This is a genomic window from Kocuria soli (genome assembly GCF_003797835.1).
GTDB classification, from domain to species: domain Bacteria; phylum Actinomycetota; class Actinomycetes; order Actinomycetales; family Micrococcaceae; genus Kocuria; species Kocuria soli.
Genome location: NZ_RKMF01000002.1, coordinates 114,505 through 229,847, shown reverse-complemented (window position 1 = coordinate 229,847; position 115,343 = coordinate 114,505). Strand labels below are relative to the sequence as shown.

At 67.4% G+C, this 115,343-nt stretch carries 102 protein-coding genes and 4 pseudogenes (2 of these 106 only partly in view); 27 read left to right on the top strand and 79 right to left on the bottom strand.

The features are described 5' to 3' along the window. A protein-coding gene (locus EDL96_RS02605) for a type II toxin-antitoxin system PemK/MazF family toxin (protein WP_123824171.1) crosses the window boundary here: on the top strand, window positions 1–275 show its end. It extends 310 nt beyond the left edge of the window; 275 of the gene's 585 nt are visible here — the last part of the coding sequence; its start codon lies beyond the left edge, outside the window; it ends in the stop codon at window positions 273–275. 168 nt (window positions 276–443) lie between these two features. Beyond that, window positions 444–707 (top strand): 30S ribosomal protein S20, encoded by a 264-nt coding sequence (gene rpsT / locus EDL96_RS02600; protein ID WP_123824170.1) that lies wholly within the window; start codon window positions 444–446, stop codon window positions 705–707. A gap of 158 nt (window positions 708–865) precedes the next feature. On the opposite strand, the gene holA is transcribed toward rpsT, so the two are convergent. The 5 genes from holA to leuS all read right to left on the bottom strand — a co-directional run bounded on the left by holA (window position 866) and on the right by leuS (window position 9,030). Next, window positions 866–1,873 (bottom strand): DNA polymerase III subunit delta, encoded by a 1,008-nt coding sequence (gene holA, locus EDL96_RS02595; protein ID WP_123824168.1) that lies wholly within the window; start codon window positions 1,871–1,873, stop codon window positions 866–868. A 52-nt stretch (window positions 1,874–1,925) separates the two neighbouring features. Further along, window positions 1,926–4,427 (bottom strand): ComEC/Rec2 family competence protein, encoded by a 2,502-nt coding sequence (locus tag EDL96_RS02590; protein ID WP_158609467.1) that lies wholly within the window; start codon window positions 4,425–4,427, stop codon window positions 1,926–1,928. Window positions 4,428–4,555: 128 nt separating this feature from the next. Further along, on the bottom strand, window positions 4,556–5,545 hold the full coding sequence (locus EDL96_RS02585) for a ComEA family DNA-binding protein (RefSeq protein ID WP_158609465.1): 990 nt from the start codon (window positions 5,543–5,545) through the stop codon (window positions 4,556–4,558). A gap of 79 nt (window positions 5,546–5,624) precedes the next feature. Further along, complete coding sequence (locus EDL96_RS02580) at window positions 5,625–6,533, bottom strand: DegV family protein (RefSeq protein WP_123824162.1); 909 nt, start codon at window positions 6,531–6,533, stop codon at window positions 5,625–5,627. 1 nt (window position 6,534) lies between these two features. Further along, complete coding sequence (leuS, locus tag EDL96_RS02575) at window positions 6,535–9,030, bottom strand: leucine--tRNA ligase (protein WP_233568637.1); 2,496 nt, start codon at window positions 9,028–9,030, stop codon at window positions 6,535–6,537. A 268-nt stretch (window positions 9,031–9,298) separates the two neighbouring features. Between leuS and EDL96_RS02570 the strand changes: the two genes are divergently transcribed. Both EDL96_RS02570 and EDL96_RS02565 read left to right on the top strand, forming a co-directional pair. After that, window positions 9,299–10,345 carry an alpha/beta fold hydrolase gene (locus EDL96_RS02570; RefSeq protein ID WP_123824158.1) on the top strand — a complete coding sequence of 349 codons (1,047 nt, stop codon included), beginning with the start codon at window positions 9,299–9,301 and terminating at the stop codon, window positions 10,343–10,345. 3 nt (window positions 10,346–10,348) lie between these two features. Then, the gene (locus tag EDL96_RS02565; protein ID WP_123824156.1) at window positions 10,349–11,488 is read left to right on the top strand and encodes a glycosyltransferase family 4 protein; all 1,140 of its coding nucleotides are present in this window, start codon (window positions 10,349–10,351) and stop codon (window positions 11,486–11,488) included. A 9-nt stretch (window positions 11,489–11,497) separates the two neighbouring features. Here the strand turns inward: EDL96_RS02565 and EDL96_RS02560 are convergent, their stop codons facing one another. From EDL96_RS02560 to rpsD, 25 genes and pseudogenes are all read right to left on the bottom strand, one after another. Continuing rightward, window positions 11,498–13,756 (bottom strand): primosomal protein N', encoded by a 2,259-nt coding sequence (locus tag EDL96_RS02560; RefSeq protein WP_123824154.1) that lies wholly within the window; start codon window positions 13,754–13,756, stop codon window positions 11,498–11,500. Between the two features lie 11 nt (window positions 13,757–13,767). Further along, window positions 13,768–14,946 (bottom strand): methionine adenosyltransferase, encoded by a 1,179-nt coding sequence (gene metK, locus EDL96_RS02555; RefSeq protein WP_123824306.1) that lies wholly within the window; start codon window positions 14,944–14,946, stop codon window positions 13,768–13,770. 128 nt (window positions 14,947–15,074) lie between these two features. Continuing rightward, window positions 15,075–16,364, bottom strand: a complete 1,290-nt coding sequence (gene coaBC, locus EDL96_RS02550; RefSeq protein ID WP_123824152.1) for a bifunctional phosphopantothenoylcysteine decarboxylase/phosphopantothenate--cysteine ligase CoaBC — start codon at window positions 16,362–16,364, stop codon at window positions 15,075–15,077. A gap of 40 nt (window positions 16,365–16,404) precedes the next feature. Next, entirely contained in the window at window positions 16,405–16,908 is a 504-nt protein-coding gene (gene rpoZ / locus EDL96_RS02545) for a DNA-directed RNA polymerase subunit omega (protein WP_123824150.1), read from the bottom strand. Window positions 16,909–16,947: 39 nt separating this feature from the next. After that, a complete protein-coding gene (gene gmk, locus EDL96_RS02540) occupies window positions 16,948–17,559 on the bottom strand; it encodes a guanylate kinase (RefSeq protein WP_123824148.1) in 612 nt (203 codons plus the stop codon). A gap of 129 nt (window positions 17,560–17,688) precedes the next feature. Next, window positions 17,689–18,003 carry an integration host factor, actinobacterial type gene (gene mihF / locus EDL96_RS02535; RefSeq protein ID WP_123824146.1) on the bottom strand — a complete coding sequence of 105 codons (315 nt, stop codon included), beginning with the start codon at window positions 18,001–18,003 and terminating at the stop codon, window positions 17,689–17,691. 183 nt (window positions 18,004–18,186) lie between these two features. Further along, complete coding sequence (gene pyrF, locus EDL96_RS02530; protein ID WP_123824144.1) at window positions 18,187–19,119, bottom strand: orotidine-5'-phosphate decarboxylase; 933 nt, start codon at window positions 19,117–19,119, stop codon at window positions 18,187–18,189. Further along, window positions 19,112–22,423, bottom strand: coding sequence for a carbamoyl-phosphate synthase large subunit (gene carB, locus EDL96_RS02525; RefSeq protein ID WP_123824141.1), 3,312 nt, complete (start codon window positions 22,421–22,423; stop codon window positions 19,112–19,114). The genes pyrF and carB overlap by 8 nt, the downstream gene beginning before the upstream one ends. Continuing rightward, complete coding sequence (carA, locus tag EDL96_RS02520; protein ID WP_123824139.1) at window positions 22,423–23,655, bottom strand: glutamine-hydrolyzing carbamoyl-phosphate synthase small subunit; 1,233 nt, start codon at window positions 23,653–23,655, stop codon at window positions 22,423–22,425. Before carA ends, carB begins: the two co-directional genes overlap by 1 nt. Continuing rightward, window positions 23,652–24,293, bottom strand: coding sequence for a PH-like domain-containing protein (locus EDL96_RS02515; protein ID WP_123824136.1), 642 nt, complete (start codon window positions 24,291–24,293; stop codon window positions 23,652–23,654). The genes carA and EDL96_RS02515 overlap by 4 nt, the downstream gene beginning before the upstream one ends. A 15-nt stretch (window positions 24,294–24,308) precedes the next feature. Further along, complete coding sequence (locus EDL96_RS02510; protein ID WP_123824133.1) at window positions 24,309–25,664, bottom strand: dihydroorotase; 1,356 nt, start codon at window positions 25,662–25,664, stop codon at window positions 24,309–24,311. 41 nt (window positions 25,665–25,705) lie between these two features. Next, complete coding sequence (locus EDL96_RS02505; protein ID WP_123824130.1) at window positions 25,706–26,665, bottom strand: aspartate carbamoyltransferase catalytic subunit; 960 nt, start codon at window positions 26,663–26,665, stop codon at window positions 25,706–25,708. Then, window positions 26,662–27,267 carry a bifunctional pyr operon transcriptional regulator/uracil phosphoribosyltransferase PyrR gene (pyrR, locus tag EDL96_RS02500; protein WP_123824304.1) on the bottom strand — a complete coding sequence of 202 codons (606 nt, stop codon included), beginning with the start codon at window positions 27,265–27,267 and terminating at the stop codon, window positions 26,662–26,664. Before pyrR ends, EDL96_RS02505 begins: the two co-directional genes overlap by 4 nt. 203 nt (window positions 27,268–27,470) lie before the next feature. After that, window positions 27,471–27,878, bottom strand: a pseudogene (gene nusB, locus EDL96_RS02495) (transcription antitermination factor NusB); the annotation flags it as partial. After that, complete coding sequence (gene efp, locus EDL96_RS02490; protein ID WP_123824124.1) at window positions 27,875–28,438, bottom strand: elongation factor P; 564 nt, start codon at window positions 28,436–28,438, stop codon at window positions 27,875–27,877. The pseudogene nusB and the gene efp, both read right to left, overlap by 4 nt. Before the next feature lie 121 nt (window positions 28,439–28,559). Continuing rightward, a complete protein-coding gene (gene aroB / locus EDL96_RS02485; protein WP_123824121.1) occupies window positions 28,560–29,645 on the bottom strand; it encodes a 3-dehydroquinate synthase in 1,086 nt (361 codons plus the stop codon). Further along, window positions 29,645–30,355: a shikimate kinase gene (locus tag EDL96_RS02480; RefSeq protein ID WP_123824118.1), complete on the bottom strand. Its 711-nt coding sequence runs from the start codon at window positions 30,353–30,355 to the stop codon at window positions 29,645–29,647. Before EDL96_RS02480 ends, aroB begins: the two co-directional genes overlap by 1 nt. Continuing rightward, window positions 30,352–31,599 carry a chorismate synthase gene (gene aroC, locus EDL96_RS02475; protein ID WP_123824115.1) on the bottom strand — a complete coding sequence of 416 codons (1,248 nt, stop codon included), beginning with the start codon at window positions 31,597–31,599 and terminating at the stop codon, window positions 30,352–30,354. The genes EDL96_RS02480 and aroC overlap by 4 nt, the downstream gene beginning before the upstream one ends. A 142-nt stretch (window positions 31,600–31,741) precedes the next feature. Then, window positions 31,742–32,629, bottom strand: coding sequence for a shikimate dehydrogenase (locus EDL96_RS02470; RefSeq protein ID WP_123824111.1), 888 nt, complete (start codon window positions 32,627–32,629; stop codon window positions 31,742–31,744). Then, entirely contained in the window at window positions 32,626–33,795 is a 1,170-nt protein-coding gene (mltG, locus tag EDL96_RS02465; protein WP_233568625.1) for an endolytic transglycosylase MltG, read from the bottom strand. The genes EDL96_RS02470 and mltG overlap by 4 nt, the downstream gene beginning before the upstream one ends. Continuing rightward, entirely contained in the window at window positions 33,792–34,376 is a 585-nt protein-coding gene (ruvX, locus tag EDL96_RS02460) for a Holliday junction resolvase RuvX (RefSeq protein ID WP_123824108.1), read from the bottom strand. Before ruvX ends, mltG begins: the two co-directional genes overlap by 4 nt. Beyond that, the gene (alaS, locus tag EDL96_RS02455) at window positions 34,369–37,065 is read right to left on the bottom strand and encodes an alanine--tRNA ligase (protein ID WP_123824105.1); all 2,697 of its coding nucleotides are present in this window, start codon (window positions 37,063–37,065) and stop codon (window positions 34,369–34,371) included. Before alaS ends, ruvX begins: the two co-directional genes overlap by 8 nt. Before the next feature lie 116 nt (window positions 37,066–37,181). Further along, window positions 37,182–37,586, bottom strand: coding sequence for a hypothetical protein (locus EDL96_RS02450; RefSeq protein WP_123824102.1), 405 nt, complete (start codon window positions 37,584–37,586; stop codon window positions 37,182–37,184). Window positions 37,587–38,023: 437 nt separating this feature from the next. After that, window positions 38,024–38,356 (bottom strand): annotated as a pseudogene (locus tag EDL96_RS13580) (DUF948 domain-containing protein); the annotation flags it as partial. A 367-nt stretch (window positions 38,357–38,723) separates the two neighbouring features. Further along, complete coding sequence (rpsD, locus tag EDL96_RS02440; protein ID WP_199732516.1) at window positions 38,724–39,359, bottom strand: 30S ribosomal protein S4; 636 nt, start codon at window positions 39,357–39,359, stop codon at window positions 38,724–38,726. 778 nt (window positions 39,360–40,137) lie between these two features. Here rpsD and EDL96_RS02435 point away from each other — a divergent pair. Beyond that, window positions 40,138–40,650: a hypothetical protein gene (locus EDL96_RS02435; RefSeq protein ID WP_123824093.1), complete on the top strand. Its 513-nt coding sequence runs from the start codon at window positions 40,138–40,140 to the stop codon at window positions 40,648–40,650. An 88-nt stretch (window positions 40,651–40,738) separates the two neighbouring features. Here EDL96_RS02435 and glpK read toward each other — a convergent pair whose 3' ends face one another. The 3 genes from glpK to EDL96_RS02420 form a co-directional block, all read right to left on the bottom strand. Then, window positions 40,739–42,238 carry a glycerol kinase GlpK gene (glpK, locus tag EDL96_RS02430; RefSeq protein WP_233568635.1) on the bottom strand — a complete coding sequence of 500 codons (1,500 nt, stop codon included), beginning with the start codon at window positions 42,236–42,238 and terminating at the stop codon, window positions 40,739–40,741. A gap of 138 nt (window positions 42,239–42,376) precedes the next feature. Further along, the gene (locus tag EDL96_RS02425) at window positions 42,377–43,165 is read right to left on the bottom strand and encodes an MIP/aquaporin family protein (protein ID WP_233568624.1); all 789 of its coding nucleotides are present in this window, start codon (window positions 43,163–43,165) and stop codon (window positions 42,377–42,379) included. A 1-nt stretch (window position 43,166) separates the two neighbouring features. After that, window positions 43,167–44,945, bottom strand: coding sequence for a glycerol-3-phosphate dehydrogenase/oxidase (locus EDL96_RS02420; RefSeq protein WP_407656894.1), 1,779 nt, complete (start codon window positions 44,943–44,945; stop codon window positions 43,167–43,169). A gap of 154 nt (window positions 44,946–45,099) precedes the next feature. On the opposite strand from EDL96_RS02420, the gene EDL96_RS02415 reads away from it, so the two are divergent. Next, a complete protein-coding gene (locus tag EDL96_RS02415) occupies window positions 45,100–46,065 on the top strand; it encodes a sugar-binding transcriptional regulator (protein ID WP_233568623.1) in 966 nt (321 codons plus the stop codon). Window positions 46,066–46,131: 66 nt separating this feature from the next. Here the strand turns inward: EDL96_RS02415 and EDL96_RS02410 are convergent, their stop codons facing one another. Both EDL96_RS02410 and dtd read right to left on the bottom strand, forming a co-directional pair. Next, on the bottom strand, window positions 46,132–47,550 hold the full coding sequence (locus tag EDL96_RS02410) for a replication-associated recombination protein A (RefSeq protein ID WP_233568622.1): 1,419 nt from the start codon (window positions 47,548–47,550) through the stop codon (window positions 46,132–46,134). A gap of 47 nt (window positions 47,551–47,597) precedes the next feature. Then, window positions 47,598–48,092 (bottom strand): D-aminoacyl-tRNA deacylase, encoded by a 495-nt coding sequence (gene dtd, locus EDL96_RS02405; protein WP_123824088.1) that lies wholly within the window; start codon window positions 48,090–48,092, stop codon window positions 47,598–47,600. 59 nt (window positions 48,093–48,151) lie between these two features. On the opposite strand from dtd, the gene EDL96_RS02400 reads away from it, so the two are divergent. Next, a complete protein-coding gene (locus EDL96_RS02400; RefSeq protein WP_123824085.1) occupies window positions 48,152–48,793 on the top strand; it encodes a phosphatase PAP2 family protein in 642 nt (213 codons plus the stop codon). 56 nt (window positions 48,794–48,849) lie between these two features. Here EDL96_RS02400 and aspS read toward each other — a convergent pair whose 3' ends face one another. After that, window positions 48,850–50,634, bottom strand: coding sequence for an aspartate--tRNA ligase (gene aspS / locus EDL96_RS02395; RefSeq protein WP_123824082.1), 1,785 nt, complete (start codon window positions 50,632–50,634; stop codon window positions 48,850–48,852). 180 nt (window positions 50,635–50,814) lie between these two features. Between aspS and EDL96_RS02390 the strand changes: the two genes are divergently transcribed. Continuing rightward, the gene (locus tag EDL96_RS02390; RefSeq protein WP_233568621.1) at window positions 50,815–52,203 is read left to right on the top strand and encodes an APC family permease; all 1,389 of its coding nucleotides are present in this window, start codon (window positions 50,815–50,817) and stop codon (window positions 52,201–52,203) included. A gap of 183 nt (window positions 52,204–52,386) precedes the next feature. Then, window positions 52,387–52,725, top strand: a complete 339-nt coding sequence (locus EDL96_RS02385) for a hypothetical protein (RefSeq protein ID WP_123824079.1) — start codon at window positions 52,387–52,389, stop codon at window positions 52,723–52,725. On the opposite strand, the gene hisS is transcribed toward EDL96_RS02385, so the two are convergent. Then, the gene (hisS, locus tag EDL96_RS02380; protein ID WP_123824076.1) at window positions 52,712–54,064 is read right to left on the bottom strand and encodes a histidine--tRNA ligase; all 1,353 of its coding nucleotides are present in this window, start codon (window positions 54,062–54,064) and stop codon (window positions 52,712–52,714) included. The two genes, EDL96_RS02385 and hisS, sit on opposite strands and share 14 nt — an antisense overlap. 245 nt (window positions 54,065–54,309) lie before the next feature. Here hisS and EDL96_RS02375 point away from each other — a divergent pair, with 245 nt between their 5' ends. From EDL96_RS02375 to EDL96_RS02365, 3 genes are all read left to right on the top strand, one after another. Next, the gene (locus EDL96_RS02375; protein WP_233568620.1) at window positions 54,310–55,812 is read left to right on the top strand and encodes a DUF349 domain-containing protein; all 1,503 of its coding nucleotides are present in this window, start codon (window positions 54,310–54,312) and stop codon (window positions 55,810–55,812) included. Between the two features lie 75 nt (window positions 55,813–55,887). Further along, window positions 55,888–56,580 (top strand): hypothetical protein, encoded by a 693-nt coding sequence (locus EDL96_RS02370; RefSeq protein WP_123824070.1) that lies wholly within the window; start codon window positions 55,888–55,890, stop codon window positions 56,578–56,580. A gap of 190 nt (window positions 56,581–56,770) precedes the next feature. Next, complete coding sequence (locus EDL96_RS02365; RefSeq protein ID WP_158609463.1) at window positions 56,771–57,241, top strand: VOC family protein; 471 nt, start codon at window positions 56,771–56,773, stop codon at window positions 57,239–57,241. A 100-nt stretch (window positions 57,242–57,341) separates the two neighbouring features. Here the strand turns inward: EDL96_RS02365 and EDL96_RS02360 are convergent, their stop codons facing one another. The 19 genes from EDL96_RS02360 to EDL96_RS02270 form a co-directional block, all read right to left on the bottom strand. After that, on the bottom strand, window positions 57,342–59,657 hold the full coding sequence (locus EDL96_RS02360; RefSeq protein WP_123824290.1) for a RelA/SpoT family protein: 2,316 nt from the start codon (window positions 59,655–59,657) through the stop codon (window positions 57,342–57,344). A gap of 268 nt (window positions 59,658–59,925) precedes the next feature. Continuing rightward, the gene (gene secF, locus EDL96_RS02355; protein ID WP_123824064.1) at window positions 59,926–60,978 is read right to left on the bottom strand and encodes a protein translocase subunit SecF; all 1,053 of its coding nucleotides are present in this window, start codon (window positions 60,976–60,978) and stop codon (window positions 59,926–59,928) included. Then, entirely contained in the window at window positions 60,978–62,834 is a 1,857-nt protein-coding gene (gene secD, locus EDL96_RS02350) for a protein translocase subunit SecD (RefSeq protein ID WP_123824061.1), read from the bottom strand. The genes secF and secD overlap by 1 nt, the downstream gene beginning before the upstream one ends. 134 nt (window positions 62,835–62,968) lie before the next feature. After that, window positions 62,969–63,442, bottom strand: coding sequence for a preprotein translocase subunit YajC (gene yajC, locus EDL96_RS02345; RefSeq protein WP_123824058.1), 474 nt, complete (start codon window positions 63,440–63,442; stop codon window positions 62,969–62,971). Window positions 63,443–63,644: 202 nt separating this feature from the next. Continuing rightward, window positions 63,645–64,724, bottom strand: a complete 1,080-nt coding sequence (gene ruvB / locus EDL96_RS02340) for a Holliday junction branch migration DNA helicase RuvB (protein ID WP_123824055.1) — start codon at window positions 64,722–64,724, stop codon at window positions 63,645–63,647. 2 nt (window positions 64,725–64,726) lie between these two features. Further along, window positions 64,727–65,407, bottom strand: coding sequence for a Holliday junction branch migration protein RuvA (ruvA, locus tag EDL96_RS02335; RefSeq protein WP_123824052.1), 681 nt, complete (start codon window positions 65,405–65,407; stop codon window positions 64,727–64,729). Window positions 65,408–65,595: 188 nt separating this feature from the next. Continuing rightward, the gene (ruvC, locus tag EDL96_RS02330; protein ID WP_267900133.1) at window positions 65,596–66,234 is read right to left on the bottom strand and encodes a crossover junction endodeoxyribonuclease RuvC; all 639 of its coding nucleotides are present in this window, start codon (window positions 66,232–66,234) and stop codon (window positions 65,596–65,598) included. 10 nt (window positions 66,235–66,244) lie between these two features. Beyond that, window positions 66,245–67,006, bottom strand: coding sequence for a YebC/PmpR family DNA-binding transcriptional regulator (locus tag EDL96_RS02325; RefSeq protein WP_123824049.1), 762 nt, complete (start codon window positions 67,004–67,006; stop codon window positions 66,245–66,247). A 144-nt stretch (window positions 67,007–67,150) separates the two neighbouring features. After that, window positions 67,151–67,945, bottom strand: coding sequence for a type 1 glutamine amidotransferase (locus tag EDL96_RS02320; RefSeq protein WP_123824046.1), 795 nt, complete (start codon window positions 67,943–67,945; stop codon window positions 67,151–67,153). Between the two features lie 6 nt (window positions 67,946–67,951). Further along, a complete protein-coding gene (locus EDL96_RS02315) occupies window positions 67,952–69,271 on the bottom strand; it encodes a Mur ligase family protein (protein WP_123824044.1) in 1,320 nt (439 codons plus the stop codon). Between the two features lie 32 nt (window positions 69,272–69,303). Continuing rightward, entirely contained in the window at window positions 69,304–69,873 is a 570-nt protein-coding gene (locus tag EDL96_RS02310; RefSeq protein WP_123824041.1) for an HIT family protein, read from the bottom strand. 8 nt (window positions 69,874–69,881) lie between these two features. After that, the gene (gene thrS, locus EDL96_RS02305; protein WP_407656896.1) at window positions 69,882–71,996 is read right to left on the bottom strand and encodes a threonine--tRNA ligase; all 2,115 of its coding nucleotides are present in this window, start codon (window positions 71,994–71,996) and stop codon (window positions 69,882–69,884) included. 132 nt (window positions 71,997–72,128) lie between these two features. Next, window positions 72,129–73,085 (bottom strand): ornithine cyclodeaminase family protein, encoded by a 957-nt coding sequence (locus EDL96_RS02300; RefSeq protein ID WP_233568619.1) that lies wholly within the window; start codon window positions 73,083–73,085, stop codon window positions 72,129–72,131. Further along, window positions 73,082–73,381, bottom strand: coding sequence for a hypothetical protein (locus EDL96_RS13575; RefSeq protein WP_233568618.1), 300 nt, complete (start codon window positions 73,379–73,381; stop codon window positions 73,082–73,084). Before EDL96_RS13575 ends, EDL96_RS02300 begins: the two co-directional genes overlap by 4 nt. Window positions 73,382–73,953: 572 nt before the next feature. Further along, on the bottom strand, window positions 73,954–74,661 hold the full coding sequence (locus tag EDL96_RS02290) for a GntR family transcriptional regulator (RefSeq protein WP_199732514.1): 708 nt from the start codon (window positions 74,659–74,661) through the stop codon (window positions 73,954–73,956). A 9-nt stretch (window positions 74,662–74,670) separates the two neighbouring features. Next, window positions 74,671–75,486: an SOS response-associated peptidase gene (locus EDL96_RS02285; RefSeq protein ID WP_123824035.1), complete on the bottom strand. Its 816-nt coding sequence runs from the start codon at window positions 75,484–75,486 to the stop codon at window positions 74,671–74,673. Continuing rightward, entirely contained in the window at window positions 75,486–76,214 is a 729-nt protein-coding gene (locus EDL96_RS02280) for a lipoate--protein ligase family protein (RefSeq protein ID WP_123824032.1), read from the bottom strand. Before EDL96_RS02280 ends, EDL96_RS02285 begins: the two co-directional genes overlap by 1 nt. Then, the gene (locus tag EDL96_RS02275; RefSeq protein ID WP_123824029.1) at window positions 76,211–76,861 is read right to left on the bottom strand and encodes a nucleosidase; all 651 of its coding nucleotides are present in this window, start codon (window positions 76,859–76,861) and stop codon (window positions 76,211–76,213) included. Before EDL96_RS02275 ends, EDL96_RS02280 begins: the two co-directional genes overlap by 4 nt. A gap of 5 nt (window positions 76,862–76,866) precedes the next feature. After that, the gene (locus tag EDL96_RS02270; RefSeq protein WP_123824026.1) at window positions 76,867–78,144 is read right to left on the bottom strand and encodes a hypothetical protein; all 1,278 of its coding nucleotides are present in this window, start codon (window positions 78,142–78,144) and stop codon (window positions 76,867–76,869) included. Between the two features lie 322 nt (window positions 78,145–78,466). Here EDL96_RS02270 and EDL96_RS02265 point away from each other — a divergent pair, with 322 nt between their 5' ends. Beyond that, a complete protein-coding gene (locus EDL96_RS02265) occupies window positions 78,467–79,573 on the top strand; it encodes an NAD(P)/FAD-dependent oxidoreductase (RefSeq protein WP_123824023.1) in 1,107 nt (368 codons plus the stop codon). Between the two features lie 129 nt (window positions 79,574–79,702). Here the strand turns inward: EDL96_RS02265 and nrdF are convergent, their stop codons facing one another. From nrdF to dhaL, 10 genes are all read right to left on the bottom strand, one after another. Further along, a complete protein-coding gene (gene nrdF, locus EDL96_RS02260) occupies window positions 79,703–80,680 on the bottom strand; it encodes a class 1b ribonucleoside-diphosphate reductase subunit beta (RefSeq protein ID WP_123824283.1) in 978 nt (325 codons plus the stop codon). A gap of 203 nt (window positions 80,681–80,883) precedes the next feature. Beyond that, a complete protein-coding gene (locus EDL96_RS02255) occupies window positions 80,884–81,333 on the bottom strand; it encodes a dihydrofolate reductase family protein (protein WP_233568617.1) in 450 nt (149 codons plus the stop codon). 164 nt (window positions 81,334–81,497) lie between these two features. Further along, entirely contained in the window at window positions 81,498–83,603 is a 2,106-nt protein-coding gene (nrdE, locus tag EDL96_RS02250; RefSeq protein WP_123824281.1) for a class 1b ribonucleoside-diphosphate reductase subunit alpha, read from the bottom strand. 74 nt (window positions 83,604–83,677) lie between these two features. Beyond that, on the bottom strand, window positions 83,678–84,172 hold the full coding sequence (gene nrdI, locus EDL96_RS02245) for a class Ib ribonucleoside-diphosphate reductase assembly flavoprotein NrdI (protein ID WP_123824020.1): 495 nt from the start codon (window positions 84,170–84,172) through the stop codon (window positions 83,678–83,680). A gap of 221 nt (window positions 84,173–84,393) precedes the next feature. Beyond that, the gene (nrdH, locus tag EDL96_RS02240) at window positions 84,394–84,630 is read right to left on the bottom strand and encodes a glutaredoxin-like protein NrdH (protein ID WP_123824017.1); all 237 of its coding nucleotides are present in this window, start codon (window positions 84,628–84,630) and stop codon (window positions 84,394–84,396) included. A gap of 374 nt (window positions 84,631–85,004) precedes the next feature. Further along, the gene (locus EDL96_RS02235) at window positions 85,005–86,549 is read right to left on the bottom strand and encodes an aldehyde dehydrogenase family protein (RefSeq protein ID WP_123824014.1); all 1,545 of its coding nucleotides are present in this window, start codon (window positions 86,547–86,549) and stop codon (window positions 85,005–85,007) included. A gap of 49 nt (window positions 86,550–86,598) precedes the next feature. Beyond that, the gene (locus tag EDL96_RS02230; RefSeq protein ID WP_123824010.1) at window positions 86,599–87,693 is read right to left on the bottom strand and encodes an App1 family protein; all 1,095 of its coding nucleotides are present in this window, start codon (window positions 87,691–87,693) and stop codon (window positions 86,599–86,601) included. A 31-nt stretch (window positions 87,694–87,724) separates the two neighbouring features. Continuing rightward, window positions 87,725–87,988 carry a hypothetical protein gene (locus EDL96_RS02225; protein ID WP_123824007.1) on the bottom strand — a complete coding sequence of 88 codons (264 nt, stop codon included), beginning with the start codon at window positions 87,986–87,988 and terminating at the stop codon, window positions 87,725–87,727. Window positions 87,989–88,317: 329 nt separating this feature from the next. Beyond that, entirely contained in the window at window positions 88,318–88,962 is a 645-nt protein-coding gene (locus EDL96_RS02220) for a VTT domain-containing protein (protein ID WP_123824004.1), read from the bottom strand. A gap of 51 nt (window positions 88,963–89,013) precedes the next feature. Next, on the bottom strand, window positions 89,014–90,669 hold the full coding sequence (gene dhaL / locus EDL96_RS02215; protein WP_123824001.1) for a dihydroxyacetone kinase subunit DhaL: 1,656 nt from the start codon (window positions 90,667–90,669) through the stop codon (window positions 89,014–89,016). Window positions 90,670–90,937: 268 nt separating this feature from the next. Between dhaL and ppk2 the strand changes: the two genes are divergently transcribed. Next, window positions 90,938–91,795, top strand: a complete 858-nt coding sequence (gene ppk2, locus EDL96_RS02210; protein ID WP_123824279.1) for a polyphosphate kinase 2 — start codon at window positions 90,938–90,940, stop codon at window positions 91,793–91,795. Between the two features lie 101 nt (window positions 91,796–91,896). Here the strand turns inward: ppk2 and EDL96_RS02205 are convergent, their stop codons facing one another. The 3 genes from EDL96_RS02205 to EDL96_RS02195 form a co-directional block, all read right to left on the bottom strand. Continuing rightward, window positions 91,897–93,249 (bottom strand): sugar porter family MFS transporter, encoded by a 1,353-nt coding sequence (locus EDL96_RS02205; protein WP_123823998.1) that lies wholly within the window; start codon window positions 93,247–93,249, stop codon window positions 91,897–91,899. 107 nt (window positions 93,250–93,356) lie between these two features. Then, window positions 93,357–94,487, bottom strand: a complete 1,131-nt coding sequence (locus tag EDL96_RS02200) for an FAD-dependent oxidoreductase (RefSeq protein WP_199732512.1) — start codon at window positions 94,485–94,487, stop codon at window positions 93,357–93,359. Window positions 94,488–94,506: 19 nt separating this feature from the next. Continuing rightward, window positions 94,507–95,484 carry a LysR family transcriptional regulator gene (locus EDL96_RS02195; RefSeq protein ID WP_123823995.1) on the bottom strand — a complete coding sequence of 326 codons (978 nt, stop codon included), beginning with the start codon at window positions 95,482–95,484 and terminating at the stop codon, window positions 94,507–94,509. 75 nt (window positions 95,485–95,559) lie between these two features. Here EDL96_RS02195 and EDL96_RS02190 point away from each other — a divergent pair, with 75 nt between their 5' ends. The 4 genes from EDL96_RS02190 to EDL96_RS02175 all read left to right on the top strand — a co-directional run bounded on the left by EDL96_RS02190 (window position 95,560) and on the right by EDL96_RS02175 (window position 99,953). Then, window positions 95,560–96,552 (top strand): EamA family transporter, encoded by a 993-nt coding sequence (locus EDL96_RS02190; RefSeq protein WP_123823992.1) that lies wholly within the window; start codon window positions 95,560–95,562, stop codon window positions 96,550–96,552. Between the two features lie 9 nt (window positions 96,553–96,561). Then, window positions 96,562–97,770, top strand: a complete 1,209-nt coding sequence (locus EDL96_RS02185) for a MalY/PatB family protein (RefSeq protein ID WP_123823989.1) — start codon at window positions 96,562–96,564, stop codon at window positions 97,768–97,770. 144 nt (window positions 97,771–97,914) lie between these two features. After that, window positions 97,915–98,622, top strand: coding sequence for an NUDIX hydrolase (locus tag EDL96_RS02180; protein ID WP_123823986.1), 708 nt, complete (start codon window positions 97,915–97,917; stop codon window positions 98,620–98,622). Further along, window positions 98,616–99,953 carry an MFS transporter gene (locus tag EDL96_RS02175; protein ID WP_123823983.1) on the top strand — a complete coding sequence of 446 codons (1,338 nt, stop codon included), beginning with the start codon at window positions 98,616–98,618 and terminating at the stop codon, window positions 99,951–99,953. The genes EDL96_RS02180 and EDL96_RS02175 overlap by 7 nt, the downstream gene beginning before the upstream one ends. A gap of 270 nt (window positions 99,954–100,223) precedes the next feature. On the opposite strand, the pseudogene EDL96_RS13990 reads toward EDL96_RS02175, so the two are convergent. Then, window positions 100,224–100,724 (bottom strand): annotated as a pseudogene (locus EDL96_RS13990) (CPBP family intramembrane glutamic endopeptidase); the annotation flags it as partial. A gap of 252 nt (window positions 100,725–100,976) precedes the next feature. Here EDL96_RS13990 and EDL96_RS02165 point away from each other — a divergent pair. Next, window positions 100,977–101,528, top strand: a complete 552-nt coding sequence (locus tag EDL96_RS02165) for a PadR family transcriptional regulator (RefSeq protein ID WP_123823980.1) — start codon at window positions 100,977–100,979, stop codon at window positions 101,526–101,528. Between the two features lie 643 nt (window positions 101,529–102,171). Here the strand turns inward: EDL96_RS02165 and EDL96_RS02160 are convergent. Further along, entirely contained in the window at window positions 102,172–102,738 is a 567-nt protein-coding gene (locus EDL96_RS02160; protein ID WP_123823977.1) for a hypothetical protein, read from the bottom strand. Continuing rightward, the gene (locus EDL96_RS02155; RefSeq protein WP_123823974.1) at window positions 102,725–103,495 is read right to left on the bottom strand and encodes a hypothetical protein; all 771 of its coding nucleotides are present in this window, start codon (window positions 103,493–103,495) and stop codon (window positions 102,725–102,727) included. Before EDL96_RS02155 ends, EDL96_RS02160 begins: the two co-directional genes overlap by 14 nt. A 276-nt stretch (window positions 103,496–103,771) precedes the next feature. On the opposite strand from EDL96_RS02155, the gene EDL96_RS02150 reads away from it, so the two are divergent. The 5 genes from EDL96_RS02150 (at window position 103,772) to EDL96_RS02135 (ending at window position 106,764) form a co-directional block, all read left to right on the top strand. After that, complete coding sequence (locus EDL96_RS02150; protein WP_123823970.1) at window positions 103,772–104,329, top strand: type IV toxin-antitoxin system AbiEi family antitoxin domain-containing protein; 558 nt, start codon at window positions 103,772–103,774, stop codon at window positions 104,327–104,329. Between the two features lie 14 nt (window positions 104,330–104,343). Next, window positions 104,344–104,979, top strand: coding sequence for a nucleotidyl transferase AbiEii/AbiGii toxin family protein (locus EDL96_RS02145; protein WP_233568616.1), 636 nt, complete (start codon window positions 104,344–104,346; stop codon window positions 104,977–104,979). A gap of 3 nt (window positions 104,980–104,982) precedes the next feature. After that, window positions 104,983–105,171 (top strand): hypothetical protein, encoded by a 189-nt coding sequence (locus tag EDL96_RS13570; protein ID WP_233568615.1) that lies wholly within the window; start codon window positions 104,983–104,985, stop codon window positions 105,169–105,171. 100 nt (window positions 105,172–105,271) lie between these two features. Continuing rightward, window positions 105,272–106,315 (top strand): recombinase family protein, encoded by a 1,044-nt coding sequence (locus EDL96_RS02140; RefSeq protein WP_158609461.1) that lies wholly within the window; start codon window positions 105,272–105,274, stop codon window positions 106,313–106,315. Continuing rightward, window positions 106,312–106,764 (top strand): hypothetical protein, encoded by a 453-nt coding sequence (locus EDL96_RS02135; protein ID WP_123823964.1) that lies wholly within the window; start codon window positions 106,312–106,314, stop codon window positions 106,762–106,764. Before EDL96_RS02140 ends, EDL96_RS02135 begins: the two co-directional genes overlap by 4 nt. A gap of 520 nt (window positions 106,765–107,284) precedes the next feature. Here the strand turns inward: EDL96_RS02135 and EDL96_RS02125 are convergent. Genes EDL96_RS02125 through EDL96_RS02110 form a run of 4 tightly spaced genes read right to left on the bottom strand, consistent with a single transcriptional unit; the run spans window position 107,285 to window position 112,137 of the window. Next, window positions 107,285–108,058, bottom strand: a complete 774-nt coding sequence (locus EDL96_RS02125; protein WP_123823958.1) for a TatD family hydrolase — start codon at window positions 108,056–108,058, stop codon at window positions 107,285–107,287. Continuing rightward, a complete protein-coding gene (locus EDL96_RS02120) occupies window positions 108,055–109,341 on the bottom strand; it encodes a hypothetical protein (protein ID WP_123823955.1) in 1,287 nt (428 codons plus the stop codon). The genes EDL96_RS02125 and EDL96_RS02120 overlap by 4 nt, the downstream gene beginning before the upstream one ends. A 1-nt stretch (window position 109,342) precedes the next feature. After that, a complete protein-coding gene (locus EDL96_RS02115) occupies window positions 109,343–110,131 on the bottom strand; it encodes a hypothetical protein (protein ID WP_123823952.1) in 789 nt (262 codons plus the stop codon). After that, window positions 110,131–112,137, bottom strand: coding sequence for a KAP family P-loop NTPase fold protein (locus EDL96_RS02110; RefSeq protein WP_123823949.1), 2,007 nt, complete (start codon window positions 112,135–112,137; stop codon window positions 110,131–110,133). The genes EDL96_RS02115 and EDL96_RS02110 overlap by 1 nt, the downstream gene beginning before the upstream one ends. 241 nt (window positions 112,138–112,378) lie before the next feature. Between EDL96_RS02110 and EDL96_RS13565 the strand changes: the two genes are divergently transcribed. Next, window positions 112,379–112,522: a hypothetical protein gene (locus EDL96_RS13565; RefSeq protein ID WP_233568614.1), complete on the top strand. Its 144-nt coding sequence runs from the start codon at window positions 112,379–112,381 to the stop codon at window positions 112,520–112,522. 43 nt (window positions 112,523–112,565) lie between these two features. Here EDL96_RS13565 and EDL96_RS13985 read toward each other — a convergent pair. After that, window positions 112,566–112,718 (bottom strand): annotated as a pseudogene (locus EDL96_RS13985) (recombinase family protein); the annotation flags it as partial. Then, entirely contained in the window at window positions 112,715–113,122 is a 408-nt protein-coding gene (locus EDL96_RS02100) for a hypothetical protein (RefSeq protein ID WP_123823943.1), read from the bottom strand. The pseudogene EDL96_RS13985 and the gene EDL96_RS02100, both read right to left, overlap by 4 nt. 208 nt (window positions 113,123–113,330) lie before the next feature. On the opposite strand from EDL96_RS02100, the gene EDL96_RS02095 reads away from it, so the two are divergent. Then, window positions 113,331–113,723, top strand: coding sequence for a hypothetical protein (locus EDL96_RS02095; protein ID WP_123823940.1), 393 nt, complete (start codon window positions 113,331–113,333; stop codon window positions 113,721–113,723). A 96-nt stretch (window positions 113,724–113,819) separates the two neighbouring features. Here the strand turns inward: EDL96_RS02095 and EDL96_RS02090 are convergent, their stop codons facing one another. Further along, window positions 113,820–114,209, bottom strand: a complete 390-nt coding sequence (locus EDL96_RS02090) for a heavy metal-responsive transcriptional regulator (protein ID WP_010155367.1) — start codon at window positions 114,207–114,209, stop codon at window positions 113,820–113,822. 104 nt (window positions 114,210–114,313) lie between these two features. Between EDL96_RS02090 and merA the strand changes: the two genes are divergently transcribed. Beyond that, window positions 114,314–115,343, top strand: partial view of a mercury(II) reductase gene (merA, locus tag EDL96_RS02085; protein ID WP_006947556.1) — the 5' portion only. The gene runs 395 nt beyond the window's last position; the window shows 1,030 of its 1,425 coding nt (coding positions 1–1,030); the start codon lies at window positions 114,314–114,316; its stop codon lies off the right edge, out of view.

Genomic DNA, 115,343 nt, shown 5'->3' with positions numbered 1-115,343 from the left:
ACTCGCGCGGTAAGGACCGTCCGGTGTTGATCATCGGGCACAACGGGGACTACCTGCTGGCCCTCATGCTCACCTCCAAGGACCACAACAACGCGCGGGAACGGGATCAGGACTACGTCGACATCGGCACCGGCGACTGGGATCGCCAGGGCCGCCCGTCAGAGGTCAGGGTCGATCGCGTCATCCAGGTCCTCGAATCGGACCTCCGCCGCGAGGGTGCGATCCTGGAACGTGATCGATTCAACGCGGTGTTGGAGACACTGAATCGCCGGTGACGCCCCTCCGGGCGCCCGTTCTGCTATGATTTTTCGCTGTGTGTCCGCGCTGATCGCCGGGCACTGCGGGCAGGACGCCACACGAGCATCCCCACTCTCACGTCTCAGTCGGCGACACCGTCCGTTTGCCCTCACTGACCGATCAACGCTCACTCAAAGGAGTCATCTGTGGCAAACATCAAGTCCCAGAAGAAGCGCATTCTCACCAACGAGAAGGCTCGTCTGCGCAACAACGCTTACAAGTCCGAACTGAAGACCTACGTGCGTCGCCTCGACGCCGCCGTCGCTTCCGGTGACAAGGACGCAGCGGCCACCGCCCTGCGCGAGGTCTCCCGCAAGTACGACAAGGCCGTGTCGAAGGGTGTTCTGCACAAGAACAACGCCGCGAACAAGAAGTCCGGCCTGGCTGCCCGCGTCAACAAGATGGCCTGAGTCCTCTCGGACGCTCGAAGGAGCCCCGCACCCGTTCGAGGGTGAGGGGCTCCTTCCTTGTGTGACGGCCCGGTCACCACCGCCGAGACCTCCGAAACGGCCCGATTCGCGGTGCCGGACGGGCCGTTTCGGAGGTCTCGCCGGGAGGTTCCCAAGGGTCAGATCGCGTGGCGTCCGGACAGTGCGATGGTGGTGATGGCCCGTTCCACGGCGTAGGCGGCGTCCTTGGACTCGCCCTTGACCTGGGCGTCGGCCTCCGCGAGCGCTCGTAGTGCAGCGACCAGGTCGGCTTGTTCGAATCGGCGGGTCTCCTGCTGGGCCCGTTCGACCTGCCACGGTGCGGCACCGACCTGCCCGGCCAGTTGGTGGGCGGAGCCGCGTACGCCGTGGACCGCTGCGACGAGCCGCACCTTGGAGGCCAGGGCGGCCACCATCGGCACGGGGTCGGTGCCTGTGTCCAGGGCCTGCCGCCACAGCTTGAGGGCGATTTCGGAGCGCCCGGCCAGCGCGGCGTCGGCCACCTTGAAGGCCGTGGCCTCGACGCGCCCGCCGTAGTAGGTGTCGACGTCGTCGTAAGTCACGTGGTCGGGGCCGTCGGAGAGCAGTTGAGCGCAGGCCGCGGCCAGTTCGGAGGTGGACGTGCCCACGGCCTCGGTCAGCGCTCGGGCGGCGTCGGGGTCGATCGTGCGTCCGTGGACGCGGAATTCGTGGCGGACGAAGTCGACTTTGTCCCGGTCGTTCTTCAGGGGCGCACATTCGACGACGACGGCCGTCGCCTTGAGGGCATCCAGCAGCTTCTTGCCGCGGGTCCCACCGCTGTGGGCGAAGACGACGACGACGTCCGAGTCCGGTTGCTGGACATAGGCCAAGGCGTCTTGGAGGAGGTCGTCGTTCATCTGGGCCAGGTCCTCGACCACGATGACCTTGGCGTCGTCGAACAGCGAGGGGCTGGCAAGTACGGACAGTTGGCCGGCGCCGTAGGTCGCCGCGTCCACGCGCGTGAATTCCACCCCGCCGTTGGCCTCCTTGACCATCGAGCGGATGCGGTCCACGGCACGCGCTGCCAGGTAGTCCTCCTTGCCGGTCAGCAGGATCAAAGGGGATGGTTCCACGTCCCGCCAACTCGGGCCCGTGGGAGCGGCGGCAGGGCGTTTGCGTGGAGGCATGGCTCAAGAATCGCACAGATCACGGACGACACAGGACGTGAGACCACCCCCGCTACGGGAAGGGCTCCGCGGTGACGCCCTCACCGTCCGGGTAGAGCCCGACAGTGCCCAGCTGGTCAGTGCGAGCCACGGGAACCTCGGCGTCAGCAAGGTGCTGGAGGATCTCCGGCGTCGGGTGGCCGTAGTCGTTGTCCTCCCCCACCGAAATGAGCGCCAGGCTGGGCGAGGCGGCGTCGATCAGGTCCGTACCCCCGTTGCGAGCGCCGTGGTGGGAGACCTTGAGGACGTCGACATCGAGCGGTCCGTGCGGTTGGGAACCGTGTCGCGAGATGAGGCGTTGAGCCCCCTCCTCCTCGAGGTCTCCGGCGGCCAACAGGCTAACGCCCGTGTCGGTTTCGGAGGTGATGTCGGTGTCCGCCGCCGTGTCGGTGAGGTCCACCCGCACCGCCAGGGACGCGTTGTTCTCCCCGCGTGAATCGACCGCCGCAACGGGTTGTTCGAGGGGCCCAAGCACCTCGATGCGCAGGCCGGGGGCTTGCACCACCCGGCCCGGCGTCGGTGTTTCTTGGGGCATCCCCCATCCGCTGAGTTCCACCGGCGGACGGCCGGTGCCGCTGGACCACCACACGCGATCAATCTCAACCTCCTGCGCCAGGTTCTGGGCACCGGCCACGTGATCCGCGTGGTCGTGGGTGAGGATCAGGAGGTCAAGTTTTTTCACCCCGGCTCGCCGAAGGCAGGTCCGGACCGAACGGGGATCGGGCCCGGCGTCGATCAAGACGGTGGTGGCCCTCGGCTCGAATCCACCCTTGAGCAACAGGGCGTCCCCCTGCCCCACGTCGCAGATCAACGCCCTCCAGTCCTCCCTGGGCGTCGGTCGGACCAGCACCACTCCGATCAGGCACACGACGCACACGAGCGTGACGATCCAGGAGACGATGCGCCACCGGTGGCGCGACGACGTCACGGCCCGCCACACCGCTTCGTCAACAGGAGCCTCGACCCGTGCGGAATCGACACTCCCTGCACTGATACGGACCGAGGTTCGCCGGTCCAACACGTGAATCACCGCGATCTGAAGCGTGGAGACCGCAGTCATGGCCAGTGGTCCGGCGGGTGGATCCCACCAAGGAATGACGGCACCCGGAAGGCTCGCGAAGAATCGTGCACAGAAGGCAACCGCCTCGACCGGCCAGGTTCCCGCCCACACGAGGGCGTCGCCAAGGGCCTGTGCGACGGCCCCACCGATTCCAAAGGTCACCAACGCGGTGAGCCCCAGAATCGTGATCACGGGCACCAGCGGTGCGACCACGGCATTGGCGGGTACCGACCACGCGGGAACAGCGGAGGTCAACAAGGTCAGGACGGGCGCGCACCAGAGCTGGGCAACCACTGGAATGGCGATCAGGGTGGAAACGACCGTAGGCAGCCACCTGTCCAGCACGCGGATGAGCGGTCGACCGGTGATCACGATCCCGGCCGTGGCGCACACGGACAGTGCGAATCCGAAGTCCTGCCCCAAGCTGGGATCCACCAACAGCAGTCCCGCGACGGCGGTGCTCAACAGCGCCAGGGATGTACGTCCACGGCCGACGAGGATGCCGATCGCCGAGATGGCCCCCATCACACCGGCCCTCAGGACCGAGGCATCCGGTCCGACCAACAGAACGAACACCCCGAGGGCCACCAATCCCGCAAGGACACACACCCGACGTCGTGCGCCGATGGTCAGTGCCATGTGCCCGGCCAGCACCATCACCAACGCGCAGTTCGAACCGGAGACGGCCGTGAGGTGCGTGAGACCGGTGTCCCTCATCGCCTGTTCGAGGGCTGGGTCCAAGCCCGAGCGGTCCCCGTAGGTCATTCCCGGGAACAGCCCTGCTGCATCCGTGCCGCGGGCGACGGCGGCGGCCATGAACCGTGACTTGGTGCGTTCCAGGTGACTTTCGGAGGCGGCCCCGCGGGTGGCCCCCGCGGCAGCTTCCTGAGGATCCACCGACGGCGGTCCGTGTGCCCTGAGCACCAGTTCCGACGTCCCGGAGGGCACCTCGTCAACCACTGCCTCCACCAGATCGCCGGTCCGGACCGTGGACCACCGGGTGTCGGATGCCATGACGGTGGCCTGCGCTCCGTCGTCGAGGGTGACGGGCACGACCACCCCGGTACTGCCCTCTCCGGACTCACGGCCGCGGAAGGGGTCGGACCCGAACCAGCGATTGGGACGGTCACGAATGTGCAGGGACACTCGCACCGCCTGTCCACCCTGCTCCGAAGCGACCCCGTCGCCGCCGAAGACCACCTCTCTGCTGCGTTCGGCGTCCACGCCCTGCCCCCAGGCGGCGACGCCGACCCCGGATGCGACCAATGTGCAGGTCAATGCCGTCACCAGAATCGAGCGGACCCGGTGCCGCGGCACCCGATGCACCAGCGCCGAAGTCAGCCCCAGGATCATGCTCAGGACCAGAACTGCGCCCAGTCCGATGGCCACGACGGCCCACGGGGACACGGAATGTTGAACCGTCACCAGCGCGGTGGCCCAGGCGGTGACCGCCACAGGGACCACCCGGACGTCTCTCGTCGCCCGAACCGCCACGCGGTCGCGTTCACTACGTTCCCAACGCCGAGCGGCGCTCCTTTCCGGCCACTGTGCGAAGCGGTCGAGGCCTCGCCGAAGGAGGTCCCTCATACGGTGACCAGTGGTTCCAGCGCGGTCATCATGGCCGGCCCGATGCCGCCCACGTCGTCGAGTTCCGCCACGCTACGGAAGCCGCCCACTTGGTCGCGGTGGTCCACGATGCGCTGGGCCAGAACTGGACCAACTTTCGGAAGCTCTTCGAGTTCGGCGACCGTGGCGGTGTTGAGATTCACCAGACCGGCCGTGCCTGCCTCCGTGTCTGCCTCCGTGTTCACCGCCGGGGGCTGCCCTGCGGCCACCGCTCCCTCGGAACCGGACGCACCTGCCGTCCCGGACCCAGCGGTGCCGGACACGGGAGCCGGCGGCCGAGTCCGAGCAGCCGCTGCTTCGGCCGCATCGGGGATGGCCACCTGCGCGCCGTCACTCACCGGGGCGGCAAGGTTCACGCCGTCCACGACGGCCGCGTCCGTGAGCCCTCCGGCGGCTTCCACCGCGTCGCTCACCCGCGCCCCTTGGGCAACCTCCACCACTCCGGGCTTCCGGACCTCACCCACCACGTGAACGACGAGGTCCTGACCGTCACCGCCGGGCGAAACACCCGGTAGTGCCACACCAGCTGATTCAGGGACGGCCGCACCCTGGGTCACGAAGGCCTCCGACGGGGCAGTTTTCTCCGGAGTTCCGGTCACCGCACCACCGTCTGCTCCCAGCACGCGGAACAGGACGGTTGCCACCACGGCGGCCACGGCCAGACCCGCCATCAGCAGCGCCGGCCACGGCAGCCGCCAACGCAACGGGGTTCGCCACTGTTCGGGTGGGTCGTTCGGTTCTGGGAACTCCGCACCTGTGTCGTCCACCGCGGGAACGTCGGGGCCTGAGAATGCAGAGTCTTGGGTCCCCGAGGTTTCGGACGCGAACTCTTCGGTCGGTGACTCGGGCCCGGCGTGATCGATGTCCTCCGCCAGCAGACCGCGCAGTCGTTCGACCGGTTCGGTTGGGTCGAGACGTCGACGACCTCGGTGGCTCACGGGGCTCATGCCGCACAGTCGACCACCGGCACGGGCCGCCGGCTTCACGGGGCGGGACGTGAGGACGGATCCTCCCGATGCCCTGGACTCAGTCCTCCTGTGGAGTCTCCGAAGCCTGCCTGCGGACGACCACCGCGCGCACCCCGATGCCCACATGGGCCGCCAGGACGGGAGGAACCTCCGAGACGACCACGGACACCTGCTCACCGCCCCCGCGAGACTCGGCGATCTCCGCCCCGAGGTCGTGCGCGGTTCCCGGATCCGAGAGGTGATGGACCACGATCTCGGGGTCCTCGTCCACCGCGTCCAGCGCCGCCGTCGCCAGTTTCAGGAAGCGAGACTTGGCCTTGACCGCCGTGCGCGGCATCTCCAGCAGGGCCAGACGACCGTCCTTGACGGTCAACAACGGCTTGACCTGGAGGACCGAGCCGATGCGGGCGATGGAGGGCGCAAGTCGGCCGCCCCGCCGGAGCTGTTCGAGCGTGGGAACGTACAGCAACAGTGTGTTGCGCGAGCCCTCACGGGCCGCTTTGACCACCGTCTCCTGGTCGGCGCCCCTACCGGCAGCCTCCCAGGCCGCCATGACGCCGTATCCCTGGTCCATGGCCACCGTTCGCGAATCCACCACGGTCACGGGAATCCCGATCGACTGCCGCCCGATCCGCGCCGAGGACACCGTCCCGGACAGTTCCGAGGACAGGTGGACGGACACGATCCCGTCGAAACCCTGCTCCTCGAGTTCGGCGTACACCCGGCGGAACTGCCCCGGTGACGGGCGCGAGGTCGTGACCTTCCGGACCTCGGCCAAGGCCACCAGGAGGGACCGGGGAAGTTCGGGCTCGTCCAGCGGGAAGATCTGGTCGTCGACCATCACCGGCATGCCGACCACCGCGAGTCCTTCCGCGGGGGAACTGGCCCCCGTCACGCCTTGGGGCGCGGCGGGCCAGTCTCCCGGCAGTGCGGCGGCGTCGTCCGTGACGACCGCGATCTTGCGCATCTCAGACCACGATGTTGACGAGTTTGGGCGCTCGGACGATGACCTTGCGGACAGGGGCGTCGCCGATGAGGCCCTTGATGACCTCGGATTCCAGCGCCTTGGCCTCCAGTTCGGATTCGGTGATGTCCGCCGGCACCTCCAGGCGGTCCTTGACCTTGCCCTTGATCTGCACGATCGCGGTGATCGTGTCGTCGACCAGCAACGCCTCGTCCACCGTGGGCCACCCGGCACGCAGCACGGCGTCGTCGTGGCCCAGCGTGTGCCACATGTCCTCCGCGGTGTACGGGGCGACGAGCGACAGCAGGACCGCCACGGCCTCCACGCCCTCGCGCACGGCGGGATCGGCCGCGCCTGCCCCGGAGTCGATGGCCTTGCGCAGGACGTTGACCAGTTCCATGGTCTTGGCGATGACCACGTTGAACTTGTGGTTATCCAGGGACGACGACGCCTCTGCCACCGCACGGTGCGTGGTCTGACGAACATCCACCGCACCCTGGGCGGGGTCAGCTCCCCGAGGCGAGGTCACGTCCTGGGCCAGTCGCCAGGCACGGGCCAGGAACTTCTGGGCACCGCCCGGGGACACATCGGCCCAGTCGACGTCGTCCTCCGGCGGGGAGGCGAAGACCATGGTCAGGCGCACGGCATCCACGCCGAATTCGTCGAGCTGTTCGCCGAGGTCCACACCGTTGCCCAGGGACTTGGACATGGCCTTGCCCCCGTTGAGCACCTGCCCCTGGTTGAGCAGACGTTTGAACGGTTCGGTGTGCTCGATCAGGCCCATGTCGTGAAGGACCTTGGTGAAGAAGCGCGCGTAGAGCAGGTGCAGGATGGCGTGTTCCACGCCGCCCACGTACTGATCCACCTGGCCCCAGCGCCGCACGGCGTCGGGATCGAAGGCGGCGGTGTCGTCGTTGGGCGAGACGTAGCGCAGGAAGTACCAGGACGAGTCGACGAACGTGTCCATCGTGTCCGTGTCGCGCTTTGCGGGCGCACCACAGCTCGGGCAGGCCACGTGGACCCAGTCCGTGGCGGCCGCCAGCGGCGACTGCCCCTTGGGTGCGAGCTGTTCGCCACGGAGGTCATCGGGCAGGCGAACGGGCAGCTGGTCCTCGGGTACCGGAACCTCGCCGCAGGCATCGCAGTGGATGATCGGAATCGGGGCGCCCCAGAACCGCTGCCTGGACAGCAGCCAGTCCCGGAGGCGGAAGTTCACGGTGGCCTCGCCCGTGCCCGCGGATTCGACGATCTCCACGGCCTTGGCGATGGCCTCGGACTTGGTCAGCCCGTCCAGCGGCCCGGAGTTGATGAGCGCACCCTCACCGGAGGTGGCCACACCGGTCTCCGCGGGGTCCTCCTCCCCCGTGTCGACGACCACCCGCACGGGCAGGTCGAAGGTCTTGGCGAAGTCGAGGTCACGCTGGTCGTGGGCCGGGACGGCCATGATCGCGCCGGTGCCGTAGTCGGAGAGGACGTAATCGGCGGCCCACACGGGCAGCTTCTCCCCGTTGAGCGGGTTGATCGCGTAGCGCCCCAGGAAGACACCGGTCTTCTCGCGCTCGGTGGACTGCCGTTCGATGTCGGAGAGGGCCTTGACCTGTTCCCGGTAGGCGGCCAGCTCCTCCGCGTGTTCGGGGGCGACGAGCTCTTCGGCCAGGTCCGCGTCGGCGGCGACCACGAAGAACGAGGCCCCGTAGAGAGTGTCCGGGCGCGTGGTGAATACCGTGACGGTGCGCTCGGCCCCCTCACCGTCGGTACCGGTGCCCTGGAGGGCTTCGACCACGAAGTTCACGTGGGCGCCCTGCGAACGCCCGATCCAGTTGCGCTGCATGGCCAGCACGCGGTCGGGCCAGTTGCCCTCGAGTTCGGCCATGTCGTCCAGCAAACGGTCCGCGTAGTCCGTGATCCGGAAGTACCACTGGTTCAGGGCCTTCTTGGTCACGGGCGTGTGGCAGCGTTCGCAGGCGCCGTCCACGACCTGCTCGTTGGCCAGCACGGTCTGGTCCTTGGGGCACCAGTTGACCGGTGAGTTCTTGCGGTAGGCCAGCCCGCGCTCGTAAAACTGCTGGAACAGCCACTGGGTCCACCGGTAGTACTCGGGATCCGAGGTGTGCAGTTCGCGGTCCCAGTCCACGGCGATGCCGTACCGCTTGAAGGAGGCCTTCTGGGTCTCGATGTTCTTGTACGTCCACTCCGCAGGGTGGGCGTTGCGCTTGATGGCCGCGTTCTCGGCCGGGAGGCCGAAGGAGTCCCAACCGATCGGGTGCATGACGTCAAAACCACGCTGCATCCAGTACCGCGTGACGACGTCGCCCATCGCGAAGGCCTCCGCGTGGCCCATGTGCAGGTCTCCCGACGGGTACGGGAACATGTCGAGCACGTAGCGGCGTGGCTTGGAGCCGTCGTCGAGCGGGCGGAACACGCCCTGTTCCTCCCACCATCCGCCCCAACGAGCTTCGAGCTCCTGGGCGTTCCACACCTGCGCCGGTTCGTCGGAGATGTCGGTTCCCGCGGAGAATTCGGTGGAGGTGGATTCCTGCTGAGTGCTCACGTGCCTCGCCTTCAAGCTGTGTCCGTCGCTGCCTGGGCGACCTGCCGGGCCGTCCAACCGCGCCAGTCTAGCGGGGCAGCGCCGATTCCGCCCGGAGCCGGAACGCGCCCTCCGGGAAGCCGGGACCTAGACTGATCGGGGCAGCCCCGGGACGGTCATCGACCCCCGATCCGGGATGCAGGCTCACGATCGAAGGCACCCACCAGGAGAGGAATCCATGCTGGAGAACCCGACAGCTGAACGACGCAGCATGCGGATGGACGGCTACAAGGTCCGGTACTGGTTCTACGACGTCGACGCACGCCCCAAGCCCCTTCTGGTCATGGTTCACGGTTTTCGCGGCGACCACCACGGCCTACAACTCATCGCCGATGCCCTGCGCGACCGGTACCACGTCGTCATCCCCGATCTGCCGGGCTTCGGACGGTCCGAGCCCTTCCCGCCGGAGGCTGAGGGCACTGCGGAGACGGGCGGCGCCGACGGTGCCGGCCGGCACAACGTGGCCAACTACGTCCGGTTTCTGCGTTCCTTCATCCAGCGCTTGACCGACGGGGCGGTGAACCCCGAGTCGGATCACGGGGTCGCGTTGCTGGGGCACAGTTTCGGATCCGTCGTGGCCGCTCACCTGGCCGCGGAGTCCCCCGCCATGGTGCAGCGGCTGATCCTGGTGAACCCGATCAGCGAACCGGCACTGACCAGTGACCGCGTGTGGGCCTCCCAGGTGGCCGACACGTACTACAGCCTCGGGTCCAAGCTGCCTTTCGGGTTGGGCGACAAACTCCTGCGCAGCAACACCGCGACGGACATCATGAGCCGGGAACTGACCACCACGCAGGATCCGGAACTGCGCGAATACATCGTCAACCAGCACCGCGCCTACTTCGGCAGTTACGCCGAGAAGCGCGTGATCCGCGAAGCCTACGTCTCCTCGATCTCCCGGACCGTGGCCGAAGTGGCGCCGCTTCTCACCATGCCGGTACTCCTGATCACGGGTGGGCGGGACCCCATGGGGTCACCGGAGTCCCAGCGCCGGATGGCGGCCTGGATCAGACGGCGACGGGAGGAACAGTTACCCGACGTCGGGCACCTCATCCACTACGAGAAGGCCCCGGAAGTCGCGGCATGGGTGGATGAGTTTCTGACCAGCCCGGACCCGGAGCCGGTGGAGATCCACGACGAGCTCCCACCGCTGGACACGGCCAAGCCCAACACGTCCCAGCTGACCCAGCTGCTGCCGGTGGTCAAGCGCCGCCGCGAGGACTGAGTAGTGCCGGCCGCCGACTTCACCCGGTTCGTGATCGACGCCCGCTACGTCAGAGTGGGTCGCCACGACGGCATCTCCCGCTACACGGCGGGCCTGTGTCACGGGCTGGCCAACATTCTGGAATCCCGCCCGGACCTCGACGTCGAGCTGATGGTCTCCGACCCCCGTCAGCTCGACAAGCTGCCGGACCTCCGCTGGTTCATGGGTCCCGATCCGGTGTCCGCGGGTGAAGTCCTCACGGGCCGGCTGTTGAACCGACGCCGCCCGGACGTGGTCTTCTCCCCCATGCAGACCATGGGGGCGTTGCGCCGTCGTTTCGGTCTGATCCTGACCCTGCACGACCTGATCTACTACGAACATCCCGACCCTCCGCAGAACCTCCCCGCCCCCGTGCGCGCCGGGTGGCGGCTGTTCCACAAGTCCCCGTGGCCGCAGCGCGTGGCGCTGAACCGGGCCGACGCCGTCGTCACCGTGTCCCAGACTTCCGCCGCACTGATCCGGGACTGGGAACTGACCCGGCGTCCGCTGTTCGTGGTGCCCAATGCAGCGGAGCGCAGCAGCATCCGCGACGCCGGTGAGGCCACGGAATCCTGGGACCACCGTTCCAAGACCCCCCGCAAGCTGGTCTACATGGGGTCGTTCATGCCCTACAAGGACGTCGAGACCCTGGTTCGGGCAGCCGCGGCACTCCCCGACCACGAGCTGCACCTGGTCTCACCGGTGTCCGAGCGACGGCGCAGCGAACTCACGGCCCTCGCCCCCGACGCGCGGTCTGTCTTCCACGACGGGCTGGACGACGGCGCCTACCGACGGTTGCTCGAGGACGCGACCGCCCTGGTCCACGCCTCCCGGGCCGAGGGGTACGGGCTTCCGCTCATGGAGGCCCTGTGCGCGGGAACTCCCGTGGTGTGCACGGACATCCCCATCTTCCACGAGGTGTGTGCGGAAGCCGCGGCCTACGTGCCCGCGGGAGACCATCAGGGATTTGCCGCAGCGATCCGGGGGCTGGACGACGGCGACGTGGCCCGGGAGCGGATCACCGACGGGTTGCGGATCGCACGCCGCACGTCCTGGGAAGAGTCGGCCAGGGGACTGCTCGGCGTGGTGGACCGGGTCAGGTACGACCGCCTCGCGCGTGACTAGAGCCGCTCCTCACAGGAGGTCGGCGATGTCGCACCGGACGTGCACCGGGCCGAAACGGCGCAATGCGGAGGTTTCGCTGCGCACGGCACGCAGCCTGGCCGTGACCTCTCGGGCTATGCCGTAGCCGAAGAACAGCAAGGCGCGGTGCTGCTCGTCCTGGCGCCGGGCGCCGGAGGATCCTTCGGCACCCGTTGCGCCCGCGGATTCCCCGAGCAAGGACGTGGGCACCTCCCCCGTCATGGCCTCGACCGCTCCCGGATCGACGGGGGCCGGCCCGATCACCCGCACCTGATCGGGCAGAGCAGCCAACTCCAAGAACTCCTGGACCGCCGCGACCGTGCCCGTCAACGCCGCGGAGCGGACCGCCGGAGGCAGGAGCAGGGTCCGGCGTTCGGCCAGCTCCCGGATGGCATGCCCCGCGGGATCCCAGCGCACCAGCGTGTTCACGGCGTGTTCGTGCTCGGAGGTCACCACGACGGACCCTCCGTCCGCACCGCGACGCACCAGGGCCGCAGCGTCGAACCACCGTCGCAACGTCTCCTCCTCGGAACGCAGACCCGGGCGGGAGAGCATGCGGTCCCCGTCCAACAGCAGTGCCGCGCGGTAGCGTCCCTCCACCCACGGTTCTGCGCCGGGAGTCGCAACCACCAGGGCGGGTTCGTCGTCGATGACCCGGCGGATCCTCTCCCCGGAGGAGTTGATGACCGGCACCTGCGGGAAGGCCCGCCCGAGTTCTTCCGCCGTGCGTTGCGAACCCACGCTGGACATCCGCCACCGTCGGTGCTCGCACACCGAACAGCTCCAGGCCAGGGCCTCACGAGAACACCAGCCGCAGGTCGGTCGGCCACCGCTGCGTGGCAGGGTGAGGGGGCCGTCGCACGCCGTGCACCTGGCGGGGGTACGGCAGCGTTCGCAGGCGATCGTGGGGGCGTATCCGGCGCGGGCCACCTGGACCAGGACCGGCCCGTCCTCCAAGGCCTCCCGAGCCACCCGGAAGGCCGTCTCCGGGAGCCGCGCACGGCCCGCCAGGGAGTCGCGTTCACGGTGCCAGGAATCCGCGGTGGCCACGATCCTGGGCATGTTGGCGCGCAGGGTCTCACGATCCGCGCGGACCGGCAGCGCCCAGCCGGTGTCCACCAGTCGTTGGGCCTCCGGGGTCACGGAATGCCCCACGAGCAGCAGCGACAGGTTCTCCTGCTCGGCCCGCACCAGTGCGACGTCACGGGCGTGATGGTACGGGGCGCGCCGCTCCGTGAGACTCGAATCCCCGTCGTCCATCACGACGACGAGCCCCGCGTCCTTGACCGGCGCCCACACAGCGGGGCGAGTCCCCAACGCCACACGCCGATGCCCCTGCAGCACCTGCACGAACGCCCGGTACCGCGGGGTGGGCTTGTCGTCGCTGTGCAGGCGGGCAACGTCCTCGGACGGCACCAGGGCCTCGACGGCTGCCTGCACACGGTCCAGGGTCTTGGCATCCGGAACGACGACGACGGCCCCCCGCCCGGCTGACCGCGTGGCGGCGACTGCCTGGGCCACCAGGTCCACCGCCGTGTGCTCGGGATGCGACGGCAACGCCTGGAACACAGCCCTGACGGGCTCCCCGGGGGAATCCGTGTCTGGCTGCTGGCCGAGGCGTTCCAGAACTGTGTCACCGCCGTCGTACAGGGTCCAGGCCGATTCGGCGAGGGACGGGGCTTCCACCACAGGGACCAAGTCTTGGTCCGGCTTCTCTGCCGTCGCGTCCGAGTCCTCCGTCTCGGCCGTGTCCGCGGCCGCTTTGACGACCTGCTTCTCGACGGAGGCCACGCGCGGAGGAACCGCGGCGCGCAGGACGTCGGAGACCAACCCGGCACATCGTGCGGCCACGGCGCGGGCAATCTCGAGCGTGGCCGGGGTCAGCACGGGCAGTTCGGACTGCACCCGGATCAGCGGTTGCAGGCGCTCCCGCGGGACCTCTGATTGGTCGGTCCGTTCGATCAGCCACCCCTGCAGTTGCCGGCCTCCGAAGCGGACCCGCACCCGGGTGCCGGGCTGGGCCGCCTCCGCGAGATCCTTGGGAACCCCGTAGTCGAACGGGCGGTCCAGGTGCGGAACCGGTGAATCGACGATCACGCGGGCCACGGGATCGGTCTCCGCCAGGTAAGCCGGTGTGTGGCTGTGCCCCGCGGCCCGTCGGGCCTCGGGGCGCCGTCGTACGCGGGGCAGATCCGGCAATTCCAGCTGTTGGGGATCCTGGTCCCCCGGGGAACCGGGATTGTGCTCCATGACCGCGGTGGTCAGGCCCCCACGGCCGAGCGCAGGGCGTCGGCGCGGTCGGTCCGCTCCCAGGTGAAGTCCGGGTCATTGCGCCCGAAGTGACCGCCGGCGGCCGTCTTGGCGTAGATGGGGCGCTTGAGGTCGAGGTCCTCGATGATGGCCAACGGGCGGAGGTCGAAGACCTCGGACACGGCCTTCTCGATCGCCGTCGGGTCCACCGTCTCGGTGCCGAAGGTGTCGACGTAGACGCCCACCGGACGGGCCTTGCCGATCGCATAGGCGACCTGCGCCTCGGCCCGTCGCGCCAGTCTGGCGGCCACGATGTTCTTGGCCACCCAGCGCATGGCGTAGGCAGCGGACCGGTCCACCTTGGAGGGGTCCTTGCCGGAGAACGCGCCGCCACCGTGCCGGGCCATGCCTCCGTAGGTGTCCACGATGATCTTCCGGCCGGTCAGCCCCGCGTCCCCGACCGGGCCGCCGGTGATGAACTCCCCCGCCGGGTTGATGATGATCTTGACCTCGGAGGTGTCCAGGCCGCTTTCCTCGAGCACCGGCTGGATCACGGATTCACGCACGTCACGGCGCAGCTGCTCGAGCTTGTAGCGGTGGGAGTGCTGGGCGGAGACCACCACGGTGTCCACGGCCACGGGGGTGAACCCGTCGTAACGCAGTGTCACCTGGGTCTTCCCGTCCGGGCGCAGCTCGGGAAGGATCGCGGTCTTGCGGACCCGGGTGAGTTGTTCGGAGAGCCGGTGCGCCCAGTGAATGGGAGCCGGCATCAGGGCGTCGGTTTCGTCGGAGGCGTAGCCGAACATGATGCCCTGGTCCCCGGCACCCTGCCGATCGTGAGGGTCTTCGGCGGTCCCCTCGCGGACCTCGAGGGAGTTGAAGACGCCGTCGTAGATCTCCCGGGACTGCTCCCCAACGGAGATGGAGACGCCGCAGAATTCGCCGTCGAAGCCTTGGACGGCGGAGTTGTACCCGATGTCAAGGATGGTTCGGCGCACGATGGACGGGATTTCCACGTAGCCCTGCGACTTGACCTCACCGGCCACGTGGACCAGGCCGGTCGTCGCCATGGTCTCGACCGCCACGGAGGAGTCCGGGTCGCTGGTCAGCAGCGCGTCGAGGATCGAATCGGAGATCCGGTCACAGATCTTGTCCGGGTGCCCTTCGGTCACGGACTCGGAGGTGAACAGGCTCGTCCGCCCGCGGGCCGAGGAGGCCGTCCGGGCTGCAGACGGAGCGGATGCGGTTCGTCGAGAGTCTGGGGTCGAAGTCACGCCCAACAGCGTACCGTCCACGGGCCGGACGCAGGCACACGGGCTCAGTCGGTCCGGGCCACCCGTTCCGCGATCAGGGTCGTGAGTTCACGGGCGACGTCGTCCTTGGTTCCTTCGACCCTGCGCTCGGCCGCACCGTCGGCGGAGAGGAAAGTGACCTTGGTCGAGTCCTGCCCGAACACCAGGTCGGTTCCCACCTGGTTCACGCACAGCAGGTCGCAGCCCTTGCGGGCGAGCTTGGCCCGGCCGAATTCGACGGGGTCCGTGGCGGCGTCGCCGGTTTCGGCGGCAAATCCCACGATGATGCGCCGCGCCCCGGATTCCTGCCGTCGTTGCACGAGGCCACGCAGGATGTCGGGATTGCGCACGAGTTCGATCACGGGAGCGTCGTCGGAATCCTCGGACTTCTTGATCTTGGACTCCGCGAAGGTTGCGGGGCGGAAATCGGCCACGGCGGCCGTCATCACGACGACGTCGGCCAACTCACCGAACCGGTTCATGACGTCCTGGAGTTCGAGTGCCGTTCCCACGCGGTGGACCTGGAGGCCTGGGTGTTCCGCGGTCGCTGACGCGGTGTCCGGGTGGTCCTCCGGGAGCGGAACGTCCACGTGGGCCGCGACCAGGTCGACCGACGCGCCGGCGGCACGCAAGGCGTTGGCGATCGCGATCCCCTGCTTGCCCGAGGAGCGATTCCCGAGGTACCTGACCGGGTCCAGTGGTTCCTGGGTTCCTCCGGTCGACACCACGGCCCGCAGTCCGTGGAGCGGGCCGGTCGACGGCGTCGAGGGCTCCGCGCCCTCCGCCGGGGCCGAGGCGACCAGAGCCAGTGCGGCGTCCCGGATCACTTCCGGTTCCGGCAGCCGCCCCGGGCCGGAATCCTTGCCCGTCAATCGTCCGTCCGCAGGCTCCAGCACTTGGTGGCCGTGGTCCCGTAGCCTGCGCACATTGGCCTGCACCGCAGGGTTGAGCCACATCTCCGTGTGCATCGCCGGGGCGAACAGAACGGGCGCCCGGGTGGCCAACAACGTGGTGGTCAGCAGGTCGTCCGCGTGCCCGTTGGCGGCGCGGGCCAACAGGTCAGCCGTCGCCGGGGCCACCACGACCAGATCTGCTGCCTGCCCCTGGCTCACGTGGTTGACCGAAGGAACGCGGTCGAAGACCTCCGTGCTGACTGCCTCTCCGGAGAGGGCTTCCCAGGTGGCGGCGCCCACGAACTCGAGCGCGGCTTGCGTCGGCACGGGGACCACGTGGTGGCCGGACTCCGAGAAAAGACGAAGGAGCATTGCCGCCTTGTATGCGGCAATGCCCCCTCCCACGCCCAGAACGATGCGCATTGCTGTGGTGCTCGCTCGGATCCGATGATCGGTCGGGACCTCAGAGGTCCTCGGTCGCGACGTCGGCCTGTTCGTCCGCCGCAGCGGCCTCGGGAGCGAGCTCCTCGACGGTGGCCTCTTCGGAGGTTGCCTCGGCCTGGGTCTCGTCGGCGTCCTCGGCCACCAGCGTGGTGTCGGAGAAGACCATCGAGGAGTCGAGCTCGGTCTCGCCTGCGAAGAAGTCCTCACCGTAGAAGTCGGTGGCGCTCAGGTCCGGCTCGGCGACCAGCTGACCGTTCTCGGAAAAACCGGCCGAGTCCACCGCTGTGGAGTCGATCAGGCCCTCGTCGATCTCACGCAGTGCCACGGAGAGAGTCTTCTCGTTGAGTTCGACATCGACCAGCGGACCGACGTACTCGAAGAGCCCTTCGTGGAGCTGGGAGTAGTACGCGTTGATCTGCCGCGCACGACGAGCGGCGAAGATCACCAGGCCGTACTTGGAGTCGGACTTGGCCAGGAGGCGGTCGACCGGCGGCTCGATGATGCCCTGGTTCTGAATAGACAATGGAATGCTCCCAACGATGTGGATGTCTGTGTGCGGCCTTTACGCGGCGGGGCGAGGGTCCAGGCCCATGAGCTCTACCAACCTCGCCGCCGCGGTCTCAACCCGGTCATTGACCACGGTGTGATCGAATTCGGATTCGGCAGCGAGTTCTATCTTAGCGGTTTCCAGGCGAACGCGTTGTTCCTCGGGGGTCTCCGTCCCTCGACCGGTCAGTCGCGCCACGAGTTCTTCCCACGTGGGCGGGGCCAGGAACACGAACTGTGCCTCCGGCATGGAGTCCCTCACTTGCCGGGCACCCTGGAGGTCGATCTCGAGCAGAACCTTGCGTCCGGCGGCCACGGCTTCCAGCACCTTCTGGCGGGGCGTCCCGTAGCGGTAGGAGTTGTGCACGACGGCCCACTCGAGCATCTCCCCCTCCTCGATCATGCGATCGAAGGCGTCGTCGTCGACGAAGAAGTAGTGCACCCCCTCCTGCTCGCCCGGGCGCGGACGGCGCGTGGTCGCCGAAACCGACAGCCAGACGTCCGGGAAGTGGTCACGCACGAAGGTCGACACGGTGCCCTTGCCCACTGCGGTGGGTCCCGCGAGAACGGTGACGGACGGGGCTCCTCCGGCGGAGGCAGCGGCGGACGTGGTGGCCTCTGTGGGCACGGCAGCACCTTTCGACGAGCGGGTTTCCGCTCAGCGTACCCGCGAACGCACCATCGGGTGTCGCCCGCATCCGCGCGGGCGACACCCGATGGGTGAAGCGCACCCCGGCCGGTGGGGTGGGGGCTCCGTTCAGGCGTCCAGGTACTCGATGAGCGCCTTGCGCTGGTGTATACCCAGACCGCGGACTCGTCGGGTCTTTGCGATCCCGATCTCGTCCATGATGGCGGCCGAACGAACCTTCCCGATGCCGGGTGCGGCTTCCAGGAGGTCCGTGACCTTGAGGCGGCTCAGTGCCTCGTCGCTGCCGGCGCGGTCGAGGATCTGCGCCACGGTGATCTTCCGGTCCTTCAGTGCAGCCTTGACCTCGGCACGCACTGCGCGCGCCGCGGTGGCCTTCTCGCGCGCCGCTGCGCGCTCTTCATCGGTCAACAGACGCAGTGCCATGTTGTTCTTCTCCCTCTCTTCCGACGCGGATCGGTGGCCCACGGTTCGACCAGAACCGAAATGTGATCCGCTGTCACCAGCAATTTTATGCGAATTCGCATGAATTAGGGCTGTCCGAGACCTGCGATTTCGCGCAGAGAACACTGCCTGGCCTGCGAAGAAAGGGCGACCGGACCCTGGCTCTCAGCTCGAGACGGCACCCAGCACGGGACGAAGGTCGTCCGTGGCCGCTTGCGCAGCCTCGCGCAGAGCGCCGACCTCGGGCCCCGCCTGGAGGATCCCCCGGGAGGAGTTGACCACAACATTGCCCCTGACCTGGGAGAAAACCACCCCGAGGTCCCGGGCGGTGGCCCCCTGGGCGCCGTACCCCGGCGCCAGGAGGGGACCCGTGAATTTCCCCAGGTCCACCCCGACGGCCGCGGGTGAAGCGCCCACGGTGGCGCCGACGACGAGGCCGTGCGGATTCGTAACGATTTGGTCTCGGTCCGGGCGTGTCGACAAAGCCGCATGCGCATTGCGAGCCTCGACGGATTCGACCACCCGGGAGGCCACCGACCGGTCGCCGCCGACGTGCTGCACCTCGGCACCTTCCGGGTTGGAGGTCAGGGCCAGCACGAAGGTTCCGCGGCCCGTGGCCTCGGCGAGCTCGAATGCCGGTGCCAACGAACCCGTCCCGAGGTACGGGCTCAGCGTGACGGCGTCGGCGGCCAGTGGGGACTCGTCCGCCAACCAGGTGTGGGCGTAGGCCTCCATGGTCGAACCGATGTCACCGCGCTTGGCATCGGCGATCGTGAGCAGCCCAGCCTCCCGTGCGGCCTCGAGGGTCTGTTCCAGCACCGCGATCCCACCGGACCCGTACGCTTCGTACCAGGCGACCTGGGGCTTGATGGCAGCTACGCGGCCGGCGAACGCCTCGACGACCGTCATCGACAGTCTGAGCAGCCCCGCCGGCGTCCGGGGAAGGGACCATGCGTTCATGATCGCCGGATGGGCGTCGATGCCCACGCACAGGGGTCCCTGGTCCGCGATGGCCCGGGACAGGCGCTGCCCGAAACTCGCCCTGGACGGCGTCGTGGCTGCGGCTGCCTGTCCTTCCGCCCGGCTCGGCTCAGGCATCCGCGTTCACCTGGTCCTGGAGGCGCTGGGCGTGCTCCTGCAGGGAGGTCACGTCCCAGGAGAACGACCGCATGGCCGTGACGGCCTGCAGGGCGGCGCCGATTTCGGCCACCGTGGTCACGATCGGCACGCCCACGCTGGTCGCTGCCGCCCGGATCTCGTACCCGTCTCCGCGGGCGTCGCCGCCGCTGGAGGGGGTGTTGAACACCAGGGCGATCTCACCGGCCTCGATCAGGTCGATGATCGTCTGCTCCCCCGTACCCGCGTCGGAGATCTTGGAGACGACGGTCGAATCGATCCCGTTGCGCCGCAGAACCTCGGCGGTTCCGCCCGTGGACACGATTTCGAACCCGAGTTCTTTGAACATGCGGACGTACACCACGGAGGAGCGCTTGTCCTTGTTGGCCACGGACACGAAGATCCGCCCCTGGGTGGGCAGCGCTCCCCCGGCGCCGGACTGCGCCTTGGCGAAAGCGGTGTCGAAGTACTTGTCGATGCCCATGACCTCGCCGGTGGACCGCATCTCCGGGCCCAGCAGGGAATCGACCACGGCACCTTCGCGGGTCCGGAACCGCGCGAAGGGCAGGACGGCTTCCTTGACCGCGACGGACGCGGACTCGGGCAGCCGGGCGCCGTCGCCGTCGGGCAGCAGGTAGCCCTCCGAACGCAACTCACGCAGGGTCTTGCCGGTGCCGATCAGAGCCGCCGCCTTGGCCAACTGCACGCCCGTGGCCTTGGAGACGAACGGGACGGTGCGGGAGGCACGCGGGTTGGCCTCGATCACGTAGAGGACATCCGAGGCCAGCGCGAACTGGATGTTGATCAGTCCGCGGACGCCCACACCGGCGGCGAGGGCGCCCGTGGCCTCGCGGACCCGGTCCAGGACGTCGGGGCCCAGGGTGATCGGGGGCAGCGTGCACGCGGAGTCACCGGAGTGGATCCCCGCTTCCTCGATGTGCTCCATGATGCCGCCGACGTAGAGCTCGCGTCCGTCGTACAGCGCGTCCACGTCGATCTCGATGGCGTCCTCGAGGAACTTGTCGATCAGCGCCGGACGGGCCGGTGAGACCTCCGTGGCGTTCTCCAGGTAGGACCGCAGCTGGTCCTCCGTGTAGACGATCTCCATGCCACGGCCACCCAGCACGTAGGACGGGCGGACCAGGACCGGGTAGCCGATGTCCTCGGCGATGGCCTGCGCGGCCTCGAAGGTGTAGGCCGTGCCGTTGCGCGGCTGACGCAGACCGGCCTCCTGCAGCACCCGGGCGAACTCGCCACGGTCCTCGGCCAGGTCGATGGCCTCAGGCGTGGTGCCCAGGATCGGCACGCCGGCCGCCTTGAGCTGCGCGGCCAGTTTCAGCGGCGTCTGCCCGCCCAGCTGGACGTACACGCCCAGCAGCCCGCCCGTGGCACGCTCGACCTCCACGACCTCCATGACGTCCTCGAAGGTCAGCGGCTCGAAGTACAACCGGGTGGAGATGTCGTAGTCGGTGGACACGGTCTCCGGGTTGCAGTTGACCATCACCGTTTCGTGGCCCGCCTCGCGCAGCACCATGGACGCGTGCACACACGAGTAGTCGAACTCGATGCCCTGACCGATGCGGTTCGGTCCCGACCCCAGGATCATGACCGAAGGCTTGGCGTGCTGCGCGACCTCGTTCTCCTCGTCGTAGGAGGAGTAGTGGTACGGGGTGAAGGCCTCAAACTCGGCCGCGCAGGTGTCCACGGTCTTGAACACGGGACGCACGCCCAGGGCGTGGCGCACGCCGCGGACGACCTCCTCGGACGCGTGGGTGAGTTCGCCGATCTGCTGGTCGGAGAAGCCGTGGCGCTTGGCCAGGCGCAGCGTGGCCTCCGAGAGGTTGGGGTCCTCGCGGATGGCCTCCGCCACCTGGTTGAGCAGCTGGATCTGGTCCAGGAACCAGGGATCGATCTTGGTGACCTCGTGGACCCGCTCGACCGTCGCGCCGTTGAGCAGGGCCTGCTGGACGTCGTAGATCCGCTGCGTGGTCGCCACGGCCGTGGATTCCACCAGCCGTTCGATGCCGTTGGGGCCCAGGGCCACCTCGGGCTTGCGGAACGTGAAGGACGAGTCCTTCTGCTCGAGGGACCGCATCGCCTTCTGCAGCGCCTCCGTGAAGTTCCGCCCGATCGCCATGGCTTCGCCCACGGACTTCATGGTCGTGGTCAGGGTGGGATCGGCAGCGGGGAACTTCTCGAAGGCGAACCGGGGAACCTTGACGACGACGTAGTCGAGTGTCGGCTCGAAGGATGCCGGGGTCTTCTGCGTGATGTCGTTGGGGATCTCGTCGAGCGTGTACCCCAGGGACAGCTTGGTCGCGATCTTGGCGATCGGGAAGCCCGTGGCCTTGGAGGCCAGGGCGGAGGACCGGGACACACGCGGGTTCATCTCGATCACGACGACGCGCCCGGTTTCCGGGTCCACCGCGAACTGGATGTTGCAGCCGCCGGTGTCCACGCCGACCTCGCGGATCACGGCAATGGCGACGTCGCGCAGCTTCTGGTACTCGCGGTCGGTCAGAGTCAGGGCCGGCGCGACCGTGATGGAGTCCCCCGTGTGCACACCGACCGGGTCGAAGTTCTCGATCGAGCACACGACCACCACGTTGTCGTGTGCATCGCGCATCATCTCGAGCTCGTACTCCTTCCACCCCAGGATCGACTCCTCGAGGAGCACCTCCGTGGTCGGCGAGTACTGGAGCCCGGCACCGGCGATCCGGTGCAGGTCCTGTTCGTTGTAGGCCATGCCCGAACCGAGCCCACCCATGGTGAAGGAGGGCCGGACCACCATGGGGTAACCCAGTTTCTCGGCGGCCGCCAGGGCCTCGTCCATCGAGTGGACGATCTCCGAACGCGCGGACTCGGCACCGCAGCGTTCGACGACGCCCTTGAACGCCTCCCGGTCCTCACCGAGGTTGATGGCTTCGATGTTGGCGCCGATCAGCTCGACGTCGTATTTCTCCAGCACCCCGTTGGCGTCCAGGGCGATCGCGGTGTTGAGCGCGGTCTGCCCACCCAAGGTCGGCAGCACGGCGTCCGGGCGCTCCTTGGCGATGATCTTCTCGACCACTTCGGGCGTGATGGGTTCGACGTAGGTGGCGTCGGCGAACTCGGGGTCCGTCATGATGGTCGCCGGGTTGGAGTTGACCAGGATGACCCGCAGGCCCTCCTCCTTGAGCACCTGCAGGGCCTGGGTTCCGGAATAGTCGAATTCCGCGGCCTGTCCGATCACGATCGGACCCGAGCCGATCACGAGCACGCTGTTCAAATCGGTCCTGCGCGGCATCAGTTCGTGGCCTCCGTCTGGTTCTGGGTGTCCTGCTCGGTCCGGGTCTGCTCCGCGGGGCCGGCCTGTTCCGGGTTGCGCATGAGTTCGACGAATCGGTCGAAGAGGTACGCGGCGTCGTGCGGACCGGCCGCGGCCTCCGGGTGGTACTGCACGGAGAATGCCGGCAGGTCCATGCAGGCCAGCCCCTCCACGACCTGGTCGTTGAGGCCGATGTGCGAGACCTCGACCCGACCGAACTCCTCGGTGGGAGCCGTGACGGGCCCGTCGAGCGGTGCGTCGACGGCGAAGCCGTGGTTCTGCGCGGTGATTTCGACCCGACCGGTGCGCCGGTCCATGACGGGCTGGTTGATGCCGCGGTGTCCGAACGGCAACTTGTAGGTGCCGAAGCCCAGCGCCCGTCCGAGCATCTGGTTGCCGAAGCAGATGCCGAAGAACGGCGTGCGGGCGCGCAGGACCTCCCGCAGCACCTGGATCTGGTGTTCGGCGGTCTGCGGGTCACCGGGGCCGTTGGACATGAAGACCCCGTCCGGGGCGATCTCCCGGATCTGTTCCCACGTGGTGGTCGCGGGCACCACGTGCACCCGCAGCCCACGTTCGGCCAGGCGTTGCGGGGTCATCGCCTTGATTCCCAGATCGACGGCGACGACGTCGCACAGCGGCTCGCCGCTCCACCCGTGCTCCGCGGGTTCGACGACGTAGGGCTCCTCAGCGCTGACCAGTTCGGCCAGCTGGCGACCCGCCATCGACGGCTGCTCGGAGACCATCGCGACCAGTTCGGCGTCGGTCTTGCCCTCGAGTGCTTCCCCGGAGAAGATCCCGGAGCGCATGGCGCCCTTGTCCCGGAGGTGCCGCGTGGCCGCGCGGGTGTCGATGTCGCAGATGGAGACGATGCCCTGCTCTGCCAACAGCTGGTCCAGGGGCTTCTCGTTGCGCCAGTTGGAGGCGATCCGGGAGGAGTCACGCACCACGTAGCCCTCGACCCAGATGCGCCGCGACTCGTCGTCGGTCGTGTTGGTACCGGTGTTGCCGATGTGTGGTGCCGTCTGGATGACGATCTGGCCCGCGTAGGACGGGTCCGTGATGGTTTCCTGGTACCCGGTCATGCCCGTGCTGAACACGGCCTCACCCAGTGCCTGACCCGTGGCCCCCCAGGATCTACCGCGGAAGATCCGGCCGTCCTCGAGCACGAGCGCGGCGGGCGCGGCGGAAGCGGTTAGCGGCGAATTCACGGTGTCTCCTTCGTGTGGCCGGTGGGTTCGAGGTGGGTGGCACCCGGGTTCGTGGTCCCGGTGTTCTTGGTCTCGGGGTTCGTGGTCCCGGGGTTCGTGGAGTCAGAGCCGGTGGCGGTTTGCCCGTCCGCACTGCCGTCGCGCTGCGCCAGCAGGTGGTCGAAAGCGGCGATCAACGCGGCCTTGCCGTCGCGGGACTTCGTCCGCATTCCGGTGTCGACCTCCTGGTCGCGCAGGCGCCAGCCGAGCAGGACGATGCCGTCGCGTTCGACGAACTTGCCGACCATTCCGGAGGTCGTCCCGTGGCCCTGGACGGACTCGGCGGGGACCCACAGCGGCTCGGCGCCGTCCCGGTCGTAGAGCACACCGTCGTCGTAGACGAATGTGCGGGCGGAGGTCCGCAGCCCGAGGCCGTGGCCCATCACGCGATCGAAGTGGTTACCGCGAAGGCAGGTGGCCACGTACATGCCTTCGACCGCTGCAAGCGGCTCACGCTCGGACAGGTCCGCCGGTAAGGGCGGCAGGGCCCCGTCGGCCTCCTGGCGTCGGGTCCTGCGGAACCAGCTGCGGGCCATGAGGGTGAAGACCACGAGGACGAATGCCGCCGAGATGATTGCGGTGAAGATCTTGGGATCCATGCCGAACACCATGGGTCACCGACCCCCCGCCGCCGGGTGGGGACGCATGAGCGTGCCGCCGAGTACCACCGGGTGACCCGCGAAGAATGTGGCGCGCACGGCCCCGGGCAGCGTCAAACCGCGGTACGGGCTGTTCCGGCCCTTGCTCTCGTGGTTCTCCGGGTCCACCAAGGTCTCCGCCGCGGGGTCGAAGAGCACGATGTTGGCGGGTTCACCGACCTCGAGCGGTCGGCCCTGGCCCTCCAGTCGGCCGATTCGCGCCGGGGTCGCGGACATGATCCGCGCGACGTCACGCCAGGTGACGGCGCCGGTGTCCACCAGCGTGTGCTGGACCACCGAGAGCGCCGTTTCCAGGCCGGTCATGCCCATCGCCGCGCAGGTCCACTCGCACTCCTTGTCCTCCGTGGGGTGGGGAGCGTGGTCCGTGCCGACGACGTCGATGGTCCCGTCGGCCACTGCCGCCCGCAGGGCCTGGACGTCGTCGTCCGTGCGCAGGGGCGGGTTGACCTTGTAGACGGGATCGAAGGTCCGGACCAGCTCGTCCGTGAGCAGGAGGTGATGGGGAGTGGCCTCGGCCGTCACGTCGATGCCCCGTTCCTTCGCCCCGCGGACCAGTTCGACGGACCCCTTGGTGGACAGGTGGCAGATGTGCACGCGGGATCCCACGTGCTGGGCCAGCAGGACGTCGCGGGCGATGATCGATTCCTCGGCCACCGCGGGCCATCCCGTGAGGCCCAGGTCCGCGGAGACGGCCCCTTCGTTCATCTGGGCGCCCTCGGTAAGACGGGGCTCCTGGGAGTGCTGGGCGACCACGCCGTCGAAGGTCTTGACGTACTCCAGGGCGCGTCGCATGAGCAGCGGGTCGTGGACGCACTTGCCGTCGTCGGAGAACACCCGGACCTGCGCCCGGGACTCGGCCATGGCACCGATCTCGGAGAGTTGCTTGCCTTCCAGGCCCACCGTCACGGCACCCACGGGCTGCACCTGGGTCCAGCCGGAGTCGCGGCCCAGACCCCACACCTGTTCGACCACACCGGCGGTGTCGGCCACCGGATTCGAGTTGGCCATGGCGAAGACGGCCGTGTAGCCGCCCTTGGCTGCCGCTCGCGTGCCGGTCTCGACGGTCTCGGCGTCCTCACGGCCGGGCTCACGCAGGTGCGTGTGGATGTCCACCAGGCCCGGCAGGGCGATCTGGCCCGCGGCGTCCACGGTGGTGACCTCAGCGTCGGTGATCTCCGCGTCGATCGCGGCGATCACGCCGTCCACCACCAGGATGTCCACCCGCTTCTCGCCCAGCAGGTCGGCGCCCTTGATGAGCCAACGTCCTGTGTCCGGGTGCGAACCGGATGACTCGACGTTCTGAGTGTTCATGGTCGGTGAGAACCTTTCGTCTCGTGAGTCCTCGGGCGCGCTCATCGGGCACCGGTCAACAGGAGGTACAGGCAGGCCATGCGCACGGCCACGCCGTTGGAGACCTGCCGCAGCACCGTGGAACGGGGTGAGTCCGCCGCCGCCGAGGAGATCTCCAGGCCACGGTTCATGGGCCCGGGGTGCATGATCGCCGTCGTGGCTCCCGCGGCGTCGAGTGCGGCCAGGCGCTCCGGCGTCAGACCCCACAGCCGCGCGTATTCGGCTTCGGACGGGAAGAACGCGGCGTGCATCCGTTCGCGCTGCACCCGCAGCAGCATCACCGCGTCTGGATCCCGCGCCAACGCGGTGTCCAGGTCGAACACGACGTCCGCCGGCCAGTGTTCGACGCCCACCGGCATCAAGGTGGGCGGGGCCACGAAGGTCACCCGTGCGCCCAACGTGGTCAGCAGCCACATGTTGGAGCGGGCCACCCGCGAATGCAGGATGTCTCCCACGATGACCACGTGCATGCCGTCCAGGCCCGTGCCCGTGGTCTCCTCCCCTGCCAGTGCGGCGCGGTGTTGCCGCAGGGTCATGGCGTCCAGGAGCGCTTGGGTGGGGTGCTCGTGTTTGCCGTCCCCGGCATTGAGCACGGCGGCGTCGATCCATCCCGCGGTCGCGAGCCGCTGCGGGGCCCCGGAGGTGCCGTGGCGGATCACGACGGCGTCGGCGTCCATGGCCATGAGCGTCTGGGCCGTGTCCTTGAGGGACTCCCCCTTGGAGACGGAGGAGCCCTTGGCGGAGAAGTTGATGACGTCGGCCGACAGGCGCTTGGCCGCGGATTCGAAGGAGATGCGGGTGCGGGTCGAGTCCTCGAAGAACAGGTTGACCACCGTGCGGCCGCGCAGCGCCGGGAGCTTCTTGACGGACTGCTGGCCCACCTCTGCCATGCGGTCGGCGGTGTCCAGGATCTCGATGGCTTGGTCGCGGGTCAGGTCCCGGGTGCTCAGGAGATGCCTCACCCTTCGATCACCACCTCGTCGTAGCGCTCACGGTCCTGGGGCGTGGCCTCCGCGGCACCGCGCAGCCCGAGCTCAGCGGCCGCGGGGCTGTCGATCTCAGCGAGACGGACGCGGACCTTCTCCCGGGAGGAGGTCGGCAGGTTCTTGCCCACGAAGTCCGCGCGGATCGGCAGTTCCCGGTGCCCACGGTCCACCAGGACGGCCAGCCGGACGACGGCGGGCCGGCCGAGTTCCGTGAGCGCGTCGAGGGCCGAGCGGATCGTGCGGCCGGAGTAGAGCACGTCGTCGACCAGCACAACGGTGGCGTCATCCACGCCCCGGGCGGGCATGACCGTGGGCCACGGAACACGAGAAGGCCCGCGACGGAGGTCGTCGCGGTACATCGTCACGTCCATCTGCCCCAGGGACGTGGAGGGGTCGAAGTCGTCGATGGCCGCGAGTTTGTCGGCAAGCCGTTGGGCCAAGGGGAACCCGCGGCGCGGGATGCCGAGCAGGACCAGGTCCTGCGGGCCCTTGTTGGACTCGAGGATCTCGTGGGCCACACGGGTCAACGCGCGGTCGATGTCCGCGGCGGAGAGGATCCTCCGGGTCGTCCCGGAGATTTCACCGGGGTCCTGCGGATCAGTGTCCGCGGTGTTCTTTCGGCTCACAGGTGCTGCCTTCCTTCCCCGCCTCACAGGACGGATTTAAAGGGATGAGCGACTGCGAAAACCCTAGCACCGGGCTAGGCGCGGTCGGCCTCCGGGCTGGGTCCGGACTCTGCGTCCACCGCGGGTTCGGTGAGGTCACCGGCCGCGGCGTCGTCGACGAAGGTCGGCTTCACGGTCTGGAGCCGACCGAGGATGCCGTTCACGAACGACGGCGAGTCGTCGGTGGACAGGGATTTGGCCAGCCCGACCGCCTCGTCCACCGCAACGGTGTCCGGGACGTCGTCGTTGAACAGCAGTTCCCACGCGCCCAGGCGCAGGATGTTGCGGTCCACCGCCGGCATGCGGTCCAGGCTCCACCCGCGCGACCAGGTCTGGATCGCCTCGTCGATCTCCCCCTTGCGCAGCAGCACGCCGCGCACGAGTTCCTCCGTGTAGGCCCCGAAGAGCTGTTGGGAGTTCTCGCGCCGTCGCTCCAGGACGGTCAGGGGCTCTTCGCCGCGCTGTTCGGCCTCGAAGAGGATTTCGACGGCGCGGGTGCGGGCCTTGGTGCGTGCGCCGCTCATTCGGTGACGCGGCCCAGGTAGTCACCCGTGCGGGTGTCGACCTTGACGCGGGTGTTGTTCTCGATGAACAGCGGGACCTGGATCTGGTAACCGGTTTCCAGGGTCGCGGGCTTGGTGCCGCCCGTGGAGCGGTCGCCCTGCAGCCCCGGCTCGGTGTAGGTGATCTCCAGGATCACCGACGGCGGGAGCTCGATGTACAGCGGGGACCCGTCGTGCAGCGCGATCACGGCGTTGGTGTTCTCGAGCATGAAGTTCTCGGCGTCGCCGACGACGGCTGCGGGGATGGTCAGCTGGTCGTAGGTCGAGTTGTCCATGAACACGAAGTCGTCGCCGTCCTTGTACAGGTACTGGTACTCGGAACGATCGACAGTGGCGGTGTCCACCTTGGCGCCGGCGTTGAAGGTCTTGTCCACGACCTTGCCGGAGGTGACGTTGCGCAGCTTGGTGCGCACGAAGGCACCACCCTTGCCGGGCTTGACGTGCTGGAACTCGATGACGCTCCACAGGTTGCCGTCGAGGTTCAGGACGGTGCCGTTCTTGATGTCGTTGGTGGTTGCCACGGTGCTCTCTTCGTGTTCGCTCGAAAATGTGCTCGGGGTGTGCTCGGAATGTCTCGCCCGGACGTGCTCGCCCGGAAATGGGCCGCGGGCCATCCTACCAAGCACACGGGCAGACGCGGTGCTAGTGCGCGATCTCCTGGTAGACGGCGTACAGCACGGACTGGTCGGGGACCTCCATGACCCGCGGACGCCCGACGTCGTCGAGCACCACGAATCGCAGCAGTCCGCCACGGGTTTTCTTGTCCCGCTTCATGACCTCCTGCAGCTTGGGCCACTGGTCGAAGCGATACTGGGTCGGCAGGCCGAGCAGGTCCAGGATCCGGCGGTGACGCTGCACCACCTGGTCCGGCAGTGTTCCAGCCGTGCGGGCCAGTTCCGCGGCGAAGACCATGCCGATCGCCACCGCCGCGCCGTGCCGCCACTGGTACCGCTCGTTGTTCTCGATCGCGTGCCCCAGGGTGTGCCCGTAGTTCAGGAACTCCCGACGCCCCGATTCCCGGAGGTCCTCCGAAACCACCTCGGCCTTGACCCTGATGCTGCGTTCCACCAGTTCCCGAAGGACGGGAGAGGTGGGGTCCTGCGCGGCCTCCGGATCTTGTTCGATCAGGTCCAGGATGACGGGGTCTGCGATGAAACCGCACTTGACGGTCTCCGCCATGCCGGTGCGCAATTCGTTGATCGGAAGCGTGGTCAGGGCGTCGAGGTCGCACACGACGGCCGCCGGGGGGTGGAAGGCACCCACCAGGTTCTTGCCCTCGGCCGTGTTGATCCCGGTCTTGCCACCGACGGCGGCATCCACCATCCCCAGGAACGTGGTGGGGACGTGGACCACCTTGACACCGCGCAGCCAGGTGGCCGCGACGAAACCGGCCAGGTCCGTGACCGCACCGCCGCCCACGGAGACGATCGCGTCCGTTCGCGTGAAGTCGGCCTGTCCCAGGGCCTGCCAGCAGAACCCCGCGACCTCCAGTCGCTTGCCCTCCTCGGCGTCCGGGATCACGGCCTGGTAGACCTGGAAACCGTCCGCCTGCAGCTGCTCGACGACGACCTGGCCGTTGGCCTCCAACGCCTGGGGGTGGATCACCAGGACCTTCTTGACCCGGGGGCCGAGTGCGTCAGCCAGGTGGCCCATGAGCCCGTTGCCGACCAGGACCTGGTAGTTCTCCTCGGGGCGTGCGCCGGTGACCGGGATGGTGGTGGTGCTCATCACTCGTTCTCCAAGTCGGGAGTCGTGTTCGCGACGTGCGGGGTGGGGCTGCTCGCAGCCTCCGCGCGGAGCCGCTGGATGTCGTTGTGCAGGTCCTGGGCGATGTCCGCCACCTGTCGTTGGCCGGTGCCGTCGACCACGATGTCGGCAAGTCCCTCGTAGCGGTCCCGGCGGGACTCGAGCAGCTCGTTCCAACGTCGCTCGGGATCGGGTTGCAGCATGGGGCGGGTGCGGTTGCCTCGGATCCGGGGCAGGACGGTCGCGGCGTCCACCTTGAGGTAGGCCACGAGTTCGTCCTTGAGCATGTAGTTCACCCGGTCCGTCATGGGCGCTCCGCCACCGACGGAGAAGATCGCGTTCGCGTGCTCGGGGTCGCCCAGGACCTCGGCGATCACGTCCGCCTCCAGGTCACGGAAGTACTTCTCCCCGTGTTCGGAGAAGATCTCCGCGATGACTCCGTACCGGTGGACGATGACCTGGTCGGCGTCGACGAAGTCGTACCCGAAGAACTTGGACATGTGCAGTGCCAGGAAGGACTTTCCGGCTGCCATGGGACCGATCAGGACAACGGGGCGATGCAGGGCCTCGACCTCCGGCGATCCGATGGGCCCCAGATCCCCTTCGCGTCCGAGGCTGCGCGCACCGATGGCGCCGACGCTCGAGTGGGCCAAGGAGTTCGCGAAGTCCCTGGGCGAGAACCCCTCGCTCATGCGTTGCGCTCTTCGGCCATGTCTTCGAGCCCCTCCAGGGTGCCCGGCTCCGCAGAGGACCCGAGAGATTCCGGAAGCGCCGCCAGGTAGGTGTCCCGGTTGCGTACGGTTTCGACGATGTTGTCCCCGCCGAACTTCTCCATGACGGCGTCCGCCAGGACCAAGGCGACCATGGCCTCGGCCACCACACCGGCGGCGGGCACGGCGCACACGTCGGAACGCTGGTGGTGGGCGCGAGAGGCCTCTCGCGTGGCGATGTCCACGGTTCGCAGCGCCTTGGGCACGGTGGCGATGGGCTTCATGGCCGCACGTACTCGCAGGGCGTCGCCGATCGACATGCCGCCTTCGATCCCGCCCGCGCGGTTGGACACGCGGTGGACCAGGCCGTCGTCGCCGATCATGATCTCGTCGTGGGCAGCCGACCCGGGGCGCGCCGCGGTCAGGAAGCCGTCCCCGACCTCGACGCCCTTGATCGCCTGGATTCCCATCAGGGCACCGGCCAGGCGCGCATCCAGTCGGCGGTCCCAGTGGACGTACGAACCCAGACCGGGCGGCAGTCCGTAGGCGAGGACCTCGACCACCCCGCCCAGGGTCTCTCCGTCCTTGTGGGCAGCATCCACTGCGGCGACCATGGCTTGCGAGGTCGCGGCGTCGAAGCAGCGCAGCGGGTCGGCGTCCAGAGCGGCCACATCGCCCGCGGTCGGACGATCCGCATCCACCGGTGATTCCACACCACCGACGGCGGTCGTGTGGGACACCAGGCTCACGCCCAGGGCTTCCAGAATCTTGGCGGCAACCACGCCGAGGGCGACCCGAGTGGCGGTCTCCCGTGCCGAGGCGCGTTCGAGCACCGGACGCGCCTCGCTGTGCCCGTACTTCTGCATGCCCGTGAAGTCGGCATGGCCGGGCCGCGGACGGGTCAACGCGGCGTTGCGGGCCTTGCCCTCGATCTCCGAAGGGTCCACGGGGTCGGCGTTCATGACACGCTCCCACTTGGGCCATTCGGTGTTGGCGATCTCGATGGCCACCGGGCCGCCCTGGGTCAGACCGTGGCGGACGCCCCCGAGGATGCGGACTTCGTCCTGTTCGAACTTCATCCGCGCACCGCGGCCGTAGCCCAGACGACGGCGGGCCAGTGCGGCCCGGATGTCGCTCGAAGTCAGTTCCACGCCGGCCGGAACGCCTTCGATGATGCCGACGAGGGCTTCACCGTGGGACTCTCCGGCGGTCAGCCAACGGAGCATGTGGATCTTCTCCTTACAGGATCGAAAACAACACAAGTTCGAAAACAACACAAGTTCGGATGTGCCACGTGATTGGTGACCACCCGGACCGTGAGCGATCAGCGGCCGTTCAGCGGCCCATGAAGGACCGATGAACCGCCGCTCAGCGTTCGGAATCGTGCTCCCCGGACAGGTCGGGACGACCCACGGCAGCGCACATGGCCGCGACGACTTCGCGCCGCCGGGGCAGCTCCCGGTCCAGACCGATTCCGGTGAACAACCGGATCTGATCAACCGCTTGGAAGATGAGCATATCCAGCCCGGGTGCGATCGCCCCACCGGCCGCCTGCCAGGCTCGGGCAATGGCGGAGGGCCAAGGATCGTAGGCGGCGTCCAGCAGGACCCCGCGGGTCCGGCGCCCACGGACCGCCGCGAAGGCGGCCGCCAGTTCGTCACACCCGTGCGGCGGCGCGGTGGCGATCACGACGTCGTAGCCCGCCAGGTGCTCAGCGGCCTGGTCCCAGGGGCGAAGGTGAACGGGTACGTCCAGCTGTTGGGCCGCCGTCGTGGTCCGTGCGGCGCGGGACTCCGAGCGCACCCACACGTCGATGCCGTCGGCACCCAACTCGCGAAGTGCCGCAACGGCCGCGGTGGCCGTTCCGCCGCCACCCAGGATCGCGACGCGTGGCCGCTCGGGCAGGCTCCCGGCCGCGCGCACCGCGCCCACGATCCCGGCGACATCGGTGTTGTGGCCCAGTACCTTCCCATCCCCCACAGGCACGAGGGTGTTGACCACGCCGACGGCGGCGGCCAGCGGGGTAAGTTCATCCGAGAGTTCCGCAGCCTCGGACTTCAGCGGCATGGTCACGGACAGCCCACGCCAGGATTCGTCCGCACGCAGGCGATCGATGTACCCGGTGAGTTCGAACTCGTCCAGGTCGACGGCCTCGTACCGCAGCTGCTCCCCCAACACCGCGTAGGCGGCGGTGTGCAACTGCGGTGAGCGGGAGTGGCCGATCGGATGACCGACCACCCCGGCGTGTCCCGTCATTCGCATTTCCCGGGGTTGTCGGAGCACCAGGACTGGTACTCGTCGACGTTCTTCTCGTGATCGGCGTAGTTGGTGGCGAACTTGGTTTCGCCGGTGTCCAGGTTCACTGTCACCCAGTAGTAGTAGTCGTTCTCGGCCGGCTTCGCCGCTGCCTCGATCGAGCTGTTCCCGGGAGAACCGATGGGGCCGGCGGGCAGTCCCTGGTGGGCGAACGTGTTGTACTCGTTGTCCTTGTCCTGCTTCTCTTCTTCCGTGATCTCGTAGGTCTTCTCACCCAGACCGTAGGCCACTGTGGCGTCCGACTGCAGGAATCCGCCGGTCTCCTCGTCGGGCCGGTCGATGCGGTTGTAGATCGCGCCGGCGACGTCGGGGTAGATGTCCGGGACGCCCTCGAACTCCACGATGGAGGCCACGGTCAGCACCCGGAACGCGTCCTCGTCGGAGACGTCGTTGTCCTTGAGCGTCTGCTTGGTGCGGTCCACCATCTCCTGCAGGATCTCCTCGGCGGAGGCGTCCAGCGGGAAGTTGTACTCGCCGGGGTGCAGGTAGCCCTCGATCGTGGGGAACTCGTCCGGGATGCCGTAGGCCGAGGTGTCCTCCGCCGCCGCTTCGAACTCCTCCGTGGGGATACCCGTGGAATCGGAGAGGATCTGGAAGGTTTCGTCCATCCGGACCGTGGTGGGCACGGCTGCGTAGTGCGTGGGGTCGCCTTCGTCCATGAGCACACTCACGGCCGCCTCGGAACTCATCTTCTTCCGTAACTCGTAGTCACCGGGCTGGATGAATTCGCCCTCGTGGTTTTCGTTGAAGGTCTCGATGAAGCGTTCACCGTTGGCCACGATGTCCTGGTTCGCCAGGTCCATGGCGACCTCCTGCGTGGAGGCACCTTCGGCGATCGTGTAGTTGACGGTTTCCTTGCCCTCGCCCCGGTAGTCCTTGCGTTCGAACCAGCCGAAGTTGTTGCCGACCACCGCAAAGGCGAAAACCGCGGCCACGGTGAACAGGGCGATCGCCCCGACCAGCGACATGTTGTGCCGCTTCTTGAGTCGGTCGAGTTGCGCTTCGGAACGCTCTTCGACCTGGAAGGCCCCCGAGATCCCTCGAGTACCCCGCTGGGGCGTCCGCGACTGGCCCGGCCTTTCCGGGCCGTTCTTCTGGTCGCTCACGTGAGGTCTCCCTCCGAGTTGGCGGACAAGGCAGATTCGTCCGCCTTCGTGTCAGTATTCTTGTCTGTTCCGCGGCCATCGGCCGGTTCGGCCCGTTCCATGGCGCGGCGCGCCGTCTGAAGCGCGGATTCAAGGATGGTCACGGCCGCTTGTTGATCGACCTTGTCCCTGTGCTCTCGCCGTGAGACGCCGGCTTCGAGCAGCTGGCGGTGCGACTGCACCGAGGTCCATCGCTCGTCCACCAGGCGCACCGGCACCGGGGGCTCCTGAGCGGCCAGACGGCGTGCGAGCCGTTCGGCCCAGTCCACCGCCGCCTCCGTGGACGCCGTGTGCTCGCCGGCCATGGAAAGGGGCAGTCCCACGGCCACTTCGACCACCGAATGCTCGCGGACCAGTTTGGCCGCAATCTTCACGTCGAAGTGCTTCTTGAGGTCACGGTCCAGGGTGGTCAACGGGGTGGCCAGGATCGCGTCCGGATCGGTCAGGGCAACCCCTACGCGCACGGTGCCGACGTCGACGCCCATGCGGCGGCCCCGGACGGTGAGATCCAAGGGAAGCTGAGAGGCCAACGCCTCAGGCATTACCGGTCCCGACGCCTCCGGACAGTTCCGTGACGATGGCCGTCAGGGCCTGCGCGGTCTTGGTCGGGTCTTGCCCGCCACCCTGCGCCAGGTCGTCCTTGCCGCCGCCACCACCGCCCAGCACACCGGCTGCGACCCGCACCAGGGCACCCGACTTGGCACCGGCCTGACGGGCCGCCTCGGTCGTGGCCACGAGCACGAGGGGGCGACCGTTGGCTACGCCGGTGACGGCCACGACGGCGGAGCGGTCGTTGACCCGGCCGCGCAGATCCAGTGCCAGCGCGCGGAGATCATCCGCTCCGGAGACCTCGCCGAGGTCGTGGGTCAGGACGGAAACGGCGCCCAGGTCCTGCATCCCGTCCAGCAGAGAGCCCGCCTGGGCGGTCAGCTTCTCCCGGCGCAGACCGGCCAGTTCCTTCTCCGCGGAGCGCAGCTTCTCCAGGGTTTCCTGCAACCGGGCCGGAAGGTCGGCCGAGTGCTGCACCTTCATGATCTCGGTGAGCTGGTTGACCAGCGTGCGCTCCGTGGCCAGGTGCTCGAAGGAGTTGAGACCGACGAAGGCTTCCACACGCCGGTTGCCCGAGCCCACGGAGCCCTCGGACACCAGTGACAGGGACCCGATCTGCGCGGTGTCGGCCACGTGGGTGCCGCCGCACAGCTCGCGCGACCACGGGCCGTTGAGTTCGACCACGCGCACGGTGTCCCCGTACTTCTCGCCGAACAGGCTCATGGCGCCCAGGGCCTTGGCCTCGGCCAGCGGCATCTCGCGGGTGATGACCTCGTGGTCATCGCGGATGACGGTGTTGGCCAGGCCCTCGACCTCCTGCTTCTGCGCCTCGGACATGCCCTCGCCCCAGGCGAAGTCGAAACGGAGGTAGCCCTCCTTGTTGAAGGACCCCCGCTGAACGGCTTCGGGACCGAGCACGTCGTGCAGGGCGGCGTGGACGATGTGCGTCCCCGTGTGCGCCATCTCCGCGTCCCGGCGTCGTCGCACGTCGATCGACGCCACCGCTTCCGCCCCGGCCGCAACCTCACCCGAGGTGACCGTCGCCTTGTGCACGGAGAGACCCTTGACGGGCTGCTGGACGTCGGAGACCGTGAGGACGAAACCGTGCCCCGTGATGGTTCCTGTGTCAGCGGCCTGACCGCCGGCCTCCGCGTAGAACGGCGTGGTGTCCAGGACCACCTCGACCTGATCGCCCTCCGAGACGGCCGGCACCGTGGCGCCGTCGACCAGCAGCGCGCGGATGGTCGTCGCGCTCGAGACCTCGGTGTAGCCCGTGAAGACCGAATCCCGCTGCTCCTGCAGGGCGCGCAGCACGGACAGGTCCGCGTGGGCGCCCTTCTTGGCCTGCGCGTCGGCGCGGGCGCGGTCGCGCTGTTCCTTCATGAGCGAGCGGAAGGCCGTTTCGTCCACGGCGACGCCGGCCTCGGCCGCCATCTCGAGGGTCAGGTCGATGGGGAATCCGTAGGTGTCGTGCAGCGCGAAGGCGTCGGCCCCCGTGACGGCACCGCCCTCGGACTTCGCGACGGCGACCGCTTCGTCCAATCGGGACGTACCGGATTCGATGGTCTTGAGGAAGGCCTTCTCCTCCGCGTAGGCGATCCGGGAAATGCGTTCGAAGTCGTCAACCACCACGGGGAACATCTCCCCCATGGCATCGCGTGAGGTCGGCAGCAGGACCTTCAGGCACGGCTCGGTGACGCCAAGCAGGCGCATGGCACGGATGGCCCGGCGCAGCAGGCGCCGCAGGATGTAACCGCGGCCCTCGTTGCCCGGGGTCACGCCGTCGGCGATGAGCATGAGGGAGGACCGGATGTGGTCGGCCACCACGCGCATCCGGACGTCGTCGTCGTAACCCGTGTCCTGCGGGTGCTCCGCACCGTGGTAGGTGCGGCCGGAGAGCCGCGCCGCGGCATCCAGAACCGGGCGGACCTGGTCGGTCTCGTAGAAGTTCTCCACGCCCTGCAGCAGCATGGCCATGCGCTCGACGCCCAGACCGGTGTCGATGTTCTTGCGCGGCAGCTCCCCCAGGATTTCGTAGTCCTTGCCCGAGCCTTCGCCGCGCTGGTACTGCATGAAGACCAGGTTCCAGATCTCGATGTAGCGGTCGTCGTCGACGGCGGGGCCGCCGTCCTTGCCGTAGCGCGGGCCGCGGTCGTAGAAGATCTCGGAGTCGGGACCGGCAGGGCCGGGCTGACCCGTGTCCCAGTAGTTCTCGTCCTTGCCCATGCGCTGGATACGCTCTTCGGGCAGTCCGACGGTGTTGTGCCACAGTTCGAAGGCCTCCTCGTCACCTTCGTAGATGGTCACCCACAGTCGTTCGGGATCCAGGCCGTAGCCGCCGTCCTCGACCGACGACGTGAGGAGTTCCCAGGCCATGGGGATGGCCTTCTCCTTGAAGTAGTCCCCGAAGGAGAAGTTGCCTGCCATCTGGAAGAACGTGCCGTGCCGTGCGGTCTTGCCCACCTCGTCGATGTCCAGGGTGCGAATGCACTTCTGCACAGACGTCGCCCGGGGCCACGGTGCCTGCTCCTGGCCGAGGAAGTAGGGGATGAACGGGACCATGCCTGCGATCGTGAACATCGAGCCCGGCTGGGTGGAGACCAGCGAGGCGGACGGGACGACCGAGTGGCCCTGCTTCTGGAAGTAGTTCAGCCAGCGTTCGGTGATCTCGTGGGTCAGCATGTGCGGTTCGTGGTCCTTCGGTTGTCTCGACTGGGGAAGGGTGTTGCGGGCGCGTGGGCGCTGGGCTCTCTCCGTCCGTGAGTGCTCGCGTCTCACGCCGGGCCATGGCCGGTCGGTCAGGTCAGATCCGGCCGACGCCGGTCCTCGCGGACCGCGGGATTCGACGGCGAACTGCCAGAGTGTAGTTCATCGGTCCGGGAGGACAGTGCCGTATGCCTGGAGCGCACCTGTTGTGGGCTGGCGATTCCCAGTTGGTCCCGGAGTTCCGTTTCCCTCTGGTCCATCGCAGCTTTGACGTCCTGGGCCACACGCAGCAGGGAGGAGGCGAGGCGGTTCTCGCGACCGACATCGGCGCCTGTGCCCCGGCGTTCGAGGGCGCTTCCGCCCTTGCCTGCGTCGGACACCCGTTGGGTGAGCTCACCGACGACTTGGCGGCCCTGCTCCGAGGCCGCCCATCGTGTGGCCACGGCACCGGCGGCCGCACCGGCGGCCATCAGGGCGATTCGTCCCCAGGTGCTCATCGGTCCTCCTCGCGATGTCGGGGGGCACGGTTGGTCGGCCGGTCAGCTCCCGCGCCGGCCCGCTCGGGCTGCTCCGTTGCGGCATCAGTGGAATCCGCACGGGAGTACTCGACATCGATCACGTCGTGGTCCTCCATGTCCCGCGCCTGCTGGTCCTCCACGGCCTCGGAATCCGTCTCGGCGTCGCGGGCCCCGGCGCCGTCGGCACCTGGGTTCTGGTCCCATTCGGTCCCCTCCCACCACTTGCCAGTGGAGGCGTCGGGAACGTCGTCCGCGGCGGGTGCGTCAGTGGGAGCCTCGGCGGCCGCGTCACTGCGCGTCGTCGGCTGCTCCGAACGGTGGACAACGTCCGCGGCCTCCTCGCGGGCTGCCTCCGCGGCGGCTGCCGCGCGCATCCGGTGAGTTTCCTCGCGTCGCAACCGAGCGGCCTCGGGGCTGAAAGCCCTGCGGACACCGGAGGAGAACGCCGCGACCTTGATGATCGGCTGCCCCACGGTGGAGGCCACCAGCGAGGTCATGGCAGACACGTTCGCGGAGGCGTCAGAGACGTTGTCCGTGATGCCGTCGACCTTGGCCAGTTGGGAGTTGGTGGTGGCCACGGTCCGAACCACCTCGTCGATCAGCGGCTCCGTCTCGGAGTTGAGGTCGCGGATCCACAGGCGCAGTTCGTCGAAGACCTTCCCCAGTTTGATGATGGGCACGGCCAGCAACGCCACCAGGACGGCAAAAACTCCGGCCGCGATCAGGCCAGCGATGTCTCCTCCGGTCATGAGGTCCGTGGACTCCTGTTGCTGGCTCGGGCGCCGGTCGTGCTCGGGGCTCCGACGGCGCGGTGGTGGTCGCTCGAGTTTCCACGGTCTGTCCGGGTCGACGGGCCGTGTTCGAACGCGCGGGATGATGCGAACCTACTGTAACCAATGGGTCACGGTCGGCCTGACAGGCGGCCCGGCGCGGCCCGCCGTTGCCGTATTCCCGGACCTTCCGGGACACGGGTGCTGTCCCGGTCTGGTCGACACTCTTTTTGCCCGCCTGAACGATCCCCCTGAAGTGTCACCCCCTGAGATGCGGACAGCCCCCGCACCGACAAATCGGCGCGGGGGCTGTCCGTGTGCGGCGGGACCGCACATCAGCCGTGTATCAGGCCATACGTGCGTAGTACTCGACCACGAGCTGCTCTTCGCAGGTCACGGGGACCTCGGAGCGCTCGGGCAGACGCGTGTAGGTGGCCTGCAGCTTGTCGATCGCGACGTTCAGGTAGGCCGGGGTCTTGGGCAGCACGTCCTGGTGCGCGCCGGTGGCGGCAACCTGGAACGGGACCATCTTCTCGGACTTCTCGTGGACGTGGATCATCTGGCCGGGCTTGACCAGGTAGGACGGGCGGTCCACGCGCTGGCCGTTGACCAGGATGTGGCGGTGCACGACCATCTGACGGGCCTGAGCCATGGTGCGAGCGAAGCCGGCGCGCAGCACCAGGGCGTCCAGGCGCGACTCGAGCAGCTGGATCAGGTTCTCACCCGTCTGGCCCTCGCGACGCTTGGCCTCGACGTAGGCGCGGTGCATCTGCTTCTCGCGGATGTTGTACTGAGCGCGGAGGCGCTGCTTCTCGAGCAGACGAACCTTGTAGTCGGAGTCGGCCTTGCGGCGGGCACGGCCGTGCTCACCGGGACCGTACGGACGGCGCTCGAAGTACTTCTCGGCCTTCGGCGTCAGGGCGATGCCGAGGGCACGGGACTTGCGCACCTGGCGGCGCGCACGCAATGCGTTGTCGGACACTATGTGTCACCTTTCATGCGGTGGCGCCCGTCGTTGTCCTTGCCGGAGCATGGCGACGACGGGCGTCGTGAACTGTTCGGTCCGGCCTCCGTCATGATTCGGTCCACGCGGAGAGGTGGGGATCAGCCGCAATCCCGCAGAGCTACAGGTCCTCGACCCAGGCGCCCGAGCGAGTGGTTGAAGCTCGCTGAAGTGGACACGCCGAATGAGGCCCTTGCCAGCCGACGCACCACTCTATCACCCACCCCTCCTTCTCCCGCGAGACCTCCGTTACAACCGAGAATCCCGCTCGGATCGGGCCGTAACGGAGGTCTCGACGACGTCTGATGGAGCCGGGGCGGCTCCACACGGACATCAGCGCGCATTGGGTCACCACGTACCTGTGGAGAATCCGGCCGGTTCATCTCCAGGGCCCTAGGTTTCCCTCATGCACCTGGCGACACTTCCAGCCCGCTTTCCCACGCCTGACGTACGTTCGACCCAGAACTGGGCGGTGCGCGCCCGTGACATGACCCGTGATCCACGCATGGTCTGCTTGGCGCACGGGATCTGGGCGCGATGGTATGACCACGCTGCACCCGAAACACTGGAGCCGTGGCTGGACCTCCTCCTGAATGAGACGGGCACCTGGACTCCCTGGGGGGACCGTCCGGCGATCGCTCTCCCTGCACCCCGGAAGGCCAAGCCCTTGCCCGGTATGCATCTCCGCCGCCTGCAAGCTCCGCCGTCTACCCAGCCGGGCCCCTGGCGCAGCCGCGCAACCGGTGCTGTGGAGACCTTGTTGGTTCTCCAGGACTGGTTGCGCGGCTGGCGTTCCGTCGTGGCCGTTGACCATGTGCTGGCCAAGAACCTGAGTCCGATCGGTGAGCCGGAACCATTACAGCCCGCGGACCTCAAACTCCAGGTGGAGTCCTTGCCCGCGGGGACTCGGGGTAAACGGCTTCTCGCCCAAGCCGTCGAGCGCTCGGCCCCGAATGTCTGGTCCCCCATGGAGACCGTTCTGCGCTTGGTCGTGGAGGCCGCGGGATTCCCGGCCGGTGAGCACAACGTCCCCGTCGATCTGGGACAAGGACGCCGGGTTTACCTGGATCTGGCCTGGCGGACAAAGCTCGTGGCGCTCGAGTACAACGGGGCGGTGCACTACCGGGACAGGGCCGCTTACAGCGACGAGATGGGCCGACTCAATGCCCTCCAGGACCAAGGGTGGTCAGTCCGGGTCGTGGTCTTGGAGGATCTCCGGAACCCGGCACGACGTGAAGCCCTCGTCCGCTGGCTTCGAACCCGGTTGTGACGCGCCGAGACCTCCGTTACGGCCCATTCTCATTGAAATTTCGGGCCGTAACGGAGGTCTCGGCGGAGACGAAGAGGGGGCGGGGTGGTCAGTCGACGTCGTCGTCCACCCAGTCGAAGGACTTGGTCACGGCCTTCTGCCAGTTGCGGAAGTACTTAGCCGTGGTTTCCGGGTCCTCCTTCGGTTCCCAGCGCTTGTCCTCGGCCCAGTTGGCGGCCACGTCCTGCGTGCCGGACCAGAATCCGACGGCGATGCCCGCCGCGTACGCAGCACCCAATGCCGTCGTCTCCGTGACCTTCGGACGGATGACCGGGATGCCGAGCTGGTCGGATTGGAACTGCATGAGCAACTCGTTGGCCGTCATGCCGCCGTCGACCTTGAGTTCCTGCATGTCGACCTTCGAGTCCTTGTTCATCGCCTCGATGACCTCACGAGACTGGTACGCGGTGGCCTCCAGTGCGGCGCGGGCGATGTGGGACTTGTTGACGTAGCGGGTCAGGCCCACGAGAGCGCCGCGGGCGTCGTCGCGCCAGTACGGGGCGAAGAGACCCGAGAAGGCAGGCACAAAGTACGCCCCACCGTTGTCCTCGACCTCCTGGGCCAGCGCCTCCACCTGAGACGCGTCCGAGAACAGGCCCAAGTTGTCGCGCAGCCACTGGATCAAGGATCCGGTCACCGCGATCGAGCCTTCCAGCGCGTACACGGGGTCCTGGTCCCCCAGCTTGTAGCACACCGTGGACAGCAGGCCGTGCTCGGAGTGCACCACCTGGTTGCCCACGTTCATGAGCACGAAAGATCCCGTGCCGTACGTGTTCTTGCCCATGCCGGGTTCGAAGCATGCCTGCCCGAACATGGCGGCCTGCTGGTCGCCCAGGATGCCCGCGATGGGCACGTCCCGCAGGAACCCCACCTGACGTCCGTGCCCGTAGACCTCCGACGACGATCGGATCTCCGGGAGCATCGACAGCGGCACACCCATGTCGGCGGCGATCTCCTGGTTCCAGTCGAGGGTGTCCAGGTTCATGAGCAGGGTGCGCGACGCGTTGGTCACGTCGGTGACGTGCACGCCACCGTTCGTGCCACCCGTCATGTTCCAGACCAGCCAGGAATCGGTGTTGCCGAACAGCAGGTCGCCGGCCTCGGCTTTCTCCCGGGCGCCCTCCACGTTCTCCAGTATCCAGGTGATCTTGGGGCCGGAGAAGTAGCTGGCCAAGGGCAAGCCCACCCGGTCCTTGTACTTGTCAGCCCCCTCTTCGCCGCCCAATTGCTCGGCGAGTTTGGCCGTGCGCGTGTCCTGCCACACGATCGCGTTGTACACCGGCTTGCCCGTGGTCTTGTCCCAGACCACCGCGGTCTCGCGCTGGTTGGTGATACCCACGGCCGCCAGGTCCGCCGCGGAGAGTTCGGCCACTGCGAGGGCATCCGCGACGGCCTTCCGGACGTTGCGCCAGATCTCCAGGGCGTCGTGTTCAACCCATCCGGCTTTGGGGAAGATCTGCTCGTGTTCGAGTTGGCCGGTGGAGACGATCTCCCCGTCATGGTTGAAGATGATGGCCCGGGAACTCGTGGTCCCCTGGTCGATGGCCATGACGTACCCGGGCGTGCCGTTCGTTCCTGCAGCTGAGGACTGCGGTTGGTCACCGGTGCCGGGTCGGGTGGTCTGGTTGCTCATGATGGACTCCTCACGTCGTTGTGGTGGGTCGGGTCGTGTGGGTGAAGGTACCGGTCAGAAGTTCGCGGCGGGGTAGAGCTGGAAGACACCGCCGGCAATCAAGGCGCCGAGGATCGGTCCCAGGACGGGGACCCAGGCGTAGGCCCAGTCGCTGCCGCCCTTTCCGCGGATGGGGAGCACGGCGTGGGCCAGCCTCGGCCCCAGGTCACGTGCCGGGTTGATCGCGTACCCCGTGGGCCCGCCCAGGCTGGCGCCGATGCCCACCACCAACAGTGCCACGGCCAGCGGCCCCAACCCCGAGGGCGTACCACCGAACATCAGGATCACGAAGACCAGAACGAAGGTCCCGATGATCTCGGTGACCAGGTTCCAGGCGTGGGAGCGAATTTCGGGGCCGGTCGCGAAGGTACCGAGCTTGGCCTCGGGCGCCAGGTCCTCGTCGTAGTGCTGCTTGTAGGCCAACCACGCGAGCACGGCACCGAAGAAGGCGCCGAGCAGTTCCGCGAGGAAGTACACCAGCGTGGAGCCGATCGACACGGCCACGCCCGGCGCGTACTCCTCCGCGCCGGAAGTCCAGATACCCACGGTGACGGCCGGGTTGAGGTGCGCGCCGGACTGCCAGGCGACGAACACACCGGCGAAAACGGCCAGGCCCCAACCGAAGTTGATCAGCAGCCAGCCACCGCCGTTGCCCTTGGTCCTCCCGAGCAGGTGATTGGCCACCACGCCGACACCCAGCAGGGTCAGCATGGCGGTTCCGAGCACCTCCGACCAGAACACCGTTCCCAGCGGTACCGCGTCAGTGGCCGTCTCCATGGGCAGCACGGCGGACAAGACATTCATTTCAGGCATCCTCTCGGAGGGTCGGCTCCGGAACGGGGTGGTCCGTCCCGGAGAGGTCGATGGTGGCCGGGGCGGCGGCTCGCGCTGCCGCGGCCTCGGCGTCGTCGTACGTTTCCGCTGCGGCATCCTCGGCGGCACAACGACGGCGGTACGCCTCCTTCTCCTGGTCCCGGCGGGTGTCGTCCCAGTCGAGTTCGCGGCTCAGGAGGTCGGCGACTTCCTCGAGCGCGTCCAGACCGTGCCGCGGCTGGTCGTAGGACATGCGGGTGCGGGTCTCGAAGACGTCTTCCAGGTGGAGGGCGCCTTCGTTGCGGGCGGCCTGGACGATCTCTGCCCGCAGGTACTGGGGAGCCCCTTCGAGGGGCCGGGCGAGACTCGGGTCCTGTTCGACGAGCTCCTGGAGTTCGGCAATCCCCGAGCCGTACCGGTTCAACAAACCGGTCACCCGCCTCTTGTCCCAGCCGTGGGGCGCTCCCAGTCGCTCCGCCTGGCGGGTCAGGGCCACGTACCCGTCGGCCCCGTGCAGCAGCGTGCGATCGGTCGCCGACGGCACCTCGGCCGCGGTGTCCTTGCCCAGCGCGAAGTCGACGGCGTCCTCCGCCATGACCCGGTAGGTGGTCAGCTTCCCACCGGCGATCGTGATGAGGCCCGGCGCGGCCTCCGTGACCGTGTGTTCACGGGAGACCTTGGTGGAGGCCGTTTCTTCGCTGCCGTCCTTGACCCCGGGTTGCAGGAGCGGGCGGAGGCCGGCGTAGGTGCCGATCACGTCCTCCCTGGTCAGGGGGTCGGCCAGCACGACGTTGGCATGTTCGATCACGTAGTCGATGTCCGCGCCCGTCGCCACGGGCGCCGCCAGGTCCTGCTCGTAGGGGGTGTCCGTGGTGCCGATGATCCAGTGGTGCTCCCAGGGAATCACGAACAGCACGGACTTCTCGGTCTGCAGGATCAGGCCGACGTCACCGGCGATCCGCTCACGCGGGACCACGATGTGGATTCCCTTCGACGCCAAGACCTTCAGCCCGCCATCGGTTTCGGCGAGGTCCTGGGTCTCTTCGGTCCAGACTCCCGTGGCGGCGATGACCTTCTTGGCCCGGATCGTGTGCTGTGTGTCGGTTTCGAGGTCCACGACGTTCGCACCGGTGACCACGCCGTCGTCGTTCTTCACGAAATCGGTGACTCGGGTCCTGGATGCCGCGAGTGCGCCGTACCCGGCTGCGGTCCGGACGAGGGTCAGGACCAATCGTGCGTCGTCGACCTTGCCGTCCCAGTACTTGACGGCACCGACCATCGAGCCCGGGCGGATGCCGGGAAATGCTCGGGCCACACCCCGTTCGCCGAGGTGCCGGTGGAAGGGCATGGAGGCGACCTTGGAACCCAGGTGAGCCAGGGTGTCGTAGAGGCCGACGCCCGCCGTGACGTAGGGCCGTTCCCAGAACTTGTGGGTGATCGGGTAGAGGAAGGGCACGGGCTTCACCAGGTGCGGGGCCAGCGTGTAGAGCAGCCGTTCCCGTTCCCCGAGGGCTTCGGCCACGAGCTTGAAGTCCAGGGCTTGGAGGTACCGCAGTCCTCCGTGGACGAGTTTGGAGGACCAGCGGGAGGTCCCTCCGGCCCAGTCCTGCGCTTCCACGATGCCGACCCGTAGGCCGCGGGTGGCTGCGTCCAGAGCAATTCCGGCCCCTGTGATGCCACCGCCCACCACCAGGATGTCCAGTTCGGGGCCGTCGGTCATCTCCTTCAAGGCCTCTTGGCGGGATCGAGAATCCAGGACGGTGTTTCTCACGGGGTTCGCCTCACTCAGCTGCGCGGTTGCGTTGGATGTCGTACGTCGCCAGCAAGTGCCGGAGCCGGGATGTGACCCAGGCCTCATGGCGACATCTGCCCACCACACTGCAGGCAACTGCACGTATGCTCAAACGATCTGCACAGACGTGCACATGGGAGAGGTTTCGATGCACGACGATTCATTGCTCTATCAAGTAGCTGAGTCCTATTTCGTCCAGGGCATGACCACGAACGCCGTGGGCGAACGCCTGGGGGTCTCACGCTCGACGATCTCCCGGATGCTCACCGAGGCCAAGGCCCGCGGCATCGTCACCATCACACTGCGACAGCCCGACAAGCCGTCGGACCGCATCTCCCGCCGATTCGAGGATCTCTTCGGCGTGCGCTCGCACATCGCAGGAACCACGCGGGGCGCGCGCTCCGCCCAACGCTTGGATGCCGTGTCGCGCTACGCCGCTGACCTGCTCGGCCGCTGGGTGGACGACGGCACCGTGATCGGCGTCGCCTGGGGCACGACGACGTCGACCGTCGCCTCCTACCTGAAACAGTCCACGACCTCCGACGTGACCGTGGTCCAGCTCAACGGCGCCGCCGGTCCGAGATCGACGGGCATCGGCACGTCCACACCCGTCCTGGCCACGATGGCCAAGGCCTTCAACGCCCAGCTCTACCCGTTCCCCGCGCCGGCGTTCTTCGACCAGGAGGAAGCGCGTGCGCTCCTCTGGCAGGAGTCCTCGGTCCGAAGGATCCTGGCGGTACGCGCTGCAACGCAGATAGCCGTGTTCAGCGTGGGCGCCTTCCACGGGCCCGTGGTCTCCCAGGTCTACTCGGAGGGCCATCTGAGCCCAGCGACCCTTCGGAGTCTCAACGAGAACCGCGTGGTGGGCGACATGTGCACGGTGTTCATCCGCGAGGACGGCAGCTACGCCGACATCGAACTCAACCGCCGGGCATCGGGCCCCACACCCTCCGAACTGGCCCGGATCCCCCGGCGCCTGTGCATCGTGTCCGGCCGCCACAAGATCCCCGGCATCCTCGGCGCCCTTCGATCGGGTGCCGTGACGGACCTGGTGATCGACGACCTCACCGCCCGGGAGGTCCTGGACCGCGCCGGGTGAGGCCTCCCGCAGCAACATCCGCGGGACCGCAGCGGCTCCGATCAGGCCCGTGTACTCCAGCTGGTGCTACGTACCCGGCCGGATGATCTTCCGTAGGCGGTCGACGCGCGCCGCCAGGTCCCGGTCGTGACCGTAGGCGGTGGGCCGGTAGTAGTCCCGGCCGACCAACTCGTCCGGTGGATACTGCTGAGGCGCCACCGCGTTGGGGGCGTCGTGGGCATAGACGTAGCCCTTGCCGTGACCGAGTTGCTCTGCACCCTTGTAGTGGGCGTCCCGCAGGTGCATGGGGACCGGCCCGGCCTTGCCGGCGCGCACATCGGCAATCGCCTCGTTGATCGCCAGGTAGGACGCGTTGGACTTGGGTGCCGTGGCGAGCAACGTGGTCGCCTGCGCCAAGGGGATGCGGCCTTCCGGCATGCCGATCAGTTGGACGGCCTGGGCCGCGGCCACCGCCGTCTGCAGCGCGGTCGGGTCCGCCGTGCCGATGTCCTCCGAGGCGGAGATGATCAGTCGGCGCGCGATGAACCGGGGGTCCTCCCCCGCTTCGATCATGCGCGCCAGGTAGTGCAGTGCGGCGTCGACGTCGGATCCGCGGATGGACTTGATGAACGCGGAGATGACGTCGTAGTGCTGGTCGCCGTCGCGGTCGTAGCGCAGCACGGCACGGTCCATGGCCTCGGTCGTGTGCTCGACCGTGATGACCGGCGGTTCGACGTCGGGCTCCTGCTCCCCCGCGGCGGCTGCAGCCTCGGAGAGTGCGACGGCGGCCGCGGCCTCCAGTCCCGTGAGGGCCTTCCGGGCGTCCCCACCGCACAGTTCCAGGAGGTGTTCGCGTGCCCCGGGGTCCAGGCTCACCTCACCGTTGAGGCCGCGGCCGTCCAGCACCGCGCGGTCCAGGAGTTCCCCGATGTCCTCGGGTTCCAGTGGCTGCAACGTGAGCAGAAGGGACCGGGAGAGCAACGGTGCGATGACGGAGAACGACGGGTTCTCCGTGGTGGCGGCCACCAGCACCACCCAACGATTCTCCACCCCGGGCAGCAGCGCGTCCTGCTGGGCCTTGGTGAAGCGATGGATCTCGTCCAGGAACAGGACGGTGGTCCGTCCGTGCAGGTCCCGGTCCGTCAACGCCTGGTCCATGACCCGGCGAACGTCCTTGACCCCCGCCGTGATCGCCGAGAGTTCCACGAACTTCCGGTGCGGCCCACGGGCGATGACGTGCGCGATGGTGGTTTTCCCCGTCCCGGGCGGTCCCCACAACATGATGGAACTCGGCCCGGCCGGTCCCCGGTCCGCTCCGGCCAGGACCTGCAGTGGCGACCCCGGCTTGAGCAGGTGCTTCTGCCCGACGACCTCTTCCAGTGACCGCGGGCGCATCCTCACGGCCAAGGGCGCGGTGGCGCGGTTGGCCGTCGTGACTCGTGCGGCCTCCGTTGCCGGCGCGTCCCGTTCGTCTCCCGGGTCCATGTCGAATAGCGAACTGCTCACGGGAACAGGCTATCGGCTGGTTCGGACAGCCCCGTGGGCAGCGGAGATCATCCCCGGCGCGGCCGGTTGAGCTCCTCCGAGTCCAGGATCACGGTGACGGGGCCGTCGTTGACCAGGTCCACCTGCATGTCGGCCCCGAACTCACCGGTCTGCACCGTGAGCCCCACCGAACGCAGGTGCCGGACGTAGTGTTCGACGACCGGTTCGGACACCGGGCCCGGTGCCGCGTGGGACCATGACGGTCGCTTCCCGCGTCGGCAGTCCGCGTAGAGGGTGAACTGGCTGACCGCCAGCACCGGAGCGTCCAGGTCCAGACAGGACGCCTGTTCCCTCTCGGTGCCCTCCGGATCGGTGCCGGTGAGGATCCGCAGGCCCGCGGTCTTCTCGGCCAGCACGACAGCGGTGGATTCGTCGTCGCCGTGGGTGACCCCCACCAGGGCCACCAGACCGGGACCGGTGATGCTGCCCGTGCGTCGTCGGGACCCGTCCGGGTCCAGGACGGTCACGGAGGCTGAGCTGACGCGTTGCAGGATGACTCGCACGGGACCAGTTCATCACGCGATGTTGTGTTCGGTGTGCACCGAGCGCCTAGCATCCTGGCATGACCACCCGAGCAGCATCGCCGCAGGACACCGCAGTAGACCCCGCGCCGAACCGCTGGGCGACGCTGGTCGCCAAGCGCCTGTCCCCCGCAACGCTCGGCGGGGTGCTCTTGGGCACGGCCGGGCTGGTGGACAGCGGCTGGTGGGGCCTGATGTGGGCCGTCATCACCGCCGCGGTGGTGCTGGTGCTGCCCATGACGGTGCTGATCGTGCTGGCGCGCCGGGGCATCGTCGACACCCGCTACGTCCGGAACCGAGAGCACCGCTTCCCGGTCTACATCGGCGTGTGTGTGCTGATCCTGGGCACACTCGCGGCCCACTACGTCTTGGGGCCCGTGCTGGGCATCCCCTTCTCAGTCACCCTGACCGCCGCCTTCCTGTTCCTCGGCGTGGTGGTCGTCATGCTGGTCACGCTTCGGTGGAAGGTCTCCGCACACACGGCCATGGCAGCCGTCTTCGCGGTTGCGATCCCGTTGCTGGTGGCGGGGTGGCTGGGGGCCTTCACATGGGTCGTTCCCGTGGCGGTGGCCTGGTCACGCATCCGCACGGGCGACCACACCTACTGGCAGACGGTGGTCGGGGCCTGGATCGGGGTACTCATCGGAGGCTTCTACGGCCTGGCCTGGCACGCGATGATCTGACGACGACGGCACCCGGGCGGGTGCCCAGGTGCCGTTCGCGTGATCTCAGGTGGTTCTCATTCCGCCTTGGCCGTCGGCTGCGCCTTCTCGGGCTTGGCGTCCACACCGGCTTCCTTGCGCTGCTGGGCCGTGATGGGCGCGGGTGCCGCGGTCAGCGGGTCGTAGCCGTTGCCGGTCTTGGGGAACGCGATGACCTCGCGGATGGAGTCGCTGCCGGCCAGCATGGCCACCGTGCGGTCCCAGCCCAGGGCGATGCCACCGTGCGGGGGCGCGCCGAAGGCGAAGGCGTCGAGCAGGAAGCCGAACTTCTCCTGTGCTTCCTCCTCGGACAGGCCCATGACCTTGAACACGCGGTCCTGGACCTCGCGCTGGTGGATACGGATCGAACCGCCGCCCAGTTCCACGCCGTTGCACACGATGTCGTAGGCGTAGGCCAGTGCTTCCCCGGGGTTCGTGTCGAACGTGTCCAGGAACTCCGGCTTGGGCGAGGTGAAGGCGTGGTGCACCGCCGTCCAGGCCCCTGCGCCGACGGCGACGTCGCCCGAGGCCACGGCGTCCGAGGCGGGTTCGAACATGGGAGCGTCGACCACCCACACGAAGGCCCAGTCGCCGTCCTTGATCAGACCGGTGCGGTGCCCGATTTCCACGCGGGCCGCACCCAGCAGGGCGCGGGAGGGCTTGGCCTCGCCTGCCGCGAAGAAGATGCAGTCACCCGGCTTGGCACCCGTGGCCTCGGCCAGGCCGGCCTTCTCCTCGTCGGTGATGTTCTTGGCCACGGGACCCGTGAACTCGCCGTCGTCCTTGAGCAGGATGTAGGCAAGGCCCTTGGCGCCGCGCTGCTTGGCCCATTCCTGCCAGGCATCCAACGTACGGCGGGGCTGGGAGGCTCCACCGGGCATCACGACGGCGCCGACGTACGGCGCCTGGAAGACCCGGAACGGGGTGTCCTTGAAGTACTCGGTCAGGTCGGTCAGTTCCAGGCCGAAGCGCAGGTCGGGCTTGTCTGATCCGTACTTCTCCATGGCCTCCGCGTAGGTCATGCGGCGGATGGGCGTGGGGATTTCGACGTCGATGAGCTTCCACAGCTCGGTGACCAGTGCTTCGCCCAGCTCGATGACGTCGTCCTCCTCCACGAAGGAGGCCTCGATGTCCAACTGGGTGAATTCGGGCTGCCGGTCGGCACGGAAGTCCTCGTCGCGGTAGCACCGCGCGATCTGGAAGTACTTCTCGAGCCCACCGACCTGCAACAGCTGCTTGAACAGCTGGGGCGACTGCGGAAGTGCGTACCACGAACCGGGCGCCAGCCGAGCCGGGACCAGGAAGTCACGAGCACCTTCGGGCGTGGAGCGGGTCAGGGTGGGGGTCTCGACCTCGAGGTAGCCGCGGTCGTGCAAGAGGTTCCGGGCCACCCGGTTGACCTCGGACCGCAGGCGCATGATGCGCGCGGGCTCGGGACGCCGCAGGTCCAGGTAGCGGTACTTGAGGCGGGCTTCCTCGCCCACCTCCACGTGCTCGTCGATCTGGAACGGCAGCGGGGCCGCGGTGTTGAGCACGGTCAGCTGGTCCACCAGGATCTCGACCTCGCCGGAGGCCAGGTTGGGGTTCTCGTTGCCCTCGGGGCGGCGCTCGACCTTGCCCGTGACCTGCAGGACGTACTCGTTGCGCAGATGGTCGAAGTCGTCCTCGTCGCGCACCACGACCTGGGCGACGCCCGAGGCGTCACGCAGGTCCAGGAATGCCACACCGCCGTGATCGCGGCGCCGCGCCACCCAGCCTGCGAGCGTGACGGTCTGACCAATGTGCTCGGCGTTGAGTTCACCGAGGGTGTGAGTGCGCAGCACCTATGACGTCCTTCATGTCGAGTTCTGTAGGGAGTCGTCCCGGCGACGGCGCCCCCGCGCCGTGGTTCGCGGGGTGTGTTCACCGTGGGTTCATCGGACGGCCCTAGATTGACCGTGCCCGAGTCTACAGATCACTTCCCACCGCCGGAGCGCCACCGGCCCTCACAGCCCGGGAGCACCGTGCCGTTTTCCTCACACCACGACCACGCCCCCGCCCGCCCGGACGACGGCGCCGACGCCGGACCCGGAACCCCCACGCAGCTCGAACGGCGGCTGACACTCGGGGACGCCACGGTGATCGGGGTCGGTTCGATGCTGGGCGCCGGTGTGTTCGTGGCCTTCGGACCGGCAACCGCCCACGCGGGTGAATGGCTCCTGGCGGCCGTGGCACTGGCCGGTGTGATCGCGTGGTGCAACGCCACCTCCACCGCCCAGCTGGCGGCCCGGTACCCGAGTTCCGGAGGGACGTACGTCTACGCAACGGAAAGGCTGGGGGCCTGGGCAGGGTTCACGGCGGGGTGGTGTTTCGTGTCCGGCAAGACGGCTTCGGCCGCTGCCATGGCCATGACCGTCGGCCTGTACGCCGCACAGGCGGCTGCTGCCTGGATCCCCGGTCTGGACCACGGCACCTGGGCCCGGGCCGTTGCCGTCGTCGCGATCCTGGGCCTGACGGCCGTGAACCTCGGCGGTGTCACCAAGACGGCCGCAATGACGCGGTGGCTCGTGGCTCTCGTGCTGGTGGTCCTGTTCGCGGTGGCGCTCGCCCTCGTCCTCGGGTTGGCCGGGTCCGGTCCGTTCCCGTTCGCTCCGGAGGCAGGGACTGCACCGGAACCCTCTCCCGCGGGTGTGGCCTCGGCCGCGGGGCTGATGTTCTTCGCCTTCGCGGGGTACGCGCGGATAGCCACGATGGGTGAGGAGGTCAAGGATCCACAACGCAGCATTCCTCGCGCCATCCTGGTGGGTCTGGCCTTCGTCCTGGTCCTCTACCTGCTCCTGGCCGGGCTCCTCCTGGCCACGCTCGGGCCGGCGCAGCTGGCCGCGACGGACACGGCCTTACTCAGCGCTCTGCAGGCTTCCTTGGCGGCTTCAGGAGTGCCGGAGTCTGCCCGGTCCGTAGCGGCGGGGGTGGTCGTCGTGGGCTCAGCGGCGGGTGCGTTGGGGGCCTTGTTGGCCTTGATCGCGGGAATCTCGCGCACGGCCCTGGCCATGGCCCGACGTCGCGACCTCCCGAGCTACCTCACGGCGGTGTCCTCCCGGAGCGTGCCGTGGGCCTCCGAACTCACGACGGCGGTCCTGGTCCTGGCGCTGATCCTGCTGACGGACGTCCACACAGTGATCGCGTTCTCGTCCTTCGGGGTCCTGCTGTACTACGCCCTGGCGAATCTCTCCGCGCTCACCATGACGCAGCGGCCCCGGTGGGCACCACGCGCCGTCAACGCGCTGGGACTGTTGGGGTGCCTGGTGCTGGCGTTCGCGCTCCCCTGGACCGCCGTCGCAACAATGCTCGCGGTGATCGCGGTGGGCCTCCTGGGTCGGATAGTGTTCCGCGCAATCATCAGGGCGAGCTGAGGAGCACGGGCGGCAGGACGACGTCGGCCGGTGAGGGTGGCCGGACCCCGGGTACGCCGAGCCGGTGCGACGCTCACGGCAGCTGTCCTCCTCGGCGTCGTGTCCTGCGTGAGCGGATGTTCTTCGAACAGCCCGGAGCCGAGCCCGACCCCGACGCCCCCGTCGAGTCCCACGGTCGAGCAGTTGCCGGGGCGCAGCCAGTCCTTGGACCTCGAAGTGGGAGAGAAGGCGTACATCGACCTCGGTGAGGTCAACATCGGGGTCGGTGACACATGGGGAGCAGCCGGTGACTTCGATCAGGAGGTCGTGTCCACCGACGTGGATCACCAGAACTGCGGGGACGCCCCTGGATCTCCTTGCACCGGGCCCAATTCCTTCGTCGTGGAAGGGCTCTCACCGGGCAGCACGACGGTGAACCTTCAGTACTGTTTCCGGTCGGAGATCGAACTGGGATGCCCCGGCGGCGTGGAACCGGACGCGAAGACGCGGGAGCCGATCGTCCTCGAGGTCACTGTGCATTGACCACCCGAACCGCCAGATCCTCCGTCGGAGGAGTCCAGGTCCGCGGGTCGGCCGCCACCTGCTCCCCGGAGCGGATGTCCTTGACCTCGTGGGTCACCGCACCGTCGTCGTTCACCGAGGAGAACCACACGAACGGGATGCCGCGCTTGTCCGCGTACCTGATCTGCTTGCCGAACTTCGCGGCGCTGGCCGAGACCTCGCAGGCAATCCCGCGGGAGCGCAGTTCGGTGGCCACGTCCTGGGCCGCGGACCAGGAGTCCTCGTCCGTCAGGGACACGAGAACAGCGGTGGGAACGGCGCGGGAGGCCTCGGCCAGGCCCTGCGACAGGATGCGAGAGACCAGACGGGTCACGCCGATGGACAGGCCCACACCGGGGTAGGTCTTCTTGCCGGTGCTGGCCAGGGACTCGTAACGGCCACCCGAGCAGATGGAGCCGAGTTTCTCGTGGCCGACCAGGACGGTTTCGTAAACGGTGCCCGTGTAGTAATCCAGCCCACGGGCGATCGAAAGGTCCGCGACGACCCGACCCGGGGCGCGACGCACGCATTCGGCGATCACCTCGCCCAGCTCCGCCAGGCCTTCCTTGAGCAGGTCGTCCTGCACGCCCAGCGCCCGGACCTGGTCCACGAAGCTCGTGTCCTCGGCCCGGATGGAGGCCAGCTGCAGGGCGGCATCGGCCTGCTCGGCGGTGGCCCCCACGTGCTCGACCAGGTTCGCGGCGACGGCGTCGCGGCCGATCTTCTCCAGCTTGTCGATCTCCCGCAGGACCGCCGGGGCGTCGGTCAGCCCCACGCCGCGGTAGAAACCCTCGGCGAGCTTACGGTTGTTGACCCGCAGCTTGAACTCGGGCAGCGGCAACTTGCTGAGGGCGTCGATCATGACCAGGGCGAGTTCGACGTCGTACCGGAACGGGAGGCTGCCGTCCCCCACGACGTCGATGTCGGCCTGGGTGAACTCGCGGGCCCGCCCTTCCTGCGGTCGTTCCCCGCGCCAGACCTTCTGGATCTGGTAGCGGCGGAACGGGAAGTTCAGGTGACCGGCGTTGTCCACGACGTAGCGCGCGAAGGGCACGGTGAGGTCGAAGTGCAGCGCCAGTTTGCCTTCCTTTGCGACGGCCGCTGCCTCCTCGTCCTCGGCCAGGCGGGAGATGCCGTAGACCTCCTTGTCGATCTCACCCTTGCGCAGCAGTTGTTCGACGGTCTCCACGGCGCGGGTCTCGATCGAGGAGAAGCCGTGCAGTTCGAAGGTCTCCCGCAACGTGTCCAGCATGTGCAGCTCCACGAGTCGCTCCTGGGGAAGCCACTCGGGGAAACCGGACAGGGAGGTCTTGGAAGCCATGGGGACGTGTCTCCTGGTAGGGGGTCGAGAGTCGGGACCATAGTAGGCCCGCCCCGTGCCGATCGCCGTCGGGCCCACTCGCGCTTCAGCGGTGCCTTCGACGTGCGGCGGTGACCCGTGACTACCATGGTTCCCGTACAGCGCTGCGGGACGCGTCCCGTAGCCCCACGACGAGCTGCCGGACGCACCCGTTCACCGCACCAGGTGAACTGTCGCGGGTCGGCACGAGTGAAAGAGTTTCAGCGGTGACCGAACGTCTCGAATCCGACGACCAGAACCAGCCTCAGGTGCCCACGCCCGCGGCGGTGAAGCCCTCGGGGGTCAAGCCCTCCATCGTGAAGTCGCACCCCACGGCCCCGGGATCCTCCGTCCCGGCTCCGGCGCCGGCGGCGGCCCCCTCCGGCGCGGAAGCCGGTGGCAGTGCCCTGGAGTCCCTGACCTCGGAGCAGTTGGAAGCCGCGCGCCCGTTCGGTGAGGTGACCGAGGACGGCCACGTTTACGTCCTGGTCAAGGGTGGGGCCACCGCCGACGGCGGAGAGGCCGAGGGCGGAGCGACCGAGACGGAGAAGGTCCTGTGCGGTCAGGTGCCCGATGTTCCGGCGGACGAGGCCCTGGCGTATTTCGTGAAGAAGTTCGAGGAGGCCCGTACGCTCGTCGACGTTCTGGAACAGCGGGTGGAGGCGGGCAACGCCTCCTCGGACATGAACCGCAACGCCGACCACGTGCTGGCCCAGCTCTCCGAGCGGAAGCTGGTCGGCGACATCAAGGCGCTGGAGGCCCGCCTGGAGGCCCTTCGGCCCCGGATCGCGGAGCTCGAGGCGGAGCACAAGCGCGCCACCGAAGCCGCGAAGGCCGAGCACTTCGCCCAGCGGGATGCGATCGTGCAGGAGGCCGAGAAGATCTCGGGCCAGGACCCGCAGAAGATCCAGTGGAAGCAGTCCTCGGCCCGGATGGGTGAGCTGTTCGACCAGTGGAAGGCCCACCAGAAGTCCGGTATCCGGTTGTCACGCAAGGACGAAGAGGCGCTGTGGAAGCGTTTCCGTAACGCCCGCACGACCTTCGACCGGCACCGTCGGGCCTTCTTCTCCCACCTGGACGAGACCAATGCCGAGGCCAAGCGCGCCAAGGAGCGGCTGATTGCCGAGGCCGAGGCGCTGCAGACCTCGACCGACTGGAACGTCACCGCGGGCAAGTACCGCGACCTCATGGATCGTTGGAAGGCATCTCCGCGTGCCTCGCGGCGGGACGACGACGCCCTGTGGGCCAGGTTCCGCGCCGCTCAGGACGTCTTCTTCGACGCCCGGAAGGCCGCCAACGAGCAGGTGGAGCAGGAGTTCGAGGAGAACCTCAAGCTCAAGCAGGAGCTGGTCGAGGAGGCCAAGCAGCTGCTCCCGGTGACGGATGTTCGCGCGGCCCGCAAGAAGCTCTCCGGAATCCAGGACCGTTGGGATGCCATCGGCAAGGTTCCGCGGGCCCATTTCAAGCGGATCGAGAACGAGTTGCAGGCGGTCGAGGAGGCGGTACGGGATGCCGACTCCGGTCACCGGGCCAAGAAGGTCGCCTCCGAACCCGAGGTGCGCTCGAACGCCCTGTTGACCCAGGCGGAGGACAAGGTCACGGAGCTGCAGGCACAGGTCGAGGCGGCTCAGGCCGCCGGTGACAGCACCAAGGTGAAGAAGCTCGGTGGGGAGTTGCAGAGCGCCGAGGCCATGCGCGACATGATCAAGCGTTCGGCCGCCGGGATCTGAGCGGCCCCTGGCTCGGTCGTCCACAGGACGCCAGGGGTTCTTCCAGGTCCGGACACCACGGGGTTCGATGGTCACATGACCGTCGAACCCCGTTGCCTTTCCGCCCCTCCGCTGGGCTCGGGATCGCCGTGGTGCCCGGGAACGCCGTGGTGGCCGGGGCCGCCCGTGGTGGCCAGAGATGTTCTGTGGAGCCCGGACGACGGTCGCGGAGTGGGCCCGGCCGAGGTGGCGTCCATGGCCCGGGAAGGGCTGATCACACCTTTGCTCGGCCCCGTGTTCGTGACGGCCGGGGTGCCTGTGACGCGAGAGATCCGCGCGGAGGGTGTCCGCATGGTGACCTCCGCCGGTGTGAACACCACCGGGGTCTTGCACCGTGACGCCGCCGCATGGTTCCACTCGTGTGCTCCCGCCCCCGAGATGCTGTGGTTCATGGTCCACCGCAGACACAGGACCACCATGCGCCCGTCACCGGTCGGGGCTGCGATCCCCTGGTGCGTGCGTCAACTGGTCTATCCACCGCAGGACGTCGACCGGTTCCACGACATCCAGGTGACCACGCCCCTGCGTACCGCCGCGGACCTCGCCTGCTGGGATCACCCCGCCGCGGAGACCCCGCTGCGGCTCCTGCTCTCGGCTCCGCATCTGGCGGTGGACCCGGGCGCCGTCGTCGCCGTGCTGCGCAACCTGCCCCGCCTCCCCGGACGGGCCCGCGGCGTGATGCGCGTACGTCGCGTCTGCCGTGCCCTGGGCCTGGACGTTCCGGACTAGCGGTACTCACCGAACCTCCTATTCCCAAACTCGGCACCGAGATCGTGCCCGGGCCTTCCGGGGTCGGTAACCGAGCATCGCGTCTACCTTTTCCCCCATGGACGTTGCCGCCGCGCCGCCGCCGTCCTACGGTGGAACCGAGCGTCCAGCTCGGGCAACCGTGCCCCCACCGGCCCGAGAGAGGAACACCATGTCTGCATGCCGCACTTGCTTGTCCCTGGATCGTGAAAAGGCGGTCGCGGCCGCCGAACTGTGGACGTCGCTCGCGCCCGACTCCCGTATCGAAAAGGTCATCGAGCTCGACGGCCCGAACGATCCCGTGGTCATCGACCTGACGATCGCGGGCACGCCGTACCAGATCCTCGGCGCCCCGCACATGGGAGACCCGACCATGGCGTCCTCGTTCTTCCTGACGGTCGCCGACCAGACCGAGCTCGACCGTTTCTGGGACGGGATCCTCGCAGCCGGCGGCGAGGAGCTCGAGTGCTCGTGGATCCGCGACCCGTACGGCTTCTTCTGGCAGGTGGTCCCCCAAGTCCTGACCGATGCGATGCTCGGTGAGGATGCCGCCGTACGTCAGGCCGCAGTCGAGGTGGTGTGGACGCAGCGCCGCGTAGTGGTCGCCGAGGTCGAGAAGGCCGTCGAGGCGTCTCGGAGCTGACCCCTCGCACGCCTGAGGGCGAGGAGCGCCCGCCGCAGGCCGTATCGTCGCCCTTCCCGACAGGGATACCGAAACCGAGCAGGTTGCCGTCCCGGAGTAATCAGGCCAAGGACCGCGGGGTGTCCGGCAGGCGCTGCTGGGCGGAGGTCCGGTAGACGTCGTACACGCCATCGATGTTGCGGACCTGGTTGAGCACGTGGTCCAGGTACCGGGCGTCCCCCATCTCGAAGGAGAAACGGGAGATCGCCAGGCGGTCGGAGGACGTGTGCACGTTGGCAGCCAGGATGTTCACGTGGTTCTCGGAGAGCACGCGGGTGACATCCGAGAGCAGCTTCTGCCGATCGAGCGCCTCGACCTGGATCTCGACCAGGAACACCGAGGACTGGGTTGGCGCCCAGTGCACGGGCACCATCCGCTCGGAATCACCCTGATTGCGCATGTTCGCACAGTCCGTGCGGTGGACCGAGATGCCCTGGCCGCGGGTCACGAAACCGATGATGTCGTCCGGGGGAACGGGTGTGCAGCACCGGGCGAGCTTGACGTAGACGTCGCTGGCACCGTCGACGGCGACCCCGGAGTCCGCGATGCCCTGCCGCACCGGCCTGATCGCGGAGGTGTTGTCCACCAGGTCCTCGACCGAGCCCTCCGCACCACCGGCGGACTCCACCAGCAGGTCGATGACCTCCCGGGAGGAGACCACCTCGTTGCCGATCGCCTCGTAGAGCGCGGTGATGTCCGACTTGTTCAGCTGCTGGGCGACCGAGACCAGGCCCTCCTGTGTCACGGTCCGCTGCAAGGGCAGGTGGTGCTTGCGCAGCGCGCGGGTCAGCGCCTCCTGGCCGCGGGTGATGGCCTCCTCGCGGCGTTCCTTGGAGAAGTACTGCTTGATCTTCGACTTGGCGCGGGGCGAGGAGACGAACTTGAGCCAGTCCTGGGACGGGCCCGCACCTTCGGACTTGGAGGTGAGAACCTCCACCCAGTCCCCGTGCTGGAGGGTCGAGGACAGCGCCACCAGCTTCCCGTTCACGCGCGCACCGATGGTCTTGTGCCCCACCTCCGTGTGCACCGCGTAGGCGAAGTCGACGGGCGTCGACCCCGCGGGCAGGGCCATGACGTCCCCGCGCGGGGTGAAGACGTAGACCTCTTTGGTGTCGATCTGGTACCGCAGGCTGTCCAGGAACTCGGTGGAGTCCTTGGTCTCGTCCTGCCAGGACACCAGGGACTTGAGCCAGCCCATGTCCCCGGAACTGGCCTTGGGGGTCTCTCCGGCCCCGCCCTGTTTGGCGTGGTCCTTGTACTTCCAGTGCGCGGCGACGCCGTACTCGGCGCGGCGATGCATCTCGTGGGTGCGGATCTGGATCTCGACCGGGCGCCCACCGGGCCCCAGCACCGTGGTGTGCAGGGACTGGTACATGTTGAACTTCGGCATGGCGATGTAGTCCTTGAACCGCCCCGGCAACGGACGCCACCGGGCGTGCAGGGAACCGAGTGCCGCATAGCACTCGCGCACCGAGGACACCAGGACACGTACGGCCAGGAGGTCGTGGATCTCGTCGAAGTCCTTACCGCGCACGATCATCTTCTGATACACGGAGTAGTAGTGCTTGGGACGGCCGGTGATCACAGCCTCGATCCCGGACTCCGCCAGGTCCTCGGCCACCAGAGCCCGGATCTGGGCCAGATTGCGTTCCCGTTGCGGTTGGCGTTCGCCGACCATGCGCACGATCTCGTCGTAGATCTTGGGGTAGAGGGCCGCGAAGGACAGGTCTTCGAGCTCCCATTTGATGGTGTTGAGCCCCAGGCGGTGGGCCAGCGGGGCGAAGATCTCCAAGGTCTCGCGTGCCTTCTTGGCCGAGGATTCCTGCGAAACGAAGCGCCAGGTCCGGGCGTTGTGGAGACGGTCGGCCAGTTTGATCAGGAGTACGCGGATGTCACGGGCCATGGCCACGATCATCTTGCGCACGGTCTCCGCCTGCGCGTGTTCGCCGTACTGGACCTTTTCGAGCTTGGTCACGCCATCGACCAGATGAGCCACTTCCTCACCGAAATCGGCGGTGAGGTCGTCCAGCGTGTAGTCCGTGTCCTCCACGGTGTCGTGCAGCAACGCGGCGACCAGGACCGGACCGGTCATGCCGAGTTCGGCCAGGATGGTGCTCACCGCCACCGGGTGGGTGATGTACGGGTCACCGCTCTTGCGCTTCTGCCCTTCGTGCTGCCGATCAGCCACGGCGAACGCGCGCTGCAGGACGCTGAGATCCTCCTCCGGGGCGTTCTCCCGGACCGTACGCAACAGCGGTTCGATCAGGGGCGAGCGTGAAATGGATGCCCCCGACAGATAGGACAACGCGGAGCGGGTGCGCTCCGAGCGCCCGGGGAACACGGGACGTCCGAACACCGGACGGGAGGCCGGAACCACACCGTGCGTACCGGGGCTGCCGACGCGCGGCCGGTACTGACCCGGCGCCGGGGAGGTCGACTGTTCCGGGTCAGGTTGGGTCCGGGGAGCCTGGTTCTCACCGCTGTTCGCCCCGGCGTCGGGCCCGGAACTTCCGCCCGGACCGGGATGGAGAGTGTTGTGGTCCACGTCCGCCTCCTTCAGCTCATCCGCACCGGTGGCGCCGGGTCAGGCCCGGAGCAGTTTCCGTAACGGATGAATACCAATTCTAGGGGCGTCCCGCTCGCGTTCAGGCCGTTGACGCTCCGGAACGCCCACGGCCTGAGACCGCACGGTCGGGTCCGTCGCCGCGAGCGGCACGGTCAGCGGCCTCGCGATCCTGCTTCCGTACGGCGGGTTCCATGCCCCGCAGCGCGGCGTACACCGGCGTCGCAACGAACAGCGTGGCCAGGGTGCCCCACACGATGCCCACGAACTGGGCCAGGGCGAGGTCCTTGAGCGTGCCCGCACCCAGCAGCGCGGCGCCGATGAACAGGATGGCCCCGACCGGGAGGAGGCCCACCACGGACGTGTTGATCGAACGCACCAGGGTCTGGTTGGCGGCCAGGTTGATCTGGTCCGAGAAACCCTTGCCCGCCCTGGGTTGCGGCGCGGTGCCGTCGAGCACGCCCTTGGTGTTCTCCCTGACCTTGTCGAAGACCACCACCGTGTCGTACAGCGAGTAGGACAACACGGTCAGGAACCCGATGATCGCCGAGGGCGTGACCTCGAAACCGATCAGGGAGTAGGTGCCCACCGTGAGGGCAACCGTCACGAACACACCGGCCATGGAGGCCAGAGACATCTTCCAGGTGCGGAAGTACAGGGCCATCATGATCGCCGTGAGCCCCAGGAAGATCGCCAGTCCGCGGATCATCTGCTGGGAGATGCCGGCTCCCCAGGTGGGCCCCACGAAGTTGGAGGCGACCTGGTCCTCGGAGACGTCGTAGGCCTGAACCAGAGCGTCGCGGACGGCCAGGGTCTTGTCGTCGTCCAACTGCTCGGTCTGCACGCGTACCGTGCCGGGGGCGATGTTGGTCACCGTGGACTGTCCGTCGTGCCCGGTGTCCGCGACGGCCTGTTCGCCGGGCTCCACGCTGGCGTCGGACACGTCCGAGACCACAAACTCCGAGCCACCGGTGAAATCGATGCCGAGGTTGAAGCCTCCGCGCACCACCGGAATCAGGGCCGAGATGACCACCAGGACCGCTGCGATGCTCAACCACAGCCGGCGTCTGGGAACGAACGGGAAGGACTTCCGTCCGCTGTAGAGATCGTTTCCGAAATCAGCGAAGCGTGACATCAGACCTCCTCGTTGGTGTCGGCGGCCTCGCGGCGGGCGCGTCGTCGTCGTTCGGCAAGGGTCAGGCCGTCGTCCACCCCGGTCGGCACGGCGCGGGCGGCCTTGGTGCGGGACCGGGCAACCGATCCGTCGTCGGAGTCAGGAGACTGTGCTCCCGGCGCGTCGACGACGTCGGAGTCGGCCTGGGTGGACCCGGAGGCCGGATCCAGGTCCTCGGGGGTCCGGAACTTTCCGCCACCGCGGTAGAAGGGCATGGCGTCGAGGGCCTTGGGATCCAGACCAGACCCAGGGCTGCCCTGCCCGAAGTACCGGGTCCGGGAGAGGAACACCATGACCGGGTGGGTGAAGAAGAACACGACCAGCAGGTCGATCACGGCCGTCAGTCCCAGGGTGAAGGCGAAGCCCCGCACGTTGCCGACCGCCACGAAGTACAGGACCACGGAGGCGATCAGGTTCACGGCCTTGGAGGCCAGGATCGTCTGCTGGGCGCGCTTCCACCCGTGGTCAATAGCCGCCGGAATCGTGCGCCCGATCCGGACCTCGTCACGGATGCGCTCGAAGTAGACGATGAAGGAGTCGGCGGCCATGCCGATGGCCACGATCAGACCGGCGACACCGGCCAGGGACAGCCGGTAGTTCAGTCCCCACCCGAGCAGCGTGATGGCCAGCCAGGACATGATGCCCAAGACCACCAGCGAGATGATGTTGACCCAACCGAGCCACTTGTACTGGATGATCGACCACAGCGCCACGAGCCCCAGCCCGATGAGGCCAGCGATGATGCCCATGCGCAACTGGTCGGCGCCGAGGGTCGCGGAGATCTGCTGCTCGGAGGCGATCGAGAAACTCACCGGCAGGGAGCCGTAGCGCAACTGTTCGGACAAGAACGCGGCCGAGTCCTCCGTGAACTGGCCCGTGATCTGGGCCTTGCCGTTGGGGATCACCGCGTCCATCGTCGGCGCCGAGATGACCTCACCGTCCAGCAGGATCGCGAACTGGTTGCGTGCGTCGCCGGGGCTGGTCTGGCCGATGTTGTAGAGCCGTTCGGAGAGCGACTCGAAGGTCTTGGTGCCTTCCTCGTTGAACTGCAGGTCCACGCCCCACTGACCGGACGTGGTTCCGCCCTGCCCCTGAGCCATGCCGTAGCTCGAGTCGGAGATCTCCGTGCCGGCGATTTCCACGGGCCCCAGGATGTACTTGGCGCCCTCCTGCGGCCCACAAGCGACGATCGCCTTGTCCGTGGGCTGGGCAGCCCGTTCCTCCGGCGTCTGCGGCTGCGTGCAATCGGTGGACTCGTACTCCTTCATGAGATCCGCAGTGATCCAGTTGGTGTCCGAGGAGTCCTTTGGGTCCTCCGTGGGCTTCGGGAGGTCCTCCTCCGCGGTGCGCTGATCCTCCGGAACGGCTTCGGCGGCGCCCGTCAGCAGCACGGGCCGGAAGGACATCTCCGCGGAGGTCTGGATCAGTTCACGCGTGGCCTGGTCCGGGGTGCCGGGCATGGACACCACGATGTTGGACCCGCCCTGGGTGGTCACCTCGGCCTCGGAGACACCGGAGCCGTCGACACGCTGGCGGATGATCTCGACCGCTTGGTCGAGCTGCTCCGGGGTGATCTCCTTGCCTTCCTCCTCCCCCTGCAACCGCGGGGTGAGGACCATCTGGGTTCCACCTTCGAGGTCCAGCGCCAACCGCGGGGTCCAGTTGGTGCTCCCCCGGCCCGCTCCCCAGGCCAACAGCCCGATGAGAACGATCAGGATCACGACCAACCCGATCAGGGACGCACGCGCCGTGCTCAACGCACGCGAGACCTCGGTGCGGTTCTTCGAGCCCGGAGAGCTCTTGGTGGACGATGCCATGGGCAAGTACCTCGGATGATGTGCTGCTAGGACGTACTGATGAAGACCGGAATCCCGGGGTCATGCACTCCAGGAGCCCGGTCACGACAAAGCGTCCACCGGGCGGGAATCCCGATGGACGCCGAGTCAAGCGGTCACTTGTCGTCGGTGCTGGTGGCGCCGCCGTCGTGGTCGCGGTCGCTGCCACGGTCGGCACGGTCCTCGCGATCCGCTGTGGGGTCGACGGCGGACTCCCCCGCGGCCCCTGCCGATTCGTCGACGACGGTCGAGAGGGTCTGGAGGTGAACGGTCACCTGCGTGTTCGGGGCGATCTCCAGGACGGCTTTGACGGCGTCCTTGTCGATGCTCACCACGCGACCGTACAGACCGTAGCTGGTCATCACCTGGGTTCCGGGAACCATGCGCGACTGCTGGTCCTGGAGCTTCTGCTGCTGCTTGCGCCGGTTGCGGGAGGTGAACCAGAACATCGCCACCAGCAGGGCCAGCATCACGCCCAGGAACAGGAACTGACCGGGACCGCCGGTCGTCTGCTCCGCCGCGGAGAGGCTGGTTTCGGTCTGGGCCACGACCTGGGGCGTGAGCTCGGGCGTGATGAGGGCGGAAAGCACTCGGTCTCCTGGTTCCACAGCGTGTTCGCTGCATCGATGTCGGCCGACGCGATCACTGTGCGCCAGTCCGTCGGCCCGGTCAGGGCCTGTGTGGCGACCACCCTCTGAAGGCGGTCATCACAACATGGTAGGTGACGACCGTCCCACGGGCCCGGTCCCTCGGGTGCCCGGATGTCGTCCGTCGACGTGTACCGAGCGCCGGTCACTCCTCCGTGAGGTCCAGCGCCTGCCGGACGGCGGGGTCCCCGAAGGCCGCGTGCTCGGGAACCGCCAGCCCCAGGTGCTCCCAGGCGGCCGGCATGGCGATCCGGCCCCGCGGGGTACGGGCAAGCAGGCCCTCGCGGACCAGGTACGGCTCGGCCACCTCTTCGACGGTCTCCGTCTCCTCGCCCACGGCGATGGCCAGTGTGGACAGACCCACGGGACCGCCCCCGAAGTGTTTGACCAGGGCTTCCAGGACGCCACGATCCAGGCGGTCAAGGCCGCGGGAGTCGACCTCGTACATTTCCAGTGCCGACGACGACGCCCGCGCGTCGATGCGCGAGACCCCGTGGACCAGAGCCCAGTCCCGGACTCTGCGCAGGAGTCGGTTGGCGATACGCGGTGTGCCGCGGGAACGAGAGGCCACTTCCTGGAAGCCCTCCGTGGAGAGATCCAGGTCCAGCAGGCCCGCGGAACGGCGCAACACGGACACGAGTTCGTCGACCGAGTAGAACTCCAGGTGTCCGGTGAAGCCGAAACGATCGCGAAGCGGTCCCGGGAGCAGCCCGGCGCGCGTCGTGGCGCCGACCAGGGTGAACGGCGGGAGGTCCAGGGGAATCGAGGTCGCACCGGCCCCCTTGCCCACCACGATGTCCACGCGGAAGTCCTCCATGGCCATGTAGAGCATTTCCTCGGCGGGGCGGGACATCCGGTGGATCTCATCCAGGAACAGCACCTCGCCCTCGGTGAGGGAGGACAGGATGGCGGCCAGATCGCCGGTGTGCTGAATCGCCGGTCCGGAGGAGATGCGCAGCGGAGCGCCCATCTCCTCGGCGATGATCATGGCCAACGTGGTCTTGCCCAGGCCGGGCGGTCCGGAGAGCAGCACGTGGTCGGCCGTCCTCCCCCTCAGCTTGGAGGCCTCGAGGACCAGTCCGAGCTGGCGCCGGACGCGGGGCTGACCCACGAAGTCGTCGAGGGTCCCCGGCCGCAGCGCGGCTTCGACGGTCTTCTCGTCGGGTTCGGAGCCGGAGTCGACCAAGCGGTCCCGGCCGTTGACGGATGCGCGGTCACCGACCATGCTCAGGCGCCCTTTCCGGCGGGACGGGAGGAGTTCTGGGCCGGGTTGTGAGTGGATGAGGTCGAGGCGCGCGCTCCGAGCCACGCGAGGACCGTGCGCAGAATCAGGGAGACGTCACCCCCGTCGGCCAACTCCTCGCGACCTTCCAATGCGTCGTCGATGGCCGAACCCGCGTCCTTCTCGTTCCACCCGAGACCGACCAGGGCCTCCGTGACCTGCAACCGCCACAGGGGCTGCTGCGGTCCGGCCGGTGTCGCCGACGTCGTCGGGCCCGGGTCCGCGGGGACCAGCTTGTCCGCGAGCTCCAGGACGATCCGCTTGGCGCCCTTGGGGCCGATGCCCGGAACCGCGGTGAAGGCCTTGGGGTCCCCGGTGGCGATCGCGGTGCGCACGTCGTCCGGGCCCAGGGTCGCCAGGACGGCGAGGGCCGTGCGCGGGCCGATCCCGGACACCCCGAGCATGGTCTCGAAGACGTCCTTCTCGTCGGCGGTTGCGAACCCGAACAGCAGGGGCGAGTCGTCCTTGCGCGCCACGTAGGTCGTGGCCAATCGGGCCTCTCGGCCCTCGTGCAGGCCGGCGACGGTGGACGGACTGACCTGGATCTCGAGACCCAGGCCCTGGACGTCGACAACGACGGTGTTCAGTCCCTTGTGCAGGACGGCCCCGCGTACAGCCGCAATCATCCGTGTCTCCTCCGGCAAGTCGAACATGTGTACTAGTCGACGGCCAGCGTAGCAGCGGTGCCGCGGCGCGGGAGGGTTCCACGCCGCGCGTGGCCTCACCGCCGAGGCTCAGCGGTGAGTGGCGCAGCCGCGGACGGCTCATCGGCGGATGGTGCGGCGGCGGATGGTGCGGCGGCGGATGGTGCGACTCAGCCGCCGCGTCGAGCCCGCTGTTCCGCCGCCTTCCACGCTTGCTGCGCGGGAGTCAGGCCACGCCCCTTGGTCGCGCTCAGCCGCGAGAGCCTGGTCTGGGCGCCCTGGTGGGTCGCGGTGGCGGCTTGGGCGTCGTAACCGGAGCCCACGCCGCTGCGCCAGCCGTGGCAGATCGCGATCGCGATCGCGTCGGCGGCATCCGCGGGCTTGGGGGGCTCCTGGAGTTTCAGGATCCGCACCACCATGCGGGTCACCGCCGCCTTGTCCGCGTTCCCGTCACCGGTCACCGCGGCCTTGACCTCGGACGGGGTGTGCCAGGCCACCGGAATCCGACGGCGCGCGGCCTCCGCGATCACCGCCCCGGAGGCCTGGGCGGTGCCGACCACCGTGGGGGCGTTGTTCTGCGCGAACAGTCGCTCGATGGCCAACGCGTCCGGCTGGAAACGTTCCATCATGGACTCGGCCGCCTCGGCGATGCTGAGGATGCGGCGTTCGAGCGGTTGGTCGGGCGTGGTGCCCTGCACCTCGTGGTGCAACCACTCGACGCCGCGGTTGGCCCGCATCCGGACCACGCCGAAACCGCAACGGGTCAGACCGGGGTCCACGCCCAGAATGATCTGTTCGGCGGCGCTCACCGGGTGACGCTCAGTCCTGGTCCTCGAGCTGTGCCATGACCTCGGGAGAGATGTCCGCGTTGGAGTACACGTTCTGGACGTCGTCCAAGGCCTCCACGGCGTCCGCCAGGCGCAGGAACTTGGCAGCACCCTCCGCGTCCAGCTCCACCTTCATGTTCGGCCGGAAGACGGGGTCGTCGTTGTTGTACTCCAGACCGGCTTCCTCCAGGGCGGTACGGATCGCGGGAAGATCGGTGGCCTCGGAGACGACCTCGAAGACGTCGTCCTCCTCCACGACTTCCTCGGCACCGGCGTCGAGAACGGCCATGAGCACGTCGTCCTCGGTCAGGCCCCCGGACTTGGCCACCTCGGCCACGCCCTTGCGTTCGAACATGAAGGACACGGAACCCGAGTCCGCCATGGTGCCGCCGTTGCGGGTCACGGCCACCCGGACCTCGGAGGCCGCGCGGTTCTTGTTGTCCGTCAGGCACTCGATGTAGAGGGCCGAACCCTGGGGACCGCGGGCCTCGTAGAGGATCTCCGAGTAGTCGATGACCTCGCCCGTCAGACCGGCACCGCGCTTGATGGCGCGATCGATGTTGTCGTTGGGCACGGAGTTCTTCTTGGCCTTGGACACGGCCAGGTCCAGGGCGGGGTTGCCCGCGGTGTCCGGCCCGCCCTGACGTGCCGCGACCTCGATGCCCTTGATGTACTTGGCAAAGGCCTTGGCGCGCTTGGCGTCAATGGCAGCCTTCTTGTGCTTGGTCGTGGCCCATTTGGAGTGACCTGACATGAATGCCTCCTGTCGGAACTTCCCGCCGGGAAGTTCTCGCATCGTTGTTCGTGGTCCCGCTGGGTGCGCCGCGGGACCGGCCGGAAAATCCGCGGATCAGTCTAGTCGCCGCTTTCCCGGGACCGTGGGTCGGGGGCGCACGGGTCAGCGCGGACGGTTCCGTGCGACCTCGCGCGCCTTCTGCGACAGCGTGTCGTTGAGGGGTTCCAGGGTCTCATGTGAGTACCTCCGGCGGACCGCGGTGGCAATCAGGTGATCGGCCAGGACGGGGTTCTTGGGCAGCAAGGACCCGTGCAGATAGGTGCCGATGACCTCGTTGGTCACCGCGCCCTCGGTTCCGTCCTCGCCGTCGTTGCCGTCACCGGACACCACCCGGCCCAACGGCTGCTGCCCGTCGGCCAGGCGGGTCAGGCCCGAATGGTTCTCGTAACCGATGATCGTTCCGAACTTCTCCGACTCGGTCACGATGTTGCCGATCAGCCTGGTCTCGCCGCCGACCGTGGTGAGGTCGAAGATGCCGATACCCGGCAGGACCTCGCCCCCGATCGTGCGGAATTCGTGGCCAAAGAGCTGGTAGAGGCCACAGATCGCCAGCATCGGGACGCCGTCGGCCACCAGTTCGTACATGACGGGCTTGATCTTCTGCAGGTCCTCCATGACCCGGAACTGTCCGGAGTCCTGTCCCCCGCCGCCCACGAACAGGTCCGCGTCCGCGGGGAACGAGTCCCCCGGATTGTAGTCGGTGAGCTGCACGGCGTACCCGCGCTTCTCCAACCGCCGTTTGAGGGTCAGCGTGTTGCCCCAGTCCCCGTAGATGTTCATGTCTCGCGGGTAGAGCTGGACCAGGTGGATCTCTCCACGTCCGCCCGGTTCCACGGCGTCCACGGCGGGAACACCGTCCTCGGGTGCCGTCGGGAATGTGGGTGTGGTGGTGGTCATGGTGCCTCAGATCTCGGGAACGACGGCGACGGACCGGAGCGCACGCCGCAGCGCGAGCATGGCCGTGTAGGTGCAGAACACCCGCATGGGGCGGCCTTCCGCGCTGGCGATGAACTTCCGCAGGGCCTCGGTCAGCTCGGGTTCCACGTCCCGGACGGGGACCTGGTCGTAGTCCAACCTCAGGGCCATGTCCCAGGCGCGGGTGCCGGTCACCAGGTCCACCCCGCCGGAACGCAGGGATTCGAACTCCACGTCCCACAACCAGGAGACGTCGCGGCCGTCCGCGTACTCGTCGTTGATCGCGATCATGGTCGCGTAGGCCTCCGGGCGTGCCGAGGCCAGGGAGAGCCGGAAGCCCGCGGGGTTCTTGACCAGCAGGAGCTGCAGCGGCGCACCGTCCACCGTGATGGTCTCCCCGCGCCCGAACGCTGGAGTGACGGCGGACAGCTCCCCCAGCAGGGACGGAATACCGGCCTGGGCGGCCGGGGCGTCGCGCCCGTCGTCCGTGACGGTCATGGAAAGGGCCAGGGCAGCGGCAGCGTTGTAGACGTTGTAGACGCCGTACAGGTGGACCTTGGCCTTCTCCGGCTTCCCGCGGACCAGGAAGTCCACGTCGGTGGCTTTGAAGTCCGTGAGTTCCACAACAGCTTCGGGGGCGGAGCCGCCCTCCGGGGTCGGTGCGGCGGGACCGTCGGCACCCCGCATGTCGTCGTCGGAAGGGAACATGGGGCGTAGCTGCGGGGAGAGCCCGTACCAGAGCACCTCGGTGCCCGGGCGGACATCTTCGGCCAGGGAGGCAATCCGCGGGTCCTCGCGGTTGAGGATCACGGCCTCGGTCGTGGCCGCGGCGACCTTCGAGAGCATGCGGCGCGTGGTGTCGATCTCGCCGAAGCGGTCGAGCTGGTCCCGCATGACATTGAGCAGCAGCGCGAAGCGGGGCTGGACCTCCTTGACGAAGTGCACCGCGTGCGCCTCGTCGAGCTCCAGGACCGCGATGTCCGCGTCGAACCGACCGGTCAGCGAGATTTCTTGGAGCAACGCCGCGGCCACTCCGCGCACGAAGTTTGATCCGGTGCGGTTGGTGAAGACCTTGAGCCCTTGGGATTCCAGGAGTTGGACCGCCATCTTGGTGGTCGTCGTCTTCCCGTTGGTCCCCGAGACCACGACGACGCCGTGCGGCAACCGCGCGAGTTGTTCGGACACGAATCCCGGATGCAGCTTCTCCATCACCAGCCCGGGGAACGCGGAACCGCCCCCGCGAAGTTTGGTGGCGGCACGAACTCCCTGGCCGAGAAGCCTCACAAGTGGTCTGGACATGCGCTCCATCTTACGGCGAGCGCACGGTCACGCACGACGCGTCAGGCCCCCGGCCAGTGGGCTCGGGTCAGTTCCCAGGTGGAACCCAAGGTGTCCATCATCGCTTTGGTTCCGGCCGTCACGGGCAGGAAGTTGGCGTCCCCGCCCCAACGCGGCACCACGTGCATGTGCAGGTGCGCGGCCAGGGAGCCGCCCGCGGCTTCACCCAGGTTCAGTCCGGTGTTGAAGGCATCAGGGCTCGCCGCTGCCCGCACCGCCGAGATCCCGTCGCGGGTCAGTTCCATGAGCTCCACGAGTTCCTCGTGCCTGAGGTCCGTGAGATCCGGGACGTGCCGGTACGGACAGATGAGCAGGTGCCCCGGGTTGTAGGGGAACAGGTTGAGGATCACGAAGCAGTGCTGCCCGCGGTGGACGATCAGCGAGTCCTGGTCGTCGTACTCCGGGCCCGTGCAGAACGGGCACCCGGGGCGGGTCTCGATCGAAGTGTCCTCGCCCCGCACGTAGGCCAACCGGTGCGGGGTCCAGAGCCGTTGGAAGGCATCGGGCACCCCGGCCAACCGGAAGTCGTCCTGACTGATCCAGTGGTGGGGTGCCCGTTGCTCGTCGTTCATCGCTGTCCTCAGGCCTCGGTCGAACCGGGTGCCTCGCCGACGGAGGGGTCCTCCGCGACAGCGGACGGGCGCGGATCCTGGTTGACCCTGTTCTGCACGTGGGCCGTGATCCGAGCGATCGCTTCCTCGACCGGGACCCCGTTCTCCTGCGAGCCGTCACGGTAACGGAAGGACACGGCCCCGGCGTCGACGTCGTCGCCACCGGCGATGAGCACGAAGGGCACCTTGTCCTTGGAGGCAGTGCGGATCTTCTTGGGGAACCGGTCGGAGGAGGCGTCCAGTTCCGCCCGGACCCCGGCGGTGCGCAGACGATCGACGACGTCCCGGAGGTAGTCGTCGAAGGCGTCGGCCACCGGGATCGCGCGGACCTGCTCGGGTGAGAGCCAGGCCGGGAAGGCCCCGGCGTAGTGCTCGGTCAGCACGCCGAAGAAGCGTTCGATGGAGCCGAACAGTGCGCGGTGGATCATGACCGGGCGCTGCCGGGTCCCGTCGGCCGCGGTGTATTCGAGTTCGAAGCGGTCCGGCATGAAGAAGTCCAGCTGGATGGTGGACATCTGCCACGTGCGCCCGATCGCGTCCTTGGCCTGGACGGAGATCTTGGGGCCGTAGAACGCGGCTCCCTCCGGGTCCGGGACCAGTTCGAGCCCGGACTCCTGGGCGACCTCGGCCAGCGTGTTGGTGGCTTCCTCCCAGGTCGCGTCGTCCCCGATGGACTTCTCAGGATCCCGGGTGGACAACTCGAGGTAGAAGTCCGTGAGCCCGTACGCGGTCAGCAGGTCCAGCACGAACTGCAGGGTGCGGGACAGCTCATCCTTCATCTGTTCGCGCGTGCAGTAGATGTGGGCGTCGTCCTGGGTGAAGCCGCGGGCGCGGGTCAGCCCGTGGACCACGCCGGACTTCTCGTTGCGGTAGACCGTGCCGAACTCGAAGATCCGCAGCGGCAGTTCCCGGTAGGAGCGGCCACGCGAGTTGAACACCAGGTTGTGCATGGGGCAGTTCATGGGCTTGAGGTAGTAGTCCGCGCCCTGTTTGGTGACGTTCCCGGCCGCGTCCACCTCCTCGTCCATGTGCATGGGCGGGTACATGCCGTCCTTGTAGAACCCCAGGTGACCGGACCGTTCGAACAGGTTGGACTTGGTGATGTGCGGCGTGTTGACGAAGGAGTACCCGGCCTTGACGTGCTGTTCGCGCGACAGGTTCTCCATCTCCATCCGGATCAGGCCGCCGCGGGGATGGAATACCGCCAGGCCCGAACCGATGTCGTCCGGGAAGGAGAAGAGGTCCAGTGCGGTGCCCAGGCGCCGGTGGTCACGGCGTTCAGCCTCTGCCAGCCGGTCCTTGTAGGCCTTGAGTTCGTCCTTGGTGGGCCAGGCCGTGCCGTAGATGCGCTGGAGCTGCTTGTTCTTCTCGGAACCGCGCCAGTACGCGGCGGCGGAGCGCATGAGGGCGAACCCGTTGCCGATCAGCTTGGTGTTGGGCAGGTGCGGGCCGCGGCACAGGTCGCGCCACACGATCTCACCGGACTTGCGGTCCACGTTGTCGTAGATCGTCAGTTCACCGGCGCCCACCTCCTGGGAGGCACCTTCGGCTGCGGATTCGACCTCGCCACCCTGCGAGCCCTCGGATCCCGACCCGGGGCCGTGGACCAGGCCGATCAGTTCGAGCTTGTACGGCTCCTCCGCCATCTCGGCCACGGCCTCGTCCGGGGTGACCACCCGGCGTCGGAACGACTGGGTGGTGTTGATGATCTTCTGCATGCGCTTTTCGATCGCCTTGAGGTCTTCGGGAGTGAAGGCCTCCTCGACGTCGAAATCGAAGTAGAACCCGTCCGTGACGTACGGGCCGATGCCGAGCTTGGCCTCCTGCTTGAGTTCCTGGACGGCCTGGGCCATGACGTGCGCCGTCGAGTGCCGCAGGACCTCGAGTCCCTCGGGATCGGAGATGAGCACCCGGGTGACGGTGTCGCCGTCGGTCAGGGGGGTCGAGAGGTCCTTCAAGGTGTCGTTGACGTGGGCGACCACGACGTCACGGTTGTCCGTGTAGAGATCGGCCGCGGTGCTGCCGCCGGGGACCTCCCGGGTTTCGCCGTCGACGACGACGGTGATCGGGGATCCGGAGTCCAGGACCTGCTCGCTCATGTGAGGTGTACTGCCTTTCGCTGATGGGGGCACGGCCGTACCGGGGTCGCGCTCGACTCGAGCGATCCTACCCGCCCGCCGGTCACGTCATCAGGCTCGCAGGCACCACGACGCAGCTCACGGCATGGTCTCCACCACACCCCCGGCCACCGCCAGGTCCTGCCAGCTCATCCCGACCCCTTTGAACACGCGCGGGCGCGACCAGTCGGGCGCCACCCGGTCGTTGACCAGGTCCACCAGCTCGACCAGATCGACCGCACGCGCCGGATCGCCGCTGCCCTCGGCCGCCATGATCACGTCTCCGGCCTCCCGCAGTGCTGTGCCGGTGTCCTCGACCACCACCTGGGACCGGGTCACGAGCCCGGTGTCCAGTTCACGTCGGTCCGGTTCGTGGGACCCCATGGCCACCACACACGCGGAGTCGGGAACCACACCGCCGTCGAACAGCGGAGTCCCGGACGACGTCGCACACACCACCAGATCGGCATCGGCGACGTCCTCCACCGATCCGGCCCGCGCCGCCAGGCCGAGGCCCCGGGCAAAGTCCACGGCGGTTTGCACCCCGGATTCCTGACGACCGTTGATCACGACCTCACGGAAGTCCCGGATGTCCGCGCAGGCCTCGATGTGCGCCAGCGCCTGCGGTCCGGTGCCGAAGACCACCAGCTTGCGGGCATCGGACACGGTCAGCCGGTCCGCGGCCACGGCAGACACCGCGGGGGTGCGCAGCGCCGTGAGGCCGTCTCCCTGTAACAGGGCCCGGGGGGTCAGGGTCTGTGTGTCCATCAGGACGTAGACCGCCTGGATCCGCGGCAGACCGCGCTCCGGGTTGCCCGGGGACACGGAGGCCACCTTGGTACCGGTCCAGGGCCCGATGACCGAGGGCATGAGCAACAGGTGCCCCTCCCCGGCCGCAACATGGGTCCGGGCCGGATCGGAGGCCGGGTCGAAGCCCGAGCGCAGAGCGCGCTCGATGAGTTCCCGGGCGCGCCGCGGGGACACCGCAGCGGCAATGTCCTCGCCGCTGAACCAGGGTGCCGCCGTCGTCCGAGTCGTCAGGTCGGGAGCGTTCACTTGCGGACCTCCGACGTGCTCGGCGCGATGTGGGCATCCGAATCCTGTGCCGCCACGGGCACGACCTCCGCCTGCGCCTCCTTGCGTGCGATCGACGGCGCGAACACCAACGCCGTGAGGGACACCGCGGCGGTGATCACCAGGTACACCGAAATGGACTGCCAGGCGCCGTTGAACTCCTTGAGCAGGAACGTGGCGATCAGCGGCGCCGTGCCACCGGCCAGGGCGGCGCCGATCTGGTACCCCAGCGTCACGCCGGTGTAGCGGACCTCGGCCGAGAAGATCTCCGAGCACATGGTTCCCAGGGTGGCCGTGACCGGCGGCCACGCGGTCCCCGAAGTGGGAGAACACGATGCCGCCGAAGGGACGGATGAAGAACGTCAGCGCCAGCGTCAGGTAGGACAGCATCTGCGAGATGTACGGATCGTCCGTCGGGAAGAACTGCTCGTTGAAGATGAGCGCGGAGGCCGTGGCGTAGAGGAAGATGTCGTACCACTCGATCGAACTGCCGGCCAGGGAGCCGGACAAGACCCTGAGGTTGGTCGCCTTGGCGCCCACCTGGGTGGCTTTGCCTTCGCGCTGTTCCTGTTCGGTGAGGACCTGCTCGGTGCGCACTTGATCGGGGCGGACCTGTTCGGTCGGCGACTGCCCGTTCAGGTGCTGCTCCCGGTGCGTGGCGGACTCAGGTGGTTTCGGACGGCTCACGGTCGTCTCCAGACGTGGATCGATCGGGACGCGTCACCGCGGAGGGGTTCCAGCGTGCGGCGCATCATGTGATGCCCAGCACAGTACAATGTTACATTGCCAGAAGCTATCGATTCGTCGTCGGGACTGGTCACAAGAGTGTTCGGTGGTGCGCCTCGGGCGATTACTCGCTCTTGCCCGCCCAGACTCCCGCAACGTGGCCGAGGTGCCGCCGCATGATCTCCTCGGTACGGTCACGGTCCTGCACCGCCACAGCCTCCACCAGTTCCACGTGCTCACGCGCGGTGAACTCGAGTTGCTGCTGCTCGGCCAGGGCTTTGAGCCCCGTCAGTCGGGTGGTCGAGCGCAGCGAACGCACATGCTTGACGGCGATGTCGTTGCCCGCTTGCTCGAGCAGACTCAGGTGCAGGTCCATGTCGAGCTCGATGAACCGGATCAGGTCGCCGTCGACCGCCGCCACCACCGACTGCTCGGCCAGGCCGCGGCAGCGCTCGAGCAGTTCGTCGGCAACTCCCCGTTCAGCCACATCCCCCATGAGGGGAATCTCGATGAGCGTGCGCAACTGGATGACCTGACGGCGCGTTTCGGCCGAAACGTCCGTGACCCGGTAGCCCTTGTACCGGATGGGGCTCACGTGGCCCTCCTGCGCAAGGTCGAGCATGGCCTCACGCACGGGCGTGGCGGACACACCGAACTCGGCCGCCAGCCCGGGAGCGCTCAGCACCTCCCCCGGTTCGAAGTCGCCCACGATCAGTGCGTGCCGCAGGCTCGCCGCCACTTGGTCGCGCAAGGGTGCCGTCGGCGTCGGCAGTACGGGTGCCGCTCGACGTCGCCGAGTCCCCGAGGGAATCTGTTGGTTTCGATCTTCCACGCGAACCTCTCAGAACAGCGCCTGGACGGGCGCAACCAGGTCCGGGGTGTTGTTCCGGACATTGCCGACCTCCGACCCCACGGCATGCAGCTGCCACGTGGCAGCCACCATGTCCGCTTCCGCCCGAACCCGCTCGACCAGACCAACGGCCTCGTCCTTGGAATCCGCTGCGGGATCCAGCCAGTCCTCCAGCGTGGAACGGTTGAGCGCGATCGGCAGGCGGTCGTGCAATGCGCCCAATTCCTGGAGCACGGGCTCTTCCGCCTCCGGGGAGGGTGCGTCCGTGGTGAGGATCGAACACGAAAGCAGCCATGAACCCGACGGTTCCTGCCACCACTCGTAGAGCCCGGCGAACCAGACGGTCGCCCCGTCGTGCTGCGGATGGACGTAGTACGGCTGTTTGGCGGGAGCGCCCTTCGTGGCCTTCACCGGGGCGCCGTCCGGGCCGAGCCGCTTCCTCCACTCGTAGTACCCGTTGGCGGGCACCGCACAACGACGGTGGCGGACCGCGGAGCGGAACATGGGCTTGTCCACCACGGTCTCGGAGCGGGCGTTGAAGGCTCGGACACCGATCGAGGGGTCCTTGGCCCACCCGGGGACCAGGCCCCATCGCGCCACGTGCAGTTCCCGCAGAACGGCTCCGGGGGTCTCGTCGTCGTCACCGGCAATCCGCTCGAGGACGACGGGAACCTCGGCGGTGGGGGCCACGTTCCAGTTCTCGCGTACGGCCGACGTGTCGGTGCCGCGCAGGGGTGCACCGGGAACGGCACCGACCTCGAACAGGAGATCGTCCACGGACCGGGCGATCACGTACCGGCCACACATCAGAAGGCCTGTTCCTGGAGGGACCCGTAACCCATGTGGCGTGCGTACATGCCGTAGACCTTTCGCAGAGCCGATTCGACGTCGCTGACGCGGGTCCCCGGCCTCAGGTCCTCCACGGCCCCTGCCGTGGCCGGGTTCCATTCGAGGCCCAGGGAGCGGTAAACGTCCGTGAGCACGGCCCGGATCGGCTCGGACTGCTCGACGACCACTACCGTCGAGAAGTACCACGCGCCCTGAACGATCCGCTGCGCGGCACCGGAGAGCTTGATGGTGGCCATGGGCGAATCAATGGTCCGACCCGTTGCGTGAACGCTGTACTCGCCGGGACAGTACTCCCCGGGGACCTCACCCACTTCGGCGGCAATCTCCAGTTCCTCCATGGCGGCCACCACCATGTCGGCGAACAGGGCGTAGCGTTGCTGGATTTCCGCCTTGGGGTCCGACGCCGGTTCGATGTGGTCGATCACCAGGCATCCGCGGTGATACGCGGCCGCCCGCCCCCCGACCTTGCGGACCACGGGTGTGTACCCGGCTCGTTTGACTGCACGTTGGGCGGCCGCGAAGCCGGGAAGCAGTTCGTCTCTGCGACCGAAGGCCACGGTCGGCCGCGGCTGGTAGATACGCAGGACGGGACCGGCCGAACCGGAGCGGACGGCACGCAGAATGTTCTCTCCGGCCTGGTAGTCCTGCTCAGCGCCCAGGGATTCGCGCTGCCGAATGAGTTTCATGCGGTGTGTCCTCCCTGGGTGGCGACCGGCTCGGCGGAACGGGAAGTGACGCGGTCCGTATCCTGATCATGGCTCTGGGTGTAGGCGCGGAACCATTCGGCCAACGCCCTGGCCGAGATGTCCACCCGATCGGCCCAGTTCAGTGCCTGGGCGTCCGCGTCGTCGGAGACGTGCTTGACCATCCGCAAGGGCACGCCCAGGTGCCGGCAGGCGACGGCCACGGCAAAGCCCTCCATGTCCACCAGGTCGGCACGCTGCGCCAGCGCGTCCCGGACCGGGCCACCGGCCATGAACGAATCCCCCGTGGCCAACACGGTGCCGTCCCCGACCTGTCCCAGGTCAACCAATGCCATCGTGTCCGCGGGATCGGAACCCATGGCTCGCATGAGGTCCGCGTCGACGTCGCGATTGATCACGGTGGAGGGTTCGAACAGGCCGTCGGTTCCCGACTTGAGTGCGCCGCAACTGCCGAGGTTGACCACGGTCAGCTCTGCCCGGTCCTGGGGGTCCGGGACTCGTTCCATGACGGCGCGGGTGGTCACCGCCGCGGCCAATGACATTCCGATGCCGGTCAGGACCACGTCGGTACCGGCGGGAAGATGAGCGGTTTCCGCGGGGTGCGCGGCAACGACCAGCAGGCGATTCATGGCCTTCACTGTATTCGCCTGGAAGCCTCCGTCCGGACACGGGCGGTCGAGTCCTGCTCGTTCTCAAGGGCGTCGAGCAGCCGAAAACGGGCCGGTCGGCGGGACGCCAGGTCGGCCGGGGGCACGAACCGATCGGCAGTCTCCGTGCTCCCCCACCGCACGCGGCGCATCACTCGGAACACCGGCCGTTGGATGTAGAACCATGACAGGCCCGCCAACACGGCCGTGATCAGGCCTGCAAGCACGACGGTTGTTCCGCGGTCCCACCCAGTGCCGGCCGGCGCCAACAGGACGGTGTGGACGGGCCATCCGTAGGCAACCACTCCGACCCAGACGTCGCGACCGGCCAGGAACGACGGCATGGGCAGCGCGATCAACGGGGCGAGCGCCAGGGCCAGGAACGGTTGGCCGAAGTCCATACCGCCCATGGCCAAGGGAACTGACAGCGCGAACAGCGTGGTGCCCAGGACAGGAACCAGGAACCTCTGCACGCGTCCCGACTCGGCGAGTCCTCCACCCCGGGCGACCAGGAGCGATCCCGCCAGAAAGTAGGTGATGAGGTGGAGGATGCACAGGACGCTGGCGCGAAGCGTGGCAAGGTCGGTCGTGCCTGCATCCGTGACGGGGCCTGCCGGAGCGAATCCACCGATCAACAGCCGCCACTCCGGTGCGCTGGCACCCAGGACGCAGGAGGCCCACATGGTGATGGCCAGCAGCACCGGGATGACGGTGGACGCATGCGCCCGGGTCCAGCGCCAACGCGACAGCGCGGTCATTGCCAGGCAGCCAATGGCCCAGGCCGGCAGGACCGTGCAGAACGCCGTCAACACCGGGGACGGTTCGGACGGGTTCTGAAGGACCAGTGCCAGCAGAAGGCCCGGCCCGAAGGTGGCGGCTCCGGAGGTCACCAGGCGGGCGAAGGACCCGTGGGTGGCCCGACTCTCAGGTTCGGACACATGGCGGTGGGTGACCAGGATTCCCGAGAGCACGAACAATGCCCCCAGTGCGATCTCTCCCACGAGCCCGGGCATGCTCCAACCCGGGACAGCCACCGTGGGGTCCGTGGTTCTGCCATCGGCGGAGCTTGCCCCGCCCGGCGCCGTCGTCGCAATCGCCAGGCAGAGGAGGAACCCGGCTGCCAGCACGGTGGACAGTGCCGTGATGTTGGCCCGCTGGCCGCGGGTGAGCGTCAGAGGGAACGACCCCGACGCGGTTGCGGGAGCAGCACCGACACCGAGGGCGGGTTCATGCCCCTGCGAGGCACCGGACACGAAGGAGGCCACGGGTACTCCTGTCCGCGGGGTCGGATCTGAGACGGGTCAAACGAGGGAGGCCCCCATCGTGTGGAGTCCGCCGGTCGAGAGTCGGTGGACACTCGAGTGCGGTCACTGAGCCGGTGAGGCGACCGGCGACGGAGGTTCCACGTGCACTTTCCCACGTCAACGGTCGATTCGCGGGCGCCTGTTTCCGTGTGCATGCACACGTCCCCCGGTCGGCGGACGGGTCGTGCATCCGGCCCGGGAATGTGCGGGCAACGCGCCTGGTCGGCTCGCCCACGTCCCCCAACACGCCCCATACCGTCGGACTCGATGCGACCATGGTTCCATGACTCCACAGACCCGCATCCTGATCATCGGCGGTGGCATCGCAGGGCTGTCCGTGGCCTCCGAGTTGTGCCGCCGTCGAAGGACGGGCATGGGCCTGACCCTCGTCGAAGCCGAGCCGCGTCTTGCCCACCACACGTCCAGCCGGTCGGCGCAGCACCTGAGTCCGGGCTACGGTCCACCGGCGGTGCGGGAACTGACCCGGTTGACCGTCGCTCAACTGCGCGACGGCCTGCCCGGTGCATCCGGCCCGGTGGTCTGGCCGGCACCGACCGTGGTCATCGGCAGTGACGACCAATTGGCTGCCGAGACGACCTTCACCTCCGAACAGATCGACCGCGCCCGGGTTCTCGAGCTGTGCCCGGAGCTGGCCGGGGTACCGGACCGGGCGTTGCAGGGAGGACTGTTCGAGGACGACGCCGTACGCACCGACGCACCCGCCATCCTCGAGTGGCACCGCAGCCAGGCGGCCGAGGCCGGTACGCGCATACTGACCGACTCCCCCGTCCGCTCGGCGTCCTACGACGACGGCGTCTGGACCGTTCTTGCCGGAGACCATCGATTGAATGCGGAGATCGTGATCAACGCAGCCGGGGCCTGGGCGGACAAGGTCGCAGGACTGTTCGGCGCGTCGACGCTCGGGCTGCAACCGCTGCGACGGACCGCCGCCGTCGTGGAACTGGAACGTCCCCTGGAACCGGGCCATCCCGTCGTCGTGACTGCCGACGGTGGCTGGTACTACCGAGCGGATCCGGAAGGGGCGATGATCTCCACGGGCGAGGCAGAGCCCGAGGAACCCTGCGACTCCGTCCCTCACCCCGGGCAGATCGAGGCACTCGTGGACGAACTGAATTCGACCACGGATCTGCGCATCACGGGGGTCAAGCGGGCATGGACGGGTCAACGCACCACCGCGCCGGACGGGGTCCCTGTCTGCGGGTTCGACCCACGCGTGCCCGGGTTCCTGTGGCTGGCCGGTCAGTCCGGTTACGGCTTCCAGACCAGCACGGCTCTGGCCCGCGCCGCCGCGGATTGTCTACTGGACGGCTGTATCGGTGCGTGGTGCAGCCCGGAGACCACAGAGGCCCTGTCCCCGGCCCGTTTCTGACCCCGATTTGCCCTTCCAGGTCCCTTCCATGCGCCGAGACCTCCGTTATGGCCCGAATCTCGCGCGAATTCAGGTCTTAACGGAGGTCTCGGTGGGGCCGGGGCGACGGCGCCGTCTGGGAAGGGACCGTCAGAAGTCCCAGTCCTCGTCGTCGGTGTTCACGGCCTTGCCGATCACGTAGGAGGAACCCGAACCGGAGAAGAAGTCGTGGTTCTCGTCCGCGTTCGGCGACAGGGCCGAAAGGATCGCGGGCGACACATCGGTCATCTCCTTGGGGAACAGCGCCTCGTAGCCCAGGTTGTTGAGCGCCTTGTTGGCGTTGTAGTGCAGGAACTTCTTGACCTCTTCGGTCCACCCCACGCCGTCGTAGAGCGATTCGGTGTACGCGATCTCGTTCTCGTAGAGCTCGTCCAGGAGGTCGTAGGTGAAGGTCTTGAGTTCGTCGCGACGCTCCTGGGTCTCCTTCTCCAGACCCTTCTGGTACTTGTACCCGATGTAGTACCCGTGCACGGCCTCGTCGCGGATGATCAGGCGGATGATGTCCGCGGTGTTCGTCAGCTTGGCCTTCGAGGAGAAGTGCATGGGCAGGTAGAAGCCCGAGTAGAACAGGAAGGACTCCAGCAGCGTGGAAGCCACCTTCTTCTTGAGCGGGTCATCCCCCACGTAGCGGTCCAGGATGATGTCGGCTTTGCGCTGCAAGTACTCGTTCTCGTTGGACCAGCGGAAGGCCTCGTCGATCATCTTGGTCGATGCCAGCGTGGAGAAGATCGACGAGTAGGACTTCGCGTGGACCGATTCCATGAACGCGATGTTCGTGTAGACCGCTTCCTCGTGGAGCGTGACCGCGTCCGGGAGCAGGGACACGGCGCCCACGGTGCCCTGGATGGTGTCCAGCAGGGTCAGACCCGTGAACACCTTCATGGTGAGGTCCTTCTCCTCGTCCGTGAGGGTGTTCCAGGACTGGACGTCGTTGGACAGCGGGACCTTTTCGGGAAGCCAGAAGTTGGCGGTCAGCCGGTCCCAGACCTCGTCGTCCTTGGGGTCCTGGATGCGGTTCCAGTTGATCGCTTCGGCGTGGTGGCGTACCAGCTCGACCTTCTCGCTCATCATCGTGGACGTTTCTCCTTGTTCAGACTGCTTGGTTCAGGCTGTTCGGCCTGGGCATTCATTGGGGGTCTTCGGTTCCGACTTTAACGACGACGGCGGCCCTAGGGGACCAGGCGCCATCCCGTGTAGGTCACACCGTTGCCGAAGCTCTTGCATTCGATGAGGGCGGTGCGCTTCAGGGGGAATCCGTCCGGAACCAAGCCTCAGCCCGCGCCTTGGATCACGGGGTAGGTGAACAGCCGCAGTTCGTCCACCAACCCCTCGGTCAGAAGTGTGTGGCACAGGGACACGGACCCGGTGCACACAATGTCCTGACCGGGCCGGTCCTTGAGCTTTCGGACGGTTCCCACGACGTCGTCGAAGATCACGGTTGAGTTCTGCCACCGGGGATCGGTCATGATCGTGGAGACCACGTACTTGTCCACCGTGTTCAGTTGGTTCGTGATACCGGTTTCGTCGTCGTCCTGGTTCGGCCAGAAGCCGCGGAAGGCCTCGAAAGTCTCGCGACCGAGCAGCACGGCGTCGCAGGTTTCGTCCTGTCTGCGGAGTTCCGCCAACAGGTCCGCGCCCTGGTCCGTGGGGTCGAACCAGTCCCCCAGCATGTCGATCCGACCGTCAACGGTGATGTTCTGGGTGATCACGAGCTTGCGCATCTTCTGCACCTTCCTTGTCCGATGTTCGGTCATCTCAGGCAAGGAAGAAGGCCCACCGGATGTGTGTCCGATCCTGCGGACCTGTCGACACCCGCCGAGTTCGGGGTTGTTCCGGCTATTGGGGTGAATAGGCGGAACAACCCCGAAGTCAGCGGAGGGGTGGGTCAGAGCATGCAGGACACGCAGCCCTCGACCTCGGTGCCTTCCAGTGCGAGCTGGCGGATCCGCGAGTAGTACATCGTCTTGATGCCCTTGCGCCAGGCGTAGATCTGCGCCTTGTTGATGTCACGCGTGGTGGCGGTGTCCTTGAAGAACAGGGTCAGGGACAGGCCCTGGTCCACGTGCTGCGTGGCCGCGGCGTAGGTGTCGATGATCTTCTCGTAGCCGATCTCGTACGCGTCCTGGAAGTACTCCAGGTTGTCCATGTCCATGTGCGGAGCCGGGTAGTACACGCGACCCAGCTTGCCTTCCTTGCGGATCTCGATGGCCGAGGCGATCGGGTGGATCGAGGACGTGGAGTTGTTGATGTAGGAGATCGAACCGGTGGGCGGAACGGCCTGCAGGTTCTGGTTGTACATGCCGTGCTCGGCCACCAGGGCCTTGAGCTCCCGCCAGTCCTCCTGGGTGGGGATGTGCACACCGGCACGGGCGAAGATCTCCCGCACCCGATCCGTGGCCGGCACCCATTCCTGCTCGGTGTACTTGTCGAAGTAGGACCCGTTGGCGTAGTCCGAGTTCTCGAAGTTCACGAAGGTCTCACCGCGCTCCTTGGCGATGAGCATGGAAGCCCGCACCGCGTGGAAGACCACGGTGTAGAAGTACATGTTCGTGAAGTCCACGCCCTCTTCGGAGCCGTAGTGGATGTGCTCCCGGCCCAGGTACCCGTGCAGGTTCATCTGCCCCAGACCGACCGCGTGGGACATCGAGTTGCCGCGCTGGATGGACGGCACGGACTCGATCTCCGACTTGTCGGACACGGCGGTCAGGCCACGGATCGCGGTCTCCACGGTCTGCCCGAAGTCCGGGGAGTCCATGGTCATCGCGATGTTGAGGGAACCGAGGTTGCAGGAAATGTCCTTGCCCACGGTCGAGTAGCCCAGATCGGCGTCGTAGACCGAGGGCTCGGAGACCTGGAGGATCTCGGAGCACAGGTTGGACATGATGACCTTGCCCTCGATGGGGTTGGCCTTGTTCACGGTGTCCTCGAACATGACGTACGGGTAACCGGATTCGAACTGGACCTCGGCGATGGTCTGGAAGAACTCACGCGCGTTGATCTTGGTCTTGGAGATCCGGGCGTCGTTGACCATCTCGTGGTACTTCTCCGTCACGTTGACGTCGGAGAACGGCATGCCGTAGATCCGCTCGACGTCGTACGGGGAGAACAGGTACATGTCCTGGTTCTTCTTGGCCAGCTCGAACGTGATGTCCGGGATGACCACGCCCAGGGAGAGGGTCTTGATGCGGATCTTCTCGTCCGCGTTCTCCCGCTTGGTGTCCAGGAACTTGTAGATGTCCGGGTGGTGGGCGTGCAGGTACACGGCACCTGCACCCTGGCGGGCACCCAGCTGGTTGGCGTAGGAGAACGAGTCCTCCAGCAGCTTCATGACCGGGATGACGCCCGAGGACTGGTTCTCGATCTTCTTGATCGGGGCACCCGACTCGCGCAGGTTGCTCAGCGCGAAGGCCACGCCGCCACCGCGCTTGGACAGCTGCAGGGCGGAGTTGATGGAGCGCCCGATGGACTCCATGTTGTCCTCCATGCGCAGCAGGAAGCAGGAGACCATTTCGCCGCGCTGCATCTTGCCGGCGTTGAGGAACGTGGGGGTCGCGGGCTGGAAACGGCCCGTGATGATTTCCTCGACCAGCTTCTCGGCCAGCTGCTCGTCGCCGTCGGCCAGGTAGAGCGAGACCATGACCACGCGGTCCTCGAAGCGCTCCAGGTAGCGGCGACCGTCAAAGGTCTTGAGCGTGTAGGAGGTGTAGAACTTGAACGCACCCAGGAAGGTCTGGAAACGGAACTTGTGCGCGTACGCCTGCTTGGAGAGCTTCTTGACGAACTCGAAGGAGTACTGGTCCAGCACCTCCGGCTCGTAGTACTGGTGGTCCACCAGGTACTTGAGCTTCTCCTCCAGGTCGTGGAAGAACACGGTGTTCTCGTTGACGTGCTGTAGGAAGTACTGGCGTGCAGCCTGCCGGTCGGCCTCGAACTGGATGTTGCCGTCGGCGTCGTAGAGGTTCAGGACGGCGTTGAGCTCATGGTAGCCCATGCCCCGGAACTTCTCCGGCACGGTGGGGTCGTCGTGACCGGATTCGGCGATGCCGGAGTGCGTGGTGTGCGTGGTTACTGCCACAGGTTCATCAGTCCTTCATTCACTTTGTTCACGTCTTCTTCCGTGCCCATGAGCTCGAACTTGTAGAGCACGGGCACCCCGCACTTGGCGGAAATCTTGTCGGCGGCGATGCAGAACTTGTCGCCGAAGTTCGTGTTCCCGGCCCCCAGGACGCCCCGTAGGAGCTTCCGGTTGGTCTCGACATTCAGGAATTTCACGACTTGCGGTGGGACCGCTCCGGCACCTTCCGGACGCCCGTAGGTCGGCACGACCAGAACGTACGGTTCCTCCATCACGGGCGTCTCCGCCGTGGTGTGCAACGGGAGGGCCACGTTGCGCGCCCACAGTTTCTCCACGAACCGGCGGGTGTTGCCGGAGACGGAGGAGAAGTAGACGACGACGGGGTTATCCGCGCCGTCCGGAAGATCCTGCCCGTACCCGGGGCCTTGGTCCGGGTGGGCCTCCCGCTGGCGGGCGGCCTCCACAAGAGCGGCAAGGGCGGACATCTGAGATCACTTCCGTAACGCGAGAGGGGTGGTTGCAGTCCCTTGGTGAGGCAACGATGTGGTGTCTCTGAAGCTTCCCGCCGATTTCGTGGATCGGCGGTGGGCCGGGTGGTGGGTGGTGGGGGTGCCGGATTACCCCGGACACGACGACGGCCCGGCGGGTCGCCGTCGTCGCCACAGCTGTGGGTGGCGCGACGACCGCACCGAGCCGATGAGGTTGATCAGGCCGAGAGGCTGACGCGCAGCGAGGAGATCTTGTCCGGGCGGTAGCCGGACCAGTGGTCCTCTCCGGCGACGACGACGGGCACCTGCTGGTAGCCCATGCCGACGACGCGGTCGAAGGCTTCCTGGTCCTCGGTGACGTCGATGACGTCGTAGTCGATGTTGCTCTTGGTCAGTGCCCGGTAGGTGGCGTTGCACTGGACGCAGGAGGGCTTGGAGTAGACGGTCACGGACATGTCGAGGGTCCCTTCCTGATGGGTGTGGTCTGTCGAGCGGTGGGGAGAAGCCGGCCGGGGAAGTACGTGCTCCGCCGAGTGGGCGGGCGGACCGGTCCGCTTGGTGGACCTCTCTCCTGTGCTGAGCTTCGATACTACATCTAGTGTTGCCCGCGTCCAGCAACCCCAAGATGTCGTGTCTGGCTCTTCGTGGCCGTTGTCCTCACACTGTCCCCAGAGTCTCGGGTTCCATCCACAGCGCAGTGTCCGGGACTCCCCCGTGTTCACGCCGGGACAGCCCTTCGGGAGGTTGATTGTCCACAGGTGTGGAGGACCGCAGGCCGCGCCTTGTGCACCCAGAATTCACCTTGGGAAAACATGTCGCGGCGTGTCGGTCAGCGCTTGAACAGCTTGCGCCCCACCGCGGCCGGGCTGGGCATCCCCAGGGCGAGCTTGGTGAGTTTCGATTTGAGTGGCCCGTACGGCGGGTAGACCGCTTTCAGGGTGTCCGGCGTCAGAGGTTTGTCCAACACTGCCCGCTGATGGCTGAAGGCCTCCAGGGAGTACCGGCCGTGGTAATTCCCGATCCCGGAACCTCCCACGCCGCCGAAGGGCAGCTGAGGGTGGGCGAGATGAACCAGTGCAGCACCCATGACCAGACCGCCGGAGGAGGTCTCCTCCCGGAACGCGGTCCGTACGTCGTCGTCCTGGCTGAACACGTACAGCGCCAGGGGCTTCTCCCCCGCATTGATCACGTCAAGGGCCGCGCGATGATCATCGACGGGAACCAGCGGAAGAACCGGACCGAAGATTTCGTCCTGCATGAACGGGCCGTCCACCGCGCTGCGAATCACTGTCGGGGCCAGATACCGCTGGGAGGCGTCCACACCGCCGCCCGTGACCACGTCCTCCGGGTCCACCAGGTTCATGAGGTCCGTGAGCTTGGACAGATGCCGCCCCGTGACGATCCGACCGTAGGACTCGGAAACCGCGGGATCCGTTCCGTAGAGCTTGCGGATGGCCGAGACCAGAAGGGGTTCGAGCTGAGCGAGAACCTCCGGCGGACCCAGGACGTAGTCCGGAGCCACGCAGGTCTGGCCGGCGTTGAGGAACTTGGCCCACGCGATTCTTTGCGCAGCCACGGGAAGGTCCACGGTGGCGTCGATCCATGCCGGGGACTTGCCGCCCAGTTCCAGGGTCACGGGGGTCAGGTACCGGGCGGCCGCCTCCATGACCACGCGGGCCACCGTCCCGTTGCCCGTGTAAAACACGTGATCGAACCGGTGTTGCAGGACTCGGGTGGTCTCCGGCACGCCACCGGTCACCACGCCCACAGCCTCCCCCAGGTACTCGGGAAGTGCCGCCGCCAGGGCTTCGGCCACGTGCGGGGTGACCTCGGAGGGTTTCACGACCGCCGTGTTCCCGGCGGCCAGCGCACCGGCCAGCGGTGAAAGGAGCAACTGGACGGGGTAGTTCCAGGGGGCAATGATCAGCACCGTTCCCAGCGGCTGGTTCTCCACCCAGGACCTCGACGGCGCAAGGGAGGCCGCGGCCGGGACCTTGTGGGGACGTACCCACTGCGGCAGGAGCTGACGCAGATGCGCGATCTCCGCCAAGACAGTGCCGATTTCCGTGGCCCAGGCCTCCGTGGGGTGCTTCCCGAGATCGAGTGCAAGGGCTTCCACGAAGTCATCGGCGCGTTCCCGCACCATGGCCTCGAGCCGGTCCAACCGCTCCAATCTGTCCTCCAGGGACATCGGTGGGGTGAAGGCCAACCGAGCCGCCGCCACGGCCTGGTGGATCGCAGACTCGGCATCCGCGGCCAGCCCCTCGACGGGGTTCAACTGCGAATCGTGGTCCGCGTGGTCCTGAAGCCGGGGTGGACCGGAGGCGTGCTCGGATCCAGGTGTGCTGGTGTTGCCGAGGCCGTTGATGTCCATGTCCCCACGCTATGCCCGGGGACCGACAACACAACCCGCATCCAAACAGTCACAGCAGGCCGACGTCCGCCAACTTCTGCGAGATGGTGGCCCCGTCATTCGCCTCGATCAGGGGAATCCCCTCCGGGATCCTGGCCGCATTGTCCGTCAGCAGCTGGCCCGAGGCCAGGACGGCCTCGGTCGGTGAAAGGTTGCGGATCACCACGGCCGCCACGTTCTGCGGGTACCGCCGCGCGAATCCCCCGTAGATCTCGGGGTCGTGCTGTCCGTCGTCACCGATCAGGATCCACTTCACGTCCGGGAAGTCCCGCGCCAGGTGCTCAAGGTTCTCCACCTTGTGTCGGGATCCGGAGCGGAACCAGCGGTCCGTCGTCGGGCCCCAGTCCGTGAGCAGAAGCGCCCCGGACGGGTAGGCGTTGCGGTTCAGGAAACGACGCAAAGTGGGCGCCACGTTCCAGGCACCCGTGGACAGGTAGAGGAAGGGCGCCCCTACGTGTTTCTTGGACAACCGCTCCATGAGGACGGCCATACCGGGAGTTGGGGCGCGGGCGTGTTCGTTGAGCACGAAGGAGTTCCAGGCCGCCAGCATGGGGCGGGGCAGGGCTGTGACCATCACGGTGTCGTCGACGTCGGAAATGATGCCGATCCGTTGGGCGTCGTCGACCACCGTGATCCGGGAGGTCGCCCACCGGGAACCGTCCGTGCGCAGGTGGGCCTCGTGCACGCCGGGTTCGAGCGAGATCTCCAGATCGGCGTCGATCACGCCGCCCTTGTCCGCGACCAGGTGGAATTCGTGCTCCCCGAGCCGAACGTCCACGTGCGCGAAGGTGATCGGTAACGAGGTGAAGGACCGCCAGCCCCGGATCGAGGATTCGTCCTCGTCCGTGGGGTCCTCCGGCCCTGCGGTCTTGAGCAGTGCTCGTCCCAGGATGCGGACGTGGGACGTGGTGCCGTACCCGTCGAAGGCCACCATGACGGGCACGTCCCCGTGCCGTTCGGCGCGACGTTCCCGCGCTTGCGCGACCCGCAGTTCCAGCCGGTAGCCGAGATTCAGCGCTTCCTTGGTGACCTGGTCCACGGTTTGCCGAAGGTCCGTGGCAAGGTCCACGGGCATCTGGTCCATCTCGGTTCGGCTGAGCGACATGTGCATCAGTCTTTCACAGCACGACGACGGTTCAGCCGCCCACTTCTTTCAGTGCCCCGTCCTGACCCCGATGCCACGTGACCCCGTGGGCATCCGTGAAGCTGAAGGATACAACGCGGCGGTCGACGGACTTGGTGATCGGGCGGAGGAGGTCGCACTCAATGGGAAGGCGCCCGAGGTCCCAGGCGTAATGGTCCTTGCCGGGCCCGTAGACGAGATTGCCCGGCGGCAGCATCCGAATCTTCAGAGGAGCCAGTTCGCGATAACCGGACCGTTGTCCGTCGACGTAGTTCAAATCGATGCTGTGGACTTCGATGTCAAAGATCGGAGCAGCCGTGCGGTTCTACACCTCGATAACCGATGTCGACGACGCACCCGTCGGAATCTCTGCAGACATCCAGGCCAGCAGGCCTTCGGCTTGGGACCGACGCTTGACAGTCGATTCCCGGCGGTCACGTCTGTCTTCGATGCGCCGAAGCTTCCATGACTCGATGAAGGCCAGGACTGCAACCACCACTGCAAGTGAGCTGAGTATGAGTTCCATGCCACCACAGCTACGCCCTACTGCACACCTCGTCCACAGTATGACGTGGGGTGACGGTGGCCGCCGCCGGGTTGGCTGGCTCAGATCCCCGCCGACTCCGCCTCCTTCGAACGACCCCGCGACGCCAGGACGTGCCCGATGATCGGCAGGATGGAGAGAATGACGATGCCCACGGCGATCAGGTCGACGTGTTCGGCGACGAACGGGACACCGCCCAGCAAACGACCGGCGGTCAACATGACCGTCACCCACAGCACGGCGCCGGTGACATTCCAGCCCACGAACTTGCGGTACCGGTAGGCGCTGGCGCCCGCCACGAGCGGGACGTAGGTACGAACGATGGGCACGAATCGCGCCAGGACCAGGGCCTTGCCTCCGTGAAGCACGAAGAACTCTTCGGCCTTGAGCAGGTGCGATGTCTTGAGAATGCGGGCGTTGTCCGCGAACAGACCGCGACCGAACTTCTTGCCGAGTACGTAACCCACCTGGTCACCCGCGACGGCGGCAACGGCAGCCAATGACCACACCAGCCAGAACGGCGTACCCATGGCGGGCAGGAGCATTCCGGCCGCGAACAGCAGGGAGTCACCGGGCAGGAAGGGGAAGAGCAGGCCGGATTCGATGAAGATGAACACCACCATGATGGCGATCGCCCAGGGCCCGGCCGTTTCGAGAATCGCCCCCGGGTCACTGAATGCGGAGGTCACCTGGTGCAAGAAGTCCATGCAGAGATGATGCTCCCGGGAATCGCTTCGCGGAGAGAAACGTGCCGAGCCTCACCGAGAACTCACAGCAGCCAGCCACACCGTCACAGCCATGGCGCCCGGATCCGGTACCCCTACCGAGCGATCCCCGAGGTAGCTCGCGCGCCCCTTGGCGGCGACCCCTTCGGCCGTCGCCTGGGCGCCTTCCCTGGCGGCTTGCAACACGACGACGTCGTCCTCCTCGCCTTCCGCAAGCGCCTGCGCTGCCGGAATCAAGGCGTCCAGCATGGTTCCGTCCCCGAGCTTGGCCCCACCGAGTTCCTGGATCCGCTCCACGGCCGCTTCCAGGCCGTGGGCCAGCACGGCCCGCTCCGGAGACACCACGCCGTCTTCGATCGCATCGGCCAGGCCGAGTGCCAGAAGTGCGTACAGCGGACCGGAGGTTCCGCCGACCTCCTTGCGCAGGATGTGCGCCAGGGCGAGGTAAAAGGTCTTCGCGTCCGGCGCCCTCGACAAGTCACCGCGGCGATCCCGGACGGCGCGAGCACCACGGGCCAGGTTGGTACCCAAGTCACCGTCCCCCACCTGCCGATCCAGGTCCGTCAGGTGCGATTCGGCCTCGAGCACGGCGTCAACGGCGCGATCCATCGCGGCCACCAGCGCCGGCGACGTCTGCCCACTTCCCAGCCCCTCCAGCGGTGACTCCAGCTCCACGTCCACGGCGGGGTTGTCTCCCGGTGTGGTGGGCAGAACCCAGCCGGGGGCATCCGTCCCCGCGGTCAGGTGGGCCACCTGCGTGTCGGTCACCTTGGCCAGGGTCACGGAGGCTCCGGGCATGTCCAGGCTGGTCAGGAGGCTACCCACCAAGCTCAGGACGGGGCGGAGTCCGTGGGCACGAACGGCGGTGAGCACCTCACCGGTCAGGATCTCGAGTTCCATCGGCGGGGTGGCGCCCAATCCGTTGACCAGCATCACCACGTCGTCGGCGGCGGTCAACTCCCGATCCCGCACGATGGCCGACACCAGGCTTTCGGCCACGTGGCGGGCGGACTCCGCGCTGCCGCGTTCGCGGCCCGGTTCCCCGTGGATGCCGAGTCCCCACTCGACCTCGTGGTCCTCCAACGAAAAATTCGCCTGGTCGGCGCCAGGCGCCAGAGCAGCGCCCAAGGCGATGCCCATGCTGCCCATCCCGGGCAGGAAGGCTTCCAGAGCCTGTCGGATCTCGAACGCGGAAGCCCCCTGCTCGGCCATGGCACCGGCCAACTTGTGCACCAGTACGGTTCCGGCGATCCCCCGGCGCCCGGCACCGGCCGAATCGGCCAGTGCGACGTCGTCCGCCACCACCACCTGTTCGACCGTCCGTCCGCGAGCGCGGGCGTTCTGGGCGGCCAGGCCGAAGTTGAGGCAGTCCCCGGTGTAGTTCTTGACCACCAGCAGGACTTCTCGGTCGGGGCCCACGGCCTCGATGGCGGCTTCCACCGCCTCGACCGACGGCGAGGTGAACACGGGACCGCAGACGGCGGCGTCGAGCATGCCGTGCCCCACGAAGCCCGCGTGGGCGGGTTCGTGGCCGGAGCCTCCGCCAGAGATGACGGCCGTGGTGCTCGGTCGGTCGCCGCGGACGACGACGGGCCAGTCGCGGACCCTCGTCAGGGACCGGCTGCGGGAGGTCAAACCCGTGATGAGGTCCTCGATCACGTCTTGTGGCTCGTTGATCAGTTTTCGCACGGTGCTCTCCTTGGAGGATGGGCTCATGGGTCCGAGGCGTTGGACCCCACCGAATCAGAAGTGATGCGCGCGCACCAGTGCCGGTTCTCGGTGAACACCGGGCCAAAGCGTGCGACCAGATGCAATCAACACTTTGAACTACGTCACATTCCAGCGACGGCGCTACTGTGCGTTCATGGCAAAGGACACCACCAACTCGACCGCCCCGGCGGCTGACAACGACGCCCTCGATCTCGAGGACGATGCCCATCCGAAGCGTCAGGCCCGGATGAACAAGGCCATTTACGAAGCGGAGTTGCTGCGACTGCAGGCCGAGCTCGTGGAGATGCAGGAGTGGGTGCGCTCCACCGGGCAGCGGGTCGTCGTGATCTTCGAGGGACGCGACGCCGCGGGCAAGGGTGGGGCCATCAAGCGCGTCACCGAATATCTCAACCCACGAATCGCCCGGATCGCCGCGCTCCCCGCACCCACGGAGCGGCAGAAGACGCAGTGGTACTTCCAGCGCTACATCGAACATCTCCCGGCCGCCGGCGAGATCGTGCTCTTCGACCGGTCCTGGTACAACCGGGCCGGCGTGGAGCGGGTCATGGGCTTCTGCACCCCGCAGGAGTACCGGCGGTTCCTGCGCCAGTGCCCGATCTTCGAACGCATGCTGGTCGAAGACGGGATCATCCTCATCAAGTACTGGTTCTCCGTCTCCGGCGACGAACAGTACAAGCGCTTCGAGTCCCGCATGTCCGATCCCATGCGCCACTGGAAGCTCTCCCCCATGGACCTGGAGTCCATCACGCGGTGGGAGGACTACTCCCGCGCCCGGGACGCGATGTTGGTACATACCGACATCCCAGAGTCGCCCTGGAACTTCGTGGAGGCCGAGGACAAGCGCCGGGCCAGGATCAACATGATCGCCGACCTCTTGGACCGGGTCCCCTGGTCCCGGGTAGAACGTCCAGAGATCAAGCTGCCCGAACGCCCGTCCACCAACGGTTACCGTCGCCCCGACCGTTCCCTGCAGCACGAGGTCTTCGACCACTCCGCTGCGGTCGAGCAGGAAGCCCTGGGCAAAGGCAAGTCGAAGAAGTCCGGCAAGTCCACCAAGGGCGGCAAGAGCAAGAAGAAGTCCTGACCCCCGGGCATCCCGAGCACAGCGCAACACAAGAGGACGGCGGCAGGTCATCTGCCGCCGTCGTCTTTGTGTGAGGGCCCTGGCGACTGAGCCCGGGATGGTCACCGTGCGGTGAGCCGCTCCTCCATCTCCTCGAGCGGCACGCCCTTGGTTTCCGGCATGGCCTTGAGCACCCACACGAGTTGCCCGACCATGCACACGAAGAACAGCGCGAAGGCCATACCCGGGCCGAGCCCCGCAGCGATCCAGGGGAAGGTCCAGGTGATCACCGCGGCGGCGAACCAGTGCGTGAACGAACCCAGGGCCTGCCCGCGGGCACGCACCCGGTTGGGGAAGATCTCGGAGATGAACACCCAGATCACGGAACCCTGACCGAAGGCGTGGGCCGCGATGAACAACAGGAGCGAGGCGAGAACCAGTGCGCTGCTGAAACCGGAGAAGTTGTGCCCCTGGGTGAAGAACAGCAGTGCGATCACGCCCAGGCTGATGAGGTAACCGATCGAGCCGATCAGCATGAGCTTGCGCCGCCCGAACCGGTCGATCACGGTCAGGGCCACCATGGTGGCCACCAGGTTCATGCCACCCACGGCAATGGACTGCAGGAAGGCCGAGTCCTCGGCGGCACCGGCCATCCGGAAGATGTCCGGGGCGTAGTACATGATCGCGTTGATGCCGGAGAGCTGATTGAACGCGGCGATGGCGATGGCCAGGAGAATCACCCGGCGGTACTTGGCCGTGAAGAACGGGGCAGGCCGGGAGTCCTGTGCCAGATCCGCGATGGCCTCCTGGATCTCGCCTTCGAGCTCCGCGGCCTCCTCCGGACTTGAGGCGAGCCGGGCCATGTTGGTGCGTGCTTCTTCAGTCTTCCCGGCCAGGAAGAGCCACCGTGGTGATTCCGGAACGGTGAAGAGCAGGAGCATGAACACGGCGGCCGGAAAGGCTTGCACACCGAGCATCCAGCGCCAGGCCACGTCCTCGCTCAGCACTTGGGCCAGGACATAATTGGACAGGTAAGCCACCAGAATGCCCAGCACCACGTTGAACTGGACCAGGCCGACCAAACGGCCCCGCAACCGCGGGGGTGAGATCTCGGCCGTATAGATCGGTGCCGTCACGGACGCACCGCCCACACCGATTCCACCGATCAGGCGGAAGAACATGAACAGGTACCAGTTCTCCGACAGCGCGGCACCGATCGCGGAGAGGAAGTACAGCGCGCCGATCACGAACAGGACCTTCTTGCGCCCGTAGGTGTCGGCCGGTTTCCCGGCCGTGAGGGCGCCGATGATGGTGCCGATCAGGGCCGTGGCAACCGTGAATCCCAACGCAAAAGATCCCAGGGAATATTTTTCCGTCAAAGCTTGGGTGGTGCCCGAAATAACGGCGGTGTCGAAGCCGAACAGTAACCCTCCGAGCGCGGCCACAATGGCGCTGCGCAAAACCAACGGTTTCATGATTTCCCCTTGAATTCCCGCCGATAGATGCTTGTCAGGCTAGGTATCGCTGACGTTCGGGTCAATTCTTGGCTAATGTTGCATCGGGGCGGGAAAATGACCCGTTGTTACGCGGGGAACATGCGAAATGGTCGGGGCGATATTCCAGCTCCGGTGGCAAGATCCGCGGCGACCCGCCCGATCTCCGGCATGAACTTGGCACCGTGACCGGAGCAGGCCGAAACCACCGTGAGTCCGTCCCAGGTGTCAATCACGAAGTCCTCGGTGGGCGTGTTGGTGAACAGGCACGTGGTCTCCGCGTAGGGCTCGGGGATCAGCCCCGGTATCCGACGCCGGACGAAGTCCACCACCCGCTCACGGTTCACCGGATCGACGACGCCGTCGCTCTGGTTGGCAGAAGTCAGTCTCTTGCCGCCGTTGAACTCGGCGATCTTCTGGCCCTTGTGCAGCGCGTCCCTCCCGCCAGGCAAGCCGTAGAGCACGATCTCTCGGGACATGTTGATCAGCGTAGGCCACGATTCCGCCACCGGGGTGTCCCGGTACGGGAAGTGGAAAGCGTTCTCCTGCCGCACCTCGAATGTCGGAAACGCCGAACGCGGAACGGGCAGCCGCGGAAGCAGCGTCGGCAACCAGGCCCCCGCGGCCACCACCACCCGCCGCGCCTGCACGGTGTCACCCACCGATGACCTCACCAGGAAGCCATAGCCTGTGCGTTCGATCTGCTCGACCGGCCAGTCGTTGACCAGTCGCCCGCCGGCGGCCTGGGCAGCACCCAGCATCGCCTCGACCGCACGTTCGGCGTCCAGGACACCCGCCCCGGCGTGCCAGAGGGCTGGCCCACGGACATCGATCAGTGGCCACCGTCGAGCCGCCTCGGCCGCGGACAAGATCTCGTGGGGTTGGCCGGCGCGGTGCAGGCAAGTCGCCACGGCGGGAATCTCACGCTGGTCCCCGAAGTCCAGGGCTCCTGTCCAGGTGATGAGCGGGGCACCGTGCAGTGCTTCCAGCTCCGCCCACCCGTCCCTGGCGGTCACGGCCAGGCGTGTGTAGAGCTCCGTGTCATAGGCCAGTCGGAAGATCCGCGCCGAGCCGTGCGAACTGCCCTCGGCATTCGCGGGGCGGGTTCGCTCCACCACCAGGGCGTCAACTCCGCGCTGAGCCAAGCGCCACGCCGTCGCGGCTCCGGCCAGCCCGGCCCCGACGATCACCACTTCAGCGTCCATGCCCCCGTCGCTCATGACACGTTCTCCCGTCGATTCATCTGGTTGCGGGCTCCGCGGACTCCAGCGCGTACGCGACGGTGGGCATGACGACGGTCGCGGGCGCCCCGGTGCCCCCGCCCGGGTCGGCGACGGCGTCGGCCATCGCCCGCCGGAAGGCCACCACACCCGGCAGCCCAGCGCGGGATTCGCGCGTGGCGGTGAAGATGTTGCGGTGCGGATGTCCCGGCAGCCCGATCAGTTCCGTACCCTCCGTGTAGTGGCTACCCACGAGCCCGTGGACGAAGGCGGCTGCGTGCCCCGCCCGGACCATGTGGATCTGCAGCAGCGGGTCCGGGGATTGCAGGACGGTACGAGGTTCGAATCCGGCGCGACGGCACATCGAGTGGGACCACACGCCCATCTTCGTCCCGTAGGAGTCCAGCGCCCAGGGGGCAGCAGCAAGGTCGGAGAGGTCCCGGACCCTTGCCGCCAGCGGTCCTTCCGCCGGCAAGGCCAGCACTTGGGGGTCCTGCAACAGCTCCACCCGGTCCGTACCGGCCCGCGGGGAGACGGGGAACCCGGGGAGCTCCTCCCCCACGATGAGGTCGAACTCGTGGGACAACAGCCCGTCGTAGGCGGGGTCCAGTTCCCGCTGCGTGATTTCCACGCGGAGCTCCGGATGGCGCTCTGCCAGCAACGTCAGGGCCGGCGGAACCACGGTCATGACCACGGTCTGGAAGGAGGCCACCCGCAGGACTCCCCGGACCTCCTGATCAGCAGCGGCCAGCTCTGATTCGGCCCGCTCCAACCGGGCGACGACGGCATCGGCGTGCCCAACCAGGGCGCGCCCGGCATCCGTCAGGTGGACACCTCGCCCCACACGTTCCAGCAGCGCTACACCCGCTTCGCGTTCCAACAGGGCCAACTGCTGGGACACGGCGGACGGGGTATAGGACAGCACCTGCGCCACACGTGAGATGGTCCCGTATCGGTGCAGTTCACTCAGCATCCGCAGGCGGTTGACATTCAGCATGTTGCAGTTTTCCTAAACCACTGACGTAAGAATCTTTCGCTAGATTAATCAAACGGTGGCGGCAATGCTGAATCCATGACCGCCACCGCACCCGTCCCCGTCGTCGCCCAGGCCGGGAATCCTTCGCCTGAAGCAGCCTCCGGCCCCACGATTTCCAGGGAGGGCTCCACGACCGACGGGAGACAGGGCTCGCGGGGTACCGCGGTGCTTCTGGTTCTGGCGTCGTGCGTCTCACTACAGACCGGGGCGGCGTTGGCCATGCAGCTCTTTCCGGTACTGGGCAGCTGGGGCACCACATCCGTCCGGTTGCTCGTCGCGGCCGTTGTGCTGGCGCTGATCGTGCGTCCCAAGGTGCGCGGGTGGACCGGGCCGCAGTGGAGCGCCACCGTCTGCTTTGGAGTCGCGCTGGCCCTGATGAACGGATTCTTCTACGCGGCCCTGTCCCGGATCCCACTGGGACCCGCGGTGTCCATCGAGTTCCTGGGTCCCTTGGTCCTGGCCGCAGTGCTGTCCCTCCGCCCCCGGGACCTGGTGTGGGTGGGACTCGCGTTGGTCGGCGTGGCGCTTTTCGGATTGGAGTCCGCTCTGGGCACCGGTGGTCTGGATCCGGTGGGCGTCGTCCTGGTCCTGATCGCAGGAGCCTTCTGGGCCGTCTACATCCTGACGAGCGCGCGTGTGGGGCAGCTCATCCCGGGGCCGGCCGGACTGGCCGTGGCACTGCTGGTTGCGGCCGTCCTGTTGCTGCCCTTCGGCGTGAACCAGTTTCCCAAGATCGTCGGTGACCCGCATCTGCTAGTTCTCGCGCTCGGCACGGGAGTTCTTGCGTCGTTGATTCCGTATGCGCTCGAACTCAGCGCGCTCCGCACGCTTCCTCGCCCGGTCTTCGGCGTCCTGTTGAGCCTGGAACCGGCGGTGGCAACACTCGCCGGCTGGCTCCTCCTGGGCCAGACCGCGAGCGCGTGGAAACTCGCGGCGGTCGCCCTGGTGATGATCGCCAGCATTGGCAGCACCTTGACCGCACGACAGAAACGCACGACGCCGGAGCTCGCGCCGTCGTCTGCTGCCTAAGCTTGAGTGATGGACGCTTCGGTACCGAACCCGCTGGAAACCCTCACCCTGGACATGCTGCGTCGGCGGACCAGCGAGAAGTGGCGGCACTACCCGGCGGACATGCTTCCGCTGTGGGTGGCCGAGATGGACGTGGTACCGCCGGAGCCGGTGATCCAGGCCGTGCACACGGCGATGTCCCTGGGAGACACGGGGTACCCGTCCGGGGACGTCTACCCGCGAGTGCTCAGCCAGTTCGCGAGCGATCGATGGGGGTGGGGCGGCCTGGACCCCGAGCGCATGGTGACGGTTCCGGATGTCATGACCGGCCTGGTTGCCGCCGTGGAGCTTCTCACGGACCGGGACGACGCCGTCGTGGTGTGCTCCCCCGTGTATCCGCCGTTCTACGGGTACATGCGACAGGCCGGCCGCCGGATTCTGGAAGCACCCCTGACCCCTACGGGTCGGCTCGATCCGGAAGCCATCCGCGCGGTGCTGACCCAGGCATGTTCCACCACCCCGCAGCCCGTCTTACTCCTGGCCAACCCGCACAACCCCACCGGGGTGGCTCACACCCGAGACGAGCTGGCCGCGGTGGCCGCCGTGGCCCGGGACCTCGGGGCGCGGGTGGTGGCCGACGAGATCCACTCACCCCTGGTCCTGGACGGGACCGAGTTCCTCCCCTTCCTGAGCGTCCCAGGAGCAGAGAACGCGTTCTCCGTGTTCTCTGCCTCCAAGGCCTGGAACCTGGCGGGGTTGAAGTCCGCCGTGCTCTCGGCCGGCCCCGAGGCTGCGGCGGACCTGCGTCGCATTCCGTGGACGGTCAACGCCGGAGTCAGTCACGTGGCGGTCATCGCCCACTGCGCAGCGCTGGAGCACGGCGGGCCGTGGCTGGACGCCCTACTGACCGGCCTGGAGCAGAACCGTGACCGGGTGCTGTCCCTGGTGGACGAACACCTGCCCGGAGTGACCGTCAGTCGGCCCCAGGCCACTTATCTCGCCTGGCTGGACGGCACAGCACTCGACCTGCCAGCGCCTGCGGAGGACGCTCCCTCCAAGCCATTCGGTCTCACCGGACCTGCCGCCTTCTTCTTCGACCACGCACGCGTCGCGCTCAACGACGGCGCCCTGTACGGCTCGGGCGGGCAGGGTTTCGTCCGGCTGAACTTCGGGACGTCGTCGTCCATCCTGCGGGAGGCTTTCGAACGCATGGGAACCGCGCTGCGCAAGCGTAGATGAACGGCCTGCGGGCCGGGGGGAGCGCCGTCGGCCGCACGGTCTCCTGAGAACTCGCCGCACACACTTCTTGTCATTTTGACACAAAGGTGTAGTCTCGAATCACTTCTGGTCATTCAGACCATAACCGTGGTGCAAGGAGGCCCCATGGCTGCGCAGGACTTCTACGGCTCGGTGTCCCTTGCCGTGTCCACGGTGATCTTCGCGCTCAAGGACCGCGCGCTCTGGGTCCCGCTGGTGCGTCGTGAACGCGAACCGTACAAGGGAACCTGGGCACTGCCCGGTGGTCCCCTTTCGCCGGGGCGGAACCTCCCGGACTCCGCGCTGAGCACGCTCGAAGCCACCACCGGTCTGACGCCGTCGTACTTGGAACAGCTCTACGCGTGGGGCAATCCGGAGCGCTCCGGCGGGGACGGTCACGTGGTCTCGGTGGTCTACTGGGCGGCGCTGTCCAGCACCCCGGACCAGGAGGCCAAGGGCGTGGCCTGGTTCCCGGTAGACGGTCTACCCTCCCTGGCCTTCGACCACGCGGAGATCCTGGACTACGCCGTCGCCCGGCTGCGGAGGAAAGTGGCCTACAGCCGTATCGCCCATTCGTTCATGCCTGAGACCTTCACCCTCACGGAGCTGAGGGAGGCGCACGAAGCGATCGTGGGCCATCCCCTGGACCCGGCCAACTTCGCCCGGCAGTTCCGGTCCTCCCCCGCACTGATCGACACCGGTCGGCACCGGGAAGGTACCCCGTTCCGCCCGCCGCGCCTCTATCGCTACGACAGCTCCTTGACCTACGCCGACGACGGCGCCCTTGCCCGCGCATCCTCCGCGCCCGACGACACTCAGGATCCGACATGCTGACCCGCACCGAACGACTCGAACGCCTCCCCTTCACCAGCAAGCACCGCAGACTCCTCGGGACCTCCGGCGTCGGCTGGGCCTTGGACGCGATGGACGTGGGGCTCATTTCCTTCGTGATCGCGGCGCTCGGGCAGCAGTGGGCGCTGGATGACACGACCAAGTCCTGGATCATTTCGATGGGCTTCGTGGGGATGGCAGTGGGCGCAACGTTGGGTGGACTGCTCGCCGATCGCATCGGACGCCGTTCGGTGTTCGCCCTGACCCTGCTGGTCTACGGATTGGCCACGGGGGCCACCGCACTGGTCACCTCCGTGGGCGCGCTGTTGGTCCTGCGCTTCCTGGTGGGGCTGGGTCTTGGCGCCGAGCTGCCCGTTGCCTCGACCTTGGTGTCCGAGTTCGCGCCCAAGAATATCCGCGGCCGCGTGGTCGTGCTGTTGGAGGCGTTCTGGGCGCTCGGCTGGATCGCCGCCGCGGTGATCGGCTACTTCGTCGTCGCCGGTTCGGAGGACGGTTGGCGCTGGGCGCTGGCCCTCGGAGCCGTACCGGCGTTGTGGTCGCTCATCATCCGGTGGAAGACCCCGGAGTCCATCCGCTTCCTGGAGGCCAAGGGCCGCCACGATCAGGCGGAAACCATCGTGCGGGAGTTCGAGAACGCTGCTCAGGCGTCCGGTGCGCAGCCGGACTCCGACGACGTCGATCAGCACACGAGGTCAGGCGGCAGCGCAACGACGACGATCCGGGACACGGATCAGACGATCTTCTCCCCCGGTCTACGACGCCGGACGATCGCGCTGTGGGTGGTGTGGTTCTGCATCAACCTGTCCTACTACGGGGCCTTCACGTGGATCCCGTCCCTGCTGACCGCCCAGGGGTTCACTTTGGTGCGGTCCTTCGAGTTCACGCTGATCATGACGTTGGCGCAGTTGCCCGGTTACGCGGTGGCCGCGTGGTTGATCGAGGTCATCGGGCGACGCATGACCCTTGCGCTGTTCCTGGCCGGTTCCGCCGGTGCTGCCATTGCCTTCGGACTGGCCGGCTCCCCCGGGACGATCATTGCCGCGGGCTGTGCCCTGTCGTTCTTCAACCTGGGCGCGTGGGGCGCGCTGTACGCGATCGGTCCGGAGCTCTATCCCACGTCGGTCCGAGGTACCGGAACCGGAAGCGCTGCTGGTGTGGGACGCATTGCCTCGATCATTGCCCCGTTGCTGGTGCCGTTCCTGGTGTCCTCCGGGGGCCTGACCTTGACCTTCGGAGTGTTCTCGGCGGCATTCGCCGTCGCTGCTTTGGCGGCCTTCCTGCTGCCGGAGAAGCGGGGGCAGGCGATCGACTGAGATCCGGTAGGTCTGGACACACTTTGTCAGGGAAAAGGCCACTTCCAGCGACTGGAAGTGGCCTTTTCCCTGACAAAGTGACGACGACGCCCGGTGGCTCACTCGAAGCGCAGGCCCTCGGTCACGGCGAATCCTCCTGAGCCACAACCCGAGCCCCAGGAGGATGACTGCTGGCAGCAGTCCCACGATCGGCGAGATCAGCCACTCGAAGCCCGGTTGAATCTCCAAATGGCCGTCGAACACGAGCGGATTGACCGTGGCATCCTCCACGGCGTGGGCCAGGACCAAGGGCCAGATCGACCGCGCCAGTCGGAACAGTTCGGCGAACAACACTCCCCACAGCATCATCACTGCGCAGGCAGCCAGGGCGAACAGACCCCTGGGGACGTCCATGACGGAACGGATCTGCTCCTCAGGCAGGAAGTACAGGTAGTAGGGCAGGTGCCACAGCCCCCACACGCCGCCCGAGACGAGATAGACGACGGGATCGCCGCAACGCCGCGCATCCAGTCCACCCACGAAGTAGCCCCGGCACACGGCTTCTTCGAAAACGTTCTTGACAAGTTGAGGAACCAGCGTGGATGCGAACACGACACCCAACGCACCGAAACGAAGCGTGTCCACGGATCCCCCGCCGGTAACCACCCCGGCGGCGATGCTGACCAGGCACACCACGGGATAGATCACCAGGGCAACCACGTACCAAGGCCACGGTTCGGCAACGCGGGGAGCCCACCTCCCCGGCGCCTTGACGCGGTGCGCCAGGCACATTCCCAGCACGAGAAGCATCGGCGTCACCAGCCACAAGAGAGTTCCCGGGCTGTCCATGGAATCCGGAACTCCGAGCAGCCGATTGAGGCCCACTCCGAGCCACCCACTTGCCAACGTCACAACCGTCACCGGTACCAACCCGCCGACGTTCTTGTCCATCCCCTCCCGATGTCATGACCCGCGCGGCTCCATGTGCCTCATAGATAGGTCTATCAAACATACCTATGAGATACAAGGACTAGGGTTGCTTACATGGCACACGTGATCCTCGGACTGCTGCTCCTACGGCCCATGAGCCTGTACGACCTGCTCAAGGCTTTCGAGGAAGGGATCTCACTGTTCTACTCCGCCAGCGCAGGCAGCATCAAGCGCGCCCTGGAAGGCCTGTTACGGCGTGGAGAGGTGGAGATCGTGTCCCAGGATGTCGAGGGACGTCGGCGAAAGACGTACGGCATCACCGATGCCGGACAGGCAGCCTTCCAGGAATGGATCTTGTCTCCCCCGGAGCGCGCCGACATGGACACGGCCGTCCTTTCGCGGGTCTACTTCTTGGGCCTGCTCGACGCTACCGACCGGCTCACGGCCCTCGAACAACTGCGAACCACTGTGGCCGCAGAAGCCGCGACCCTCGAGGTCGTGGAATCGCAAGTCGCCACGTCTGAAGTGCCGGCCGAATTGGGCGATGTGGCTCGCTACGGGCGCGCGACGCTGGACTACGGGATCCGTGCCCATCAGACCGCGCTCACGTGGCTCGACGAGCTCCTGGGCCGGGCCGCGGCCGATGCGGAAAAGGGTGCTCGCTGAGGCAAACCCCAACCACAAAAGAACGAGGGTCCGCCTTCCGGCGCGGCCCTCGTTCTCGTCTACCTCAATGTGGTGGACGCGGGCGGACTCAAACCGAACACCTGGCAGAGGTTCGAGCGGCTCGGTACCGCGTGGGATCAGGCGAAACTCGCTGTTGGCGACGAGCCGCAAGGTGCCGTCGAGGACGACCCCGGAGTCGTGGCGAACCCTAAGAGACGAGCTAGAACACCACTGACGGACAGCGAAGTGGACGCTATTAGAACTGCCCGAGCGAACGGCGAAAGCGTGGTCTCGATCTCGCGGCGGTTCGGTATCCATCGGATGACTGTGTGGACGCACACGAACGACTCCCTGCGATGAGAGTGCTGAGCCGTCCGCGAGGACTCACGGCACGCTGACGCGCATCCTGCGTAGCGGGCCAGGTGTGACGCCGACCTATTGGCAGAAGAGCCTGGCGACATGACTGCGGAAGTGCCAGCCGAATCGCTACATCACAGCAGGGACGGTCAGGTTAGTTTCGCGCAGGTATTTCGCCAGGCGCTCTGCGCGGATTATTGTCAGGTACGCGCCGATGTGCAAGATCGTCTGGATCCACAACAGCGAGTCGCCCTTGCGTCCGCGATGCCCCGGTGGCCTGCTGGCGCTACTTCCAGTTCATCATCGGGCCGTTGATGATGTTTAGGATGAGGCTCTCGATGAAGACTACGGCTTCCTCGCGACCGATTACGTACCCTGTCGGATGGCCACAGCGATTGCGCGTGTCCAGCTTCTCAGTCAACAACTTGCGGGCGTTCTTGTTGAAGACGCCCGCGTCCTCGCATATTTGAAAGAAGTTTTGGTCGCTCAAGTAGAGTAGGTCGTCCTTCTTCTTTACTTTCTTGTACGCACTGGACTGCCCGAAGCGGGCAGCATTGTGCTTCTCAAGCGTCTTGAACCCCGACCGCTGGCTCGCGATCGCAGAGTAGATGTGCTCCACCGTTGCTGACCAGACCATCAGTACGGCGCCGCGATACGCGCCGTTCTCGTAGCAGTCGATCGCTTCTTTCAGATATGCCTCGTAGGTCGCCGGTGCAAGCGCGGCGGCATCTCGGAGCGAGTGCAGCGCGGCGGCGGGGGCCTGCTTAGCGATGTTGGTGACGGGTAGTCTGTGCGTTTCCTGGAACTCGCCCAACCGCTGAATCTGGGCGATCGCGTCCTCAGTCGTCGTCATCGTTTACGGGCTTGTTCAGCACGTACCGCGCCATGTTCTTGAATATTTCGCGCACCGTGTCGGCCCTGGCGTCCGCTGCGATGTGGATTTCAACATTAACGTGCACGCTGGGGCTGGCTGATACGGCCACGTCTCGGATCTGGGGAACCGCTTCGGCCGCGGGTGCCGCGGCCTCCGAACCAGAAGGTGGCGCTGACACCGGAGGTGCTGTCGGCTCTTCTCCTTCGGGAACTGCCGCCGCTGCTGATGTGGAATGAAGCACCGAGTCGACAACGGAAAGGTCGAAAGCAATTCGAGTTTCGTTGCCCCCGCGACCGATAGTCAGTGCGCCAAGGCCTGCGCCTTGAACAATCCGACCGAAGCAGACGGCTCCGTTCTTGAGCGTGTCGCCCTTCACGCCTCCAATCGTGGCGGAGTGCTTCGTCTCCCAGTACTGGCCGATCTCGGTAGCCGTCACCTCGCTCCGACTCCCATAATGGACCCACTCAAGCGTCGCGTGATAGAGCGCGACTCCACCAACGGTCTCCTTGAGTGCGCCAGCCTGGTCTCCCGACGCGAACTTCGACCCACGATCCGTGATCTTGATGTTGGCACCGTCACGAGTGACTAAGCCGAACTCCACCATTGCGCCGAGCTTCCGACCGTCGAGTGACCCCAACGTACTCTCGACCTTCGTGATTGCCGTGAAACCGATCTGCTTTGCGAGGTAGTTGAGAATCTTCTCGATGTCCTCAACGGACGTCTTGATCGGGACCATGCTCTACGCCTCCATGACTCTAGGTCGAGGCACAAGCATCCCATAGGAGGCACCGACAGTCGCATTCGACACGCGGTCGGGGGCATGAGCAGGTGCGTCATGAGCCCTTCGCGCGGCAGGCAAACACCTCACCGACCTTCTGCCATCGGTCGCGTGGACGACATGCTGGGGGTAGCAGTATGCAGGCGTGCTGCCTCTTGGCCACTCGGGTTGGCGCAATTCGTCATCAGCTATGCTTACGTGTATACGGTTTGTATCAGATGGAGGGTGGCGGCGATGGCGACGTTGAGGCCGGGCTCGGCCGAGGAGGCCGGCATGTCGCGCAGCGGGCTGTATCGTGCGGCGCGCGAGGGGCGGCTGGAGCGGGTCGCGCGGGGCATATACCTGCCGGCGGATGCGGATGCGGCGGACTGGGACTGGATCGAGGCCGCGACTCGTCGCCCGGATGCGACGATCTGTTTGACGTCGGCGCTCGCTCATCAGGATCTGACTGATGTGATCCCCGCCGCGTTGGATGTCGCGATCCCGCGCGGGTCGCGCACACCGGCGAGCGATGGCGCTATCGCTTGGCATCAGTTCGACCGGGCCACGTTTGACATCGGCCGTGAGGAGATCCCGATTCCGGGCACGGATCAGACCATCGGGATCTACTCGCCCGAACGCTCGATCGCCGACGCGTTCCGGTTGCGTGGCGAGGTCGGGTACGAGCTGGCGCGGGAGTCGTTGAAGGAGTGGCTGCGCCGCGGCGGGAAGCCTGCTCGGTTGATGGAGATCGCCTCTCGTCTCCCTCGGGCGAAGTCCCCGGTCCTGCAGGCGTTGGAGGCGCTGGCGTGAGCGTGTGCGATGAGGTGTTCCGCCGCATCCAGTCTGCGGCACGCTCGGCAGCCGCGAATACCGGGACGGGTGCGCCGACGCAGGAGTATCTGATCCGGCACACGCTGGAGTCGTTCCTGGATCGGCTCACCCGCACCGCCCATGCCGAGGACTTCGTCCTCAAGGGCGGGATCCTGCTGGCCGCCTACGGCGTGCGGCGCCCGACGAAAGACGCCGATGCTAACCCCGTCGGAACCGACGTCACAACCGATCACCTCATCGCAGTGGTTCACGACATCGCCGCCGTCGAGATCGATGACGGGGTGGTGTTCGATCTCGGCTCGATCAGCGTGCAGGAGATCCGCGAGCAAGCCGACTACCCAGGATCCCGGGTTCGAGTCGGCGTGTCGATCGGGCCGTGGAAGGGCACCACCGCGTGGGATGTCTCCACCGGAGATCCGATCGTGCCCGCGCCTCGCCGCGTGCGCATCGACCGTATCCTGGGCGACCCGATCCTGCTGCTCGGCTACGCGCCCGAGACCACGATCGCCGAGAAGGGCGTCACCATCCTGGAGCGGGGAATCACCAGCACCCGGTGGCGCGACTACGTCGACATCGTCCAACTCGCCCGACAAGGCATCGACGCCGATGAACTGCTCCGCTCCGCGTGAGCAGTGGCCCGCTACCGCGGCGTCGCCCTCGAACCCGTCGCACCGCACGTGGTCGGCTATGGGCAGGTCGGTCAGGCCAAGTGGGCGGCCTGGCGTCGCAAGGAGCGGCTGGAGGCGGTCTCTGAAGCGGACCTCGACCAGCAGATAGCGCTGGTGGCCTCCTACCTTGACCCCCGTGTTCAGCCACGGTGACACCCAGCCTCGCATATAGCGCGCGTCCGTGTCCGCGTCCCGAAGCGTTGGAGGCGTGACTACTACAACCACAGAGAGTCCGTTGTCTCCGCTTCGGGCCGTGTCCTATGTCCGTGTCTCCACCCTCGATCAGGCCCGCCGCGGCTCTGAGCCGGAGGGGTTGTCGATCCCAGCGCAGCGGGAGGCGAACCGGCGGCGAGCGTTGGACATGGGCGCTCTCGTGGTCGCGGAGTTCGTCGAACGTGGCCGCTCGGGCAGGTCGCTGGAACGCCCGGAACTGCGGCGGATGCTGGAGTACATCCAGGACCGGCCGGTGGACTTCGTGATCGTACACAAGATCGACCGCCTCGCCCGCAACCGCGCCGACGACGCCGCGATCACCAGGACCATCCAGAACACCGGCGCCTACCTGGTGTCCACGACGGAGGCGATCAGCACGACCCCGAGCGGGAGACTGCTGCATGGGATCATGGCTTCCATCGCGGAGTTCTACTCCCAGAACCTCGCCACCGAGGTGACGAAGGGAATGCGACAGAAAGCCATTCACGGGGGAACGCCGGGGCGGGCACCGCTCGGCTACCTCAACGAGCGTCGGTTCGACGACGGCCGCGAGGTCCGCACCATCACGATCGACCCGGAACGCGCCGAGCACGTCATCTGGGCGTTCCACGCCTATGCCACCGGCGGCTGGAGCGTCACCCGCCTCGCCGCGGAGCTAGAGGCCCGTGGCCTGACGACCAGGTCGGGGCCGAACACCCCTGCCGGGCCGTTGACCGTGAACGGGCTGCACCGGCTTCTGCGGCGCCCGTATTACAAGGGCATCGTCGTCCACAACGGCATCGAGCATCCAGGCCGGCACGAGCCGCTCATCGACCCGGTCACCTGGGCGACCGTGCAGGACATCTTGACCAGCCGCCGCAACGGGGAACGCTCGCGGGCTCACGATCATTACCTCAAGGGGACGGTGTTCTGCGTCGAGTGCGGCAGGCGGCTGATCGTGCAGCACACCCGCACCAAGACCGGCCGCGTCTACGACTACTTCGTCTGCCACCGACGCCGCGACACCACCTGCAGCAACGCAAAGCCCTGCCGATCGCCCAGGTCGAGCAGCAGGTCGAGGACCTCTACCGCACGATCGAGATGAACCCCGACCGGCGCGAACGCATCGAGCTGACCGTGCTGGCCAAACTCCACCGACAACAGGCAGTCAACGATCAGCGGCTCGCAGCGATCGCCGTCGAGGCCCACACGGTTGAGGCGAACCAGGCCAAGCTGCTCGAGGCCCACTATGCCGACGCTATCGACCGTGAGGCGTTCCTCACCCACCAGCGACGGCTCAACACCGAACTGGCGAACCTCGGCCGGGAGAGGGCGAAGCTGGAGTCGGAGAACACCGAGATCCAGCAACGCGTCCGTGACGCCCTCGACCTGCTCCAAGACGTCCACGACACCTACTCGAACGCGCCGGTCACAGTGCGCAAGCAACTCAACCGCGCCATCTTCGCCGGGATCTTCCTCGGCCCCGATCCCGATCAGATCCGCGCCGAACTCAACGAACCCTTCGCCAGCATCGCCAGGCCGAACAACGACTGAGGCCGCCCTGTCGGGCGGCCTCAGCAAGCGTCGGATGCACTTTTGATAAGAGCAACTGGGTGGAGGTAGCGCGACAGTGTTCGAACCTTGCCCCGGCGCTGACGCGGGCCGTGTCGTCGCATCACGCGATTCGGCGTCGGGACTCGTTGGTTCGCCAGGAGTCTTTGGAGCAGCTGCCGCGCCCGGTGACGCGCTTGACGGAAACGATGCTGCTTGAGGCCGAGCGGAGGTATCGGGGTGGGGAGATCCTGCGGACCATCGCGAAGGATTTGGGCGTGAGTCGTGAACGCCTCTCAAGTCATTTGCGCAAGCGAGGGGTCCGGCTCCGGCGAGAGAAGCCCGCTCCTGCGCTGGTGCTTGAAATGTGCCGCCGGTACGAACAGGGTGAGTCGTTGGCGAGAGTGGGCGCGCGCCTTGGATTCAACCCCAGTTCCGTGCGTGTCGCGCTCCTCGCTGCGGGTGTGAAGCTTCGGGACACTCATGGGCGAGTGCGGTGAGTCTCGACGCCCCTGTCGGGGTGTTACTCGATAGCCCCGAGGATTGCTGCGACTCGGGGTGGCAGCAGAGACTTCGTACCAGTGGTGTTCACAAGCGTGGCGAGGTTGCGCCAGGCGTGGGCGCGGATCTGAGCGGTGGTGACTCCGCGCTGCTTGGCGAGAGCTGCTTCGACGTCGCGGACGTTGCCAGGTTGATGCGGGCGGGCTCCGCTGCGGTTCCCATCGGGGTGGTCTGTTTCTAGGAGGAGACGGTCCGTGGGGATGAGGTCGATGGCGTCGCTTCGGCGCATGGTGGCGGTGTTGATCGAGAAGTAGGCCCCGAGTTCAACTGCGCGCCTTGTCGTGGCTCGGTCGCCGAGCCACCAGTGCAGGATCGCGCCGGTGATCGGGGTGTGTTCGAGATGCTCCACGACTTCGTTGGTTGCCCGGTAGCTGTGGATCGACGTGAGTCGGGGCTTCGCTTGGAGTTGCGTGAGCAGCGCGGCGAACACCTCGTGCTGTTTGGCGAGGCGGGATGGGACTTTTGCGTCGAGTCCGATTTCGCCGACGTAGGGGGTGCGGGCGATGAGACGCTCGAACTCCTCGGGGTCGTAGCCATCGAGTGCGGTCTTCGCTCCTGGGTGAACGCCGACGCCCCAGATCGTGAGCAGGTCATGGTGCTGGCGATCGAGGGCGACACGCGACTCGGCGAGGCTTCGGCTTGCCGCGAAGATCACGGCTCGGAGGTTCAGCAGGTCCCGAGGGGTGATCGTCGGGTCGATGTGGGCGTGGAGGTCAACGGCCGGGAAGTTGGTCATGTCAGCGTTTCCAGCTCGCGCGCGCCGCGGACGCAAAGGTCACGGGCGTCGGTTGCGGAGTACCCGTCGGGCAGGCGCATCGCTGCGATGTCGCTGACCCGGATTCCGCGGGCCACGAATCCGCGGATGCTGGGAAGGATTGACGCCTTTTCGAGTTGGGATCTCGCGGCCTCGCTGGGAGGGGCGTCGATCACGTAGGTGCTGCGGTCGGTGAGTTCCGCGGCCGCGAACGATGCCCTGCGCACCAGGCATCCGAAGCACGTTCCGCAATGGTCGGTCGCTGTCACGCCGAGCCATCGTCGGTTGGTGAACGCGCACGAGTTGGTGGCGCTGAGCAGGTCCGAGGCGGGGTCATCGCCGACCTGGTCCGCCAGCCACCGGAACATCTCGCCCTTCGTCTGTGCTGCGAATGGATTGGACAGGGTTCCCCATGCGCCGGCGACGGAGACGAGTCGGGAGAGTTCGGTGAGGAACCACGGGTGGGTGGTGCGGGTGGACAGACTGCCGAGCTGGTCAGGGCCCAGGGGTGGGTTCAGTGACGCGAACCCGTTCTCGGGGATCCAGAGCTCCACCTCGTTGACCGAGGCGAGGGCGAGGCCGAGCGCGAGGAAGAGGAACGATCGGGTTCGCGTGGTGTTCTCGTTCTTGAACCGGTGGCCTCCGGGCTGCGTCTGGCGTCGGGTGAAGCGGATCTGCGCGTGCTGCTGCGTGCCGCCATTGGGGCAGAGGTCTCGGATGCGTTCGGCGACGTCCTGCTGGATGGGTGAGATCGATGTCGCCCCGACGTGAGATACGAGCAGGTGCGATTCGGGCCGGGTGCGTGCGAAAAATGCGCCGGTGGCGGAGTCGGCGCCGCCGCTCATGAGCACCACCCGCTGCACGTCGGGATACCCGTTGGGCGCGATGTCCTCGCGAGGGATGCGTGCTGCACGGAAGGTGAGCGTCCATCGGTCACCCGACAAGAAGTCGAGGAGCTGCTGCAGCTGTATCGTGATTGCGTTCCAGGGTGCCGGGTTGTGGACGGGGACGCTCAGGGCAATGTGGCGTTGGGTCCAGTTGACGCGGCCAGCCCGGCGCGGGACGGAGCGGTCTGCGGCGTAGACCATCGCGGCGAGGCGGAACAGTTCGATGTTCTCGCGTCGAACCGGGCCGAGCTTGCCCAGCCGGGGTCCCAGGGAGGTGTTGAAGGTGCCGGCCCCAGCGGTGGGCCAGTAGAACGTGCGCTCGGCGGATTCGGGAGTGAGCGCCGATGGGACGTGGAAACGAAGGTCGAACTGTGCCATCTCAATCCGCCTCGTGGATGGTTCTGAGATATTCCAGTCCGTCTTCGATCGCGCGCGTGAACTCCTCGGCGCTGGGCCCGCTGGGCGAGAGGTCCGCGTGCGCGGCAAGCTCTTCCGCGGCCTGACGAATCCCGTCCTCGAACGCCGCGCGTTCGGCCCCTGACATGTCCTTGGTGTTAAGACTGGATGCGGTCTCCACAAGGTATGCCTCGGCCAGGATCAGGGCGACCGCTTCCTCCGCGATCTGCCCGAGCGACACGTCCGTTCCCGTGCTGTCGCTCTCGACGAGCCATTCGGCGAGCCTGCCGACGACCTCCATCTGCTCCGCAGTTTCGATCGTTCCCGCGGGGAGATCCTCACAGACTTTCTGTGCGATCTGGTGGGCGACGTCGAAGATGTTCGGGTTGGCTCGCAGTGCGTCGTAGTCCAGGCCGAGATCGCGCAGAGTCTGCGCGTCGCCGCTGCGGTACGCGTATGCCGCTGCGGCCCCACGGCCGGCGGAACGCGCGGAGGCTGCCGTCGATCGAGTGAGGCTCTCGCTGCTCCGGCGGCCACCACCCCCGCCCCTTCCCCCTCCGCCGCGGGAGGAACGGAAGAGCGCGGCCGTGGGCAGCACCCTGCCGGCTGGTGAGTTCGGGGACGGCTTCAGCGGGGATAGAAGCGAGGACTGGTTGCCTGAGGGTGGCGGGGCCTGGCCGTCAGCCCCGGGGAGGTTGGCCAGCCAGTCGTCGAGTCCGTCGCGCAGGTCACCACCGGCGGCGCTGCCGGAGTAGGAGCCTTTTGTTCCCATCAGCGCTTACTGCCCTTCGGTGGCGGCGTGGTGAGCGCCTTTTTGATGTTGCCGTCTGGGAGCTGCGCGGCCAACGCGTTGATGACGTCCTTCATCCCGGGGATCTCGACCCCGGCGAGGATGACGGCGGTGCCGGGCTGCAGATCGGAGGCCGGGAGCCGGCGGAATGCGTCAAGCGCGGCCGGTTGCACGGCGACATGTGCGGTGGCGAGTCTGACGATTCCGGAGACCGCGCCGCGTTGCTCCTGGACACGGTCTCGTGCGCGCAGCCCCAGGTGCCGCAGCAGCTGATCGACATCGTCGGTCGTGAGCGCTCGCAGGCTCTCGTCGGTGAGCTGCCGCCTGTCCACCGTCCGGGTCGAGGCCAGCTGCGCGGCCAGATCGCGGAGATGTTGTGGAAGCTCTGCACTAACCAGGAGGTCGCCGCGGAAGGATGCCGCCAGGTGCAGGTACGGGCTCAGGTCGAGGTCATGAAGATCCGGTGGGAGCTTGGCCCACCGAATCATGTCCTCGGCGAAGTGCGGGGCGACCGCGGCTGTTGACGCCGCTTGGGCCTGCGCTTCCTCCGCTTCGGGTGGTCGCGCGTCTTCGGCTGTGCCGGGCGGTTCCGCTCCGGTCGCCTCCGCGGCAGTCTGGGCGGGCTTATCCGGTGCATGGTCGCCGAAGTCAGCTGGCGGAGCGGGGACGGGAGATTCTTTCGGCCGGTTGGCTTGCGCTTCCAGCGACTCCAGTCGATCTCGAAGCTCACCGGTTCGCAGCCATGACAGCACGGACTGGAACTGATCCGGCAGGAGGACTTCAAGAACCATGAGCTTGGCGACGACGTCGAAGTCGAGCTCGATGCCCCGCCGCGCGGCGATGGATCGACGGATGTTCAGGTCGTTAAGGAATCGCTTGATGCGCCGCGGGTTGCCCCGCAGTTTCTCGTAGAGGATCGTGGTGAGCCGACGCGCGAAAGACAGCTCTCGCTGGACGTCGAGACCGTCAGGCGCTTGCAGGTCGTCGAGAGCGCCGGCCATGCGGAGCCGGTGGCATTCGGTGATGACCTTTTCGAGCTGCTCATCGGTGAGACGCTGGTCAACGCGATTCTGCAGCTGCAGCAAGAGCACATACGACTCAGTGTCGAAGGCACCCAGAGCCGGCAGTGGAACGGTGGTCTGGACGATCTTGTGCAGGTAGAGCTTGGACGGGGGTTCTGCCGGGAGAGCGTCTTCGTCCTCGGGACGCTCCGTGGGCATGCTCGACTCCGGCAGGCGTGTGCGAATCGCGTCGGCGACCCGGTCCTCGTCTGCCGCGATGACGAATGCCATGCCCTCGACACTCAGGAAGAGACGGATCGCTTCCAGGGTCTCCACGACGGTGTCGACCAGACACCGGTCGAGGTCGTCGACCAGCACCGCGACGCGTCGCACGTGAGCCATCTCCTCGGCCCCCAACAGCTCAGCGAACTCGGCCTTAAAGCCAGCCAGGCCCCGCGGCTGGTCCCCCGCGTCAGTGCCCTCGGACGCCGGTTCTCGAATGAGATCCAGCACGTCGTTGACACCGGGGATCTGCAAGGTGAGTGATGACTTGGCGGCGAGCTTGACCGCCTTGGCCCAGTCGACGCGATCAGAGAGCCTCTTGAGGAGCTTCTTGATCTTCTCACCCTTGGACTCCTCGACGTCCTTGAGGCGTTCCGTGAGTTCGGCCGCGATGGCGTCGAGGACCTCTCCGATCAGGCTTTCCTTCGCGCCCACGGCAGGGTCATAACGCCAGGGGTCGGTGCGGACGGTGATGATCTTGGCGTTCTCAGGATCGCTGCGGGAGTCAAGATCAGCCTTGATGAGTTCAAGGACGGTGGTCTTGCCACTGCCCCATGGGCCGGACAGTCCGATCGCCAGCGGATCGAGCGCGTCATCGAGCACGGCGTCGGAGACCGTTTCCGCGATGGCCCGCGCCGCGAGGAAGTCCACTTTCGACGGCTCATCGGACCAGAGGCGACCGCGAAGGTCCTCGATCGTGGACATCACGCCTCCTCACGTTCAGCTGCGAAGGCGGTTCTGTGAGACCTGCGCGAGCTCGCCCGCCGTCGGGGCGGTGCGCGAAGCGCACATAAGCATCCGATGACCCAAGTTTTCCGTTCAGGATCTCACGTTTGCCCTCGCACGCGGGGCCGACACGCAGGGAGCCCTCGGACAGGCGGCGAGCGGGTCAGTCCGTGGAGTCGCTACCGCCGGAGGGGAACAACCGCGGGGCCTGGGCATCGAGGTGCGCCTGCTTGACGGCGATCAGGTTCTCCTCGACGGAGCGTGTCGTGCGGTCTTTGGTGACGTGGATGTCTACGTCGGCGTCGTGGAGCTGCTGGACGACGGCGACGTGATCGGCGTACTTGGCGCCGAGCGAGATCGGTGACGATGAGCCCCGTCACGTCCTCCCGCGCGACGGCATCGAGAACGCCACGCAGACCGTCGCTGGGGCGCCCGATGTCGGTGAAGACCTCGGTGATGGTCAGGCCGTGCTCGTCGGCGTATCGGCGGCAGTCGGATTCCTGCCGGTTCAGCCAGTCCGGGTTCTCTGTCACGCTGCGCCGGTAGGTGACGGCCTTCATGACGCACCTCCGGCCATGGCCAGAGCCTCGCCTGGCGTACCGTGCGACTCGGCTTCGCGGCGGGCGTTGCGGCGCTGGATGTGTTCGCGGTAGCGGACGCGGGCGAGGGCGATGAGGCTCATCGGGCCGAGCCAGAGCATCTTGAGCGCGTTCCATGCGCACAGCAGGGCGACCAGGTGGGGCCAGCCGGGGCCGCCTTGCTCGATGTGGTCGGTCAGGAGCTTGGCGGCTGCGATGTAGGGGGCGGCGAGCAGCATCGCGGGAATGCCCCATTTGAGTCCGCGGCGGGTGTGCACGGCATCGCGGATGCGGTTCGTCGGGAAGAGCCGGCGGGCCGGTTCCAGGTTCTGGGCGGTGTTCTCGCTCTGGCGCCAGCGGCGTCGGACGCGGTCGCTGAGGAACATCGGTGGGCCTCCATTCAACACGGTTCGAATGATCGAGAAGCGGCGTGTTGGTGGTGGCCCCGGAGGGGGCGATCCCGAAGGACCCTGCAGATGGAATGCCTGCGCTTCACCTCCTAGTTTATGCGCGGGTCGGGAGAAAGGGGAAGGTCTCGTCGTGGTGCCGGGTGCACCTGCGCTGGTAGTGCCTGGTGAGTGGAAGGACCCGGTCATGGTTGCTCTGACTGACTATGCCTCTGATGAGCGGACGGCCCGCGTGGTGCTCTCGATGATGATCGAGCCTGCCGACCGGACCGTCGGTCGCCTACTGCTCCGCGAAGGCGCCGTCGAGACCCTCCGGCTCCTCGACGTGGGCGGATCGATGCCCGGCGTCCGGGCTGAGGAAGCGTCGATCCTGCACCACACCGCGCAGCAGTTCGCTTCACGGGGCAGCCTCGGCGATGATCTGGCGGGGGTGCTGGACGGGTCGTATGCGCCGCTGATCCCTGGCGATGCGCATTGGCCGGTCTCGGTGGACGCGCTGGGCGATCGTGCCCCGTACGTGCTGTGGACGAAGGGAGCGACCTCGCTCCTCGCGACCCGGCAGGAGACGCGGTATTGGTAGTGCGCGTTATTTGATTTGGCGCTATTTGGCGGACGGGGGATTCTGCACGACTTTCCGTTCTCGTCGCTTGGGAGAGCCGAGAGGATTTTCCGTGAGCTACAGGTACCGGCAGACCTGGTCCGCGCTGCACGAGTCGGGGTCGGGCTGCGCGGCGTCGTGCCTGAGCTCGGCGATGGTGTCTCGGAGCGCTGTGAGCTGGGCGATCTGCTGCTCGATCTCGGCGAGGCGCGCGTCGAGGAGATCGCGCACGTGCTCGCAGGGAGCAGCGCCGCCGTCGCGGATGTCGAGGATCTGGCGGATCTGGGCGAGGGTGAGGCCCGCGGCCTGGCCGCGGTGGACGAAGTCGATCCGGGCGGCCGTCTCGGGCGCGTAGTCGCGGTATCCGGACGGCGTGCGCTCGGCCGGGGGCAGCAGGCCCTGCTCCTCGTAGAACCGCAGCGTCTTCGCCGTCGTTCCCGCCCGCTCGGCGAGTTCCCCGATGCGCATCGCAGGCCCCCTTTTCTTTCGGCAGAAGCCTTCTTGACCTTCCCCTGCACTGGAAGGTCCAGTATGACCGAGAAAGAAGAGAAACCCAAGTGACGGGAGCTGCGATGCCCACGAAGTACGACCTCGCCATCATCGGATCGGGCGGTGGTGCGTTCGCCGCCGCGATCCGCGCGACCACGCTCGGCAAGTCGGTGGTGATGATCGAGCGCGGGACGCTCGGTGGCACCTGCGTGAACACCGGCTGCGTGCCGTCGAAGGCCCTGATCGCCGCGGCCGACGCACGGCACTCCGCGGCCGACACCGCCGACCGGTTCCCGGGGATCGCGACGACGGCGGGGCCAGTGGACATGCCCGCCCTGATCGCCGGGAAGCAGGCGCTGGTCGAGTCGCTGCGGGGCGAGAAGTACGCCGACGTCGCCGACTCCTACGGTTGGGCCGTCCGCCGCGGCGATGCCGCGTTCGCCGGCACCCCCGACGCACCGGTCCTCCAGGTCGCCGGGGACGACGGGAGCACCGAGACGATCGAGGCCGGGCACTACCTGGTCGCGACCGGCTCTCGGCCGTGGGCCCCGCCGATCGACGGCCTGGACCAGACCGGGTACCTGACCTCGACCACGGCGATGGAGCTGACCGAACTCCCTGAGTCCCTGCTCGTGCTCGGCGGCGGCTACGTCGCCCTGGAGCAGGCGCAGCTGTTCGCCCGGCTCGGCTCCCAGGTCACCGTGCTGGTCCGGTCCCGGCTCGCGTCGAAGGAGGAGCCGGAGGTGTCCAGGACGCTGCAGGAGGTGTTCGCCGACGAGGGCATCCGGGTGGTCCGCCGCGCGCTGCCGACGCGGGTGTCCCGCGACGCCGCGACCGGGCAGGCCGTCGTCACCGCGGACGTCGCCGGCGGCCGGGAGGAGTTCCGCGCCGACCAGGTGCTCGTCGCCCTCGGACGACGACCGGCCACCGATGGGCTCGGCCTCGACAGGGTCGGGGTCAAGACCGGGGACCTCGGCGAGGTGGTCGTCTCCGACCGGATGCAGTCCTCCCACCCGCGGATCTGGGCCGCGGGCGACGTGACCGGCCACCCCGAGTTCGTCTACGTCGCCGCCCACCACGGCACCCTCGTCGCCGAGAACGCGTTCGCCGACG

What these genes read in the sequence shown, in the direction of transcription:
- holA (WP_123824168.1), bottom strand. Translation starts at nt 1,873, where the DNA reads ATGCCTCCACGCAAACGCCCTGCCGCCGCTCCCACGGGCCCGAGTTGG.
- EDL96_RS02585 (WP_158609465.1), bottom strand. Translation starts at nt 5,545, where the DNA reads ATGAGCCCCGTGAGCCACCGAGGTCGTCGACGTCTCGACCCAACCGAA.
- EDL96_RS02580 (WP_123824162.1), bottom strand. Translation starts at nt 6,533, where the DNA reads ATGCGCAAGATCGCGGTCGTCACGGACGACGCCGCCGCACTGCCGGGA.
- EDL96_RS02570 (WP_123824158.1), top strand. Translation starts at nt 9,299, where the DNA reads ATGCTGGAGAACCCGACAGCTGAACGACGCAGCATGCGGATGGACGGC.
- EDL96_RS02560 (WP_123824154.1), bottom strand. Translation starts at nt 13,756, where the DNA reads ATGGAGCACAATCCCGGTTCCCCGGGGGACCAGGATCCCCAACAGCTG.
- coaBC (WP_123824152.1), bottom strand. Translation starts at nt 16,364, where the DNA reads ATGCGCATCGTTCTGGGCGTGGGAGGGGGCATTGCCGCATACAAGGCG.
- mihF (WP_123824146.1), bottom strand. Translation starts at nt 18,003, where the DNA reads ATGGCACTGCGTCTGTTGACCGATGAAGAGCGCGCAGCGGCGCGCGAG.
- pyrF (WP_123824144.1), bottom strand. Translation starts at nt 19,119, where the DNA reads ATGCCTGAGCCGAGCCGGGCGGAAGGACAGGCAGCCGCAGCCACGACG.
- carB (WP_123824141.1), bottom strand. Translation starts at nt 22,423, where the DNA reads ATGCCGCGCAGGACCGATTTGAACAGCGTGCTCGTGATCGGCTCGGGT.
- EDL96_RS02515 (WP_123824136.1), bottom strand. Translation starts at nt 24,293, where the DNA reads ATGGATCCCAAGATCTTCACCGCAATCATCTCGGCGGCATTCGTCCTC.
- EDL96_RS02510 (WP_123824133.1), bottom strand. Translation starts at nt 25,664, where the DNA reads ATGAACACTCAGAACGTCGAGTCATCCGGTTCGCACCCGGACACAGGA.
- aroB (WP_123824121.1), bottom strand. Translation starts at nt 29,645, where the DNA reads ATGAGCACCACCACCATCCCGGTCACCGGCGCACGCCCCGAGGAGAAC.
- EDL96_RS02480 (WP_123824118.1), bottom strand. Translation starts at nt 30,355, where the DNA reads ATGAGCGAGGGGTTCTCGCCCAGGGACTTCGCGAACTCCTTGGCCCAC.
- aroC (WP_123824115.1), bottom strand. Translation starts at nt 31,599, where the DNA reads ATGCTCCGTTGGCTGACCGCCGGAGAGTCCCACGGTGAAGCCCTCGTC.
- EDL96_RS02470 (WP_123824111.1), bottom strand. Translation starts at nt 32,629, where the DNA reads ATGACGGGACACGCCGGGGTGGTCGGTCATCCGATCGGCCACTCCCGC.
- ruvX (WP_123824108.1), bottom strand. Translation starts at nt 34,376, where the DNA reads ATGCCTGAGGCGTTGGCCTCTCAGCTTCCCTTGGATCTCACCGTCCGG.
- alaS (WP_123824105.1), bottom strand. Translation starts at nt 37,065, where the DNA reads ATGCTGACCCACGAGATCACCGAACGCTGGCTGAACTACTTCCAGAAG.
- EDL96_RS02450 (WP_123824102.1), bottom strand. Translation starts at nt 37,586, where the DNA reads ATGAGCACCTGGGGACGAATCGCCCTGATGGCCGCCGGTGCGGCCGCC.
- glpK (WP_233568635.1), bottom strand. Translation starts at nt 42,238, where the DNA reads ATGGCCATCGACCAGGGGACCACGAGTTCCCGGGCCATCATCTTCAAC.
- EDL96_RS02425 (WP_233568624.1), bottom strand. Translation starts at nt 43,165, where the DNA reads ATGAATGTCTTGTCCGCCGTGCTGCCCATGGAGACGGCCACTGACGCG.
- EDL96_RS02415 (WP_233568623.1), top strand. Translation starts at nt 45,100, where the DNA reads ATGGGAGAGGTTTCGATGCACGACGATTCATTGCTCTATCAAGTAGCT.
- EDL96_RS02400 (WP_123824085.1), top strand. Translation starts at nt 48,152, where the DNA reads ATGACCACCCGAGCAGCATCGCCGCAGGACACCGCAGTAGACCCCGCG.
- hisS (WP_123824076.1), bottom strand. Translation starts at nt 54,064, where the DNA reads ATGGCTTCCAAGACCTCCCTGTCCGGTTTCCCCGAGTGGCTTCCCCAG.
- EDL96_RS02370 (WP_123824070.1), top strand. Translation starts at nt 55,888, where the DNA reads ATGACCGTCGAACCCCGTTGCCTTTCCGCCCCTCCGCTGGGCTCGGGA.
- EDL96_RS02365 (WP_158609463.1), top strand. Translation starts at nt 56,771, where the DNA reads ATGTCTGCATGCCGCACTTGCTTGTCCCTGGATCGTGAAAAGGCGGTC.
- secF (WP_123824064.1), bottom strand. Translation starts at nt 60,978, where the DNA reads ATGTCACGCTTCGCTGATTTCGGAAACGATCTCTACAGCGGACGGAAG.
- secD (WP_123824061.1), bottom strand. Translation starts at nt 62,834, where the DNA reads ATGGCATCGTCCACCAAGAGCTCTCCGGGCTCGAAGAACCGCACCGAG.
- ruvB (WP_123824055.1), bottom strand. Translation starts at nt 64,724, where the DNA reads ATGGTCGGTGACCGCGCATCCGTCAACGGCCGGGACCGCTTGGTCGAC.
- ruvA (WP_123824052.1), bottom strand. Translation starts at nt 65,407, where the DNA reads ATGATTGCGGCTGTACGCGGGGCCGTCCTGCACAAGGGACTGAACACC.
- EDL96_RS02325 (WP_123824049.1), bottom strand. Translation starts at nt 67,006, where the DNA reads ATGTCAGGTCACTCCAAATGGGCCACGACCAAGCACAAGAAGGCTGCC.
- EDL96_RS02320 (WP_123824046.1), bottom strand. Translation starts at nt 67,945, where the DNA reads ATGACCACCACCACACCCACATTCCCGACGGCACCCGAGGACGGTGTT.
- EDL96_RS02315 (WP_123824044.1), bottom strand. Translation starts at nt 69,271, where the DNA reads ATGGAGCGCATGTCCAGACCACTTGTGAGGCTTCTCGGCCAGGGAGTT.
- EDL96_RS02310 (WP_123824041.1), bottom strand. Translation starts at nt 69,873, where the DNA reads ATGAACGACGAGCAACGGGCACCCCACCACTGGATCAGTCAGGACGAC.
- EDL96_RS13575 (WP_233568618.1), bottom strand. Translation starts at nt 73,381, where the DNA reads ATGTGCTCGGAGATCTTCTCGGCCGAGGTCCGCTACACCGGCGTGACG.
- EDL96_RS02285 (WP_123824035.1), bottom strand. Translation starts at nt 75,486, where the DNA reads ATGTGTGGCCGGTACGTGATCGCCCGGTCCGTGGACGATCTCCTGTTC.
- EDL96_RS02280 (WP_123824032.1), bottom strand. Translation starts at nt 76,214, where the DNA reads ATGAAACTCATTCGGCAGCGCGAATCCCTGGGCGCTGAGCAGGACTAC.
- EDL96_RS02275 (WP_123824029.1), bottom strand. Translation starts at nt 76,861, where the DNA reads ATGAATCGCCTGCTGGTCGTTGCCGCGCACCCCGCGGAAACCGCTCAT.
- EDL96_RS02265 (WP_123824023.1), top strand. Translation starts at nt 78,467, where the DNA reads ATGACTCCACAGACCCGCATCCTGATCATCGGCGGTGGCATCGCAGGG.
- nrdF (WP_123824283.1), bottom strand. Translation starts at nt 80,680, where the DNA reads ATGAGCGAGAAGGTCGAGCTGGTACGCCACCACGCCGAAGCGATCAAC.
- EDL96_RS02255 (WP_233568617.1), bottom strand. Translation starts at nt 81,333, where the DNA reads ATGCGCAAGCTCGTGATCACCCAGAACATCACCGTTGACGGTCGGATC.
- nrdE (WP_123824281.1), bottom strand. Translation starts at nt 83,603, where the DNA reads ATGGGCTACCATGAGCTCAACGCCGTCCTGAACCTCTACGACGCCGAC.
- nrdI (WP_123824020.1), bottom strand. Translation starts at nt 84,172, where the DNA reads ATGTCCGCCCTTGCCGCTCTTGTGGAGGCCGCCCGCCAGCGGGAGGCC.
- nrdH (WP_123824017.1), bottom strand. Translation starts at nt 84,630, where the DNA reads ATGTCCGTGACCGTCTACTCCAAGCCCTCCTGCGTCCAGTGCAACGCC.
- EDL96_RS02235 (WP_123824014.1), bottom strand. Translation starts at nt 86,549, where the DNA reads ATGGACATCAACGGCCTCGGCAACACCAGCACACCTGGATCCGAGCAC.
- EDL96_RS02230 (WP_123824010.1), bottom strand. Translation starts at nt 87,693, where the DNA reads ATGTCGCTCAGCCGAACCGAGATGGACCAGATGCCCGTGGACCTTGCC.
- EDL96_RS02220 (WP_123824004.1), bottom strand. Translation starts at nt 88,962, where the DNA reads ATGGACTTCTTGCACCAGGTGACCTCCGCATTCAGTGACCCGGGGGCG.
- ppk2 (WP_123824279.1), top strand. Translation starts at nt 90,938, where the DNA reads ATGAACAAGGCCATTTACGAAGCGGAGTTGCTGCGACTGCAGGCCGAG.
- EDL96_RS02205 (WP_123823998.1), bottom strand. Translation starts at nt 93,249, where the DNA reads ATGAAACCGTTGGTTTTGCGCAGCGCCATTGTGGCCGCGCTCGGAGGG.
- EDL96_RS02200 (WP_199732512.1), bottom strand. Translation starts at nt 94,487, where the DNA reads ATGAGCGACGGGGGCATGGACGCTGAAGTGGTGATCGTCGGGGCCGGG.
- EDL96_RS02195 (WP_123823995.1), bottom strand. Translation starts at nt 95,484, where the DNA reads ATGCTGAATGTCAACCGCCTGCGGATGCTGAGTGAACTGCACCGATAC.
- EDL96_RS02190 (WP_123823992.1), top strand. Translation starts at nt 95,560, where the DNA reads ATGACCGCCACCGCACCCGTCCCCGTCGTCGCCCAGGCCGGGAATCCT.
- EDL96_RS02185 (WP_123823989.1), top strand. Translation starts at nt 96,562, where the DNA reads ATGGACGCTTCGGTACCGAACCCGCTGGAAACCCTCACCCTGGACATG.
- EDL96_RS02180 (WP_123823986.1), top strand. Translation starts at nt 97,915, where the DNA reads ATGGCTGCGCAGGACTTCTACGGCTCGGTGTCCCTTGCCGTGTCCACG.
- EDL96_RS02175 (WP_123823983.1), top strand. Translation starts at nt 98,616, where the DNA reads ATGCTGACCCGCACCGAACGACTCGAACGCCTCCCCTTCACCAGCAAG.
- EDL96_RS02165 (WP_123823980.1), top strand. Translation starts at nt 100,977, where the DNA reads ATGGCACACGTGATCCTCGGACTGCTGCTCCTACGGCCCATGAGCCTG.
- EDL96_RS02160 (WP_123823977.1), bottom strand. Translation starts at nt 102,738, where the DNA reads ATGACGACGACTGAGGACGCGATCGCCCAGATTCAGCGGTTGGGCGAG.
- EDL96_RS02155 (WP_123823974.1), bottom strand. Translation starts at nt 103,495, where the DNA reads ATGGTCCCGATCAAGACGTCCGTTGAGGACATCGAGAAGATTCTCAAC.
- EDL96_RS02150 (WP_123823970.1), top strand. Translation starts at nt 103,772, where the DNA reads ATGGCGACGTTGAGGCCGGGCTCGGCCGAGGAGGCCGGCATGTCGCGC.
- EDL96_RS02135 (WP_123823964.1), top strand. Translation starts at nt 106,312, where the DNA reads ATGAACCCCGACCGGCGCGAACGCATCGAGCTGACCGTGCTGGCCAAA.
- EDL96_RS02125 (WP_123823958.1), bottom strand. Translation starts at nt 108,058, where the DNA reads ATGACCAACTTCCCGGCCGTTGACCTCCACGCCCACATCGACCCGACG.
- EDL96_RS02120 (WP_123823955.1), bottom strand. Translation starts at nt 109,341, where the DNA reads ATGGCACAGTTCGACCTTCGTTTCCACGTCCCATCGGCGCTCACTCCC.
- EDL96_RS02115 (WP_123823952.1), bottom strand. Translation starts at nt 110,131, where the DNA reads ATGGGAACAAAAGGCTCCTACTCCGGCAGCGCCGCCGGTGGTGACCTG.
- EDL96_RS02110 (WP_123823949.1), bottom strand. Translation starts at nt 112,137, where the DNA reads ATGTCCACGATCGAGGACCTTCGCGGTCGCCTCTGGTCCGATGAGCCG.
- EDL96_RS02100 (WP_123823943.1), bottom strand. Translation starts at nt 113,122, where the DNA reads ATGTTCCTCAGCGACCGCGTCCGACGCCGCTGGCGCCAGAGCGAGAAC.
- EDL96_RS02095 (WP_123823940.1), top strand. Translation starts at nt 113,331, where the DNA reads ATGGTTGCTCTGACTGACTATGCCTCTGATGAGCGGACGGCCCGCGTG.
- EDL96_RS02090 (WP_010155367.1), bottom strand. Translation starts at nt 114,209, where the DNA reads ATGCGCATCGGGGAACTCGCCGAGCGGGCGGGAACGACGGCGAAGACG.